Source organism: Rhodococcus sp. IEGM 1241 (genome assembly GCF_033142365.1).
GTDB classification, from domain to species: Bacteria; Actinomycetota; Actinomycetes; order Mycobacteriales; family Mycobacteriaceae; genus Rhodococcus_F; species Rhodococcus_F erythropolis.
This window is the reverse complement of record NZ_JAWLSE010000008.1, coordinates 1-112,691: the sequence shown is the minus strand read 5'-3', so window position 1 is coordinate 112,691 and position 112,691 is coordinate 1. Positions and strand designations below refer to the sequence as shown.

At 62.1% G+C, this 112,691-nt stretch carries 109 protein-coding genes and 4 pseudogenes (1 of these 113 running past the window's edge); 39 read left to right on the top strand and 74 right to left on the bottom strand.

Going from position 1 to position 112,691, the window contains the following annotated elements; all coding sequences use genetic code 11:
* The 3 genes from R4P70_RS28000 to R4P70_RS27990 form a co-directional block, all read right to left on the bottom strand.
* Window positions 1–473: the start of a TauD/TfdA dioxygenase family protein gene (locus R4P70_RS28000; RefSeq protein WP_317832835.1), read on the bottom strand. The gene continues 475 nt to the left of window position 1, outside the view; 473 of the gene's 948 nt are visible here — the first part of the coding sequence; its start codon is at window positions 471–473; its stop codon lies off the left edge, out of view.
* Window positions 470–1,105, bottom strand: coding sequence for a TetR/AcrR family transcriptional regulator (locus tag R4P70_RS27995; RefSeq protein ID WP_317832834.1), 636 nt, complete (start codon window positions 1,103–1,105; stop codon window positions 470–472). The genes R4P70_RS28000 and R4P70_RS27995 overlap by 4 nt, the downstream gene beginning before the upstream one ends.
* Before the next feature lie 84 nt (window positions 1,106–1,189).
* Window positions 1,190–2,566 carry an NAD(P)/FAD-dependent oxidoreductase gene (locus R4P70_RS27990; protein ID WP_317832831.1) on the bottom strand — a complete coding sequence of 459 codons (1,377 nt, stop codon included), beginning with the start codon at window positions 2,564–2,566 and terminating at the stop codon, window positions 1,190–1,192.
* 1 nt (window position 2,567) lies between these two features.
* Here R4P70_RS27990 and R4P70_RS27985 point away from each other — a divergent pair, with 1 nt between their 5' ends.
* Window positions 2,568–2,723 (top strand): hypothetical protein, encoded by a 156-nt coding sequence (locus tag R4P70_RS27985; RefSeq protein ID WP_317832829.1) that lies wholly within the window; start codon window positions 2,568–2,570, stop codon window positions 2,721–2,723.
* 18 nt (window positions 2,724–2,741) lie between these two features.
* Here the strand turns inward: R4P70_RS27985 and R4P70_RS27980 are convergent.
* From R4P70_RS27980 to R4P70_RS27965, 4 genes and pseudogenes are all read right to left on the bottom strand, one after another.
* A pseudogene (locus tag R4P70_RS27980) lies at window positions 2,742–3,278 on the bottom strand (recombinase family protein).
* A gap of 340 nt (window positions 3,279–3,618) precedes the next feature.
* The gene (locus tag R4P70_RS27975) at window positions 3,619–5,169 is read right to left on the bottom strand and encodes an acyl-CoA synthetase (protein ID WP_317832827.1); all 1,551 of its coding nucleotides are present in this window, start codon (window positions 5,167–5,169) and stop codon (window positions 3,619–3,621) included.
* Window positions 5,170–5,360: 191 nt separating this feature from the next.
* Window positions 5,361–6,953, bottom strand: a complete 1,593-nt coding sequence (locus tag R4P70_RS27970; protein ID WP_064113336.1) for an ABC transporter substrate-binding protein — start codon at window positions 6,951–6,953, stop codon at window positions 5,361–5,363.
* A gap of 757 nt (window positions 6,954–7,710) precedes the next feature.
* Window positions 7,711–8,259, bottom strand: a complete 549-nt coding sequence (locus R4P70_RS27965; protein WP_317832824.1) for a recombinase family protein — start codon at window positions 8,257–8,259, stop codon at window positions 7,711–7,713.
* A gap of 376 nt (window positions 8,260–8,635) precedes the next feature.
* On the opposite strand from R4P70_RS27965, the gene R4P70_RS27960 reads away from it, so the two are divergent.
* On the top strand, window positions 8,636–8,932 hold the full coding sequence (locus tag R4P70_RS27960) for a histone-like nucleoid-structuring protein Lsr2 (protein ID WP_269455328.1): 297 nt from the start codon (window positions 8,636–8,638) through the stop codon (window positions 8,930–8,932).
* A gap of 84 nt (window positions 8,933–9,016) precedes the next feature.
* Here the strand turns inward: R4P70_RS27960 and R4P70_RS27955 are convergent, their stop codons facing one another.
* From R4P70_RS27955 to R4P70_RS27945, 3 genes are all read right to left on the bottom strand, one after another.
* On the bottom strand, window positions 9,017–9,265 hold the full coding sequence (locus tag R4P70_RS27955) for a hypothetical protein (protein ID WP_317832821.1): 249 nt from the start codon (window positions 9,263–9,265) through the stop codon (window positions 9,017–9,019).
* A 287-nt stretch (window positions 9,266–9,552) separates the two neighbouring features.
* Window positions 9,553–10,299: a DUF4839 domain-containing protein gene (locus R4P70_RS27950; RefSeq protein WP_317832819.1), complete on the bottom strand. Its 747-nt coding sequence runs from the start codon at window positions 10,297–10,299 to the stop codon at window positions 9,553–9,555.
* Between the two features lie 626 nt (window positions 10,300–10,925).
* The gene (locus tag R4P70_RS27945; RefSeq protein WP_197494252.1) at window positions 10,926–12,362 is read right to left on the bottom strand and encodes a hypothetical protein; all 1,437 of its coding nucleotides are present in this window, start codon (window positions 12,360–12,362) and stop codon (window positions 10,926–10,928) included.
* A gap of 317 nt (window positions 12,363–12,679) precedes the next feature.
* Between R4P70_RS27945 and R4P70_RS27940 the strand changes: the two genes are divergently transcribed.
* Window positions 12,680–13,084: a hypothetical protein gene (locus R4P70_RS27940; protein ID WP_317832817.1), complete on the top strand. Its 405-nt coding sequence runs from the start codon at window positions 12,680–12,682 to the stop codon at window positions 13,082–13,084.
* A 443-nt stretch (window positions 13,085–13,527) separates the two neighbouring features.
* On the opposite strand, the gene R4P70_RS27935 is transcribed toward R4P70_RS27940, so the two are convergent.
* The 6 genes and pseudogenes from R4P70_RS27935 to R4P70_RS27915 form a co-directional block, all read right to left on the bottom strand.
* Window positions 13,528–13,821: a hypothetical protein gene (locus tag R4P70_RS27935; RefSeq protein ID WP_317832815.1), complete on the bottom strand. Its 294-nt coding sequence runs from the start codon at window positions 13,819–13,821 to the stop codon at window positions 13,528–13,530.
* A 430-nt stretch (window positions 13,822–14,251) separates the two neighbouring features.
* On the bottom strand, window positions 14,252–14,890 hold the full coding sequence (locus R4P70_RS27930) for a hypothetical protein (protein ID WP_317832813.1): 639 nt from the start codon (window positions 14,888–14,890) through the stop codon (window positions 14,252–14,254).
* Between the two features lie 575 nt (window positions 14,891–15,465).
* Window positions 15,466–16,098, bottom strand: coding sequence for a hypothetical protein (locus tag R4P70_RS27925; RefSeq protein ID WP_317832811.1), 633 nt, complete (start codon window positions 16,096–16,098; stop codon window positions 15,466–15,468).
* 58 nt (window positions 16,099–16,156) lie between these two features.
* Window positions 16,157–16,405 (bottom strand): hypothetical protein, encoded by a 249-nt coding sequence (locus R4P70_RS32770; protein ID WP_372461259.1) that lies wholly within the window; start codon window positions 16,403–16,405, stop codon window positions 16,157–16,159.
* Window positions 16,406–17,959: 1,554 nt separating this feature from the next.
* Window positions 17,960–18,568 (bottom strand): annotated as a pseudogene (locus tag R4P70_RS27920) (uracil-DNA glycosylase); the annotation flags it as partial.
* Window positions 18,569–18,929: 361 nt separating this feature from the next.
* Window positions 18,930–19,634, bottom strand: a complete 705-nt coding sequence (locus R4P70_RS27915) for a heme peroxidase (protein WP_116058485.1) — start codon at window positions 19,632–19,634, stop codon at window positions 18,930–18,932.
* A gap of 190 nt (window positions 19,635–19,824) precedes the next feature.
* Here R4P70_RS27915 and R4P70_RS27910 point away from each other — a divergent pair, with 190 nt between their 5' ends.
* The gene (locus tag R4P70_RS27910; protein ID WP_221743022.1) at window positions 19,825–20,661 is read left to right on the top strand and encodes a PASTA domain-containing protein; all 837 of its coding nucleotides are present in this window, start codon (window positions 19,825–19,827) and stop codon (window positions 20,659–20,661) included.
* Between the two features lie 137 nt (window positions 20,662–20,798).
* Here the strand turns inward: R4P70_RS27910 and R4P70_RS27905 are convergent, their stop codons facing one another.
* Window positions 20,799–22,124: an ISL3-like element ISPfr2 family transposase gene (locus R4P70_RS27905; protein WP_317832805.1), complete on the bottom strand. Its 1,326-nt coding sequence runs from the start codon at window positions 22,122–22,124 to the stop codon at window positions 20,799–20,801.
* Window positions 22,125–22,300: 176 nt separating this feature from the next.
* On the opposite strand from R4P70_RS27905, the gene R4P70_RS27900 reads away from it, so the two are divergent.
* A complete protein-coding gene (locus R4P70_RS27900; RefSeq protein WP_317832803.1) occupies window positions 22,301–22,465 on the top strand; it encodes a hypothetical protein in 165 nt (54 codons plus the stop codon).
* A 291-nt stretch (window positions 22,466–22,756) separates the two neighbouring features.
* Here the strand turns inward: R4P70_RS27900 and R4P70_RS27895 are convergent, their stop codons facing one another.
* The gene (locus R4P70_RS27895) at window positions 22,757–23,068 is read right to left on the bottom strand and encodes a putative quinol monooxygenase (protein ID WP_003941073.1); all 312 of its coding nucleotides are present in this window, start codon (window positions 23,066–23,068) and stop codon (window positions 22,757–22,759) included.
* 108 nt (window positions 23,069–23,176) lie between these two features.
* On the opposite strand from R4P70_RS27895, the gene R4P70_RS27890 reads away from it, so the two are divergent.
* Window positions 23,177–24,118: a GlxA family transcriptional regulator gene (locus R4P70_RS27890; RefSeq protein ID WP_099699101.1), complete on the top strand. Its 942-nt coding sequence runs from the start codon at window positions 23,177–23,179 to the stop codon at window positions 24,116–24,118.
* A 438-nt stretch (window positions 24,119–24,556) separates the two neighbouring features.
* The gene (locus R4P70_RS27885; protein WP_317832800.1) at window positions 24,557–25,501 is read left to right on the top strand and encodes a recombinase family protein; all 945 of its coding nucleotides are present in this window, start codon (window positions 24,557–24,559) and stop codon (window positions 25,499–25,501) included.
* A gap of 187 nt (window positions 25,502–25,688) precedes the next feature.
* On the opposite strand, the gene R4P70_RS27880 is transcribed toward R4P70_RS27885, so the two are convergent.
* Window positions 25,689–26,267 (bottom strand): helix-turn-helix domain-containing protein, encoded by a 579-nt coding sequence (locus R4P70_RS27880; RefSeq protein ID WP_019749866.1) that lies wholly within the window; start codon window positions 26,265–26,267, stop codon window positions 25,689–25,691.
* Window positions 26,268–26,270: 3 nt separating this feature from the next.
* On the bottom strand, window positions 26,271–28,991 hold the full coding sequence (locus R4P70_RS27875) for a helix-turn-helix transcriptional regulator (protein WP_317832798.1): 2,721 nt from the start codon (window positions 28,989–28,991) through the stop codon (window positions 26,271–26,273).
* A 297-nt stretch (window positions 28,992–29,288) separates the two neighbouring features.
* Between R4P70_RS27875 and R4P70_RS27870 the strand changes: the two genes are divergently transcribed.
* From R4P70_RS27870 to R4P70_RS32765, 4 genes are all read left to right on the top strand, one after another.
* Window positions 29,289–30,203, top strand: coding sequence for a hypothetical protein (locus tag R4P70_RS27870; protein ID WP_256922286.1), 915 nt, complete (start codon window positions 29,289–29,291; stop codon window positions 30,201–30,203).
* 87 nt (window positions 30,204–30,290) lie between these two features.
* A complete protein-coding gene (locus R4P70_RS27865) occupies window positions 30,291–31,499 on the top strand; it encodes a hypothetical protein (RefSeq protein WP_317832795.1) in 1,209 nt (402 codons plus the stop codon).
* A 218-nt stretch (window positions 31,500–31,717) separates the two neighbouring features.
* Window positions 31,718–32,044 (top strand): helix-turn-helix domain-containing protein, encoded by a 327-nt coding sequence (locus R4P70_RS27860; RefSeq protein ID WP_019749870.1) that lies wholly within the window; start codon window positions 31,718–31,720, stop codon window positions 32,042–32,044.
* A gap of 725 nt (window positions 32,045–32,769) precedes the next feature.
* On the top strand, window positions 32,770–33,105 hold the full coding sequence (locus R4P70_RS32765) for a helix-turn-helix domain-containing protein (protein ID WP_370627707.1): 336 nt from the start codon (window positions 32,770–32,772) through the stop codon (window positions 33,103–33,105).
* Window positions 33,106–33,443: 338 nt separating this feature from the next.
* Here R4P70_RS32765 and R4P70_RS27855 read toward each other — a convergent pair.
* From R4P70_RS27855 to R4P70_RS27830, 6 genes and pseudogenes are all read right to left on the bottom strand, one after another.
* Window positions 33,444–34,004 (bottom strand): annotated as a pseudogene (locus R4P70_RS27855) (IS256 family transposase); the annotation flags it as partial.
* A 138-nt stretch (window positions 34,005–34,142) separates the two neighbouring features.
* Window positions 34,143–34,952, bottom strand: coding sequence for a hypothetical protein (locus R4P70_RS27850; RefSeq protein WP_029538828.1), 810 nt, complete (start codon window positions 34,950–34,952; stop codon window positions 34,143–34,145).
* Window positions 34,953–35,050: 98 nt separating this feature from the next.
* On the bottom strand, window positions 35,051–37,378 hold the full coding sequence (locus R4P70_RS27845) for a hydantoinase B/oxoprolinase family protein (RefSeq protein WP_019749873.1): 2,328 nt from the start codon (window positions 37,376–37,378) through the stop codon (window positions 35,051–35,053).
* A gap of 48 nt (window positions 37,379–37,426) precedes the next feature.
* Window positions 37,427–39,553: a hydantoinase/oxoprolinase family protein gene (locus R4P70_RS27840; RefSeq protein WP_019749874.1), complete on the bottom strand. Its 2,127-nt coding sequence runs from the start codon at window positions 39,551–39,553 to the stop codon at window positions 37,427–37,429.
* Between the two features lie 22 nt (window positions 39,554–39,575).
* The gene (locus R4P70_RS27835) at window positions 39,576–40,013 is read right to left on the bottom strand and encodes an acetone carboxylase subunit gamma (RefSeq protein ID WP_037134831.1); all 438 of its coding nucleotides are present in this window, start codon (window positions 40,011–40,013) and stop codon (window positions 39,576–39,578) included.
* A 65-nt stretch (window positions 40,014–40,078) separates the two neighbouring features.
* Entirely contained in the window at window positions 40,079–41,998 is a 1,920-nt protein-coding gene (locus tag R4P70_RS27830; RefSeq protein ID WP_019749876.1) for a hydantoinase/oxoprolinase family protein, read from the bottom strand.
* Between the two features lie 218 nt (window positions 41,999–42,216).
* On the opposite strand from R4P70_RS27830, the gene R4P70_RS27825 reads away from it, so the two are divergent.
* A complete protein-coding gene (locus R4P70_RS27825; protein ID WP_256922288.1) occupies window positions 42,217–44,037 on the top strand; it encodes a sigma-54-dependent Fis family transcriptional regulator in 1,821 nt (606 codons plus the stop codon).
* A gap of 240 nt (window positions 44,038–44,277) precedes the next feature.
* On the opposite strand, the gene R4P70_RS27820 is transcribed toward R4P70_RS27825, so the two are convergent.
* Window positions 44,278–44,439, bottom strand: a complete 162-nt coding sequence (locus tag R4P70_RS27820) for a transposase (protein WP_125461393.1) — start codon at window positions 44,437–44,439, stop codon at window positions 44,278–44,280.
* 200 nt (window positions 44,440–44,639) lie between these two features.
* Complete coding sequence (locus R4P70_RS27815) at window positions 44,640–44,915, bottom strand: hypothetical protein (protein ID WP_051119217.1); 276 nt, start codon at window positions 44,913–44,915, stop codon at window positions 44,640–44,642.
* A gap of 223 nt (window positions 44,916–45,138) precedes the next feature.
* Here R4P70_RS27815 and R4P70_RS32760 point away from each other — a divergent pair, with 223 nt between their 5' ends.
* A complete protein-coding gene (locus tag R4P70_RS32760) occupies window positions 45,139–45,279 on the top strand; it encodes a hypothetical protein (RefSeq protein ID WP_019749878.1) in 141 nt (46 codons plus the stop codon).
* 503 nt (window positions 45,280–45,782) lie between these two features.
* Here R4P70_RS32760 and R4P70_RS27805 read toward each other — a convergent pair.
* The 5 genes from R4P70_RS27805 to acpM all read right to left on the bottom strand — a co-directional run bounded on the left by R4P70_RS27805 (window position 45,783) and on the right by acpM (window position 49,469).
* Entirely contained in the window at window positions 45,783–45,941 is a 159-nt protein-coding gene (locus R4P70_RS27805) for a hypothetical protein (RefSeq protein ID WP_167349918.1), read from the bottom strand.
* Between the two features lie 193 nt (window positions 45,942–46,134).
* Window positions 46,135–47,088: a hypothetical protein gene (locus R4P70_RS27800; protein WP_084326495.1), complete on the bottom strand. Its 954-nt coding sequence runs from the start codon at window positions 47,086–47,088 to the stop codon at window positions 46,135–46,137.
* Window positions 47,085–47,906 carry an alpha/beta fold hydrolase gene (locus R4P70_RS27795; protein ID WP_084326497.1) on the bottom strand — a complete coding sequence of 274 codons (822 nt, stop codon included), beginning with the start codon at window positions 47,904–47,906 and terminating at the stop codon, window positions 47,085–47,087. The genes R4P70_RS27800 and R4P70_RS27795 overlap by 4 nt, the downstream gene beginning before the upstream one ends.
* Window positions 47,907–47,928: 22 nt before the next feature.
* Window positions 47,929–49,185: a KasA/KasB family beta-ketoacyl-ACP synthase gene (locus R4P70_RS27790; protein ID WP_084326499.1), complete on the bottom strand. Its 1,257-nt coding sequence runs from the start codon at window positions 49,183–49,185 to the stop codon at window positions 47,929–47,931.
* The gene (gene acpM, locus R4P70_RS27785; protein WP_084326501.1) at window positions 49,182–49,469 is read right to left on the bottom strand and encodes a meromycolate extension acyl carrier protein AcpM; all 288 of its coding nucleotides are present in this window, start codon (window positions 49,467–49,469) and stop codon (window positions 49,182–49,184) included. Before acpM ends, R4P70_RS27790 begins: the two co-directional genes overlap by 4 nt.
* 223 nt (window positions 49,470–49,692) lie before the next feature.
* On the opposite strand from acpM, the gene R4P70_RS27780 reads away from it, so the two are divergent.
* Window positions 49,693–50,838, top strand: a complete 1,146-nt coding sequence (locus R4P70_RS27780) for a thiolase family protein (RefSeq protein WP_084326508.1) — start codon at window positions 49,693–49,695, stop codon at window positions 50,836–50,838.
* A gap of 94 nt (window positions 50,839–50,932) precedes the next feature.
* On the top strand, window positions 50,933–51,211 hold the full coding sequence (locus tag R4P70_RS27775) for a hypothetical protein (RefSeq protein ID WP_125461394.1): 279 nt from the start codon (window positions 50,933–50,935) through the stop codon (window positions 51,209–51,211).
* 100 nt (window positions 51,212–51,311) lie between these two features.
* On the opposite strand, the gene R4P70_RS27770 is transcribed toward R4P70_RS27775, so the two are convergent.
* The 5 genes from R4P70_RS27770 to R4P70_RS27750 all read right to left on the bottom strand — a co-directional run bounded on the left by R4P70_RS27770 (window position 51,312) and on the right by R4P70_RS27750 (window position 55,593).
* Window positions 51,312–51,509 (bottom strand): hypothetical protein, encoded by a 198-nt coding sequence (locus tag R4P70_RS27770; RefSeq protein ID WP_125461395.1) that lies wholly within the window; start codon window positions 51,507–51,509, stop codon window positions 51,312–51,314.
* 37 nt (window positions 51,510–51,546) lie between these two features.
* Entirely contained in the window at window positions 51,547–51,894 is a 348-nt protein-coding gene (locus R4P70_RS27765) for a zinc ribbon domain-containing protein YjdM (protein ID WP_084326510.1), read from the bottom strand.
* Between the two features lie 161 nt (window positions 51,895–52,055).
* Window positions 52,056–53,252, bottom strand: coding sequence for an acetyl-CoA C-acetyltransferase (locus R4P70_RS27760; protein WP_217019035.1), 1,197 nt, complete (start codon window positions 53,250–53,252; stop codon window positions 52,056–52,058).
* Between the two features lie 217 nt (window positions 53,253–53,469).
* Complete coding sequence (locus tag R4P70_RS27755; RefSeq protein WP_019747229.1) at window positions 53,470–53,856, bottom strand: DUF5313 family protein; 387 nt, start codon at window positions 53,854–53,856, stop codon at window positions 53,470–53,472.
* Window positions 53,857–53,862: 6 nt separating this feature from the next.
* Window positions 53,863–55,593 carry a SulP family inorganic anion transporter gene (locus R4P70_RS27750; RefSeq protein ID WP_317832773.1) on the bottom strand — a complete coding sequence of 577 codons (1,731 nt, stop codon included), beginning with the start codon at window positions 55,591–55,593 and terminating at the stop codon, window positions 53,863–53,865.
* Window positions 55,594–55,679: 86 nt separating this feature from the next.
* Here R4P70_RS27750 and R4P70_RS27745 point away from each other — a divergent pair, with 86 nt between their 5' ends.
* Window positions 55,680–55,853, top strand: a complete 174-nt coding sequence (locus R4P70_RS27745) for a hypothetical protein (RefSeq protein ID WP_170320393.1) — start codon at window positions 55,680–55,682, stop codon at window positions 55,851–55,853.
* 158 nt (window positions 55,854–56,011) lie between these two features.
* Here the strand turns inward: R4P70_RS27745 and R4P70_RS27740 are convergent, their stop codons facing one another.
* The 3 genes from R4P70_RS27740 to R4P70_RS27730 all read right to left on the bottom strand — a co-directional run bounded on the left by R4P70_RS27740 (window position 56,012) and on the right by R4P70_RS27730 (window position 59,324).
* Entirely contained in the window at window positions 56,012–57,910 is a 1,899-nt protein-coding gene (locus R4P70_RS27740; RefSeq protein ID WP_411742487.1) for a phosphoenolpyruvate carboxykinase (GTP), read from the bottom strand.
* 68 nt (window positions 57,911–57,978) lie between these two features.
* The gene (locus R4P70_RS27735; RefSeq protein ID WP_019747232.1) at window positions 57,979–58,836 is read right to left on the bottom strand and encodes a hypothetical protein; all 858 of its coding nucleotides are present in this window, start codon (window positions 58,834–58,836) and stop codon (window positions 57,979–57,981) included.
* Between the two features lie 122 nt (window positions 58,837–58,958).
* Complete coding sequence (locus tag R4P70_RS27730) at window positions 58,959–59,324, bottom strand: ArsR/SmtB family transcription factor (RefSeq protein WP_019747233.1); 366 nt, start codon at window positions 59,322–59,324, stop codon at window positions 58,959–58,961.
* Window positions 59,325–59,629: 305 nt separating this feature from the next.
* Between R4P70_RS27730 and R4P70_RS27725 the strand changes: the two genes are divergently transcribed.
* A complete protein-coding gene (locus R4P70_RS27725; RefSeq protein ID WP_019747234.1) occupies window positions 59,630–60,787 on the top strand; it encodes a steroid 3-ketoacyl-CoA thiolase in 1,158 nt (385 codons plus the stop codon).
* Window positions 60,788–60,869: 82 nt separating this feature from the next.
* On the opposite strand, the gene R4P70_RS27720 is transcribed toward R4P70_RS27725, so the two are convergent.
* Window positions 60,870–62,021, bottom strand: coding sequence for an acetyl-CoA C-acetyltransferase (locus R4P70_RS27720; RefSeq protein ID WP_029537658.1), 1,152 nt, complete (start codon window positions 62,019–62,021; stop codon window positions 60,870–60,872).
* Between the two features lie 376 nt (window positions 62,022–62,397).
* On the opposite strand from R4P70_RS27720, the gene R4P70_RS27715 reads away from it, so the two are divergent.
* A complete protein-coding gene (locus tag R4P70_RS27715; protein ID WP_019747236.1) occupies window positions 62,398–62,970 on the top strand; it encodes a DUF1275 family protein in 573 nt (190 codons plus the stop codon).
* A gap of 620 nt (window positions 62,971–63,590) precedes the next feature.
* Here the strand turns inward: R4P70_RS27715 and R4P70_RS27710 are convergent.
* From R4P70_RS27710 to R4P70_RS27700, 3 genes are all read right to left on the bottom strand, one after another.
* Window positions 63,591–64,571, bottom strand: a complete 981-nt coding sequence (locus R4P70_RS27710; protein WP_232253099.1) for a flavin-containing monooxygenase — start codon at window positions 64,569–64,571, stop codon at window positions 63,591–63,593.
* 163 nt (window positions 64,572–64,734) lie between these two features.
* Window positions 64,735–65,973, bottom strand: a complete 1,239-nt coding sequence (locus R4P70_RS27705; RefSeq protein ID WP_019747237.1) for an MFS transporter — start codon at window positions 65,971–65,973, stop codon at window positions 64,735–64,737.
* 10 nt (window positions 65,974–65,983) lie between these two features.
* Complete coding sequence (locus R4P70_RS27700; protein ID WP_317832765.1) at window positions 65,984–67,336, bottom strand: NAD(P)-binding domain-containing protein; 1,353 nt, start codon at window positions 67,334–67,336, stop codon at window positions 65,984–65,986.
* Window positions 67,337–67,435: 99 nt separating this feature from the next.
* Between R4P70_RS27700 and R4P70_RS27695 the strand changes: the two genes are divergently transcribed.
* Complete coding sequence (locus R4P70_RS27695) at window positions 67,436–68,317, top strand: helix-turn-helix domain-containing GNAT family N-acetyltransferase (RefSeq protein ID WP_037131630.1); 882 nt, start codon at window positions 67,436–67,438, stop codon at window positions 68,315–68,317.
* Between the two features lie 443 nt (window positions 68,318–68,760).
* On the opposite strand, the gene R4P70_RS27690 is transcribed toward R4P70_RS27695, so the two are convergent.
* The 6 genes from R4P70_RS27690 to R4P70_RS27665 all read right to left on the bottom strand — a co-directional run bounded on the left by R4P70_RS27690 (window position 68,761) and on the right by R4P70_RS27665 (window position 73,992).
* Window positions 68,761–69,477 (bottom strand): TIGR02206 family membrane protein, encoded by a 717-nt coding sequence (locus R4P70_RS27690; protein WP_003944610.1) that lies wholly within the window; start codon window positions 69,475–69,477, stop codon window positions 68,761–68,763.
* An 89-nt stretch (window positions 69,478–69,566) separates the two neighbouring features.
* Window positions 69,567–69,986: a ubiquinol-cytochrome c reductase iron-sulfur subunit gene (locus R4P70_RS27685; RefSeq protein WP_011331647.1), complete on the bottom strand. Its 420-nt coding sequence runs from the start codon at window positions 69,984–69,986 to the stop codon at window positions 69,567–69,569.
* Window positions 69,983–71,245: a ZIP family metal transporter gene (locus R4P70_RS27680; RefSeq protein ID WP_011331646.1), complete on the bottom strand. Its 1,263-nt coding sequence runs from the start codon at window positions 71,243–71,245 to the stop codon at window positions 69,983–69,985. Before R4P70_RS27680 ends, R4P70_RS27685 begins: the two co-directional genes overlap by 4 nt.
* Window positions 71,242–72,303, bottom strand: a complete 1,062-nt coding sequence (locus R4P70_RS27675) for a multicopper oxidase domain-containing protein (RefSeq protein WP_011331645.1) — start codon at window positions 72,301–72,303, stop codon at window positions 71,242–71,244. The genes R4P70_RS27680 and R4P70_RS27675 overlap by 4 nt, the downstream gene beginning before the upstream one ends.
* Window positions 72,304–72,547: 244 nt before the next feature.
* Window positions 72,548–73,075, bottom strand: coding sequence for a signal peptidase II (gene lspA, locus R4P70_RS27670; protein WP_011331644.1), 528 nt, complete (start codon window positions 73,073–73,075; stop codon window positions 72,548–72,550).
* On the bottom strand, window positions 73,072–73,992 hold the full coding sequence (locus R4P70_RS27665) for a cation diffusion facilitator family transporter (RefSeq protein ID WP_003944635.1): 921 nt from the start codon (window positions 73,990–73,992) through the stop codon (window positions 73,072–73,074). The genes lspA (R4P70_RS27670) and R4P70_RS27665 overlap by 4 nt, the downstream gene beginning before the upstream one ends.
* A gap of 179 nt (window positions 73,993–74,171) precedes the next feature.
* Here R4P70_RS27665 and R4P70_RS27660 point away from each other — a divergent pair, with 179 nt between their 5' ends.
* From R4P70_RS27660 to R4P70_RS27635, 6 genes are all read left to right on the top strand, one after another.
* The gene (locus R4P70_RS27660) at window positions 74,172–76,100 is read left to right on the top strand and encodes a bifunctional copper resistance protein CopD/cytochrome c oxidase assembly protein (RefSeq protein WP_011331643.1); all 1,929 of its coding nucleotides are present in this window, start codon (window positions 74,172–74,174) and stop codon (window positions 76,098–76,100) included.
* A 243-nt stretch (window positions 76,101–76,343) separates the two neighbouring features.
* The gene (locus R4P70_RS27655) at window positions 76,344–77,141 is read left to right on the top strand and encodes a M23 family metallopeptidase (protein ID WP_011331642.1); all 798 of its coding nucleotides are present in this window, start codon (window positions 76,344–76,346) and stop codon (window positions 77,139–77,141) included.
* 32 nt (window positions 77,142–77,173) lie between these two features.
* On the top strand, window positions 77,174–77,533 hold the full coding sequence (locus R4P70_RS27650; protein ID WP_003944627.1) for a BlaI/MecI/CopY family transcriptional regulator: 360 nt from the start codon (window positions 77,174–77,176) through the stop codon (window positions 77,531–77,533).
* A complete protein-coding gene (locus R4P70_RS27645; RefSeq protein WP_003944663.1) occupies window positions 77,534–78,484 on the top strand; it encodes a M56 family metallopeptidase in 951 nt (316 codons plus the stop codon). It abuts the gene before it with no gap.
* Window positions 78,485–78,601: 117 nt separating this feature from the next.
* Complete coding sequence (gene ctaD / locus R4P70_RS27640; RefSeq protein ID WP_317832758.1) at window positions 78,602–80,353, top strand: cytochrome c oxidase subunit I; 1,752 nt, start codon at window positions 78,602–78,604, stop codon at window positions 80,351–80,353.
* 29 nt (window positions 80,354–80,382) lie between these two features.
* Window positions 80,383–80,922, top strand: a complete 540-nt coding sequence (locus R4P70_RS27635) for a hypothetical protein (RefSeq protein ID WP_229757320.1) — start codon at window positions 80,383–80,385, stop codon at window positions 80,920–80,922.
* A gap of 121 nt (window positions 80,923–81,043) precedes the next feature.
* Here R4P70_RS27635 and R4P70_RS27630 read toward each other — a convergent pair whose 3' ends face one another.
* The 3 genes from R4P70_RS27630 to R4P70_RS27620 all read right to left on the bottom strand — a co-directional run bounded on the left by R4P70_RS27630 (window position 81,044) and on the right by R4P70_RS27620 (window position 82,687).
* Window positions 81,044–81,235 carry an antitoxin gene (locus tag R4P70_RS27630; RefSeq protein ID WP_019747385.1) on the bottom strand — a complete coding sequence of 64 codons (192 nt, stop codon included), beginning with the start codon at window positions 81,233–81,235 and terminating at the stop codon, window positions 81,044–81,046.
* A gap of 142 nt (window positions 81,236–81,377) precedes the next feature.
* The gene (locus tag R4P70_RS27625) at window positions 81,378–82,034 is read right to left on the bottom strand and encodes a vitamin K epoxide reductase family protein (RefSeq protein ID WP_317832755.1); all 657 of its coding nucleotides are present in this window, start codon (window positions 82,032–82,034) and stop codon (window positions 81,378–81,380) included.
* On the bottom strand, window positions 82,031–82,687 hold the full coding sequence (locus R4P70_RS27620; protein WP_003944626.1) for a DsbA family protein: 657 nt from the start codon (window positions 82,685–82,687) through the stop codon (window positions 82,031–82,033). The genes R4P70_RS27625 and R4P70_RS27620 overlap by 4 nt, the downstream gene beginning before the upstream one ends.
* A 183-nt stretch (window positions 82,688–82,870) precedes the next feature.
* Here R4P70_RS27620 and R4P70_RS27615 point away from each other — a divergent pair, with 183 nt between their 5' ends.
* Window positions 82,871–83,413, top strand: coding sequence for a copper resistance protein CopC (locus R4P70_RS27615; protein ID WP_229757319.1), 543 nt, complete (start codon window positions 82,871–82,873; stop codon window positions 83,411–83,413).
* A 44-nt stretch (window positions 83,414–83,457) separates the two neighbouring features.
* On the top strand, window positions 83,458–84,393 hold the full coding sequence (locus R4P70_RS27610) for a cytochrome c oxidase assembly protein (protein WP_037131609.1): 936 nt from the start codon (window positions 83,458–83,460) through the stop codon (window positions 84,391–84,393).
* A 50-nt stretch (window positions 84,394–84,443) separates the two neighbouring features.
* Here the strand turns inward: R4P70_RS27610 and R4P70_RS27605 are convergent, their stop codons facing one another.
* The 7 genes from R4P70_RS27605 to R4P70_RS27575 all read right to left on the bottom strand — a co-directional run bounded on the left by R4P70_RS27605 (window position 84,444) and on the right by R4P70_RS27575 (window position 91,344).
* On the bottom strand, window positions 84,444–85,187 hold the full coding sequence (locus R4P70_RS27605; protein ID WP_003944664.1) for a DUF305 domain-containing protein: 744 nt from the start codon (window positions 85,185–85,187) through the stop codon (window positions 84,444–84,446).
* Window positions 85,180–85,974, bottom strand: coding sequence for a DUF3105 domain-containing protein (locus R4P70_RS27600; protein WP_041814189.1), 795 nt, complete (start codon window positions 85,972–85,974; stop codon window positions 85,180–85,182). Before R4P70_RS27600 ends, R4P70_RS27605 begins: the two co-directional genes overlap by 8 nt.
* Before the next feature lie 61 nt (window positions 85,975–86,035).
* On the bottom strand, window positions 86,036–87,637 hold the full coding sequence (gene lnt, locus R4P70_RS27595; protein WP_003944595.1) for an apolipoprotein N-acyltransferase: 1,602 nt from the start codon (window positions 87,635–87,637) through the stop codon (window positions 86,036–86,038).
* Window positions 87,634–89,160: a cytochrome c biogenesis protein ResB gene (locus tag R4P70_RS27590; RefSeq protein ID WP_229757318.1), complete on the bottom strand. Its 1,527-nt coding sequence runs from the start codon at window positions 89,158–89,160 to the stop codon at window positions 87,634–87,636. The genes lnt and R4P70_RS27590 overlap by 4 nt, the downstream gene beginning before the upstream one ends.
* A gap of 101 nt (window positions 89,161–89,261) precedes the next feature.
* Window positions 89,262–90,068 (bottom strand): cytochrome c biogenesis CcdA family protein, encoded by an 807-nt coding sequence (locus R4P70_RS27585; protein WP_003944619.1) that lies wholly within the window; start codon window positions 90,066–90,068, stop codon window positions 89,262–89,264.
* Complete coding sequence (locus R4P70_RS27580) at window positions 90,065–90,709, bottom strand: TlpA disulfide reductase family protein (RefSeq protein ID WP_003944594.1); 645 nt, start codon at window positions 90,707–90,709, stop codon at window positions 90,065–90,067. Before R4P70_RS27580 ends, R4P70_RS27585 begins: the two co-directional genes overlap by 4 nt.
* Complete coding sequence (locus tag R4P70_RS27575) at window positions 90,706–91,344, bottom strand: TlpA family protein disulfide reductase (RefSeq protein WP_003944602.1); 639 nt, start codon at window positions 91,342–91,344, stop codon at window positions 90,706–90,708. Before R4P70_RS27575 ends, R4P70_RS27580 begins: the two co-directional genes overlap by 4 nt.
* 128 nt (window positions 91,345–91,472) lie before the next feature.
* On the opposite strand from R4P70_RS27575, the gene R4P70_RS27570 reads away from it, so the two are divergent.
* On the top strand, window positions 91,473–91,838 hold the full coding sequence (locus tag R4P70_RS27570) for a DUF4229 domain-containing protein (RefSeq protein WP_019747393.1): 366 nt from the start codon (window positions 91,473–91,475) through the stop codon (window positions 91,836–91,838).
* A 364-nt stretch (window positions 91,839–92,202) separates the two neighbouring features.
* Here the strand turns inward: R4P70_RS27570 and R4P70_RS27565 are convergent, their stop codons facing one another.
* The 3 genes and pseudogenes from R4P70_RS27565 to R4P70_RS27555 form a co-directional block, all read right to left on the bottom strand.
* Window positions 92,203–92,541 carry a hypothetical protein gene (locus tag R4P70_RS27565; protein WP_003944633.1) on the bottom strand — a complete coding sequence of 113 codons (339 nt, stop codon included), beginning with the start codon at window positions 92,539–92,541 and terminating at the stop codon, window positions 92,203–92,205.
* A complete protein-coding gene (locus R4P70_RS27560) occupies window positions 92,528–92,953 on the bottom strand; it encodes a DUF3703 domain-containing protein (RefSeq protein WP_087503898.1) in 426 nt (141 codons plus the stop codon). The genes R4P70_RS27565 and R4P70_RS27560 overlap by 14 nt, the downstream gene beginning before the upstream one ends.
* A gap of 56 nt (window positions 92,954–93,009) precedes the next feature.
* Window positions 93,010–93,396, bottom strand: a pseudogene (locus tag R4P70_RS27555) (HAD-IC family P-type ATPase); the annotation flags it as partial.
* Window positions 93,397–93,940: 544 nt separating this feature from the next.
* On the opposite strand from R4P70_RS27555, the gene R4P70_RS27550 reads away from it, so the two are divergent.
* The 6 genes from R4P70_RS27550 to R4P70_RS27525 all read left to right on the top strand — a co-directional run bounded on the left by R4P70_RS27550 (window position 93,941) and on the right by R4P70_RS27525 (window position 99,378).
* Entirely contained in the window at window positions 93,941–96,097 is a 2,157-nt protein-coding gene (locus R4P70_RS27550) for an MMPL family transporter (RefSeq protein WP_037131615.1), read from the top strand.
* A 26-nt stretch (window positions 96,098–96,123) separates the two neighbouring features.
* Entirely contained in the window at window positions 96,124–96,375 is a 252-nt protein-coding gene (locus R4P70_RS27545) for a YgaP-like transmembrane domain (RefSeq protein WP_003944652.1), read from the top strand.
* A gap of 44 nt (window positions 96,376–96,419) precedes the next feature.
* The gene (locus R4P70_RS27540) at window positions 96,420–96,836 is read left to right on the top strand and encodes a DUF302 domain-containing protein (RefSeq protein ID WP_011133463.1); all 417 of its coding nucleotides are present in this window, start codon (window positions 96,420–96,422) and stop codon (window positions 96,834–96,836) included.
* Window positions 96,836–97,609, top strand: coding sequence for a sulfite exporter TauE/SafE family protein (locus R4P70_RS27535; protein ID WP_003944622.1), 774 nt, complete (start codon window positions 96,836–96,838; stop codon window positions 97,607–97,609). Before R4P70_RS27540 ends, R4P70_RS27535 begins: the two co-directional genes overlap by 1 nt.
* A gap of 78 nt (window positions 97,610–97,687) precedes the next feature.
* Window positions 97,688–97,957 carry a metal-sensitive transcriptional regulator gene (locus R4P70_RS27530; protein WP_003944639.1) on the top strand — a complete coding sequence of 90 codons (270 nt, stop codon included), beginning with the start codon at window positions 97,688–97,690 and terminating at the stop codon, window positions 97,955–97,957.
* A 53-nt stretch (window positions 97,958–98,010) separates the two neighbouring features.
* Entirely contained in the window at window positions 98,011–99,378 is a 1,368-nt protein-coding gene (locus tag R4P70_RS27525) for an MBL fold metallo-hydrolase (RefSeq protein ID WP_003944677.1), read from the top strand.
* A gap of 362 nt (window positions 99,379–99,740) precedes the next feature.
* On the opposite strand, the gene R4P70_RS27520 is transcribed toward R4P70_RS27525, so the two are convergent.
* From R4P70_RS27520 to R4P70_RS27505, 4 genes are read right to left on the bottom strand one after another with little or no spacing between them, the layout of a single operon-like run.
* Window positions 99,741–100,343 (bottom strand): cadmium resistance transporter, encoded by a 603-nt coding sequence (locus R4P70_RS27520; RefSeq protein ID WP_003944587.1) that lies wholly within the window; start codon window positions 100,341–100,343, stop codon window positions 99,741–99,743.
* 49 nt (window positions 100,344–100,392) lie between these two features.
* Entirely contained in the window at window positions 100,393–100,917 is a 525-nt protein-coding gene (lspA, locus tag R4P70_RS27515; protein WP_011133466.1) for a signal peptidase II, read from the bottom strand.
* Entirely contained in the window at window positions 100,914–102,866 is a 1,953-nt protein-coding gene (locus R4P70_RS27510; protein WP_003944623.1) for a heavy metal translocating P-type ATPase, read from the bottom strand. The genes lspA (R4P70_RS27515) and R4P70_RS27510 overlap by 4 nt, the downstream gene beginning before the upstream one ends.
* The gene (locus R4P70_RS27505) at window positions 102,859–103,239 is read right to left on the bottom strand and encodes an ArsR/SmtB family transcription factor (RefSeq protein ID WP_003944657.1); all 381 of its coding nucleotides are present in this window, start codon (window positions 103,237–103,239) and stop codon (window positions 102,859–102,861) included. The genes R4P70_RS27510 and R4P70_RS27505 overlap by 8 nt, the downstream gene beginning before the upstream one ends.
* Before the next feature lie 339 nt (window positions 103,240–103,578).
* On the opposite strand from R4P70_RS27505, the gene R4P70_RS27500 reads away from it, so the two are divergent.
* Window positions 103,579–104,001: a heavy metal-responsive transcriptional regulator gene (locus tag R4P70_RS27500; RefSeq protein ID WP_011331632.1), complete on the top strand. Its 423-nt coding sequence runs from the start codon at window positions 103,579–103,581 to the stop codon at window positions 103,999–104,001.
* 360 nt (window positions 104,002–104,361) lie between these two features.
* Here the strand turns inward: R4P70_RS27500 and R4P70_RS27495 are convergent, their stop codons facing one another.
* From R4P70_RS27495 to pstS, 6 genes are all read right to left on the bottom strand, one after another.
* Window positions 104,362–105,426, bottom strand: a complete 1,065-nt coding sequence (locus tag R4P70_RS27495) for a helicase associated domain-containing protein (RefSeq protein ID WP_011331631.1) — start codon at window positions 105,424–105,426, stop codon at window positions 104,362–104,364.
* A 52-nt stretch (window positions 105,427–105,478) separates the two neighbouring features.
* On the bottom strand, window positions 105,479–106,228 hold the full coding sequence (locus R4P70_RS27490) for a winged-helix domain-containing protein (protein WP_003944618.1): 750 nt from the start codon (window positions 106,226–106,228) through the stop codon (window positions 105,479–105,481).
* Between the two features lie 91 nt (window positions 106,229–106,319).
* On the bottom strand, window positions 106,320–107,096 hold the full coding sequence (gene pstB / locus R4P70_RS27485) for a phosphate ABC transporter ATP-binding protein PstB (protein ID WP_003944636.1): 777 nt from the start codon (window positions 107,094–107,096) through the stop codon (window positions 106,320–106,322).
* Window positions 107,097–107,117: 21 nt separating this feature from the next.
* On the bottom strand, window positions 107,118–108,020 hold the full coding sequence (gene pstA, locus R4P70_RS27480) for a phosphate ABC transporter permease PstA (RefSeq protein WP_003944617.1): 903 nt from the start codon (window positions 108,018–108,020) through the stop codon (window positions 107,118–107,120).
* On the bottom strand, window positions 108,017–108,997 hold the full coding sequence (gene pstC / locus R4P70_RS27475; protein ID WP_003944593.1) for a phosphate ABC transporter permease subunit PstC: 981 nt from the start codon (window positions 108,995–108,997) through the stop codon (window positions 108,017–108,019). Before pstC ends, pstA begins: the two co-directional genes overlap by 4 nt.
* Window positions 108,998–109,095: 98 nt before the next feature.
* Window positions 109,096–110,223, bottom strand: a complete 1,128-nt coding sequence (pstS, locus tag R4P70_RS27470; RefSeq protein WP_003944624.1) for a phosphate ABC transporter substrate-binding protein PstS — start codon at window positions 110,221–110,223, stop codon at window positions 109,096–109,098.
* 231 nt (window positions 110,224–110,454) lie between these two features.
* Between pstS and R4P70_RS27465 the strand changes: the two genes are divergently transcribed.
* The 4 genes from R4P70_RS27465 to R4P70_RS27450 are packed head-to-tail and all read left to right on the top strand — an operon-like array spanning window position 110,455 to window position 112,586.
* Window positions 110,455–111,147 (top strand): helix-turn-helix domain-containing protein, encoded by a 693-nt coding sequence (locus tag R4P70_RS27465; protein ID WP_003944613.1) that lies wholly within the window; start codon window positions 110,455–110,457, stop codon window positions 111,145–111,147.
* Entirely contained in the window at window positions 111,144–111,815 is a 672-nt protein-coding gene (locus tag R4P70_RS27460) for an arsenate reductase ArsC (protein ID WP_011331629.1), read from the top strand. The genes R4P70_RS27465 and R4P70_RS27460 overlap by 4 nt, the downstream gene beginning before the upstream one ends.
* A gap of 36 nt (window positions 111,816–111,851) precedes the next feature.
* On the top strand, window positions 111,852–112,178 hold the full coding sequence (locus R4P70_RS27455; protein WP_003944646.1) for a DUF3349 domain-containing protein: 327 nt from the start codon (window positions 111,852–111,854) through the stop codon (window positions 112,176–112,178).
* Window positions 112,179–112,202: 24 nt separating this feature from the next.
* The gene (locus R4P70_RS27450) at window positions 112,203–112,586 is read left to right on the top strand and encodes an ArsR/SmtB family transcription factor (protein WP_037131620.1); all 384 of its coding nucleotides are present in this window, start codon (window positions 112,203–112,205) and stop codon (window positions 112,584–112,586) included.
* The last annotated feature ends 105 nt before the right edge of the window (window positions 112,587–112,691 follow it).

The window sequence follows — 112,691 nt, the reverse complement described above, 5'->3', positions numbered from 1 at the left end:
GGGATCTCGATGGCACGCAAAACTGCTGCGAACGAGGGGAATTCGTGCCACGTGACGTCGTTGTGCCAGATGTTTTCGGCGCCGACGGCGGCTGCGTCCTTGGCGAGGGTGGCGACGTCGACATCGCTTTGCCCTGGTTGGGTGTAGCGGTAGAACGGGTGCTGTTCGAGGGCGCCCCAGGCTTCGGCAAAGGCACGGTGGTCCGCGCGTTCGATGTTCTGGTCCCGGAAGAAGAGGACCTTCCATTCGATCAGTGCGCGGCGTAGTTCGGCCATTACCTCGTCTGACAGGTCTCCGCCCAATCGTATTCCGGAGATTTCGGCCCCGATGGTCGGCGTCTGTGGTTCCAGCGAGAATAGTTCGTAGGGAAGGACTTCCATGTTCGCTGCGGTCCGTGGGGCGATGATCGGCCCGAAGTAAGCGAGAGGATCGGTCGGAGTGGGTGCGGCAGTCGCCGGAAGTGCATATGTCATGAGGTCGCTCCTAAGGATTCGGTGGTAGTCGTCGAGATCGGTGCCTCGAGCATGGCTACGCAGGTATCGACGAGATCGGAGACGATCGCCGTGCTCTCTGCGGGGGTGCGATCAGCCGCTTCCTGCGCGGCGAGCATCGTCATGTTGTGCATGACGATGCTGTCGGTGCGCCAGATCGCGATCGGGTTTGGGGCAGGACAGAGTTCGATCAGCAGGTCCCGCACGTGGTTGTAGCTTTCCGCTCTCATGTGCTTCCGGATCAGGTCGGCGAGAGCCGGATTGAACAGGGCTTGGACGAGGAAGCGCCCATATCGGCTGCCGGGTCGGCCGAGGGTTTCCGCTGCGAGCGGCCGGACGAGGGCCTCGACGGCTTGTCGGATGGTCGGCGGGGCTCCCAAGCGTGTTATCTCGTTGAGCATTTCCTGTCGGCGGGTGTCGACGGGAGACATGCGGGCTTCGACCAGTGCCTCGATAAGACCGTCGTGAGAGCCGAAGTGGTACTTCGCTGCCGATTTGTTGGATTGGTTCGCCGCGAACTGGACGCCAGTCAGCGTCAGTGCGTGCAATCCCTGTTCGGCGATGATCTGTTCGGCGGCCTCGATCATCGCCTGTCGAGACGTGGTCTGGATCATACCTAGAGATTAAGGGACAACCCTTAATGTGTCAATGTCGCCTGTCGAGAGCGGTTCTCTGTATATGGCGGAGGGGGCGTCAGCTCATGCGAGAGGTTCTTCCCGGAGTGCCGGGGTCGCAGTCGCGACGTGGTCGTCAATGACTTCGGTTGCCGCACGCTCTCCGGACTCGATAGCTCCTTCGAAGAAGCCCTGCCACTGTCGGGCGGTTTCCGTTCCCGCCCAATAGATTCCGTCAGTGTGTTGTGTGTGCGCACTGGCAATCGAGGCGAGAGTTCCAGGCGTAGGGAGCGCGCTGTAGCCGCCGCGTGCCCAGGGGTCCTCGGTCCAGTTCTTCTCCAACCAGGTCCGGGGAGTTCGGGCTTTCTGTCCGAAGAGCCGTTCGAGAGCGTCCAGAACTGTCCTGCGTCGGATGTCGGGGTCCATGGCAGAGAGTCGGTCCGCATCGCGTCCACACGCCAGAATGCAGATATGTCCCGGCCCTCCGGGAGGCGAGACGTCGGCAACCGTCGTTGCCGGTCCGTCGGGAAGCAATGCCATCCCGGATTTTCCGTCCTCCCGCCAGACCGGGCGGTCATAGATCGCGAACATCTTCAGCACTGATCCCATCCAGAGATTGTTCAGCGCCTCGAGTTGGGCTGGAGGTAGTGCCGGCTCGAAATCGATCTCCCTGGTGAGTGGGGGTGGGGTGGCGACGACAATCCGATCGGCCATGTGGTGAACGCCGGTGCTCGTTGTCACGCGATAGGACCCGCCGGATCGAGATACTGCCTGGGCTTGACTGTCGAGTCGCACGTCGAGTTCGGCAGCCATCAGTGTGGGAAGGCGGTCGGCGCCGTCCACGAACAGGTCTTGTTGAGCGCCACCCTCGAATCCCATGGTCGACCGCAGGCCGCCTGCGGAGGCGATCTCGTTCGCGAGTGCCAGCATCGAAATGTTACCGAGATCGGTGGATACGGCTTCTCGAAGTGTTGCGTCGGCCCATCGTCGGGCTCGGCGTGATGTGACGGCGGTTTCGAGCCATTCCTCGACGGTCGTGGTGTCCCAGCGGTCCGCAATCTTCGAGTGCCACGGCTGCGTCGGGTCGGTTTTCTTGACGAGGTGGTGCAGTCGCACAACGGCCGGCAGCAAGGTCATGAGATGGGGAAGCATATTCAGTCGATGGATGATGCCGTTTCCGCCGTGGCTCGTGCTTTCGAGGATTTGTTCCGATCCGGTGGTATGCGACGGGTAAGTGGTGAGACCGTAGTGATCGGCTAGTGCACGAATCCGCAGTTGACCGGGGCCGGTCCATTGCCCCCCTAGATCGATCGGGTGCTCTTCCGTGCGTTCGGTCAGCGCGCGACCCCCGACCCGGTTCTGTGACTCGAGTACGATCACTCGCATTCCGGCGCTGTGCAGGGATCGTGCTGCGGTCAACCCCGCATAGCCCGCACCGATGACGATGACATCGTGCTTCACAGTGTTCCTTTCCTATCTGTCCGGACGGTTGGCTTCGGCATTGGCGCAGTCAGTGACTGCGACGGCGCTGACCGAGAGCATCGCCGGCGCCCGGACCAACTTCTTCAAGTATCTACTGGTGAAGCGACCTCCTCGGTTTGCGCGTGGTGTTGCTTGATAGATTCACTGCCGAGTATCACTTCAGGTGCCCGTAGAGGGCGGTCCGGCCGACGCCGATGATCTCGGCGATGTCGGTCAGATGCATCCCGTTATCCCGCATCCGTTGTGCCTGGGCGAGTTTCGTCGACGTCATCTTCGGTGGCCGGCCCTCGGTGCCCCCCCGGGCCGGGGCCGCGGCGAGACCGACCTGGGTGCGTTCCCGGATCAAATTTCGTTCCTATTCTGCGAGAGCACCGAAGATGGAGACGAGCAATTCGCCACCGGAGGTGGTGGTATCGATGGCTTCGGTCCACGATTTGAATCCGACACCGCGGGCGGCGAGATCTTCCACCGTCTGCAGCAGGTGGGGCAGTGAGCGACCGAGCCGGTCGAGGCGCCAGACAACAAGGGTGTCTCCGTCGCGAAGATGGGAAAGAAGATCGGTCAGTTGCGGCCGGGTGGTCGTTGCACCGGACGCGGTTTCGGTCCAGACTTTGAAAGAGCCGGCAGCGCTGAGAGCGTCGCTCTGTGGATCGGCAGTTTCATCGGTAGTCGAGACCCTCGCGTAGCCCATGTCAGTTTCAGAAGACGACTGCACTCGACGACAAAACCCCAGGAATGTGTGCAGTCGCCTTCTGAAACTGACACAGACTGACGTCTTGGTTAGCCTGGCTCAGATTGGGCTCTTCACTATTGGTCCGCGGGGCAATAGTGAAGAGCCCCTTTCGCTTACAAGGAGCATTCAAGGGGTTTCGGGCGTCTGTGAAAGTGCCGAAAAAGCTTTCACCTGCATAAAGTTGTCCGTGCAAAGTCAGTCACTATCTGGGCCATGCCTTCACGATCACGCAGCATGTCACCAGCAGTGAGACCAAGATCGGATTCCGACTCCCAGATTCTGTATAAGTGGCGCGAGATCAGGTCAGGCTCGATCTCGCACTCAGATAGTCTGCGCGCAGCACATCCTTACGGAGCTTGCCCGACTCCAGCCGTGGCAGCTCGTCGAGGAAGTCCAGGACGCGGGGAACCTTGTAACGCGAGAGCCCGTCGCGGGCGAAATCGATGATCTCCGCAGCAAGCTCCGCGGTGGCCGCGACGCCTGCGGTTGGCTGCACCACAGCATGCACGTACTCGCCCATGTCCGCGTCGGGCAAACCGAATACAGCGACATCGGCCACGGCCGGGTGCATAACCATGCGCCCCTCGATTTCGGCGGGATAGATGTTGACCCCACCGGAGATGATCATGAACGCCTTGCGGTCGGTCAGGAACAGGTAGTTATCCTCATCGACGCGGCCCATGTCCCCGATAGTCGACCAGGTTGGATGGTCCGGGTGCATCGCACCAGCGGTTTTCGCGGCGTCGTTGTGGTAACCGAATACGGTTCCGGCCCGCTCGAAATACACCGTTCCTACCTCGCCGGTGGCCAGTTCTTGGCCGTCGTCATCACAGATGTGGATGATGCCGATCACCGGCCGGCCGACGGATCCGGGGCGCTGCTGCCAGTCCCGGGCCGCGATGAACGTGACGCCGTTGCCTTCCGTGCCGGTGTAATACTCGTCGACGATCGGCCCGAGCCAGTCGAGCATCGCGTGCTTGACGTCGACCGGGCACGGAGCCGCGGAGTGCAGCAGTCCTTTGAGAGAGGACATGTCGTGTCGCGCGCGGACCTCGGGGTCGAGCTTGAGAAGGCGCACCATCATTGTGGGGACTACCTGTGTATGGGTCACTCCCTGGTTCTCGATCAGCGCAAGGAAATGCTCTGGATCCCACTTCGGCATGACCACCACGGTCCCTCCGATCTCTTGGACCGCGAGGGACCAGTTGAACGCAGCGGCATGGTAAAGCGGACCTGGCACGAGATACACCGAGTCCTGATCGATCGAAGTGATCTTGCGGATCAGGTCGGAATTCCGCGGTGCGGCAGGATCGTCCACCCGCAGACCGGTCAGCGCGCGCTTGACGCCCTTGGGTTGGCCGGTGGTGCCGGATGAGTAGAGCATTAACTGGCCGCGGGGCTCCTCTACGAGGGAATCGGCTCGTTGCCGTTCCAACAAATTCTCATAGCATTCGAAACCGTCGATCACGCCATCGAACATCAGGCGATGCACGCCGTCCTTGAGGAGCGGCAGCAGGCCCACTGCGGTCTCGCGCAAACCGTGCGAGCAGATCAGCGCTTTCGAACCTGAGTCCGCCATGATGTACGCGGCCTCATCGGGCGTGCTGTGCCGGTTGATCGCAGTAATGTAGTATCCCGAACGCACTGCAGCCCAGTAGATCTCGAAGTAACGCTCGTGATTTTCAGCTAGGACTGCAACGCCGTCACCGACCTGCAGGCCGCGCCAGCGCAACTCTCGTGCCAGCTTGACCGACCGCTCGTCGAGCTCCTTGTAGGTCACGCCTGGACCGCCGCCGACGCGGACAGCGATGCGCTCGGGGTGTTTGCGTGCGTGTACTGCGGGATACATCGGAATGCCTCCAAAGATAATCGCGGGGTCGTACCGTCTGCTCACGAAAAAAATTGATCTGTGTTTCAGGGAAGAACAAACAAAGGGCAAAGAGAGGTCTCGTGCATAGCTGCGTCCCGAGACCGATGTCGCTGCTGCACGAGCCTCACCCCGGGTGTTTCGGGGCCGGGGTGAGGCTTGTGAGCCGTGGTTTAGTTTGTGGTCCACGCCTTGTCGAACAGCAAAATGCCGTCCGAGCTGAGCTGCACGCCGCGCACATTGTCGGCGAACGGCATGAACAGCCGGTAGGGCGAGGACACCGCCATCGGCGCGGTCTCGTTGACGAGCGTCTGGATATCAGCGAGAACCCGGCGCTTATCATCGTCATCGCGTGCGGTCTGGAGCTGGGCCAGCAACTCATCCATGTCGGGGTTGGCATAGCCGAGCACATTGGAGGCCGACGTGCTGTGGAGGTTGCCGTACATGCGGATGAACGGCGCGTTGTCGAGCACGTTGAAGCCGGCATAGGAAACGTCGTAGTCGTGCTGCGCGTACAGCACCTTGATCAGGTCGTTGATACTGGAGGCGTAGTTGATCTCCACGTCGAAGCCCGCGCCTTCGAGCATTGCTTCGATCGCGAGGGCGCTGCGTTGGGTCTCCGGGTCGTTCGTGCCCACATAGGTGATCTTGCCGTCGTAGCCGTCTGCCTTGGCCTCCTTGAGTAGCCGGATAGCCTCGTCCAGGTCATAGCCGGAGCCCGAGACGTCCCCGTGCCACCGCGATGCTGGCGCGAACATATCGCTGCTCGCCAGTCCGTCGCCGCTCTGGACCCGCGTGTTGAACAGATCGGGGTTGAACGCGGCCACCAACGCTTGGCGTACCCGCTCATCCGCGCCGGGTCTGCCCTCTCGGCTGTTGATCAGCGCCGTGCCGCCCATATTGACCGTGTACACCGCGCCGGGCAGGCTAGCCTCGGCCGCTGCGCGCACATTTTCCGGGTTGCGCAGGTACGCGATCTGCAGGTTGCCGGACTGTACCGATTCCAGTCGCGTGGTCTCGTTGACGATCGCCGGGAAGCGGACGGAGTCCAGATGAGGCTTGCCACCCCAGTAGTCTGCTCGCGCCCGCAGCACCAACTCCTCCTGCGACGTGAACTTCTCCAACACGAACGGCCCGGCGCCGACGGGAGCGAAGTCGCCACCGACCGTCGAGGAGGGGGCAACGATCATCCCGGGCCCACTGGTGAACAGCGCCGGGAACTCCCGCCACGGCTGCTTGAGGGTGAATGTCACCGTCGAGTTGTTTGTGACCGCCATGTCCTCTACCGAGACCAGCCACACCTGGGTGTGTGTGCCCTTCTTTTCCAGATAGCGATTGATGCTCCAGGTGACCGCCGCCGCATCGACCGGCGTGCCGTCGCTGAAGGTGGCGCCTTCGCGGAGCGTGAGTGTCCAGACGATGCCGTCCTCGTTCCCCGTCATGGAATCCGCGAGCTGCGGGACGTACTGGTCGGAGTCCTGGTCGTAGCGCAGTAGTAGGTCGTAGAGTGCGGCCATCTCGGTGCCGCCGGTGGAACCACCGTCCTGGCGGGCTGCGGGATCGAGGCTGCTCACCGCGGTGTAACCGGCGTACGCGATGGTGCCGCCCGATCGCGGCTCCCCCGCGGTCTGCTGTCCGATCAGTCCGTTGTCGATGCCCTCGGCGGCGCTCTCGACTTCGCTGCCCGAGCAGCCGGCAATGAGCAGACCGGCGGCAGTCAGCGCGGTCAGCAGTCGGCCGGTGCGGGCCAGTATCAGTCTTGCCATATCGACTCCTTTTTGAACTTTCGGAACGCTCTTCTAAGATGGGTAGACGCTTGACGAGTTCGCCAACGACTGTGCGGGCGCCTGTCGTAATAGCTCGCGACAGGGTGAGGGGAGGGGTTAAGGCGCACAGCAACGGTGAATTGCCTGACGTTGACCAGGCTCTTCGGATCGAGGACTTCCCTCTGGCTCAGAGCTACGCTCACATGAGTGACTCCCACTGTGCTTGGGCTCAGGGCCGGTGGTTGGCCTGGCTGTGCCAGCGTCGATGCGTTCCGCTGTCGCCGCAGTTGTACGCGACCACTGGAAAAATCGGCCCTGGCTGCTTGAGGGATGAACCAAACGCAACGTCATGAAGATTGAGTTGCCCAGCGGTAGTGTCAAGTTCAGCGGTTTTGGTCGAGAGACCGATATTGTCGAGCATTCCTGTCGGCTAGTGTTGACAGGCGCCATGCGTGCCTAGAAAAGCCAGGCGCAAGAGCCGAATGGTATTTCGATGGTGACGGGTTGGCCCGGTTCGCCGCGAGCTGGACGTCCTTGAGGGTCAGCGCAAACATTCCCCGTCGGACGACAATCCGGTCAGCCGTATCGCCCATAGCCTCACTAGCTGTGGTTTGCATCACAAAATCACATTAAGGATTTAGACTTAAAATGTCAAACTCACTTGGCCATCGTCCAACATCTCACCAACTAAATACCATCGAAAACTACGCCACAATCAGCCGAAAGTCACGGTCAAATCTGTTGCAGTGCAACGATTTTATTTCAGATGTCGGTACAGCGTTGTCCTGCCGACGCCGATGATTTCGGCGATGTCGGTCAGGTGCATCCCGTTCTCCCGCATCCGTTGTGCCTGAGCGAGTTTCGTCGACGTCATCTTCGGTGGCCGGCCACCGGTGCGGCCACGGGCTCGGGCTGCAGCGAGACCGACCTGAGTGCGCTCGCGGATCAGGTTCCGTTCGAATTCAGCGAGAGCACCGAAGATGGAAAAGATCAGTTTGCCGCCGGAAGTGGTGGTGTCGATCGCTTCAGTCAACGATTTGAATCCGACACCGCGGGCGGCGAGATCTTCTACCGTCTGCAGTAAGTGGGGGAGTGAGCGACCCAGCCGGTCGAGGCGCCAGACCACCAATGTGTCCCCCTCGCGAAGATGGGAAAGAAGGTCGCTCAGTTGCGGCCGGGTGGTGGTTGCACCGGAGGCGGTTTCGGTCCAGACCTTGAAACAACCGGCAGCGCTCAGAGCGTCGCCCTGCGGATCATTGGTCTGATCGGTAGTCGAGACCCTCGCGTAGCCCAAAAGTTCACCCATGACGCAGCAGTGTTCCAGAACTCACCGACAAGCCGAATAATGAACCATCAGTTTTGGACATGAGTTTCGGAACATGTCTTCGGCCAGCTCACTGAAAAACGTCCCCGATGTTTCAAATACAACCGTTTATGAAACATCGTTCGGCGGCGCCGAAAATCGGGTCCGATCGACTGCCGAGACCGCTGTGGGCGCGCTCGAGGTCGACGGCGCGTTTGTGGTCGGCGGGTCGCTGGTAGGAGTGTCCTGAATTATCGGATACTGCGGATAACATGAACGCGATATTCATTCAGAATGTAACGAAAAGGATTTCCCTGTGGCCGAAATATTTATTCGCCAACTTATCGACGATCTGGATGGAAAGCCCATCGACGCCTGATTGGGGCACGAAGTCACCTTTTCGTATCAGGGTGCCGATTATCGGATTGATTTGCGACCCGCGAATGCTGACAAGATCGAGGCGGTATTCGCGCCGTATATAAAGGTGGCGGAGAAGGTCTCCTCTGCCGGCAAGTCGCGTGCGAATACTTCGACGGCGATCAAGATGTCGGGGTCTGGACGATCCGCCGAGCAACTGAAAGCGATCCGGGACTGGGCCGCCAAGAACGGCTTCGAGGTCTCCCTTCGTGGACGGATCAAGGCCGACGTCATCGAGGCTTTCGACGCCGCACATTAAGCACTGAACAGCATCTTTTCTCACTGACATCAACGAGTGGCGCACTTATATCCCGTGATTCTTCTCGGTGAGAAAACGAAAGATTCAGGCGAGCTTGAGACCGCCCTCGGCGGCGAAGACCAAACGGCCGTCGTCGAGGGCGATCGCCCACCGCTGCACCGGCGCCCAGTCCCGCCCCAGGTCAGAGGCGTCGATGACGGTATCGGCGTAGTCCTCGACCACGACCCCAACCTGCGGCTCGGTATCGCCGGACCGTGATTCGGAGGACGGGATCACCTTGACCCGAGAACCCACCGCAATGGGGCCACTGCGTTGAGGGCCAGAATCGGACATAGACCTGATTGTGGCAGAGAATCCGCCACACCCACCGGTCATGATCGCGATGGACGTGCAATCGATTCTAATTCGAGACACTCAATCACGTCGCAAATGAGGCATGAAACTACCGGCGTACGTGCAACCGGAAGCGCCGTAATCGTCCTGGAACTGCAGGAATGGACGTTGCTGACGGAATGACGGCGGTGCGGCGGTTACGACAGACACGGCACCAGCGGCAGATTGAAGAACCAGTTGGCCAGGCGGATCAAGATCGGCTCGGAGTGTTAGTGATGGGGCGGTTGCTAGCGGATCTCGGTGGAGACTGGGTCAAGTTGGAGAAGACAGCCCCTCTTTTCCTCGAATTCTTCCACGACCGCAGTGACCCGAAGGGTGTCTTTAACCCCCAAGGTGTCGGGGATGTCGGGACCGATGAGATGTAGATCAGACACGATGTTGACGTCCTGGAACTGGAAATTCGGCCCGCCGCCGTCTCTTTCGTCGAAATCTCTGGCACCGATCAGAATGTCGTAGCGCGTTTTGTACTTGCCGTGGTTGTTCATCGCAGCAATGTGACCGTCGAACTGGATGGTCCGGCCTGCATACTGGGTGGCGAAATCGGCGACTGGTTGGCCGCACTGGTCCGTATCGTGCAGGATCCGGGCGAGATCCTCGTTGTTGTCGATGGTGAGTATCTCAGCGGTTTCGGGGGCCGCAGGTTCCGCTGCCTGTTCGGGAGCAGGAGGTGGGGAGGCTTGCTCGGCGCTCGTGGCTGCCACGGCTTCGGTCGTGGACGCGTCGCTGTCGTCTTCCTGCAGCGCCCCGATGGTGATGATGCCCGCCAGGATGACACCGGCGCCGCCGACTGCGGCCCACAATCGCCAGGGGGTCTTTGGCTTTGGTCGGCGGAAGGTCATGGTGGTTCGCAGGGTGCCCTGCTGTTGGGTGACCAGTTCCCAGCCTTCCTGCTGCTTTTTTGTGATCGTTTTCGCCTCGGTGCCCCGGATCGCCTTGATCTCGGTGACCTCGTACTGTGTTTGCTCGCCGGTCATGTCTTTTCCTGTCCTTCGGTAGGGGTGTTGTGGGTGAACCCGTACCTAATGGCAGGGAAGCCAGGTGCGCGGTGGGTTGGGATGTATTTATCCCACAGTGGTTGACGTTGTCGGAAGATTATCACCGGGGAGGGAAGCTAAAAATATTGGATAACCGGGGTGAAGGAGGCGATGAGTGAGGTAGGTCTGACTGGGTCCCAAGAACGGTGCCTGCGTCTATGAGAGCTGCGGTTGATTCTCGCTTTCCTTCGCAAATAACTCGGCCCACGATCGAGAGTGCGTGAGGTCGATCTGATTGATCGACCGGCTCCGTAAGGTGCCGATACAACGCCGGTGTTCTGAAAACGGTCGATATCTTCAGTCATTCTCCCGGCGTCTGTCATGTAGACGACGAGTCGTTTCAAGGGTGAATGTTCCGTGGTGGACAGGAGGCAGTCGCTGGGATCTACGACGCAGATAGCTGCGGGGCGATGCCACTGCCACTCGCCCGCCTCAGAACTGACATGGCATCGGCAGATGCGGATCTGCCCCTCAGCGAAGCGTTGAAGCCATCGTTCCGTGAACTGTCCCCCAGCTTCCCCGAACAGGGGTGTGAAGGGGACAGCAACTTGCTCGGCGTGAAGCTCCTATATAATGGTTCGACCCCGTGATGTGATCGATCGTTTTCGTGCGGCCTGCATGTTGAACTCTGAAATATGTTGCTGACACAGATGGATCGCGTGAGGCCGCCTTGTGTAGATCCGCTCTATTCGAGAATCCTTGTCCGCATTTTCGCCTGCTCGCCTGCAGCGTACGCAGAAGGGCTGGGACGGTGCGAGATACCACCCGTTCTTCCTCTCCAAAGCGAGAGACGGCTCCGGCAAGATTTGGTACTCATACGGGGCGACGGTGGAGCTTCCGGACTTGAGAAGCTTCATAATCTGCTGAACCTGCATGTAGAACTCGTAGCTTCGAGGCATGCCCTCCGTGATGTGTACGCGGAAAACTGGACCTGAGATAAGATGTGTGGCGTTTATGTCAACATCGGTCATTGATTTTCCCGATTTCGATCGTATTCGCATTATCCGGCCGAACGATTGGCAGATGTGCATATCGTCGGAGGTTTCATAACTCGGCTTGATCGGGTCGAGATTCTGCACTATGAGATGCAACTCTACTGGTTCCTGCTCGCCTGACTCGTCTATTGCCGCAGGATTGATCACAGAGAATTCGAGAATCTGAGTGTGGGCTTCTGTATTCCGTTCCTGGGATGAGGTCCGCTTCTCCGCACTTACGATGCGGTTGGAAGGTGCGGTTCGTGCTGTATGCGTCACCGGACGTGGCGTGGTGTCGGGTAGGCGATAGGTTCCCTGATTGTCAACGAACTCCAAGAAGCCTTCGTCGCGAAGCTTCTGCAAGGTGTTGGAGAGTGATTCGCGGATTGTGCTGTTCTTCGGATACAGGTCGCTCAAAGAATCTTCGAAGAGATGATGAAGAGCGGTGCTCGTGAAGATTTCCCCGGCTTTGAACTGTCTGGAGATCATGCCGCGAACAGCGTCTGCCCAGCTCGGGTTTAGTCGTGAAGTCACAGATACTTCCTGATTGGGCGGAGAAGCTGACGCTTCGTGGCGCGTGTGCACACGCGCACCGGATTTTGTTCTGGCGGAGTTTGTCTCAACAGAGCTTCTGTCCGCTTGGTTCCGCTGCATCATGGACTGAACGCGATTCTTTCGGGCTGAACGAGACTCGTGGATGTTTCGTGTTGCACGATGGCGATAGAGGGTTCCGGCTTCGCCGGTGAAGCGGCATGGTGACCCGTCCGGCAGGGTCCTCGCGCACCAGCCAAGGGTTTCACGAATTCGATCACGCAGCCGCTCTGTGACCTCGGTGTCGGGTGGCTGTACTACCAGCTCTTCTACCAACGGACGGAGCTGGTGAACGCGACCTGTCTCCCCACGGTGATACGCAGCGAGTACCCGGTTCGTCACGCGGATTGCCAGTCGGTCGCGTTCAGTTGGCTTGTAGTTCGACTTCGGAATCGGCTTTTTCTCACCTGCCGATCTCGCTTGTTCTCCGCTCGTCAAGTTCGGCCAGGGGCCAGCAGAGCGTCGAACATTTCTAGGTGCTCGAACCATGGCAGCATCTTTCATTGTCAGCTGAGAACATTCTGTTTCTACCGCAAGTTGTTTCTACCGCAAGGTTGTCAACGGCTCGTGGTCGCATCGCCCCTGGACCGATGAAGAGGCTGCGGGGCGGCGCCCACAGGCAAAGATGCCGGCCGTGGAAAGCGATCACTGGGAAGGGAAAAGGGGATGCGGTCGCCCGGCGCAGCGAGCGGTCCGTGGTTTAGGGCCAGGGGGCGCGTGAGTGATGTAGCCGATCCGGGTCTATCTTTTCGAGCATGGCCGAATTCGCTGCACAGTCCGGGACAAACAAGAAGCTGCTCATTGCAGTAATTGGGCTGTCAGCCGTGCTCATTGTTGTTCTAGGAGTCTTCGGGTTCTCGCAACTCTTCAGTGATTCGAAGGCGGACGCGGTGTTCGCGACATGCTCAGAGTCGAACAGCGGTCTGACAATCGACGGCGACACGCTGAGGAGTGAAAAACCAGGTGGCGAACGTAGCACCGAGTTCACACGGGCTCGTAACTGCCTGTTGAGAGAGACGGAAGTGCCCCCTAGCATCGAGGATCGGATGATGTGGACTAGCGCCGATGTAGGCAAGGGCGATGGGCAATGGGAAGGCTGGAAAGCGTCGTGGACCTACAGCGTCGATGACGGCCTCGTCCTTTCGGTGACCAGCGCCTGATTGCTCGTCGAGAACTGTACAAAACTGGTTTGCGTCGGGTATGTCCGTGACTGTATTCGGGCCGACAAGAGCGTGTGGTTAATCGAATTGTGAAGTCGATCAACATATTCCGGGTTTGCGGGTGCGTCGTTCCGGCTTCGGGCATTAAGGTGCAGCGACTCTCGCCGGATGCCTCGCACGGCTCGCACGGGGTCAGCATCGACCTTTGTGTCCGTGTGAAACGCTGCGTCGGTGACAAGAGAATGCGCGTCTTGTCGAAATTGGATCGGTATTAGACGTTTCTGTGAAGCACGCTTATCCCCAGCTCGTGCACAGGTCGAGATGTCGAGAACTCGTGTCGACAATCTATGTCGAATAAACCGTTGGCTTTGCCTTTTCGACAGGCACGTTTTTCCGCTTGCCCACCTGACGATGACGATGGCGGAGAGGGTGCAGCCCGAGAATCAGGGCAGTTTCGACTGACACGCCGAGTCGTTCGTGCAGACGTAGTCGGTGGGTGCGAGGCGATGCGGGGGGCATGGGGCGGTGGCGGGTTGAATCATGGCTTCGAGCCTGGTGAGCCGTTCTTCGAGGACACCGGTGATAGCGAGCAGTCCGAGCACGGTCGGTTCTGTGATATCGCTGCCCTGTTGCGCGTGTTTGAGCAGCGTCGTGCGCAGGAGCGAACACATGGGGGCGTCGTCGCTGATGGGGAGTTGCTCGAGTTTGGCGGTCAGACGCTCGTCGGGGGAGGCCATGGGTAGCTCCTGCACGTGTGGATCATGCAGGCCGAGTGAAAGGGGCGACTGCCTGCGCGGTGGTATCGGGTGGTGCGTGGTGCGCTGGAACCGAGGCGGAAAGCAGCGCACCAAATGGTGATGTTACTGCGTCATTGCTGACCGGTCGGTACGCGGGAGATAAGTGAAGGCGACTCATGGGTGCGATGAACTAACTCGGTACCGGTTCACCTGCAGGCGGCGAGGTACTCCTCGGTAGTTCAATGCTCAAGTAGCTGTAACTGTGCGAAGACTGGTAACCGGGGTGGGTGACACGTAAATTTTCGGGGGCGGCATCACCCGGTCCCCAACGGGCATGGCGAACGCTCCGCCGGTAGCCACCCCTGGTCTATCGGCGGGCGAGCCGTCCCGCAGGTTTCAGCGCATCGACTATGTTTCGCTGCACCGGCGGTCAGCGCGGGTTGGGAGTGCGCCACAGTCGCGGGGTGTCGCCGTCTTCGGTGTTGGCGAGAGCCCGGATTCCGTCGGCGTCCTGGGCGAGGATGTCCGCGAAGTGCTGTCTGTGGGTGTCGTCGAGGCCGTCGGGCAGGTTCGCACCGTCGGTGACGGATGCCGCCGCGCCGTCGAGATAGCGGGCGATCCGCAAGAGCAGAGGACGCGGGGTCGGGACGAAGAAAGCATTGGCGTCGGCGGTGATCATACCGAGAGTCGAGAGCAAGGACAGGCCGGCGACAGCTTCTTTGTCGTCGAGGTTGATGTGCGCGACTTTCAAGGCTTCGGCCAGCGCCGCGGTGGTCAGACCGACGGCAGCGACGGGCACGGAGATCGTGCGTTCGAATTCGATCAGGTCGGCGCCGGGGGCTTCGTCGGAGAGAGACATAGCGAGGGACTGCGCGAATGCGATCAGACGTTCGTCGGTGAAGTCACGCTGCGCGGTCTGGCGGGTGACCCTCATCAGGGTCGCGTATTCGGTGAGTTTGTCGTCGAGGATTTTCCGGGCTTCGGTGTCGGTGATCGTGAGCCCGAGATCGAGGAGGGCGGCCCGGAATTCGGTGGATCGGGTGTGGAGCCAGGTGGGCCGAGGACTCATCGCTGCTCCCGTGAAGTTGAGGCCGTGGTTGTCGAGTTGAGCTTAGATCCGCCGCACATCACGGGAAGGAAATGACCGCCGAAACACGCTGGGTGGTTACAGGTCAGGGGAATCGTGTGCGCTACATTTCCCTTCCACTCCATCTCCGTTCGAGGCGGCGATGGATGGGGGTTCGCCGAGATGTCACACGACTGCAGGCGAGCCGCCCCCGATCGTGCGCCCGGCCCCCCAGAGTTGGGCACACTCGACCCACCCAGCTGGTACTGACGACCAGCAGGGTGGGTCACCCAAAGGTGTGCGGTGTGTTTTCCTCGTACCGAGTGGCCCAGGTAACAGTGGCCGAGGATGCAGTGAGTATCCGAATTCGGGTCTCCGCAGCGGGTTTCTCTTCGTTCCGTCGAGAACCCGTGTGCAGAACCTACGTCGAATATCGTCTCCATCAGTGTCGGACGGTACTCGAGTGCTGATGCGGAAAAACGTACAGTCAAACCACAGGACCTACTCAGCGAATGAGTGGATCAAAGTCGGGCGAGAGTGTCGAAGACCGCCCCCCGGGAATTGCAGCGCCGACGTGCTCAGGACTGGCCGGACTTTCGCTGGGCGTGAGAATCAGTTGTCGAGTATTTCCCGGCATTGTTCTGGGTGTTGCCTTGCTGCAGGCAATTCGACCACAGGACCTGGGGATGGTTCGGCGGATTCGTTACGGTCGGCGTGCTTGGCGTGGTCCGAGGAGTGCCAGCTGTTGGCGGTGCATCGGACATTCCGGCTTCGGCCCGAGGGTCGGGGAAGGTCATTCCTAGTGAGTTGGTGCACGTGGTTCCGTCGCAGGATCCTCCGTTGGCGGTGATCTCGCTGACCCGGTTGATCGCTGCGGGGCCGGCGCATTCGTCCGTCCAACCGTATGTTCCGTCCGTGAACGCGGTGTTCGGGCCGGGCGAGGTGCAGTAGTCGATGTGCTTGGTCACCACCGGCGTTGGCGTGTCGATGAATGTTGCCTCCGCTGTGGGCGGTTCGACGATGGCTTCCGTCGTGATCTCCACAATCGTGGTACTGGAGACCGGTGTGAGTGTCCCTGAGGAGCTCGGTGTCGTGGCGGTTGCAGTTGCTCCCTCAGACGAGGCAGGTTCGGTGGATGTGCCCTGGCCGCTGCATGCACTGAGCGCGAGAAGCAGGATCGGCGCTGCTAGCCAGGATTTTTTCATTGTCATTTGTGATCGCTTCATTCTGTGGACGGGTCGGCGTGTGGTGGCAGAGCTAGGACGGGTGTCAGCGGCGCATTTCTGCGTACGCTTGTCGCCGCAGCTGTCGAAGTTGCCGCCCATCGGCCAGTTGCCAGTCCCTCCAACCGTGCCGTTGCCGGCCCATGATGTCCGTCAACGGCGCCGAGGGTGGCCCGTAGCGTTTCCCGTCGACGTCGAGGGCCCCGTCCCGCGTGATCGTTGCGATGTAGGTGAGCCCGCGGCCGGTATCGTGATACGTCAGCTGGTCGCCGACCTGTAGATGGCCGAAGAGCATGAGCTGCAAGATGTCGTCGTCGTACGCGATCGGGGCGGAAGACGGCATGATTCGATCGGGTTGGTGTGTGAGCATGGAGGATTCGGATGTCGAATCGTCGCCGTCGCACGAGTTCGGATTCGCCTCGTCAGGTTGTGCGGTTGCGGTGGCTGCACCCGCGAGACGATGTTCCGTTGTAGGTGTCGGTATCTCGACTTTGTCTGCGTGTTGGTTTCCCGAGCCCACGAGGTTTCCGATCCCGCGGCCCACCCACCCGAGCCCGGATCCGACTCCTGAGACACCGGCACCGATCGCTTTGCCGGCCGCGCCGGCGACAGCACTGCCTGCGGACGCTGCCCGACTGCCGACTTCCGCCAGGGCGTCGACGACGCTGGGACTCTCGTGGTCGGTCCATCCCATGACCTGGCTGCCACGTGCTTGCGCGAAGTCGTCGAGGTCGTTCTTGAGTTTGACGATGTCGTGTTTGAGATTGTGGGCGGCGCCCCACCGGAATCCGTCGAGTCGGTGCATTTTTGCAAAGTTCGACAGTTCCGACCGCGCGTGCAGCAACAGTTCGCCGTCGCGTTCGAAATGCTCTGCCAGCACTGTGCGTGCGTCGTCGAGCACCACCTGCAGATGCTGCGGCTCGGTGGCCTGCACGCGCGCGATCCGCAACCGCTGCCACAGATAGAGCGACTGCTCACCGACCACCAATAGGTGCAGGGATTCGCCGAGCCGGTTCTCTTCGATTGCTCGGCGGAGATAGTCGGCGCGATCCTGGACCGGGCGAGTGGCATCGAACCCGGCCAAGGTGCGTTTGACGTGTTCTCGGAGGCGCTCGATGGTCACATTCAGGGTGGGCCGGAGTCCGGCAACAGATTCCCAGTCTGCGGTCGGCAGTGTTCCGTGTTCGTCGAGGGTGGTGACGAGCCGATCCAAGGTTGTGAAATGACCGACCACGTCACCGACTCGGGACGCTTGGGCGAGGGCGAGGAGTTGTTCGACTTTACCGTCGACGCGGGCGATCGATTCGTTCACCGACGCGATGGCCACCGAGAGGGCGACCTGCACCGCGATGAGTTGGTAGGACAGTGCTTGGGTGGGGCCGAGGGATACTTTCTGCCATTGCAGTTGCTGGCGGAACTTCCCTGCTTGGTCGACGACGGTCATTCGGAAGAATCCGTTGTTACCGGGCAGCACCTTGTACGTCTTCAATGCCTGGACGCTGTCCGGTGACAGTCGCACGAACTGACCGGCCTGGGCGGCAATAGATTTCGCTCCGACGGCAGCGGCGGCGACATTGGCCATCGAGGTTGTGCTGACGCCGGAAACATCGAGTGCCTCGCCGGCGAGATCGGTCAGGCGCGCGAGGTATCCGGCTACGACCTCCGGGTCCCCGGCAACGAGAATGCCTTCCGGTTCGACGGAGACAGCGAGTTCGCTGCCAGGGCCGGCGCCCTCGAACAGGTCCATTGCAGCAGTGCCTGGTCGAGTGGGCTCTGATAATGAACTGTTCGACGAGGGTGTCTCGTTCATCGATGTCCGCTTTCTGCTGGTGTGGTGGTTTCCGGTGGAAAGCATCCTGGCGATGTCGGTGATGGCGGCGTCGAATCGTTCCCGTCCGCCGGCCGAGTTCAAGCCACGATCGGAGCAATGAGGAATGTTTCCCGGAACGACATACACGTCGCGTTCGATGCCGGCGCGCTCCCACCCGTCCCGTGCGGCGACACCCAACAACAGCACTATCTCCAAATTCGGGCACAACGCGACGAACTCTCGGGTCCACTGAGCCGCGCGGGCACGTTCGGCCGGGGTCGAACCACCGTTCTTGACCCCGGAGACAGGGAACGGGACGACATTCCAATGCACCACGTCCGACCACGAAATACCGGCGCGGGCATACGCTTCGCGACAGTTGCGTGCAGTGCGGTCGTTGTTGTCGAGACTGAGCAGACCGGACCCGGTACCGGCCTCAGCTTTCGTGGAGGGGTTGTCCAGCAGAACAAGAACTCGCGCATCGATTCCACCGAGATCCGGATCCACGTAGGGCACGTGTCCGTGGGGGAGCCCGACAGAGTCGGCGATATGGTCAGCGAGCGAATTCAACGCCGTCACATGAGTGTCGCGAATACGATTCTTCTTCTCGACAACTACCGTGGGGTCGGCGTTGCGTCCGTTACTCATGATGGTGAGTATTCATGGTCGTCGTACTCCTCGAAACAGGCGCCCAGCAGATAACTCGTCCACCGGCCAGAGTTTATGAACATGCTGTGGCAATCGCTCCGATGACAATCACCAAGAAGACAACGAAACCGATGAATTCCACGACTCCTTCAGCGGGTGAACCCTTTTTCGCAGCACTCATCTGAACCTCACTCCTGTCGTTTTCCCCGCGAAGCTCAGACACGATCAACGCAGATGCGACTCGCAGTCTCATCGCCCTGTTTCACAGCAAGAGTGGCACGGCCCGCCGACATGTTCCGTTGGCGGAGAATCGCTGAACTCAGAAGGTCAGGCGTGTAGTTGGTCGCTCCGCAGCTAGCGCTCAGCTCTGGTGGTTCACAGGTCGGCCGGATTCGAATCGCCAGATCGCATGATCGAGATGGGTGACGTTGTGGCCGCATTTTTCGGCGACCGCTTTCACAAGCATCGCGGCATCGGTTGCGCTCACATTCTCCGCGACCGCTCCGATCGCGTCGGCGACGTAGCGGATGACCATGCGATCAGCTTTCACACCGGGAGTACCAGCGAGCATCAGGAAGTAGTTCCAGGTGATCCCGGAACGCTGGCCAGGTACCCGCGCCCAGGCTTTCTTCGCGCTGTCGAGTTCGTCGGCGTCGGCTGCGCGGAGGTCGTCGGTGCTGTCGATTCCCAGCTCACGCAGCCGCCCGGCAGCCTCATGTATGGCCGCAGCCTTGAGCGGAGCACCTTTGGTCGTCGAGGTCGGTTTGCGGTTGTTCGTCATCTCGGCCCACTCCTTCGGGCCGCCGAGTTCGTCGAAAGTCTCCAACAGGGCGCCGGCATTGTCGGTGTCGGCATCACCGCCCTGCGCCTGCCGGAAGTCGATGTAATGCCTCAGGACGTTTTTGACGGAGTTGTAGTGTGCGCCGGTGGACGCGATCGAGTCGATGATGCACAGAGCAAGGCTGCGCGGGTAGCCATCCGGGCGGAACCACAGATCAGAATCGCCGAGGTCGGCGTTGCAGCGCTTCGCGAGGAGTTCAAGCCGATCATCTGATGGCGTGGGCATGTGTGTCCTCTGATCTGTGCTTCGAATGGGATGACTTCTTAACGCACTATGCCCGAGCACTCCGACATTGCTGAGTGAAATGGAATATCGGGCGATGCAGTGGGCGGGTTTGCCGCATGATGCAATATCCGAGAATAAATCATCGGGGAGACAGTTCCCGAATCTGCCAGCTGCCCAAAGACAGGTAAAAATGCCGACGAAGCGCACCACCACAGCCCTGATAACCGGACTCGCATTTTCTTTCGCGTTGGTGGCCTGTGGGAGTGATCCGGTCGAAGTGCCGAAGGTGGCAGGTATTCGACTCGACGATGCCCACAATGTGCTCAAAGACGCAGGTTTCAAGGAATTCGAGGATATCGACGCGATATCGGACCGTCAGCCCCTGATGGACGCCAACTGGGTGGTGGTCGAACAGGTCCCGCCGGCGGGGGATCGGATGGACCAGAAGGACACCGTCACCTTGAAGATCGCGAAACCGGAAGACGAGAGAATCCGGGAAATCCTTCCGGAGGATTCACCCGTCCTGGCCGAAATACGTGAGCGCGACGCAGACACCGAACGCCGAAATGCCGAATCCGCGCGCAGAGCTGCGGACAAGGAACGCAAAGACGCGGAGCAACGGCTGGCAGACGCCAAAACTTACGTCGGCAAAGTCGATCCCGCGACACGACTGGCGAAAGCTGCCATCGACGAAGCGCTGGTTTTCGGAGAAGATGTCGGTGCAGGCCGCGCATCAGTTCTCGACATCGTCGGCTACAAGCAGGCGTTTGCGAGCACGATGGATTCCTATATCGCGGTTCTCGAAGGCAGGGACCTTCCCGACCATCTCGAGAGCGCTGTGAACGACATCCGCGAATCTGTCGACGGTTTCGGCTACTACCTCGAAACGCTGTACACGGCAGTCGGTCCCACAGCAGAAAGCTCCATTGCCCGCTCCCGGATCGTCTACGCCGATCACAAGTCGTCTTACAACGACGCGGTGGCGAAGATATACGAAGGATCGTCCGTGGCTCCTCCTCTGCTGTGAACCGCCGTTGAAGTTGGTGTATCCCCACATTTCATAGTGGTGAGATACTTCAGAGAGCGATTGTTCCGGTATACCGACGAGTTTCTGATACGCGTTCCCACTCTGATGCTGGTAGATGTTGACGACTCCAAACCGGCTCATCCCAATCGGGGGTGTAGGAGTTGGGGTCTGAAGCCGCCGGTCTCGAGCAGGCTTCGGGCGATGTGGTTGGTCAGGTTGCGGAACCCGAGTGCGGAGCTGCGCAGGTGTTCGAGCCGTCCGTTGAGCGCCTCGGTCGGCCCGTTGCTGGTGCCGGGTCGTTCGAAGTAGGCGAGCACGTCAGCGGCTCGCTTCTTCAGGGTCCGGCCCAGGGTGGTGAGCTCGGTGAGCACCTTGGGGACGCCGGCGCTGAGGTCGGTGATCAGCTTCTCCATGAGCTCGCGGCCACGTTGCCGGTCCTCGTGGCGATAGGCGGCGATCATGCGCTGGTAGACACCCCAGGTCGCCTCGACCTCGACGTGAGCGTCATCAACGAACAGCGCGCGTAGCCTGTCGCTCTGCTTGTCGGTGAGCAGGTCCGCGCCGGTGTGCAGCGTGCGCCGCGACTTGTAGAGCGGGTCGTCCCTGAACCCACGGTGCCCGTGGATCGCGAGTTGGACCCGGCGCCGGCACCTGTCGAGGGCGTCACCGGCCAGGCGCACGACGTGGAAGGGATCCATCACCGTGACCGCGTCCGGGATCTCCTCTGCAGCGGCGGTCTTGAACCCGGTGAAGCCGTCCATCGCGACCACCTCGACCGCGTCACGGAAGGCGTCGTCGCGGTCGGCGAGCCAGGTCTTGAACGCCGCCTTCGACCGGCCCTCGACCATGTCCAGCAGCCTTGCTGGGCCGGCGCCATCGCGGACCGGGGTGAGGTCGATGATCACGGTGACGTACTTGTCGCCACGCCTGGTGTGGCGCCAGACGTGCTCATCGACGCCAATGACCTTCACGCCCTCGAACCGCGTGGGGTCGTTGATCAGCAGCCGCTTGCCTTCAGCCAGGACCGCGTTGTTGGCGGTGTCCCACGCGAGCCCGAGTCCCTCGGCGACACGGGCGACGGTGAGGTGTGCGACCACGATCCCTTCCAGCGCCCACCGCAGCCCGGTGCGCGAGAGCTTCGCGCGTGGCTCCGCCGCGGCGCTGGTGTCTTGGCGCCACACGTGTCCGCAGTCGGCACAGCGGTAGCGGCGCACTACAACTTCCAGCACGGTCGGTCGCCAGCCCAGCGGCTCGTGGGCCAACCGCCGGATCACGGTGTCACGAGCAGCGCCTTCGCTGCCGCACCGTCGGCACCACTGATCTGGTTCCACCACGCGGCACGCGAGGACCGCACGATCCGGTTCAAGTCGTTGTCCGGTCACGCTCAGACCGAGGCCGTCGAGTCGAGCGAAGGCGGTCAGGTCAGGGCGGCCGAAGCCGGCCGGCGGGGTAGCGTCGGACACGTCGAGGTCTTTCGGATGGATGGCGTAGGAACCTCCGTCGTCGGGAGACCTCGACGTCTATCTGCGGACCGACGCGCCCGGCCGACTTACACCGTCATCTGAGAAGACCCCTGAAACGTCTTCGACGACGACGGGACCGGCGAGGAGGAGGGCGCGGTGAGCTAAAGGAATGGAGCTTGCTCGGCTTCGACGCCGCCGCAAGCTCCGGTGAAACGGTCGGTACTGGTCGGTCGACGTCGGTCACCACCGGATGGCGGCGTCCCCCACGCTCGGCGTTTGCGCAGGTCAGCGGCTCGTTCGCCCAGTGGGCGCATCAAGCGATAGACGCAAAGCCGACGTGATTAGGTCGTCGGTTCGATTCCGACAGGCGGCTCCGGCGAACAGCCCCTGACCTGCGGAAACGCAGGGCAGGGGCGGTTCGGTTCTGGTGGTCGCGCGATGCGCTGGCCTCACGGCTCTGCCCGACACCGACGTCGCTCTCCTCTGCGACGGACCCCTCGCCGGCTGAGCGCTCGCGGCCGGCATCCTGTCCGTGTGCCGATAGGCCTCGTACCGCTCGGCAACGCAGCGTGGCGTTGCGTCGCGACCTGGCGACGGCTCGGCGGGGCGCGATCGTCTCGTGCGTTGGCGGACTACGGGAGCTTGGACGCGAGGACGTCGGCCGCCAGGATCTCGGGTGCTGCGCCGAGGAGGTGCTGGTTGGCCATCAGGGCTGCGACGATGGCGCCGTTGGCGTGGGCGTCGCGAGCGGCCTCGTCGGGGAATGCATCGAAGATCCAGAAGGTGTCGGCGTGGGTCCTGACCGCGAACCAGACAATCGTTCCTACTTCTTCGTTGGCGAGCGCGACAGCGCCGGCGAGCAGATCGGCGAGCGCGTCGTGCTGTCCATCGGCCGCGACGATCTTGGCGACGAAGGCATACGGAAGTGATGCGGGTGTGGACATGAGGGGTTCTCCTAGGTGTCGAGGTTTCTTGGTGAAGCGAGTTAAGCGTATGACGAGCAAGGGCATGTGAGAAGTGGCGTATACGGCAGTATTGCTATTGTTCGCGCCATGCGTATCGGACTGATCGCGATCGACGGCTGCTTCGGTTCGGCTGTCGCGTCGGTCATCGACATCGTGCGGGTGGCCGACGGAGCCCGCGGCGATGTCGACCCGCGGATCGACCCGATCGAACTCGCCATCCTCGGACCGAAACGGAGAGTGACCACGACGGCATCGATGACCCTGTCGGTGGACCACCCGCTGTCGGAGTCCGCAGAGTTCGACGTGGTCGTCGTCCCTGCGCTTGGAACCCTCACGGCCGCCGCTACCAACGACGCCCTCCAGAGCCGAGATGCTCGTTCGGTCATCGCCTCGCTCGGGCGCCTCGACGACGCGACCACCCGGATCGCCGCGGCGTGCACCGGCGTGTTCGCTGTCGCCGAGACCGGACGGATGCATCATCGGCGGGCGACGACCAGCTGGTTCCTGGGGCCGGAGTTCCTGAAGCGCTATCCGACCGTCGCCCTCGATCTCGACACCATGGTCGTGGTCGACGGGAACCTCGTCACCGCCGGCGCCGCGTTCGCCCACATCGACCTCGCGCTCTCACTCGTGCGATCGATCAGCCCCGACCTGGCCCAACATGTCGCCAAGCTCCTCATCATCGACGAGCGTCCGTCGCAGGCGGCCTTCGTCGCCTACGAACATCTCCGGCACGAGGACCTGATCGTCGTCGAGTTCGAACGCTTCGTGCGCGCCCGCCTGGACGAACCGTTCAACGTCGCCTTCGTCGCGCAGTCGCTCGGCACCAGCCGGCGCACCCTCGAACGACGAGTCCGTGCGGCGCTCAACCTCACTCCGCTCGGCTTCGTCCAACGGCTTCGCATCGAACGAGCTCGGCACCTCTCAGCAACCACGGACCTCACCTCCGCCGAGATCGCGCTACGGGTCGGCTACGCGAACGCCGAGACTCTGCGCTCCCTCCTGCGCAGGGAGCGACGCCGTTCCTGACCTATCGCCATGCCTGTAGCCGGTGTCCTAGCGCTCGGTTGGAACCACCTCTCAGCACGTCGCGTCGACGCTCCTGTGTCGCCCCTGGACGACCCACTCGACACGCCCGCAGCACAGGCCATGTGACGTGTCCCGGCTTCCCGGACGGTCGGGGTTGGGTGGCTGTGATGTCGCTGCGTTCTCGTCGAGGGGGTCAGCAGACTCGATCAGGGTCGATTGGGATGAGACGCGAAGGCGGTCAGGTCAGGGCGGCCGAAGCCGGCCGGCGGGGTAGCGTCGGTCACGTCGAGGTCTTTCGGATGGATGGCGTAGGAACCTCCATCGTCGGGAGACCTCGACGTCTACCTGCGGACCGACCCGCCCGGCCGACCTACACCCTCATCTGGGAAGAGCCTCCAAACCTGACGAAAACCCCTAAAGAAGGGTAGTTTTCGACAGATGTTGTTCGGTTACGCCAGGGTGTCGAGCGCAGATCAGAACCCCGCCCACCAGGTCGATGCCCTGACGCGGGCGGGGGTCGACGCCGCGAACATTCACACCGACCGCGCGGGTGGTGCGAAAGCGTCACGCCCGCAACTCGATGCGGTGCTGACCAGGTTGCGTAGCGGTGACACGTTGGTGATCACCCGGCTGGATCGGTTGGGGCGTTCGGTGTTGCATCTGATCACCCTCGGCGCCGAGCTGCGGGAGCGGGGGATTGGGTTGAAGGTGCTCGAGCAGGGAATCGACACCGCGACCGCGGAGGGGCGGGCGATGTTCGGGATGCTGTCCGTCCTTGCCGAGCTTCAACGTGAGTTGATCGTGGCGAACACCCGGGACGGGTTGGCCGCTGCGCGGGCGCGCGGGAGAAAGGGCGGCCGTCCGCCGAAGCTCACCGGCGATCAAATCGCACTCGCTCAGCAGCTTTACGACGCGGGGGAGAAGACGGTGGCGCAGATCGCGGCGATGTTGAACGTTCCCCGCACTACTGTCTACGGACACCTGAACAAGCGCGCACCGGCGGCGAGTGCGTCGACTGATCCGGTTAGCGGGGTAGCTGCGGCAACGCGAACGTCGCGGATCTGCCCGTCCTGTGGGTACGAGCCGAGCACCAGAGCGGAAGCGGCCCATCAACGCGGCGACCTGGCCGTGATCTGGCTGCATCCTCCGACCGACAACCCGGCCGATCCTGGTGCGGTGCTCGCCCGATCGCATTGCCGCCACTGCGAGCCGGCGCCGCCGGCGTTCGACGTCGCCTGCACGGTGTGCGGCGACGGTCCGATCCTCGCCGGCGATTTCGCACAGACCGCACGGGGTGGCACCCTGCCGGATCCGGTGCAGCAGTGGCTCACCGCGAGCGGGTGGGCCGTTGTGCCTGAGTTGCGGTGCCCGGACCACCGCTGACATTCGCCGGGGCGTCGAGGTCGAGCTCATCGCTACGCTGAACCGGCCGAGCATGACTTTTCATCGGCGGCATGGCTGTCACGGCGATCGAGAATATTCTTCTTTCGCTACGGTAGGGCATGCGGTGTCTGCGGCATGCATGTGGCAGTGATCGGAGCGGTTCATTCAGGCTTAGCGATGTTGAACGTCAGTGTGCGTTCCGAGTCCCCGCACATCGATCAATATCCGGTCGGTGTTCGGCGACGCGGAGTCGTTGTGCCATGTCGAGCAGAAGTTCAGTCGAGAGGGTCGAGAGTCCGTGGGCTCGGGTGAGCAGGAGGCGGATATCGTCGTCTCGAAGCTGTTCGAGAACACGGGCGTCGTTTGTTTCGATGCCGTCGGCAGAGCCGGTGGGGATGAAAAAGTAGTCTTCAGGAACTTCGAAGATGTCGGCGATCACTCTCACCAGCTGCGGTGATGGGTTCTGCCGCGTTCCGTGGCGCAGTTGTGAGATGTAGGCGCGTGAGAGTCGGTAGCCGCGCGAATTTATCTGTGCGGTCAGTTGTGCTTGTGTGATGCGACGTCCGGAGTCGTGCGTGAATGTTGTGAACAGCAGGTTCAATCGCTGGCTGAAGATCTCTGACTGTGACGGTCGTGGCCGTGAGGTGCGAGTTGCTGTGCATGTCGCGTGGGCTTCGGTGTTCGCGGTGTCCTGTGATCGGCCGGCGGTGTGGTCGTTGCGGTGTGGGTGTGTTGTTGCTTGCTCGTGTTCTGTGGGGGTGAGCATTTTTTAGGTGCGCTGTTCTTTCGGTGGCGCCGAGGCGGCGGGCGGTTCAGGGGCGTGTGGGCGGAGAAGTTTGAGGGCGTGTGCTCGGCTGATGGCGTCCTTGCGGTTGTGGGCGCCGAGTTTTCGGTAGAGGGTGCGGAGTTGTGTTTTGACGGTGTTGACGGACACGAACAGGGTGTCGGCGATCGCTGCTGGAGCCATCCCGTGGGCGAGCAGTGCGAGCACGGTGTGTTCTCGTTCGGTGAGGGTGACGATGTGCACGTTTTTCGGAAACCATTCCGCGAGCGGTGTTGCGCGGAACTGCGAGAGTGCACGTGATGCCGTCTTCGCGGTTTCTTCGAGGGTGTCGATGTCGGTGGTGGAGATCGTAGAGAAGACGCTCAGGAGCCCGGTCTGGTCTGCGATGCTGCAGGCCCTCGACCATGCTTGCGCGGCGAGTTGCGGGTGTCTCAGTGCTATGTGGGCGACGGCTTCGACGAGCTGCACTTCCATCTGTAGCCGTGGATTCGATTCGGCGCTGCAGTCGTATTGATGGCACAGAGCCAACGCGGCTTCGTTGCGGCCGATTCGTTGGTGTAGACGCGCGACTGAGACGAGTGTCCAGGGGGTGGTTGCGGGGTCGATGATATCTGCCGCTGCCGCTGTGGCGGCGTTTGCTTCGCCGAGGGCGAGGAGGAGGTCGATCTCGGTGGCGTGCATCAGTGGTAGGGACATCGAGGTGGCGGTGTTGTGGTGTGTGTGGGTGGACAGCGTTCTGCGCAGCAAGGACAACGCACCGAATACTGCTGTCGTGTCTGCGCGGGTCAGCGCGTAGCGACTGTGCGCGTAGATGACGAACGCCCACAGCTCTTCCGCGTCGGTGTCGGTCAGGTCAGCCGTGTCGGTCAGTGCGGTGTGGGCCTCGGCCTCGGCATCGGTGAGGCTGTCGAGTGCGATCAGTGTTCGCGCGACGAGTCCGGCGGTGCGTAGCAGTGGTTCGTGTCGGCAGTCTCGGTTCGCGTGTTTGCGTTCGAGTTCGGACCAGTGCCGGGCGTGCACTGATTCGCCGACGATCGCCCAATTGAGGGCGATGGTGCCTGCGGCAGTGCGTGCGAGGAATTCGACGTTCTGGGTGAGTGCGCCGTGGTATGCCGCGCGCGCCTCAGCCGTGGATTCGGTGAGGGTGCCGCGGAGTTGATGATTGCGTGCCCAGTGGGCTCGCATGAGGGGCAGCTGGGCGGTGACAGCGTCGGGATCGTGTTCGTGTGCGCTGCGGGCAAGGTGGGACAGGCGCCGGGTCAGGGCCACCGATTTGTCGTACTCGCCGGCGTTCCTGAGCATGATCGATCGGACGCAGCCGATGTCCAGGGCGTCCTTCGCGACGTCGGTAGTGGCCAGGGCCGACAGCTCGCGCGGCGACTGGGGTAAAGGAGGATACATCTCGATGTCGACGGCGGGATTCGTTCCCAGCATTACGCGGCCGGCGAGCACTCCCGGGTACTGCGATGCAGCCTCGTGCGGGATGTTCGCGAGTGCAGTCTGGAGGGTGTGCGCGTCGCCGGCGAGCATCGCGGCCCAATGTCGATCGATGATGCCCGCGGTCAGGGCCCAGTTCTGTGCTTCGACGGCGTAGTCGAGCGCGGCCGCGGCACGGCGGTTCGCGAGTTGGTGGTGTGCCAGAGACGACAGTTGTTGGCGGACATTGCGTCCCGCGCGGGTGTGTAGCCGCAGGATCGAGCGCCGGACCGGCGGCGGCAGTTCCCAGGTTTCCTCGGGTTCGCCTTCGATCCGTGCGAGTATGCCGACGGATTCGAGCACGACCAGCCGCTCGCGGATTCGGGGTGCCGGCTCGATGTCGGAGTTGTACAAGGGTTGGGCGAGGTCTGTGGTGAGAGCGCGAGCGTAGGCAGTGCGCAGGACGAAGTCGCGTTGCCCGAGCGCATCAGCGGTGGGGAGGACATGATCGGCGGCGTACGCGTCGACTGCTCGATCGACGCACTGATCGAGGAGCCTGGCACGATCACCGACGCCGGGGAGGTTTGTGACCGCCGCGACCGCCGCTCGCACCAACGCGGGAATTCCGCCGGTGAGTGCGGTGATGCGTGCGGGGTCGTCGGGCAGCGACAGTGCGCCGGTTAGGGGCAGAAGATGCGCGGTGTCTGCGGCGGTGAACAGCAGCTCGCGCGTCCGGATGACCTCGTGATCGATGTCGAGCAGGTACGGCTCGGGAAACATACTCGTCCCGGACACCGTCACGATGACGTGCAGGGTGTGGCAGTGGGTGAGGAGCTTGACGATGCGGTCGCCGACCCCGGGGTGCGGGATCAGATCCGGACGTATCAGCACGATCAGCACGGGGCGGTGCGAGGCGGTCAGGACTGCGGTGATGGCGGAGAACGGATCGGCCGGAGGGCCGCCGGGATCGGGTAGCGCGATGCTGGCGGCATGGATTCGGGTAAGGACCGTGCGCCAGTACTCGTCGATCGTCGACGAGGCGGTGGGCGCGGGCACCCACACCAGGATTTGTTGCGAGATGAGGTGCGTGCGTAGCCATGAGGCGATCAACGACGATTTCCCGTAGCCGCTCGGGGCGCGGACGATGGTCAACGCGGCACGGCGATCGAGTTTCGCCATCACGACGCGGCGGGGAACCGATTCGGCTGGGGTGCGCCGCGGCGCGATGGCTGCCCAGTTGTCATCGTCGTTGCTGAGCATTCCCTCGTCGATTCCTGTTCCTTGAGTCAAGTCTTTACTTGTGATTTGCATGTTGATAGCGCACTTATTGGTCAAGGCTCTCGCCGACCCGTGCCTGTTCTTTATATGCCGAATCGTAACTGGAGTGAAATTCGGAGTGCCGAGATGTATTCATCTCACCCGCGCCCTCACCCTTATTGTCCTGTTTTCATCCTCGGAATCACCCCTTTTAGGCAGGTTCTCGGCACTTGGTAACCATTTAAATTGAACATGCAAGTAGCTTGCGATTCGCCAGTGCGGCTCGTGTCCGTCGGGGACCCCTGAAGTCAGGCAGTGAGGGAGAATGTCGTGAGAACTGTCGCGTCAATAGCATGGCCGAGGGCGGTCTCGGTCCGGGTGCGCCCGCGCCGGTACGGCAGGTGTAGGCGCGGCATCGGGGCAGGGGTCGCAGCCGTAGCGCTGGTGGTGGGGGCGGCGGCGTTCGGAGCGCCGGCGACGGCATCGGATGTCCGGGCGGCAGCAACATCTGACACCGCTTCGGCGTTCACTGTCGGGTTGACGGTTTTCGACGGTGAGCCACCGTTCGATCTCGACGACGGCCCGGGTATGGATTCGGGTCCGTCCAACGGTGTTGTCCGTGAGGGTGATTCGGTGACGTACGTCATCGATATCGGTGTCGGATACGTACCGCTGTCGGATGTGGTCATCGACCTGCCGGTGCCGCGAGGATTCACGTTGGCTCGTGTTCCGGAGTACTGCGGTGATCGATCGTTCGTCGACGAGATCGGGTTACTGTGCCGGGTAGGAGATGTGGAGCCGGACAGGTATTTCACCCGTGCTGTGACCATGATCGCCGGCCCCGGATCCGAGACAGATCGGCTGCCGGTCGCTGTCGTGGTAAGTGCTGACGGGGGAGCGGTTCGTGTCCGCTCGGGTGAGGTGCTCGTGCGGGTCTCGGCCCCTGCCGGGGTGTGTGATCCACACGGAATTCCCTTCACGGACGGTGCGCCCAGCCCGAGTGGGCCGGTGGTGGCGGACGGGCGAATTACCGGGGTGGTCACTTCCGGTGCGGCGGATTCTGTGCTGATCGAGGGGGCGGACCAGTGTGGTCACGCGATTGTTCGGTCGGTGACACCGGTCGACGGGTATTTCTCCTTCGTCGGACTTCTACCGGGAACGTATCGCCTCACGGTCGACGGACGAGCGCCGGTGGAGATCGCACTGGGGCCCGGGGCGATGGATGTGAACGGGGTGACGTTCTGAGTACCGGCACCCGAATCCGGGAAGAGAGCATCGTCGCTCACCGTCTGATCGTTGCTTGCGCCTTTCGTGAAATCGTAGGAGGTTCCCGTGCGTGAGAGCCTGGGCATCGTGCTCGACAGCACGTCCATTTCGACTGCTCTGGTGGACGCCGACACCCCGTTGCTCGGATCGATCGACGAATTCCGGCACGGGTGGGGTGAGGACGGGGGTGTGCCCACGGCGCAATCGTCGGCGCGCGCGCTCGCCTCGGCGGCCGACGTCGCGATCGAGCGAGCAGCACGTTCTGACCTGCAGCCGACGGTGATCGGGGTGTTGTGCGAGCGTGCGGATGTCCGCGATCTGATTCCGCAGACGTTGCCTGCGCAGGCGTTCGGCGCCGTCGTCGTGGTCAACGGCCTCGACGCGCGCTTGGCGTACCTGAGCGCGGTCGATGCCCTGGCCGGAGTGTCACCGATCCTCGCGTTCTGGCCCGAAGGCACCGAGACCGTGATCGCCGCGATAGATCTTCGCGCCGGCGCGATCGAGTCCGCGCACCGCTACATCAGCGCTGAATTGCTCGCGAGCAGCGCAACCTTCACCGCGACCCTGGACACGATTGTCGTGCAGCAGAATCCGGTTCCGAAGATGCTCGTGGCGATGGGAATACCCGAACAAGACTATGAGCTGTCCGCAACGGCTGCCGAGCGGTCCGGCCTCGGGTTTCTGTTCCTCGGCGAGCGCGCCCAACTCGCAGTAGGTGCAGCCCTGGCTGCCGCCGCACGCCCCACGCCCACAAACCTGCCGCCGCTGGCCCCGACCATCTCCGGCGGGGGCGGTGAAACGGTGACCATCGCTGCAGGACCACGGCGCTGGGCACCGCTGGCGCTGCTCTCGGTGCTGCTCGTGCTCGGGGGGTTGTTGGTCGGCATGCTGAGCGTCCTCGCGCCCGACAACGCGCGCACCGCCACTACCGATCGAACGAACAGCGACACCCCACCTTCGCAACCCGGCGGTGAACACCGGCCCGAGAGGGGAAATCTCGGGAATGGTCATGGTGAACGCGGGTCCGGAAGCGATGCCTCTGCCTCCGAATCGGCCATTCCCGGCCCATCCGGTCAGGGCGGTGGTGGGGTCGGCGAGGGCACCGGCCCATCACCTCAGGTTCCACCGCTTCCGGCCGAGAGCCTTCGGCCCTGCGACCCGGTCGTTCCCGCCGCCCCGGCACGCTTAAGACGATCGGACCCCGATCTCCCGACCACATCCCCCACCCCGACACCCGAGGCCGAGTCCTGCGTACCGATCATCCGCCGCGGATGATTCACACACTCTGTCAGTACAGGACTCTTGATCTCGAACTGCGCGGGACCGGGTGCCGGCAGCTCTGCCGTCCGGTTGTGATCACTACCCGCCAGCCTGCATCATCGCTAGCGGCGTGTGGTTCGGTACCCCGCCCACCGAGCCTGGCGGGCCACGTCACCAGATCCTGGGGCGGGCTCCCGCCGCATCCAGATTCTGAAAGGATTTCGCAGGAAGCCATGCAGTACAACGATTTTGCGGGGTGGGTGCGAGAGAAGCTCGATACGGGCCCGTACAGTGACGATGCCGACGCTGCCCGAAAACTCGGGGTACCGCCCTCGACGGTGGCGCGGTGGCTCGGCGTCCGTCACCCGACCCGGGCAACGATCCGAGACGCCGCGACCCTCTTCGACGTCCCGATCCAGGACGTACTCGTGGCCGGCGGCTACATGAGACCCGACGAAGCCGCCAGCGGCGCAGGTTCCCTCGGCGACATCAGCACCGGGGAACTCCAGGCCGAGCTGACCCGGCGGACACGTCTCGACCATAGATCCGGCCGATCATGACCCGAAACCGAAGGCTCACACACCCGAAGTCACCCGCTCTATCACCCCTCCGTGCCCAGTAAGTGTGATGTGATTATGACGTGAGCGCGGCGGTAATCGTATATAATCGGAATTTTTGAAATTCTATGAAGTATGTGCATTATCTATTAGGAGAATTTTGCAGGACGAGCCGGAAGACAAGATTCACGTTTGGTTTGAAGGGTTACCCACACGTATGCGCGAGAATATGCTCGCGCTTCCGTACACATTGAGAGGTGACTCTGCTCGATTTATTCCTAAAGGAGCGGTTTGGTCAACGGTGTACGGGCGAGATACTCAACCAGGGATCCGAGATTGGATTCGTCGAAATCATTTAGACGAGGTAGCATCTCAATGGTGGTCCGCACTCGACGAAGATGCCCGTCACAATATTCGTCGGAATCCCCGCCAAGCCTTACCGCCATGTTCCTTCGGGTGGTCGGTCCCGCACCCTTTGTTATCGCCGGCGGGTTGTTGGCCAACCGAAGATCTGGAGTTTGACGCCGAGTATCTCGACGACGATATCATCAACTGGTTGGCAAACAGGAATGATTAGTCCCGCTTCCCCGCAGCGTGGCGGTAAATAGTGGAATGAGTTCGGTGCCGTGGTAGAAAATTACGATGACGGAAATCTATTTCGTTTTCGCCTGAACGCACTGTTCGCAGCATCTGGAAGACGGCTGTACAATAAGTCAGTTGTCAAGGATATGCGCAGACATGGCAAACCGATCTCTGTAGCGTACCTTTCGCAACTGCGGACAGGTGCTCGTTCAGCGCCCTCTGGCGAGATTGTTTTCGCTCTGGCATCTTATTTCGGCGTGACACCTGACTATTTCTTCTCATTGCCGTCGGATGATTCCGTCATGAAAGTCATGAAAGTAGTGAGTTCAGATACTGAATTGATAAGTAGAATCGAATATGTAACTTTGCGGTCGTTGTTAGTCGCCGCAAACGGTCTTTCTGAAGAATCGTTGGGGAACCTTGTTGATCTGGCAGTGAGATTAAGAGTTTCAGACGGTTGCTCGAGAACTTTAGCTGATTAGTTTTAATTCCGTTGTATTAGTGCTTTTATTTTTTGTGGTTCACCTGCGAGATTGGTTGAAGCGTGTTTGTTTTTGGAGGTAATTACGGACGAATCGGGGCCACCCTGGAAATCGACGATTGCACTGATGGGTTCTTGAGTAGTTCCGATCGTTGCGATTCCGAATACGGCCCGTCCCCGTCCGATGAGATCGAGGATCTCTTTCGAAGATTCACATTCATACACGTTGATTCCGTCCGACAGCAAGGTTGCATCGGCGGGATCGCTAATATTGCGCGTGCGCATATGTTCAACTGTCCGGCGTAGCACTTGGCTGCCGAGAAGCTCACCGTGTGCCGACAACGCGTCTAGCAGATCACGCTCGGACACCGCGTCGAGCGGCCGGGCAGCCCAGTCCTGCATCTCCTCGAGCACCTTGTCGGTAATCCGAGAAATGGTCTCCTTCGAGACCGAAGCGCCGTAGATTTCAGCGAAATGCGAACTGATCTCACCGGTCGTTAATCCTTTGGCGTACAAAGACAACACGATCTCATCGACCCCGTTGAGTCGCCGTTGGCGTTTCTTGACGATCTGCGGGTCGAACGTCCCTTCCCGATCACGAGGGACTTCGATCGGAACATGACCGGTCGCCTCGGTCAACACCGTTTTCGACCGAGTCCCGTTGCGGATATTCGTTGATTCCCGATCGGGCGGGGCTTGGTTCTTGTCGTGTCCGAGGTGCTCGGTCATCTCCTCGTTCAGTGCGGTTTCCAGGACGGTTTTGGTGAACTGTTTGAGTAGACCGTCCGGACCGGTCAGCGACAGACCCTGCTCCTTCGCCAACCTGACCAGCTCCGCGGCCGCCGCAGCTTCCGCGGAGGGCTCGGCCCTCTTCTTCGTCACATCTTCCAGTGTCGTCATCTCGGCACCTCCTCGCTGAGCGTTCACTCAGCTAGTCGGGCCGAAACACCGATTTAGAGACAGTCCCGCCCGCCGCTTACCGCCGGCATCGCGTAACTAACGTCCGTGCCTCGTACAGTTAGTTCGGATGAGCTTGTGTCACTTTAGCTGGGCTAGTTGGTTGAGTACTACTTCGGGGATTGCGGTGGCGGGGATCTGTGTGATGTGGAAGTCGCCGGGAGGAAGTGTTGTTTGTTCTCCGAGCCAGTAGTTTTCGGGGAGGATACTTCCGCGGGTGGTCTGCTGATGGAGTGCTACACCGTGGGCGTCGCGCATTCCGACGGTAAGTCGGTAGTGCGCGGTGACGTTGACGATCGGGGTGTAGGCGTCGAACCCGACCGGCGTGGCGGGGGCGGAGGGGGTTATTGGTCGGTCGTTGAGGAGTATCGCGGCGAAGGGGAGTGCTGCGAAGCCGCGGAGCCAATCGGCGACGTACATCGACGAGTTTTCCGCGTCGTCGGCATCGAGGCTGTCGATGTCGGAAGAACCCGAATGGTGGTGTGTGGCTCGTAGCCACTGCATGGGGGAGGGGATCTGCAGGACAACTGGTCCTGATGCCATTGCTGTCAGTGTTTGTGCAAGATCGATGGCGCCACTGGTGAGGCCCTTGTCCGCGAGCATGGTTCGCAGGGCGTACCCGGTTCTTTTCTTCTGGGACAGTGTATCTCGCAGGGTGGGGTTCTGTTCGAGGTGATGGGTGTAGAAGTGGTTCAGGTCGAGGATGGACAGGTCGGGTTTGAGTAGGCCTTGTGCTTGGTTGAAGAAGCGGGCGTAGCTGGTGGGGTCGTCCCAGGGGGCCGGGCGGTTGCGCAGAAACACTGATTGGGCGTACTCGTGGTGATCGAGTAGGAGTGCTGTGGCGCGGCCCGAGGGTGGTGTGGCGATCGTGGTGAGAAGGCTGGCGGACATGATGGTCTTCCTCGAGAGATTGGTGCGATACCGCGCGGTGATGCTCACACCGACGTGATGTTGGGTCAGCGGAGCATCACCGCGCGGTATCGGCAGGGTCAGGACTTGTGTTGGACTTCCTCGCCGCACTTGGCCTCGAGTTCGCGGACCCGCTTGCTCAGCTCTTCGATCTTGAGCACGCGGCGGTCCGGAATCATGATGAGGGGTAGATCTTCCAGGCGGGCGGTCACCCTCTCCGGCTCACTCTTGCCCCAGTGCGTGGCAACAAGTTGGTTGTTGTCATCGCCCCAGGAACCGAAGTACAGCAGCTCTTTCGGAGGTTCGGGCTTGACGAATTCGGCTACGAATTCCTTGTACGGCTTGCCGCGCTTCAAGCGGTCCTGACGCATCTGTGCGCGTAGCGCCGTGGTGTCCTCCTCGCGGACGACGAAGGTGTCGGGTTCGTAGACGACGCCATACAGTTCGCCGGCCACCTTGTCCGAGATCCGCGCGAGTTGCAAATCCGCCATGACAAGCTCGGGATCTCGTTCGAGGATGTCGCCGTAGCCGCCGCCGGAGCCCTGGCTGATCATGTAGAGCTCGCCTTCCTTGGCGACGTCGAACTGCAGTCCCATGTGGCCGGTCAGGTATTTGCCACCCTCGTAGGGTTGTTCGTTCATCACGCGTTCGATGGACAGGTCGAACTGTGACGGATCTTTGCGGATGATGTCGTAGATATTGATGTTCTTGACCATCGACAACGGATAGGTGGGGCATCCGTAGCCGCCGAACATTCCGCTGACCGACGAGAACTTCGAGCCGGAGGTGACTGTCATGAATCCCCAACTGGGGGTGCCGCGAGAGGCGACGATCATTTCGTAGCCCATGCCGCCTCGGTATTTGCCGAAGCCTTGGTTGTCTGTGACCAGTCGCTTGCTGACCAGCTGCAGGAACGGGACCTCTTCTTCCATGACCTCTTGCTCGGCGATGTCGGCCATCGCGCAGAACAGGGGTGCGACGCCGTCTTCGCCGTCTCGGAATGCCTTGGCGCCGCCGCCCATTCCGTTCAGATCGGCACAGAGGTTGCCGACCTGCTCACTGTGCTGGGTGGTTCCGCCCCACAGAAAGTCGTTGATCTGGTTGAACCAGGGGGCGATCACGTTCGAGTACTTGGTGGGCGAGGAGAACTGCAGCTTCGCGTATGCGGTCTGCAGGGCAGAGAATCCGCGGAACGAAGCTTGGAGTGACTGTCCGACGGGTGCGTCGTATCCGGCGTCTGCCCAGGTGTGTTCCTCGGAAATGACCTCGATGGGGGAGAGGGCACCGGTGCTGCGCGGTAGGTCCGGCCACCAGTACGACAGAATCGCCTGCGTCATGAACGATTTGGTCGAGCCGAGGGGGGAGTTGATGGCCCTGTTGAGGATCTCCGGCCCTGTGCCCGTCAGGTCGACGGTCATGGTGTCGCCTTTGATGGTGATCTTGCAGGCGAACTTGATCAAGATGTTTTCTTTGAGGGTCGAGTCGACGAACTGGTTGAAGGTGACGGTTCCGTCCGGTAGATCCGAAATACGGCGCCGCACCTCGGCTTCGACGTTTTCGACGGTGGTGCGAAGGGTGGAGACGAATGCTTCTTCGCCGACTTCGTCGATGAGGCGGTCGACGGTGTCCATCACTCTGCTGACGGCGCCCATCTTTACCTTGATGTCGGCGAGCATCAGTTTGGGGTCACGTGTCGAATGCTGGAGGAACGTCAACAGATCTCGGCGCAGTCGCCCGCCTTCGACGATCTTGATCGGTGAGGCGCGCAGCCCGTCGTCGAAGGGGGTTTCGGAGCCTGACGGCATTCCGCCGGGCTCGCAGGCACCGTTTTCGCCTTCGTGGATGGTGGCCCCTACCCAGGCGATGATCCGGTCGTCGCGCATGACGGGTACCAGCATCGATTGGTCGGTGTTGTGCACCATTCCGAACCGGGAATCGTTGTGGAAGAAGCCGTCCCCGGGCCGGATTCCGACTGTCGGTTCGTCTTTCCAGTTCTTCATGATGTAGCGGATCGGGTGGTGCAACACAGCGGAGAAGGCGATGACGCCGCGGTTGGAGAGGTAGCTGACGTCGCCTTCGGCTGTGTAGACGGCGACGGAGAGATCCGCCCATTTCGCGCCGGGGGCCGCGCCCATGCTTTCGCACATCTCGAAGGCCTCGTCGAGTGCGCCGGCGAGACGTTTGCGGATGCGGTCAGCTTCGATCGGATCGGTATCCGATGTCATGCAGTAGCTTTCGTGCGCTGTGCGCGGCGCGATCTGGTGGTGCCGCATGATGTCGGGGTCGGGTCCGAGGAAGAGGGTGGTCTCGTCCATGAACTTGTCGACCCACTGCTGTTCTTGTTCGCTGAGTTGCTGGGTTCCGTCGCGGTCGGCGGATGGCCCGGTGCCGTTGTCCAGAATTGTCATGATGCTTTCAGGCTCCTTAGAAAGAACTGTGGTTGATTCGACTGCTCGTCAGTCTTTGAGGAGCCAGACGGCGCCTTGCACGGTCGGCTCGAGTCGCCAGCCCGGTTCGACGAGGTAGGTGGTGCTTTCTGTCGTCACAATGGCAGGGCCGGCGATCACGTATGCGTGGTCGAGGGCGTTCTCGTCGTAGACCGGGGTTTGAACAGGCTCGCTGATGTCGGTGAAGTGGACTTTCCTTGTCGCTACCGGTGTCGGGATTGCGCGGTCACCGCCGGCGTCGATGGAATCGAACTTGACCACGTCGCCGTCGATGTAGGAGGCGACGCGCAAGGTCTGCACGCGCACGCCCGCTTCGGGCGCCTGGGTGCCCTCGCCGTACCGCTGGCCGAAGATTTCGGCGAACGTTTTGATCAGGTACAGCACATCGGCGACACCGTCGACTCGGTTGATGTCGAAAGAAACCGCAGTGGTGACCAACTGGTTGCCGTAACGCATGTCCATCTCGAGTCGGTACTTGACGTCGCTGCGGTTATAGCCCTGACGGACCAGGTCCTCGGCGCCTTTGGCTTCGAGCTCGCCGATGTAGGTGTTGAGCTGTTCGTACTGGTCGTAGATGGTTCGCTCACGCGGTTCGTAGAGCACGATGTACGCGCTCCGCTCGTGGATGTGCAGGGGCTTCATGTTGCCCGCGCCGAGAGCGGAGAACACTGATGCGAACGGGGGGAAGAGAATCTTGCTGATTCCGGCCTTGGCCGCGATCCCGCAGGCGTGCAGCGGGCCGTTGCCGCCGTAGGCGAGCATGGTGTAGTCCTCGACGAGACCGCCACGTGAGCGCAGTTCCTTCTCGATGCCGATGGCCATCTGCTCGTCGACGGTGCGCTTGATGACCTTCGCGACATCGACAGCGTCCATGTCGAGTTCGTCGGAGAGATTTTCGTCGATCGCATAGGTGGAGCGCTTCTTGTTGAGCGCGATGTAGCCGTTAGCGTAGTTCTCGGGGTCTAGGTATCCGAGCACCAAATCGGCGTCGGTGACCGTCACCTGCAAACCGCCGCGGTCGTAGCAGGCGGGGCCGGGGTCCGAACCTGCCGATTCGGGGCCGATCTTCACCGAATTGTGGATCCGGTCGAAAGAAGCGATGGATCCGCCGCCCGCGCCGAGGGTGTTGAGATGGATCATCGGGACCGACACCAGCCAGCGGCCGATGGTCGGCTGGAAATCGTAGTGCCGAACCCCGCCCTCGGGAACCAGGCCGATGTCGAACGATGTTCCTCCCATGTCCATCGATACGACGTCACCGATTCCGGTGGTTTCCGCCAAGTGTTGTGCCCCACCGACTCCGGCGATCGGGCCCGAGTGGATGGTCTGGAGCGCATCGGTCGAGTTCGGCTGGGCCATGCCGCCGGAATTGTGAATGACCAGCATCGGCTTCTCGTATCCGGAGTCACGCAGATTGCTCGACAGCTGATTGAGCGCGTGGAACATCGTCTCGTGGAGGAAGGCGTCGACGATTGTCGATGTCGCCCGGACGTATTCGCCTTTTCGGCCCGACACCTGACTGCTGAGCAGAACGGGGATCGCGCCGAGCTGGTGCGTGGGGTATTCATCAAGGATGATTTCGAGGATCTGCTGCTCGTGGGCGGAGTTCTCGGTGGCGTTGGTCAGCGCCACGACGATGGCTTCGGCGCCGTTGTCCACCAACTCACGAACTTGTTGACGCACGTCGTCGACCATCAGTGGAACCAGGATCTCGCCGACGGCGTCGACTCGTTCCTTCACGGATCGAACCAGGTGACGCGGCACCAGAGGATCCGGTCGCTGGGCGTCCGCCATGTCACCTTGCTTGATGCCGTCGAGGCCCTCACCGTAGCCGCGGCCACGGGAGAGGTGGATTGTGTCTTCGAATCCGTGCGTCACCAGGGCTGCAACCTTGGGGCCCTTGCCCTCGATGAGTGCATTGGTGCCCAGTGTGGTGGCGTAGCGGACCGAATCGACTTCGCGTAGAGCGTCGCTGCGGCTGACACCGGCGCGTGAGCATGCCAAGTCGAGTGCTTCGTTGAAGCCGAGGGCCAGGTTGTGGTGGGTGGTCAACGCCTTCGCTTCGACGTAGATATCGTCCCAGACAAAGAAGCAGTCGCTGAATGTTCCACCGATGTCAACGGAAATGCGTTTCATGAAAGTCTCCTTCGATCCGGGGTCAGCGCTGAGCGTGTGAATGGGAGTGCGAATGCGAAGTGCGGGGTTCGGAGATGGCGTTCTCGCCGGGCCCGTAGTTGATCAGTGTTTCCGGATCGCCGTCGCGGTCGGCCCACTGCTTCTTGAGCGCGTCGATGTCCCAGATCATGTCGACGGTCGGGGGGTGTCCGGGTGGGGTGTATTCGGTTTCGATCTGCGTGCCGCAGCCCGGGCAATAGAATTCGAGGATGCGGCAGAACAACGGATCCGGGGCGAAGGTGTACTCGTATTTCTCCGGATCGAGAATCGAGGGGTGAATCTCGCGGGGGTCTCGGTCGTAGACCAGAGTGCCTTCTTTGTAGTTTCCCCGAGCATTGCCCAGGTCGTGCTGGCAGACCCGGCAGAGCCACCGCTCGGAGTCGAGATCGATTGCGAGATATTCGGTCATGGGGATACGCATGATGTTCTCTACTTTCGTGTCGAGAAATGTCGATGTCACGGTTCGGGCGGTACCGTCGGGCCCGATTACACGGTGTCGGTCAGGATCAGGTCGCCGGAGTTGGAGATCTCCAAGTCCCAGCCGGCCGGAACCTGAGCGGTGAAGAACTGCCCTTCCACGATGGCCGGGCCGGATGCCATCGCACCGGCAACCTGCTGGTCGAGCTGGTAGACCGGAAGATCCTCGACGGAAGTCGCGGAAGTGCGGACCGATCGCGTCATGGTGGACACTGCCGCCGACTTCATCTCCGGAGATCCGCCCTTGACTACCGAATGCGGAAGCTCCCGGATCGCCTTCAACGCCAGGAGGGTCTTGTTCCCGGCAGCCGAGCTGACGTCGAGTCCGCTGTCGAACTCCGTCCGGGTCACCGCGCCGTCGGCATCCTCGACCAGCGATGCCCACTCCAACGAGCAATCAGCGATGTCATATCCCTCTTGGAACATGTCGCGTGTTGCACGCGCACGTAATTCATCCACTGCCGCAGCGATTTCCGCAGAGGTGCAGTCGGTGATGTTAGTTTCGTAGGACTGGGCGATGTCGGAGAAGCTGATACCGAACGCGGAGAACACGGCGGCAAGTTTCGGGACGAGAACGCGCCGCACTCCGGCAAGTCGCGCGGCATCACACGCACTCATCGGGCCACCGCCACCGAATGCGGCGACCGTCGTGGTCTCTGCGCTCTCGACGGCTGCGGCAAATGACTCCGCCACCTTCGCGGCGTAGGCGGCAGCCATCTCGATCAGCGCTTCTTCAACGCTGATCCCCAACGGTTCGGCGACACTCTCGCTGATGACCGCGCGGGACCGTTCTGCGTCGAGGAACATTTCGCCGTCGAGATATGTATCGGGGTCGAGAACGCCGAGAAGCAGATTGACGTCGGTGATGGTGGCCTTCTTGCCACCGAAGCCGAAGCACGCGGGGCCGGGGGCCGCGCCGACGCTTTCCGGGCCGACTACGATCCGGCCGTTCTCGACCGCGATGATGGAACTGCCGCCCACACCGGCGGACTTGACGTCACTGAGCTCGTAGGAGACGGGAATACCGGCGATCCGGCCGCGGCGTTCGGTGGCGATGGCATAGTTCTTCACCGTCCCCACGTCGGTGGTGGTTCCGCCTACGTCGATCATCAGCACATGGGGAAGTTCGTACGCTTGGGCCAATGCGCGTGTGCCTTCGAGTCCTCCGCGAGGTCCGGAAGAATAGGTCTTGAGTGCCACGGACTTCGCGACCCGCGAGGACGCCCCGTCATTACGGTAGATGAGCAGCGGGTTCTTGATCTTGTAGGTGCGTAGGCGTCGTTCAGCGCTGTAGAGGAAGCGTTCCACGGTGGGGTGCAGGAACGAGTTGATGATGCCGGACCAGATTCGGCGTGATCGAAGTTCGTCGGAGGCGAATTCCCAGCTGAAGAGAACGGGGACGGACCCGAGAAGATGCCTCGGGAAACTTTCGAGAATGATCCGCTTGAACAGTGCCTCACGGTCTTTGGTCTTCGCCGCGAGGATCAGCCGTTCCGCACCCGCTGTCGTCAACCTGTTGATCTCCGCGACCAATGTCGTGGTCAAGGCGTCGGCGTCGAGATTGTCGGATACCACCGAGGTGCGGGGGCCGACAAGGTCGTCGAAGAGTGATGCAGACTCTGCGTCGGTGCGCAGCTCGTTCACAATGGCGGCATCATCGGTGATCAAGCCGAGACGAGGACCCTTCCTCTCGACGAGAGCGTTGGTGCCTTGGGTGGAGGAATACCTGATGTGTTGAGTCGAATGCAGCAGACCCGAAAGGTTCTGTTCGCCGTAGATGACCGAGGACACTTTGGTCATGCCGTCGAACAGGCACTGGGACAGATCGACCGGAGTCGTGAGTGTCTTCGTGAATGCGAACTCGGATCCACTGCCGACGCAGATGTCGGTCAAAGTTCCGCCGTTGTCGATGTTGATCAAACGCTCCATCGAGGCTCCTAGCGTTGTCGAGAAGAAATGAAACTAAAGTGATGGGCATCACTTCGAGTGCGAACACGGGAAAGCATCACACCGGGAGCAAGGGTGTGGAGTGTCCGACCTTGGGACACTCCACACCACTGCCTCCGGGTGTTTCCTGAATGCACGGATCACCCCGGCCGCGCGAAGCACCGGTGGCGATTGAGCAGGTCGGCAGGATGGAGGACACAATGATGGGGATCGTCGACGACACTGACAGTGGCGACCGAAAGCGCGCGCGCCTCGGCAACCGGGATGTCCGGTTGGGGGGAACAGACGAGTTCGTCGCTGCTTCCTGGCTCCGATCACAAGCCGCCGGAGTTTCCCCCGAAGGCGGCGATATCCGGTACATCGGTGATGTCGATATCGCATCACGCCTGGTCCATTACGCCCAGCCGGTACTCGAAAAGCTCATCGAATACACCGAGGACGTGCCGCTCAGCGTCGCGGTCTCCGACAACAAGGGGAGAGTGCTCTCCAGGCTGGACACCAACTCTGCGATCGGCGCACTCGTCGATACGATCTCGCTGGCCCCAGGTTTCAGCTATGCCGAGAGTGAGGTCGGGACCAACGGAGTAGGTACGGTCCTCGAATCAGGTCGTTCGGTCCATATCGTCGGGGCCGCGCACTTTCACGAGCGATTCCAGAGGTACTCGTGTTCCGGCGCCCCGATCCGAGACCCCCTCTCCGGCCACATCGAGGGTGTACTCGATCTGACCTGCCTGGTCGAGCATTCGACCCCACTGCTGCACAGTTTCGTTCGGTCCGCCGCATCGACGATCGAAACCGCATTGCTCAACGATCGAGAACTGAACCAACGCATCCTCTTCAATGCATTCTCGAAAATGGAAGCAAAAACTCGTTCACCACTCCTGGTGGCAGGAAAGAACGTTCTGATCTCTACCAGCAAAGCGCAGAAACTCTTCGACGCCGACGAGCAGAGAATAATCGTCCAACACGCACTGTATCTCGCGGAGCGAGCGACAAAAGCCACTGAAGAGATCGAACTTTCTCCACAGCGAATAGTCAAAATACGAACTACGAGAATATCGTCAGGAAAATCTGTTATCGGTGTTGGAGTGTCGATAGTAGATTTAACCACACTTGGTATGGCTATTCACGAAAAGGCTGCTGCAAGGGCTTCTCACTTCAATGTGGCCGATGGGCGATTCTTGGGTACTGGCGCCAATTCTGGTTCCGAATCGTTCAACGAATTTTCTTCAGTGTGGAAGAGTGTCACATCTTCAGTGAGAGGGATGGTCGAACGAAAAGAGCACATTGTTCTCATTGGAGAACGGGGAGTCGGAAAGGAAAAACTGGTCAGGGGTATTGTTTGTGACGTGCATCCAGGCGTCACTGTTATCGACGTCGAACCAGGACTTATTGCAGACGACGTAAAAGCGGACCTCTGTTCCAATGGAAAAGGAACGAGTTATCTCATTCTTCGCCATCTGGAACGGTGGACAACAGACGAGATGATTTCTGCCCATAAGGTGATTTCCGACATAAGTTCACGTGGAAACCCGGTTGGAGTAGCGGCCATAGTGACGGAGGCGGAAAGCTCTGAGTCGGAAGAGGATACTTTTCATCGATCATTTCATGGTCTCTTCGGTCGATCGATACAGGTTCCACCACTCCGGCACCGCATGAATGACCTTCCTCGCCTTGTATATCAAATGTTGAGTGAAATATCCGGTACCGGCGTTTCGGAAGTAAGCAACGAAACACTTGAGAAGCTCTCCGCGTATTTCTGGCCGGGTAATTTAACTGAACTGCGCCATGTGCTCTCCGAATGCTTGTCGAAAAAACCTTCTGGGATGATAGAGGTGGAAGATCTTCCCGCTTCCATCCGTTTGTCATCGATTCATGCTTCTGGAATTCTCGAACATCTAGAGCGGGAGGCTATAGTAAAAAGCCTGGAAGAGAATGATGGAAACAGAATGCGTACAGCAAAGAGCCTCGGAATTGCTCGATCATCGCTGTATCGAAAAATGAAAATCTATAAGATATGAAACGAAACACCTGTGGCATTAAGCCTGAATGCACCGATGTGCTGATTCAGTCGGTGCGACTTCTGTTGCGGGGTATAGTGCGGTTGTGGGCATAGATGATCACCCGATCGCATGTGTCGGAATGTGCGTTCGGTGACCGCGACATCGATGTGTTCCTCGTCGGTGAACACTGCCTCGCGTCGCGCTTTCTGCTTGACGTCGCGCGGGTCAGCAGCGCCCTTTTGATGCCGTACAACCGGGTTACCGGACCGGCCACGATGCCCGAGTGTGACCTGCTGGATCCGCTGCCGGCACACGGTGTGTCTCGGCGGCGAGGTGCACGACATGGAACGGGCCCATCACCCTCTTGACCTGCGGTAATACGTCCTTCGCGGCGGAGTGGTAGCCTGTGAACTCGTCCATCGAGACGACCTTCACCCGGTCCCGAAACGCCTGATCACGATCACGATCACGGTCACGAAGCTCGGATTACCCTGCCCGCGAACGTGTTTCCGCTTGTGCTCGTCCGCACCCAAAGGCTCGCACCCTGTCGAGGTGACCGGACTGGTCGTAGACCACATGCCGGACCGTGGACAGAGCCGGGGAGTTTACCACGTCCCAACTCAACCCCAACGCTGCAGCCACCGCCGAAACGGATGTCTTGTCGCAGGCGAGTCGTTCGAGGATTTAGCCGGTGGTGCGGCGACCACGGTGAGAGTGCGGGTGACGTGGTCGCGGAGCCGACCGGGCTGGCCGCACGTTGGGCAGGTCGGGTCGTGTTCGACGGGCCGGCAGTCGATGTGGGTGAGGTGTTCTGCGACGGCGGCGCCGGTGATAGTGACGCCGAGTTCGACGGTTCTGCAGATGGTGTCGGCGACAAGGTTAGTAGTCTGGTCCATGGGTCCTGTGATGTGTTCGGATTCGGGCTCGGAACCTTCCTCCTCGTATCCCAGGGCCCTCTACATCTTTTGCCTCACTTGATCACCGGTGGATCGACTCATGCACTCCAGATCCGGAACAGCCAGATTCTCTCGTGTGGTCACGGTGCATGGAGGACCTCTGTGTCAGGTATCGCCCCAGTGACAAAGGAAAGTCGGGCGGGGTGAGAATGGTAGTAAGGCAATGAGCGCTAAAGAGAGCGGCGCGGCGACTCGAACGCGAAACAAGAACTACAACCTGATCCGCTTCGTCGAAGCGTCGTTGAGCAAAACATTGTGTATGCAGACCTCCATCGAGGATACCGAGCGTGACGGGTACCCTTAAGTGGCAGGTCTGTTCCGCAAAGCTCAAAGCGAGGCCGCCCCGAGTAGAAGTTGCTTCTCGACAGGCTCGCTCTGTCGGTCACGTGAGGTTCGTTCATTATCGGTTCGTCTGGGTCGAAGGGCGTCGTGGGAAGATCTCCTTGATGGGCGCGCGCGGCCTCGTCGCCGGTATCGATATCGTTCGTCCCAGCGACACTTACCCAAAAGAATTTCAGAATGAGGAAGACCACGCCGAGTAGTTGCGGTGATACCTCACCGATAGCTCCCTGCCACGGACCCGGTACGCGAGCACCAGTTGGTCCATCTACCTCAGAGCGAGAGAAGGCGCTTCATAGCGCATTCGATCGGTGCGGGTGAGCCTGGCTGTACTTCAGGGGATCTTTCGATCTCCTGAACCTGCCACCGTGGCCGGGCCTAAACGCGGCGCAAATCTGTACGGGTTGCTCTTGTTTAACCCTCTGGGGCGGCCATGATCGTGGGTTTGTCAGGCGCGGGCACGGGTGCCTACTGTTCTTGTCCGTCCAGTTCCGGGTTCGCTTCGAGTGGTTCGAAGTATCGGGGGTTGGGGTTGGTGAGGGCTCTGACGATGTCGCCGTATCCGAGAACGCGGGCAGGCGGTCCTTGGTAGATCATTTCCTCTGTTCCGATGTAGCGAAAGCGCATGACGGGCTCCTGCAGGTGAGGTGTTCGGGATGATCTGGCGGGGTGACTGCGATACGGTCCGGAGTCTGTCGAGTTGTGCGGTGTCGGAACGAACTTCGGTGTAATACCCTGCGCAGGGTCACGGCTTTTCGTGCGGCCACTACTGCGGGTCGAGGTGGTGCTGTTCCGTGGCGGTGCACCGGTGGTCGGGTTCTCATCGCTGGAGCCTGGTGTGAAGCGCGGAGACCGTGATAGCTGCTCCGACGTGCTCGGAGACCGTTCGCACGAGGGTGCGATCGGTGATGTCCGGTAGGAAGCGGTGCGCGGCGGTGCGCGAGTGCAGAGCGCGTGCCGATGCGGCGATCAGATCCGGGGTCATCATGGTGATGCGGTGACCGCAGCCTGCACTGAGCAGGCCCGCGAGCGGCAACGACGAGTATTCGAAGGGATCTGCTGGCGGGCGAATGCACCGAAGAGGTGAGATCGATTTCTCGGTGGTGGACAAGTCGATCAACACATCGCACTGTTCGATGATCCGGCGGGTGTCCTCGCGTGTTGAGTTGGTGGTATCGATGTCGGTGACGGTGCCGATGCCGCACTGGGTCAGCACATCTTCGAGTAGTGGCGCGTGCCGGGACTGCGAAATGTAGACAGTCGCCATCCACGGCCATACGCCTTGCCTGTCGAGGGCGGTCAGCGTCAGGGCCGCGAGTGACGCGGTCATGGTTTCGTTGTCGGCGATGACAAGGGGGCCGTGGAGGGCGGCTACTTCGTGTTGGACGATCGCGGTGCCGTAGGGCGGTAAACCGATCAGGAAGACCGTTTCGACGTGATCGGGGAGCGCGAGGATGGTTTCGACCAACCGGGGAACGTCGTTGAACGAGAGTGCGGTGTGCTCGGCGCGGAGTGCGGTGCGGTAGCGGATGAGTGCGGCGTATCCCTCGCCCCAGGTTCTGCGGTTGCGGTGCAACCGGCGCAGGGGAGACCACATCGGATCGGCCGTGATCACGGCAACTTTCCCGCCGGCGGGCAGCGTCGGATTCGTGGCGTGTTGTCGGGTGGGTACGTCGAGGTCGGGGTGATCAGCGGTCATGTGGTCCTGAGGTGGTGTGTTCTCCCCGCGTGCGGACAGTCGCTCGCGGCGGCAGGGAAGGTGGCGGCCGGTCATGGCTGCTGCGGCAAGGGCCGGCCGTGGAGGAACGCGATCAGCAGAGCGTTGACCTCCTCGGGTCGCTCGAGGTAGCCGAAGTGACCGCACTGGGCGATTTGTTCGTATCGGGCGCCGGGGATGGCTGCGGCGACTTCGATGCCCTGCGCGGGCGGGGTCAAGCGGTCGTCCCCGAATCCGATGACGAGGGTCGGTGCTTGGATCGCGGCGAGATCGGTCAGTCGATTGCGGGATCGATCCATCGCTGTCTGGGCGCGGACACCGGCAGAGGTGGTGGTGGGTGCGGAGTACTCGAAGATGTCGAGCCATTCCTGGGCCTTCAGCGGATCGGCGAGGGTGTGCGGGGAGAGGTTCAGCACCGCACTGATAGCCGCGGTGTAGGAAGGCGGCAAGTCGATCCCTGCCTGGTGGAGGGCTCGTTGTCCGCGGTTGAGGGCGGCTTCGACGGGGTGCGGTCGACCGGTGGCGGCGAGCATGATCGCCTTGGCGATCAGTTCGGGGCGGGTGATCGCCAGCTCTTGTACCACTCGTGAGCCCAGCGATGTACCGATCACGTGGGCGGGTCCGCCGAGATGTTCGATCAGGGCCGCAGCGTCGGCGGCGAGGTCGGCGATGCTCATCCCCTCGATCCCGGCCGTGCTCGTGATTCCGCGGTTGTCCATCGTGACGACTTCGAAGCCGGCCTTCACCAGCGCCGGAACCTGGTACGTGTTCCACACTCGGCCGGGGCTGCCGGCGCCCATGATCAGCAGTACACGCGGGCCGGAGCCGGTGACGACGTAGTTGACGGGGACGTGGTTGAGGGTGAGGGTCGGCATGGGTCCTGTTTCGTGAGGTGGGTCAAGGGCGAGCGAAGACGAGTGCGGTGTTGTGTCCTCCGAAGCCGAAGGAATTGTTGACGGCGTAGTCGACGGGTCCGATGCGCGGCGACGTCGTTACCACGTCGAGGTCGATCCTCGGGTCGAGTGTGTCGAGGTTGAGTGTGGGGGGGATGACGCCGTCGCGGACGGCGAGGACGGTGAGAACCGCTTCGAGTGCCCCGACGGCTCCGACGGAGTGCCCGAGGGCAGATTTCGGGGCGTAGATCGCTGCGTGTGTGCCGACCGCAGTGGTGATGGCCTGTGCTTCGGCGATGTCGCCGGCCGGGGTGGCGGTGGCGTGGGCGTTGATGTGGGTGATGTCGGCGGGTGTCAGCCCGGCTCGCTGAATGGCGTGGGTCATCGCGCGAGCGGCTCCGCGGCCGGTGGGGTCGGGAGCGACGAGATGGTAGCCGTCGGAGGTGGTACCGCAGCCGAGCAGACGTGCATGGATCGTCGCACCGCGTGCGAGGGCGTGCTTCTCGGTTTCGAGGACCATCAGCGCTCCGGCTTCGCCGAAGACGAAACCGTCCCGGTCCTTGTCGAACGGACGCGACGCACCGGCAGGGTCGGCATTGTTCGAGCTCAGCGCGCGCATCGTGGCGAAGCTGGCGATGGAAAACGAATCGATGCGGCCTTCGACTCCGCCGGCGACGACCATGTCGGCATCGCCCATTGCAATCATCCGGTAGGCCTGCGCGATGGCTTCCGCTCCTGACGAGCATGCCGACACCGGGGTCATCACCCCGCCGCGGGCGCCGAGTTCGAGGCCCACGGTCGCGGAGGGGCCGTTGGGCATGACCATCTGCACTGCGAAGGGGGACACTTTGCGGTAGCCGCCGGTTCTGAGCCGGTCGACCGCATCGATCAGGGCGTCGCCGCCTCCGAGTCCGGTGCCGATGACCACAGCCAGACGATCCTTGTCGACGTCGGGTGAGCCTGCGTCTGTCCATGCCGTGCGCGCGAGTGTCAATGCGACCCGTGCCGGCCAACTCATCCGCCGGATCTCCACCCGGGTGAGGGCATCGTCCGGAGAGACCTTCAAGTGAGCGCCGATACGGACCGGCAGGTCGAATTCCTCGACGAACGAATCGTCGAGAAGACCGATTCCGCTCTCCCCCGCGAGGAGCGCCTTCCATGTGCCGGCGACATCACCGGCGACCGATGTGGTCGCTGCGAGGCTGGTGACGACGACGTTGGGGGCGCGGCCGAGCCAGGACCGTGCCTCGGTGGTGCTCACCGGTCGCTGCTCGGCGCGGCGAGTTCGAGCGCTGCCGCGGCTTCGAGGGTGTGGATGTAGTCCACGACGTCGCCGACGGTGCGCAGACCCATCAGATCCTCGTCGGGAATTTTCACGTTGTACTTGTCTTCGGTCTGTACCGCGATTTCCACCATGGACAGTGAGTCGATACCGAGATCGTCGACGAAGGACGTGCCGATGCCGATTTCGGACGGCTCGATTCCGGTGACCTCTTCGATGATCTGTGCGAGCTCGGTGACGATGGTTTCCTGCGTGCTGGCCATCAATGACGTCCCTTCGAATGAACGGTGGTGTTCGGCTTCTGGTGCTCTCGGACAGGTAGGGCTAAGCTCACGCCATCTTGCCATAATATCTAGTTAAGAATATTAGCAAGTAGCTGTTGTCAGGGATGCTTGCGACTCCCCACGGCCAACTCGGTCGCGTGGGCTTGCGTGAGCTCCGCGGGAAGCCGGGCACCTCGCCGGCTGATGGATGAAGGAACACACAATGCGCGATGCAGTGATCGTCGAAGCCGTACGAACCCCTTTGGGCCGGCGCAACGGAGTGCTCTCGACCATTCACCCGGCCGATTTGTCGGCCCAGATTCTGGTGGGGCTGGCAGATCGCACCGGCCTCGATCCCGCAGTCGTCGACGATGTCATCTGGGGTTGCGTCAGTCAGGCCGGCGAGCAGACCGGTGATATCGGGCGGACCGCCGTATTGGCGGCCGGGTGGCCGCACACCGTCACCGGGGTGACCATCGACCGGCAGTGCGGATCATCGCAGCAGGCGGTGCATTTCGCTGCCGCAGGGTTGATCGCCGGACAGTACGACGTGGTGGTTGCCGGTGGCGTCGAATCCATGAGCAGAGTTCCGATGGGATCCTCGTCCGGCGGGATGAATCCCCTGGGAGATTGGTTCTTGGCGCGCTATCACGGCGTCGCTCCCTCGCAAGGGGTCGGTGCGGAAATGATCGCCGAGCAGTGGGGTCTGTCGCGCCGTCAATGTGACGACTTCGCGCTCGCCTCGCATGCGAAAGCTGCGCACGCGCAAGACGACGGATACTTCGACGACCAGATCCTGCCGATCGTGCTCGCCAACGGCACCAAGATCGCCCGCGACGAGGGGATCCGCCGCGGCGGAACGCCGGAAACCCTGGCCGGGATCAAGACCGCGTTCTCCGACACCGGGGTGGTGACGGCGGGGAACAGTTCCCAGATTTCCGACGGTTCGGCTGCACTGTTGATGATGACCAGCGAGAAGGCGGCGCAGTTGGGGCTGACACCGATCGTTCGAGTCCATTCTGCCGTCCTGGCGGGCGCCGATCCGGTGATCATGCTGACCGCACCGATTCCGGCCACGGAGAAAGCCTTGTGGCGCAGCGGTTTGGCGTTGTCCGATATCGGAGTTTTCGAGGTCAACGAAGCCTTCGCCACGGTGCCCCTTGCCTGGCTGGCCGAAACAGGGGCAGACCCGAAGCGGCTCAATCCGCACGGCGGCGCCATCGCACTCGGACATCCCCTCGGTGGTAGTGGCGCACGCCTGATGACCACGATGATCCACCACATGCGAAACACGCGAACGCGTTACGGACTGCAGACCATGTGTGAGGGCGGTGGACAAGCGAACGCCACCATCCTCGAACTTCTCTGATCCACCCGTATCCACGGCGGTGATCCTCGCCGAGCCCTCGCGCGAGGATCGCCCGAGCCGCCTCGACGTTCAGCGGGGGACGGATGTGTGAGCGGTGAAAAAGTATAGAGGAGAAGGGAATACGAACATCAGACACGTCATCCGTCGTACGGTATTCGTCACGGTATCGACCGCGGCGTTGGCGGCGTCGGCGGTGAAATTTCCTACTCTGGTCCTGGTCTACGTCATCATCGGTTCGCTACTGTTCTTCTCTCGATACCTCGACGACGATACCGACGCGCGCTCACACGACAAGCGTGATTCCGGAACGGGAAAAGACCGTACCGACCGGACAACCACGTTCGTCGCCGAGCGCGAAAATCGTCGAAGATAGTTGCGCGCCCCTTCGTCGGTGAATATCTGTGGCCGTCGAATTTTCCAGGCCGCACTCGTATCGACACGACCGGATGTGTCAACGCAAGGGATGCGGCGGGCTAGATACCGGTGACGGCAATGCCGATCGCCGCGACAGTGATCATCACAAACCCGAAACACGCGAGCACCCACCACCGTTCACCGCCGACAGCATCGGTACGGCGATGCCGTGCAAGCCAGAGAGCGTAGGGCGCAGCAACTGCGAGACCCAGGACCGCGAGAACGGCGAAGACCACATGTACCCGGATCATGGACACGAGAATTCCTCACCGCCCCGTGACATCGACGGGGTTGTCATGCTTTCTTGACGAACTCGGATTTCAGTTGCATCGACCCGATTCCGGCGATTTTGCATTCGATATTGTGGTTGTCGGCACCGTCGACCAGGCGTATGTTGCGCACCTTGGTTCCAGCTTTGATTCCTGTCGGACTGCCTTTGACCTTCAAGTTCTTCACCACGGTGACCGCGTCCCCGTCGGAAAGCTCATTTCCGACGGAGTCGACAACGATGGACCGGTCGACCATCTGCGATCCCTGGTGAGATGTCCATTCGTGAGCGCATTCGGGGCACACCAAGAGCGCCCCCATCTCGTAGCTGTATTCGCTGGAGCACCGTGGGCACGGCGGCAGTGCATTGTTCACGGGGCCATCCTCTTCCTTGTTCGGCATACTGATTCTTCGATTCGTGACACGTCTCGTCGGTTCGCGGCGCTGAGGCAGAGTCGACGTGCCCGCCCCGGACGCGATATACCGACGGAGCCGGCCGGGTTCTGGTGACTTGTCTGCCGTGCACATGTGGATGCTTACGCCTTGGGGACGCGGATGATGAGTGCGTCGCCTTGTCCGCCGCCGCCGCAGAGTGCGGCTGCGCCGATGCCGCCGCCGCGGCGTTGCAGTTCGAGGGCGAGGTGCAGGGCGATGCGGGCGCCGGACATGCCGAGGGGGTGTCCGACGGCGATGGCGCCGCCGTTGACGTTGACCTTGGCGGGGTCGAGGCCGAGTTCGCGGGTGGAGGCGATCCCGACGGCGGCGAACGCTTCGTTGATTTCGACGAGGTCGAGGTCGGTGGGGTCGATGCCTTCCTTGGCGCAGGCCTTGGCGATGGCGCGGGCGGGTTGGGACTGGAGGGTGGAGTCGGGTCCGGCGACGACGCCGTGGGCGCCGATTTCCGCGATCCAGGTCAGGCCGAGTTCTTCGGCTTTGGTTTTGCTCATCACGATCACGGCGGCGGCGCCGTCGGAGATCGGGGAGGCGGAGCCGGCGGTGATGGTGCCGTCCTTGCTGAACGCGGGACGCAGTTTGCCGAGGGATTCGGTGGTGGTGTCGGCGCGGATGCCTTCGTCCTGCGCGAAGACGATCGGCTCGCCCTTGCGTTGGGGGATGGAGACGGGGACTACTTCGTTGTCGAACAGGCCGTCTTTCCAGGCGCGGGCCGCGTTCTGGTGTGAGGCGGCGGCGAAGGCGTCCTGCTCGGCGCGGGTGATGTGGGCGGTTTCTTGTTGGTTGACCTGTTCGGTGAGCAGGCCCATGGCCTGGTCGGTGAAGATGTCGTGGAGGCCGTCGTAGGCCATGTGGTCGCGGAGGGTGACGTCGCCGTATTTGAAGCCTTCGCGGCTTTTTTCGAGCATGTGGGGTGCGCGGGACATCGATTCCTGCCCGCCGGCGACGACGATGTCGAATTCTCCGGCGCGGATGAGTTGGTCGGCGAGGGCGATGGCGTCGATGCCGGAGAGGCACACTTTGTTGATGCTCAGGGCGGGGACGTTCATGGGGATGCCGGCGGCGACGGCGGCTTGGCGGGCGGGCATCTGGCCGGCGCCGGCGGTGAGGACCTGTCCCATGATGACGTAGTCGACTTGTTCGGGGGCGACTCCGGACTTGTCGAGGGCGCCTTTGATGGCGATGCCGCCGAGGTCGGACCCGGAGAGGTCTTTCAACGATCCGAGGAGTCGACCCAAGGGCGTTCGAGCTCCCGCAACAATCACGGTGGATGTGTTCAACGCGTACTCCAGTCTTTTACGACGGTCTCGGGGTTCGATTGCCGAGACCGCGCCGGTGAAATGGCCTGTAACGGATGGCGCCGTGCGCCTGATCAGGCAGTGAGGATGTAGAACACCGCGGCCATCGCCAACACCACAGCGGCGGCGGATGCCATCGACGCCGTCAGGGAGGTCGGGGGCGGATTCATCGGATCTGTTCCTGACGTCGACCGCGCCGTCATGGACGGTAGCGGGATTCGTAGGCCTGCTTTTCCTCGTCCATTTTCTTTTTCTCGTGCACGTCCAGGAGCGCCGGGCTCAATCCGTGGCTGACCAGGCGGTGCCGCAGGTAGATCTTTTTCAAGGCGAGAAGGAAATAGACGAAGGGCAGGAAGAGCAGGAGCACCATGCTGATCCGGATGATCCAGGGGCCGGGGATCAGCAACAGTCCCACCAGGATCGGCAGCAAGGGGACGATGCACCGTGTCGCGTAGCGGCGGGCGGCGCCGGGGCCGGTGATGTCCTCGATCACCCACGGAATGAACTCGTCCGGCAGGGTGCGTCCGGCGAGGTACTTGAGGTGCTGGGCGAAGGTGGGATGTGCGATGGTTCCGTTCTGGGACATGGTGTTTCATTCCTCGATGTTCATCGATAGGTACTGGTTCCTCGGAAGCACCAGCATGCGGGCGTATTCGATGGCGCGTGGTGTGTCGGAGAAGATGTGTCGGCGTTCGCTGTCGGAGGTGGTGAAGACACCGAGGGCTTTCAGTGGCCGGAGGTGGTCCGGTTTCATACCGGAGATCAAGACGGTGATGTGGCGGTGTTCGAGTTTGTCGATGGCGTCCTTGAGGACGATGGCGCCGGTGGCATCGATCGCGGTCACCCGTGACATGCGCAAGATGACGACCTTGACGTCGGAGACGTCCGCCAATTCGAGCAGGAAGCGGTGGGCGGCGGCGAAGAACAAGGCGCCGTCGATGCGGTAGGCGACGATGTGTTCACGGAGCAGTTCGTGTTCTTCGCTCTGGTGCCCGTCGTCGTCGAGGGGGACTTGTTCGATCTTGGCCGATTTCGCCACTGCGCGCAGTGCCAGGATCGCGGCGAATGCGACACCGACCGCGACCGCGGTGACGAGGTCGAGTGCGACGGTGACCAGAAATGTTGCGCCCATGACCGCGGTGTCGGCGCGGGTGGCGCGCGCGATGGCGATGATCGAGGCTGTTTCGACCATGCGCACGGTGGTGGCCAGCAGTACCCCGGCGAGAGCGGCCAAAGGTATCTCGGCGACCAGGGTCGATGCCAGGTAGACGATCGCGGCCAAGATGACGGCATGGGTGAGTGCGGCGAGGCGACTGCGTGCGCCGGATCGAACGTTGACGGCCGTGCGGGCGATGGCACCGGTGGCCGGGACGCCGCCGAACAGGGGTGCGGCGATGTTCGCCAACCCCTGTCCAAACAATTCCCGGTCGGGATTGTGGCGGGTCCCGACTCCCATCGAATCCGCCGCGGTCGCCGACAGAAGTGATTCGAGGGCGGCCAGCGCGGCCACTGCCAGGGCCGGGGCCACCAGCGAGGTCAGATCTCCCAGATGCAGAAAGTTCAGTGTGGGTGCGGCGATGCCGGAGGGGATTTCACCGATGCAGGCGATGTCGAGGTGCAGCAGTTGCGCGGCCAACGTCGCGGCAGCCACGGCGACGAGCGAGAACGGAACCTTGGGGAAGTAGCGTCCGCCGACGAGGATGGCGACGGCCACCGCGAGCGCTGTTGCCGGCGTGAGAATCGAGGGGTGCGCGACGAATTTGGCGACCGCATCCGCTGCGCTGCGCCACACTTTGTCCCCTTCGGCGTCGGTGATACCCAGAGCAGCCGGGATCTGTTGGAGGGCGATGACCACGGCGATACCAGCGGTGAATCCTTCGATGACCGGTGCCGGCATGAAACGCACTGCCCGCCCGACTCCGGCGAACGCCAACACCACCAGCACGATGCCGGCGATCAGTCCGACCGCCAGGACACCGGATCCGCCGTATTCGTGAACGATGGGAACCAGGACCACGGTCATGGCCCCGGTCGGCCCGGACACCTGGAACCGGGAGCCGCCGAAGACAGCGGCGACGGCGCCGGCGACGACAGCTGTGGTCAGCCCGGCCGCCGCCCCGAGTCCGGTGGAGATGCCGAATCCCAAGGCCAGCGGAAGGGCGACCAGTGCCACGATCAGGCCGGCCAGCAGATCCGCGCCGGGTGCGCGCAGCGACGAACTCCATTCGCTCCATCGCGGCAACAGGTCCCGTACGGCCTGGGCAGCGCGGCCGAGCGAGTTCTGCGGGGACGGAGTGGAATTCGGTGCGGGCGTAGCGGTCATAAGGTTCCTCGGTACTGCGAGAAGAAAGTGGAAGCCTGTCTGGTTACTTGCTAATATTAGCAAGTAACCAGATGAAGGGAGCGGTGATGCGTGTAACACCACTGCGCGGACTGCTGAGCGCGCCGCTGCTGCAGTGCCGCGAATGTGCCAGGTTGTGCCGTCGGTCCGCGGTGACGCCGGGCGGAAACGTGTGCCCATGGTGTGGGGAGCAGGCGTTGTCGACGGCTGTCCTGGGCTCCCCGCTGCGCTCGTCGAGTTGACGGCGCTTTCTCGGCGTGGGATCACCACGTTCGGTCTCACGTCAAGAAGATCCCGATCCGGGAGGTTGAGGGGCAACTTGACCGGATCGGGATCTTCGATGAGGGCCTCCAGCGCGAGAGACTCGACGTGAGATGCGCTGGCAGCCCTGCTCGGGGGGTCAGCAGTCGTCGGCGCGGGTGCGCACACGCCGGAAATGCGTGTCGCGGGACGGGGCCTCGTCGGTGAGTTCGTAATCGAACGTCGACAGTCGTTGACGCAAGGCACGCAACTCTTCACGCAGCGCGTCGGGGAGTCTGTTGCCGCCGATCGTGGCGTACCACTGATCGATGAGGGGAAGTTCGGCCGCCCACTCCGCCGGGTCGACCTTCAAGGCAGCGGCAATGGTGGGACGATGTATGCCGAGTCCGGTCAGATCCAGGGCATCGAGGGTCGGAACGTGACCGATCGGGGTCGCCTCGGACTCGCCGGTTCCCTCGACGCGTTCGAGTGCCCACTTGAGGATCCGTGAGTTTTCTCCGAAGCCGGGCCACAGGAACTCGTCGTGGTCGCCGCGGCGAAACCAGTTCACGTAGAAGATCTTCGGCAGCTTCGAGGACTCGGTGCGCGCGCCGATATCGAGCCAGTGCTGGAAATAGTCCCCGACGTGGTAGCCCAGGAACGGCAACATCGCCATCGGGTCGCGGCGCACCACCCCGACGGCTCCGGCTGCGGCGGCCGTGGTCTCCGAGGAGAGTGTCGAGCCGAGGAAGACGCCGTGCTGCCAGTCGAAGGATTCGGTGATCAACGGCATGGTGGTGGCGCGTCGGCCTCCGAAGAAGATCGCCGAGATCGGAACCCCTGCCGGGTCGTTCCATTCCGGCGCCACTGTCGGGCACTGTGCGATCGGGGTGCAATAACGTGAATTCGGGTGTGCTGCCGGTGTTCCCGACGTCGGAGTCCACTCGCGCTGTTGCCAATCGAGGAGATGCGCCGGGGGCTCTTTGGTCATCCCCTCCCACCACACGTCACCATCGTCGGTCAGGGCGACGTTGGTGAAGATGGAGTTCCCTTTCTCGATCGTCGCCATGGCATGCGGGTTCGTCGCGGTGCTGGTACCCGGGGCGACACCGAAGAAACCGGCTTCGGGGTTGACGGCGTAGAGCCGGCCGTCGTCACCGAAACGCATCCAGGCGATGTCGTCACCGATCGTTTCCGCGGTCCACCCGTCGAGTGTGGGATCGAGCATCGCCATGTTCGTCTTGCCGCACGAGGACGGGAACGCCGCCGCGATGTAGTGCACGACCTCGTCCGGGGAGGTGAGCTTGAGGATGAGCATGTGCTCTGCCAGCCAACCCTCGTCCTTGGCCATCTTCGACGCGATACGCAAGGAGTAGCATTTTTTCCCCAGCAGCGCGTTCCCGCCGTAGCCCGAGCCGTAACTCCAGATGGTGCGTTCTTCGGGGAAATGGGAAATGTACTTGGTGTGATCGCACGGCCACGGGACGTCGACCTGCCCGTCGTAGAGGGGTGCGCCGACCGAGTGCAGACATTTGACGTACTCGACATCCCCACCGAGTGCCTCCCAGACCGGTGTCCCGGACCGGGTCATGACCTGCATCGACACGGCGACGTATTCCGAGTCCGTGATCTGGACACCGAATTTCGGTTCCGGGGCATCGAGGGGCCCCATGCAGAAGGCGATGACATACATCGTGCGCCCCGACATCGCGCCGCGGTACTGCTCGGTCATGACCGTCTTCATATCGAGGGGGTCCATCCAATTGTTCGTCGGACCGGCATCTTCGCGCGACTGGGAACAGATGAACGTCCTGTCCTCGACCCGGGCGACGTCCTCGGGATCGGAGACACACCGGAACGAGTTCGGCTTGCGGTCCAGGCGCACGAACGTGCCTTTGTCGACGAGCAGATCGGTCAGGCGATCCCATTCGGCGCCGGACCCGTCGCACCAGATCACCTCACGCGGTGAGGTCAGGTCCTCGACCTCGGCCACCCAGGCCGCGATGTCGGCACGAAGCGCGCCGAGACGAATCGGGTCGGAGTCGATATGGGTTGTCACTGTGTTCTCCTGACATGTGTTCGGTGCGCGGTACGCATCTGTCCGAGCGGGATAGGCGAGAAATTCGATCAGTGCAGGTGGGTGCTGTACGGAGGGGCGTGGCCGAGGGATTTGGTGACCTGTCGGGCGATCGAGGAGAGCAACATCCGCTCGTCCGCGGACGGGAGAGTGCACCCCGGCGGGGTGATCAACGCCAGTGAGCGCGCGCAGGCGGCGATCATCTCGGCGGTCAGGACGGTGACGTCATGGCCGCAGAGGACACCGAGCAGTCCGGGAAGAACGACCGCGCCGTGATCGAAAGTTTCACCAGGCAAGCTCACCACTTGCCGTGTGGGTACCGAATCGCCCACGCAGCCATCGAGATCGACGAGAACATCGTTGTGTTCCATCAGTCGGCGCAGCGGAAACTGGTGCGCATCACTGGTGCGCCAGCTGCTGATACCGGCGACACCGGACATCAACAACGTCGGCCCGAGCATCGGAGCTCGATGGGCCCCGGTGATCACCACTTGCCCAACCCGCGGCCCCACGACGAGGTTGCGCAGCGCCGAAATCGTCATTGCGGTCAATGTTGCTGTCACGACGTCGATCTCGGTGACGACCAGCGGGCCGCCCCGCTCGGCGACCCCGTGCTGCACGGCGGTGGCGGCAGGGGCGTCCAGTCCGACGACGAAGGCAGCGGAGATGCGCGGTTGCAGGCTCAGTACACGGGCGATCACGGTGTTGACGTCCGCCGTCGCCAAGGGCAACCGAACCGCGTGCAGTGCCGTCCGGTCGCAGATCATGGCGGCGTAGTCCTCCATCGCCTCCCACGGTGACCGCGTCCTGACCTCGGCGCGATGTGATCTGGCCGCGGCAACTCCCACCACCGCGACATCGACGCGGCTCAAGACTGCACTGCCTGGATGGACGTCGTTGGTCGTCACCGCCCGCCACCTCTTTCGAATCGATCAGCCGGTTGTCCGGTTACTAGTTCTACAATGTACGTACTTTAGCAATTTCGCAACTAGTGGATACGGGCAGGAGCCCGTCCTGCAGGATGTGCGCTCTACCGTGCTTTACCGGCCAGAGCGGGTGGCTCCGGAATCTCCTCGACCAACATTTCGGCCTGGCCGGCGACCATTCCGGTCAAGATGGCCCGCGCCGTGGTCAACAAATCGGCGACACGCGGCGACGTCAGAGCGTACGAGACGGACAACCCTTCCCGCCGTGCGGTCACCAGACCTGCTCGGCGCAGGATGGACAGTTGCTGCGACAGATTTGCCGGCTCGATCCCGACCTCGGGAAGCATCTCCGAGACGGCATGCTCACGCTCACTCAAGAGCTCGAGGACGCGAATACGTGCGGGGTGTCCCAGCGTCTTGAAGAAGTCGGCCTTCATCTGATAAAGCGGCTGCCGCGAGTTCACAACCACGACGCCTCCTGTCACTCGAATCGGATCGTCGGCATGCGCATAGGTGTGGCGCGCCGCTGTCCTGCCTCTGCGAAACGTGCGCAGAAGCTCCCACCGGTTGTGGTACTTGCGAATCTTAGCAATTTGCGTGGGTATCCGTCGGCGCAGAGCGGGAAGTGGCGGCCGTGGCGAAGCTTCAAATCGCAACATGTTTCAGAATCAGGCGTCACTGAGTTGAAATATGTTGTGGTATAGCTTTATTCGTCGCCCTGAAAATGACACACACGTTCTAATAATTTTTGCTACTCGAGGAGGTACGACAACACATGGGAAATCCTGTGATCGTGGAAGCGGTACGCACTCCCATCGGAAAGCGCGGAGGATGGCTCTCGGGTCTGCACGCCGCCGAATTGCTGGGAGCTGCTCAACGAGGGCTACTCGATCGTGCGGGACTCGATCCGATGCTCGTCGAACAAGTCATCGGGGGGTGCGTCACTCAAGCCGGCGAACAGTCCAACAACGTGACGCGGACTGCATGGCTGCATGCCGGTCTTCCCTGGCAGACCGGATGTACCACCATCGACTGCCAATGCGGCTCGGCCCAACAGTCGACCCATCTGATCGCCGGTCTGATTGCCACCGATGCGCTCGACGTCGGAATCGGCTGTGGCGTCGAAGCGATGAGCCGAGTTCCCCTCGGTGCCAATGTCGGTGTGCACGCCGGACCTCGTCGACCTGCCTCCTGGAACATCGACATGCCCGATCAATTCGAGGCCGCCGAACGCATCGCCCGCCGCCGCAACCTGACGCGGACCGACATCGAAGCCTTCGGCGTGCACTCGCAGGTGAAAGCGCACCGCGCGTGGGCGGAGCACCGTTTCGACACCGAAGTGCTGCCCGTCACAGCGCCGGTGCCCTCATCGGGCTCGGAACCTACCTACACGCTGGTCGAGAAAGATCAGGGTCTGCGAGAGACCACTGCGGAGGCACTTGCTGCGCTCACCCCGATCATTGCCGGCGGAATACACACCGCCGGAACCTCGTCGCAGATTTCCGACGGCGCAGCTGCGGTCCTGCTGATGGACCACACCCGCGCCGAGCAACTGGGCCTGACGCCGCGTGCCCGGATCGTCGCGCAATGCCTCGTCGGCGCCGAACCCGAATTCCACCTCGACGGACCGGTACAGGCAACCAGTCGGGTGCTCGACAAGGCCGGAATGAAGATCGGCGATCTGGACCTGTTCGAGATCAACGAGGCATTCGCCTCCGTCGTCCTGTCCTGGGCCAGCGTGCACGACCCCGACATGAACACGGTCAACGTCAACGGCGGCGCCATCGCCCTCGGACATCCCGTGGGAAGTTCCGGAGCCCGACTGATGGCCACCGCACTGCACGAACTCGAACGACGCGACGCCTCAACAGCATTGATCACCATGTGCAACGGAGGAGCCCTCGCCACCGCCACGATCATCGAACGCATCTGAGAGCGGGGTCGGTCGAGTCGACGCCTCGGTGAGCCGACCGACCCCCACCGACAGTGAAGAAACGAACATCCGAGAACGGGCGTCATCCCAAGCGTTCGATGATCGTCACGTTCGCCGTGCCGCCACCTTCGCAGATCGTTTGCAAGCCGAAGCGCCCGCCTGTGCGTTCGAGTTCGTTGAGCATCGAGGCGAACAGTTTCGTTCCGGTAGCGCCGAGCGGGTGCCCGAGGGCAATCGCACCGCCGTTGACATTCACCCGGGCGGGATCGGCGCCGGTTTCCTTGATCCACGCCAAGACCACCGGCGCGAAAGCCTCGTTGATCTCCACCACGTCGATGTCGTCGATACTCAAACCGCACTTGCCCAGCGCGTACTTCGTGGCCGGTATCGGCGCGCTGAGCATGAAGATGGGATCCGCGCCCCGCGCGCTCAGATGATGAATGCGTGCTCGCGGAGTCAAGGAATGACGGGCCACCGCAGCCGCCGACGCCACGAGGACCGCGCTCGCTCCGTCGCAGATCTGGCTCGCCGAGGCCGCGGTGACAACGCCGTCGGGCAACAACGTCGGTAGAGCTGCCATCTTCTCGAGACTGGTCTCTCGTGGGCATTCGTCGACCCGAAAATCGCCCACCGGCACGATTTCGTTCTCGAACCGCCCGTTCTCGATCGCCGATCGAGCCCGGGCGTGGCTCTGCAACGCCCACTGTTCCATCTCGATCCGACTGATCTGCCAGTTCCGAGCAATCAACTCCGCGCCGCGGAACTGGGAAACCTCCTGATCGCCGTACATCCGGCGCCACCCGATCGACCCGTGAAACGGTGTCTCGAAGCCGAACTGTTGCCCCACCGTCATCGCCGAGGCGATCGGTATCGCGCTCATGTTCTGCACTCCACCTGCAACAACGAGATCCGCCGTACCGCTCATCACTGCCTGAGCGGCGAAGTGCACCGCTTGCTGACTCGAACCACATTGGCGATCGACAGTCACCCCCGGCACCTCCACCGGAAGCCCCGCCGCCAACCAGGACGTGCGTGCGATATTGCCCGCCTGCGGCCCGATGGCATCGACACACCCGAAAATGACGTCGTCGACACCGTGCGGGTCGATTTCGGTGCGTTCGAGCAGATGAGTGAGAACGCCCGCCCCCAGATCTGCCGGATGGGTGGCAGAGAGCGCGCCCCCCTTTTTTCCGATTGCAGTGCGCACCGCATCGATGATGTATGCCTCGGACATCGAGAACTCCTCCATCCTGGCCCGCGCGGCTACGACTTCGAGCACTGACGCGAGACGTCGTCGCACAGCGACGAAACCCTTCATGTACCAAGCAGTTGCTTGGTACATGAAGGGTAGTACCGCACCCATTCGGCGGGAACGGGCACCCACAAAACCGCTCATCCCAGCAGGTTTCAGCTCTCCCGCAAGGCGGTGGGCGTATTCTCCCAACCATCGACTGCGTTGCCCGCAATGCGGTCGAACATGTTCACGATCCGCTATCGACCCCGGCCCGTATCCCGAGGGCGACATCAGAAAGAGCCCAGCAGTGACGCACGAGCCCTCCGCCGATCCCGCGAGTGGGAGTCCCTTTCCGCATTCTCCGGCGGACACTGTAATGAACCTCTACGTCGGCTTCCTCGACTCCTTCGCCATCTTCCTCATCGGCGGGATCTTCATCTCGTCGGGCAACGCCGCGATCACCCCCATCGACACATGGTCGATCAACCTCCCCGTCCTGGTAGGTACCATCGCCAGTGCCCTGATCGGATTCGTTCTCGGCGTCGTGATCGCGACACTCCTCGCATCCCATCGCGGGCGAGTTCTTCTGACAGCGACTCTTCTCCTGACCGTTGCTGGATTGACGATGCTGTTCATGCCCGGACCGGTCGTCGTGGCGTTCCCCGTCGCGCTCGCCGTGGGCGCCGTCAACGTACTTCTCGGCACGCGCGGCCAACTCGCGGACGCCACCCGCGAAGTGACCAAGAAATGGTTGTCGCACAATACAATCCAACCCATCAGGCGAAGGGTCCACAGCTCGGCCGGATTCATCGGCGGGGTGGCAGTGGGAGCGCTCAGCTATCGACTCCTTGCCGAGGCAAGTCTGTGGCTGGCGCTGGCCGGTTCGATAGCCATGATGGCACTGACCCGCCGGAGGCCAACAGAAAACACGGCGACCACCAACCGGTGACCACTCGCCGCGAGCGACCCTGCAGGCGAAAATCCGCAAGCCGCAGAATCTCGCCAACAGGGTCTACACGTCCCCGTCACAGTCCAGGAAACGAGAACGTGACTCGGCCGACCCTACGCCTGACCGGAACCAGACACGTTCACCGGCAGGCTATCTACCCTCGCGATGCAGCTGGACCGCGAAGCGGAGAGCAAAAGCCGGAGAGCAAAAGCCGGGGAGGGCCACCGGGGCCGGTGTCAGCGCCATCTCGATAGACGGCATCCACCATGCTCTCCCATCGAAACGACACGGTCAGGCCCGCAATCTTCGCCATCGTTCAGGACGTCGAATACGGGACGTCGAATACGCTGTCCCCAATGTGATTTGAGCGAACTGGCCACGCGTCTCACCGCTGCCTGTGCCCGATAGGATTTGCTTTGGTCAACACCAGTATTCATTCCTGGAAATAGTGCAGAAAGCGAATACCTGCCGTGCACCGGTTTGCACCGGTGGAGGCTTCAGACACCCCGCATTCAAAGGGGTGCGCATAGACGGGACCGCCGCCGACGTCGACCTCCCCGGACGACACTGACCACCCCTGACATGACGAAGCCGCCGGCACCGGATGGTGTCCAGCGGCTTCACAGGGGCGGTGCCCGTCTTGCGCCTCTCGGCAAGTGGCCGCTCAAAGCGGCATTTCTTTCGGTGGTACCCGGGCAAAGAGCAACGCCAGCAGGAGTGAGTCGTCGGACGACGTAGTGCGCGTCGCGGCCCACCCCGCGTAGGGATGCGGACGAGAGGCTTCGTTGCCATTCCAGTCCCACGTATCCGAGTCCGGGGTGGGTGGTGGACAGGCCTTTCTTGTGGCGGGGATGGCCGGTGTCGGTGAGTGCCTCGAGTTCTGTGAGGTAGTTCAGGTTGGGGGTGTATCCGGTGGCGAGGATGACTGCGTCGTCGGTTGTTGTGGTGTCGTCGGGCCAGAAGGCTTGGTTTCCTTCGAGTTTGGTGAACATGGCGCGGCGTTTCGGCCTGCCGGCGAACAGGGCTGCGTGGTAGCGGCCGGTGTCGAACACCGGCGACGTCGGTGGCCGCGAGAGAAGATGCCCGATCGGGAGGGTGTCGATTCCGGTGTACTTGAACCAGAAGTGCATGTCTCGGCGTAGGGGTCGTTGCGGGGCGAAGGTCACGGGGTTTCGGCTGGCCAGGATCACATCGGCTGTTTCGGCGACCTCGGCAGCGATCTGTACTGCGGAGTTCCCGGCGCCGACGACGATGACGTTCTGCCCCGTGTAGGTGGTGGGTTCGCGGTAGTCGGCGGCGTGCACAACAGTCCCGGTGAAGGCATCGAGTCCCTTCAGCGCGGGAATGTGTGGAATGCCGAATCCTCCTGTGGCGGCAATGATTCGAGGTGCGGTGAAGACGAATCCGCTGTCGGTCCGGACGGTGAACTGGCCGCCGCTGGTGGTGACGGTGCCGGCTCGTTCGTTGACGTGGATGTCCACATCGAGAGTCTTCGCGTAACGCCGGAGATAGTCGACGACTTCGTCGCGGCCGGGATAGCGGTCACCGTCGCCGCCGAACGGTAGACCGGGGAGGGAGCTGTACTTTGCTGGTGAGAACAAAGTGAGGCTGTCGTAGTACTGCGGCCAGGAGCCGACGGGTTCGCTTCCAGCTTCGACGACTTCGTCGCGGCCGGGATAGCGAGATGATTGGCCGCGGTCAGGCCGGACTGACCGCCCCCGACGACGATCGCGTCGTAGTGCGTCATGAGAGTTTCTCTTTCGGTCAGGAAGTGATCGGAATCGTTGTGGTGGTGCGGAGGGCGGGGATGGTTGCTGCGCTGATCACGGCGCCGACGAGGGCGATCGCTCCGAGGACGAGGTAGGCGTGGGCGTAGCTCCCGGTCCAGGTGGAAAGCACGGTACCGGCCCACGGCGCCAGGGCCATGACGATGACGATCGGTGCGGACATCAGCCCGTTGAGTCGCCCGTAGTGTTCGCCGCCCCAGCGGTCGGTGATGGCGGTGGCCTGGATCAGGGTGAAGATGCCGCGGACCAGTCCGGCGCCGACGGCGATGCCGATCAACGCCGCCGCCGAGCTCGCCAGACCTAACCACGCGGTGCTCAGACCGGCAACGACGATGACCGATACCGTGCGCACTCGGACACTGGTCTTCGCTGCGAGTGGTAGGTAGAAGATGCGGCCGATGACCTGACCGGCGCCGCCCAGCCCGAGGGTGAGTGCGGCGAGGCTGGGACTGAAACCGCGTTCGATCAGCAGCGGTACGAGGTTGAAGACGCCGGCGGATGCGGCGAAGGCGGCTGCAGCGAGGGCGACGATCAGAGCAAGGAATGGGATGCTGCGTGAGGTGCGGTGATAGTCGCCGGGCTGCGCGTGGGGCAGCCGGATGGGGTCGGGCCATCCGCCCCGCAACCCCCAGATATGTCCGGGGATGGTGATCACGGCCAGTATGGCGGCGAGCACCAGGTAGGTTGTGCGCCAATCGAAACGATCGGCCAGAGCGACAGACAGTGGCGCGAACACCGTGCTGGCCAGACCCGCAGCGAGGGTGAGAATCATCAGTGCTTTGACGTAGTTGTCGCCGTACCAGCGGGTCAGGGCGGCGAAGGCCGGTGGATACAGCACCGCGCCCATCGCGATTCCGGCGAACACCCACCCTGCGAAAAACAGAGGGAGGGTGTGAGCGGTCGCGATGACCACCAGTGCGGGTACAGCGAGTACAGATCCTGTGGTCATGACCCAGCGGGGCCCGTGGCGATCGAGGATCCGTCCCACCGGTATGCCGACGGCGGCGGCGACGAGTTGGCTGACCGAGAACGCCGCCACGATCACCGAGGTCGACCATCCGGTATCGCGGGAAATGGCTACCGACAGAACAGGAAACGCGTAGTACAGGATTCCCCAGCTGGTGATTTCGGTCAGACACAGCGCCACCAGGACCCGCCGCAGCCCCGACGGGTCGAGGCTGACGGGGCGCTGCGGCGGATCCTCGATGGTCGTCATCGGCTGCGTCTTATCCGCAGGAGTTGGAACTGCCGGAAGGGCTGGACAGCGAGATCAGCTCCGGAGCAGGTGCGGCGCAGCAGCCGCCCTCGGATTCCGCGGTGTCGGGTTCGTCGAAAACACCTGCGCCGCCGCAGACTCCGGTTTCAGGGAGGATCAACTCCACCCGAGCAGCGGCCTCGTGGTCACCGGCGAGTTCTGCGGCGATGCTGCGAACCTGCTCGTACCCGGTCATCGCCAGGAACGTCGGCGCACGGCCGTAGCTCTTCATCCCCGCCAGGTACACGCCGGGTTCGGGATGGCGAAGTTCTTTCGCGCCGTGCGGATAGACCGTGCCGCAGGAGTGGACGTTCGGGTCGATCAGAGGCGCCAACTGTGTCGGGGCCTGCAGCACGGGGTCGAGGCCCAGTCGGATTTCCGACAGCCACGACAAGTCGGGGCGGAATCCGGTCAAGGTGACGACGTTGTCGACGTTCTCGATCCGGGTGCCGGCATCGGACACCAGTGCGAGCTGACCATTGTCGGCGGATTCGACGGCGGCGGTGCGGAAACCGGTGACCACGGTGAGAAGTCCGTCGTCGACAGCCTTCTTCGCGCGGAGTCCGAGTGCGCCGCGAGCGGGCAGCTCGTCCGACTCACCGCCGCCGAACGCGGAACCGATAGCCCCGCGGCGAACAGCCCACGTGATGCGCGTACCGGGGGCTTGCTTTTCGAGTCCGGCTAGCGCGACGATGGCAGTCAGTGCGGAATGGCCGCTGCCTGCGATGACGGTGTGTTTCCCGGCGAACTGGGCACGGATCGCCTCGTCGTCGAGGTCGGGCACACGGTAGGTGATCGCGGCAGCGGCAGCCCTCTCGCCGAGGGCGGGCAGTCCTTCCCCGCCGAGCGGGTTCGGGGTGCCCCAGGTGCCGGACGCATCGACGACGGCCTGGGCGAAGACGCGGTCCTCGCTGCCGTCGGCGCGGCGCAGGTGGATGGAGAGAGGTTCGGTATCGCGGCCGGCGTCGACGACCAGGTCGCGGCCACGTCGGGCGACGCCGATCACCTCGGTGTCGAACTGCACCGCATCACCGAGGGCGGCGGCGAGGGGTTCGAGGTAGAGCTGACGCCACTGCTGTCCGGTCGGGTACGCATCTACGTCGGGAGCGCTCCACCCGTTCTGCTCGAGCAGACACTGCGCGGCGGGATCGACGAGTTCGGACCAGCGGGAGAAGAGCCGGACGTGATTCCATTCGGCGATCGCCGTACCGGCGACGGCGCCTCGCTCAAGCACCAGCGGCGTGAGTCCTCGTTCGCGCAGTTGCGCGGCGGCGGCGAGGCCGATCGGTCCAGCTCCGATCACGACAACGGGTAGTTCGGTCATCACAAATTCCTTTCATCGACAATGATCGATCTTTAATTCGAACTGTATCGATATCAGTCGATGAATGCAACCATCGACGAAGGTCGATATAGTGTGTGCATGACATCGCTGCAGACCCCGACGGTGCGCGTCGGCGATTCGGACCCAGGTGCGGTCGACTCGAATGTGCTCGAGCAAGCTGACGCCGACACCTACGCGCAGTGGTTCGCGTGCCTGGCCGAACCGATGCGGGTGCGGCTGCTGCACCGCGTCGCGAGCGCTGCTGGCGGCATCACGATCGGGGCTCTCGCCGAGGCGTTGGGGATCGGGCAGCCCACGGTCTCCCACCATGTACGTAAGCTCGCCGATGTGGGATTCGTCAGCCTGCGCAAAGAGGGGACCAGCACCGTTGTCGCGATGAATCCGACGTGCTGCGTCGCGTTGCCGCAGGCCGCCGACATCGTGATGGGAGTTCTCGCGCCGCGGCCGTGCTGCCCGAGCGATCTTCCTGACGATGTCGCCGTCCGGGTCATGTCCGATGACGACTGGGACGCCGTTCTGCGGATCTACGGCGAAGGGATCGCCACGCGCAACGCCACTTTCACCACCGAAGTCCCCAGCCGGGAGTATCTCGATGCGCAGTGGCTGCCGAATCATCGCTGGGTCGCCACCATCGACGATGTCGTCGTCGGCTGGGCTGCCCTGAGTTCGACCTCCGGGCGGGACTGCTACCGCGGAGTCGCCGAAAATTCCGTCTATGTCGCCGACGGGATGCGCGGGCGAGGTGTCGGAAAAGCGTTGCTACGCAAGCAAGTCATGGCAGCGGACGCGGATGGGCTCTGGACCCTGCAGACGTCGATCTTCCCTGAAAATCGCGCCTCCGTCTCCCTGCATCACTCGGCAGGGTTCCGCACCATCGGGATCCGCGAGAAGATCGCCCAACTCGACGGGATCTGGCGCGACACAGTCCTGCTCGAACGCCGAACGGCAGCGGATTCCTGATTTTCTGAACCGCCAATCGAAGCATTTTTCGGCAATCGATCCGCCATATGTGATCAGCAACTCGAAGCAACCCCTTAGCTCGAGTGCAGAGTGAATCTGCTGAGACGTGATTCCCGCTGTAACTGGCAAATTATTCGTGGGCTGGTGTCACGTCCTCCTGCAGTGAGTTCTTGAGGGCTCGGGATCAGCGGCTTCACAGCAGAGCGGTCACCGTCGGGGATGTACGTGCAGACGAACTGGAGCGGGTGAAACTGAAAGTCTTCGCGAGTCGCCGATCGGAGTGTGCAACGCCGCCTGCATCTACATGCCGGTTGAGTATCACATCTGCTGCTCTCGCTTGCCTGTCACTCGGCTGCCCGGTAGCTCGATTGGGCAGGACTGTGCAGATTGTTGCTGAAAAGCGGTCGGTCCATGCCAGGGGTGCGGAGGTCGAGCGAGGACGGCTAGACCACGGGTTGCGCGGCGTCCTTGTCGAGAATTCCGTCTCTCTCCCACGGCCACGTCATCAGAGCCCAGATGATGAATACGATTGTCATCCCAGAAAACAGATACACCGGCCACGGACCCATCAGGTCCAGCAGCGATGCGGTGGAAGGTTTGGCGTTGAGAAAGCCGTAATTGGTATCGGCGATGCGATTGAAGATGAAAGTGACTATCGCCCATGTCAGCGTGACCAGTACCGCGAAGCGGTAGCTGCGCCATGTAGGTCGCATTCTCCGGCCCCACGTGAGATAGATCGCGGCCCAGACGACAAACAGGTGAATCGCCCAGAAGGCAAGAAACTCGTAACCGGGGAAGTCGGGCCCGGCCAGAGCCGGTGAAATCAACGCCTGCGTACTCAATACAAGCCCCCAGTAGTAGGTGAGGGCGAACGGCCAATGTCGGTGCGACCACAATGCGTAGATCGCGGACACTGTCGCGAGATCGGTGAGTTGTAAGGGTACGGATCCTCCTAGCGTGGGTGAGGACAGCGAGTAGAGCACCGCCGAGCCGTATATCACCGCCAGTATTCCGCCGAGGGCGCGGCTGAGGTGGCGAGCTTGCGCTTCGGTCTGTCTACGTCCCGCCCAGATCAGAAACACCGAACCCGCGACAAACAGAGCGATGGCTGCCCAATGCGATGGGCCGTACGCCGAGAACTCGGGTTGTGCAGAATACACATCTCTCACTTCCTCAGCGCCGCCGAACGCACTGTTCCATAACAACCTTCGCAGATAGCTGTCCCAGTTCGGAAGTGCCGTTCTCCGGCTTAGTTGACGATGATCGTGTCCGCGGTGCGAGAAAGGGCGTAGCTGTGCAGTGGCTTCTGAGCAGGTCGTTGCACGACCGAGCCATCGACGATGGAGTATCGGCTGCCATGACATGGGCAGTTGATCGTTCCATCGCTGACCTCGGAGACTACGCATCCCTGGTGGGTACATACCGCAGAGAAGGCTTGGAACACGCCTTCCTGCGGCTGGGTGATCACGACTTGCTCGTCCGCCAGAATGACTCCGCCGCCGACAGGAACCGCTGATATCGGAACCTCGGCACTGCCCAGGGTTACGCCGGGTGCATTGCTGTTGTTCTGGGTGCTACATCCGGCAACGGCGAGACAAGTTGTCGCGCAGGCTGTGAGGAGGACCGTTCTGCGCCCGACCTTGATGTCGGATGGATCGATCGTGCTCATGCGGGGACCACCAAACCAGTGAGAAACATCAGGAGTATTCCGACACCGACGCCGACGAGAACCATCGGATCCAGATCCGAGCGGCCTTGTGTGCGCAAGGACGGTGCAATTTGGATGACGACCTGGATGATTGCGCCGACCCCGACTCCGAGCAGCAACGCAGATACTTCACGGTTGTCGACGCCCGCCCCGATAACAGCACCGAGAATTGCCGGCGCACCCGCGATCAATCCCAACCCCAACAAGGTCAACAGGGGGGTACGTCGCCGAGCCAACGGTGCGATGATCGCGAGTCCCTCTGTTGTGTTGTGCAGGGTGAATCCGATAACGAGGAACGCGCCGAGCGCAAGCTCACCTACCGCATACGCGGATCCGATCGCGAGGCCTTCTCCGAGATTGTGCAATCCGATGCCGATGGAAATCATCAGTGCCAGTCTGAGTTCGGATGCACCTGTCGTACCGGCTGGGCGTCTTCCGCGTAGGTAGCGGTCGATGCACGTGAGCGTCAGGAAGGCGATCGCCGCGCCGAGAACGACGAGAGTGCCGCCGCCGAAGGCTCCGCTCGAGGCTGCTGCCAGCTTGAACCCCTCGCTCGTGCCGTCGAAGATCAAAAAGGCGAGCAGACCGACCGTGACGGCCAGCACGAATCTGACTGCCCTGACGCCGGCGCCCCGCATCACAGGTAGCAAGAGCATCCCGAGCAGGACCGGGATGACTCCGACGTATGTGCCCAATAGAGCCATCAAGCCGAAGAACGCCACTCCCGGGACGGGAGTTGCTACGGCAGCGGGAATTTCGTGTTCGATGACCAACCCTGTGGAGGTGAGCATCGAGACGAGGTACGGCTGTCCGGTGATCCACGGGTAGTCGAGGGTGATCGTCTGGGACTCGAGTCTGCCGATGGGATCTGCAGCGCCTACCAAATCGACGAATGTGTCGTTCACGGCAACTTGCGCGACGGTCACCGCGTCGGGGCCGGTGTTGCGTAGCGTCAACGTGATTCGGCCTGGTTCGAGGGCCGTTCGTTCGACGGAGATGTTCTCGATCGGTGGGCCGGTGCGTTCGGGGAGGCTTTGTCCGGCGAGCATTGCCAGCGCAGTCAGGGCGATGACGATGATCGCGAGTACTGCGGCGCCTCGGAGCCAAAGGCCGGTGCGAGATGCGCCTGTTTGATCGGACTCTGTATGCGCGGAACCCGCAGTGTCAAAGGAATTCTCATGAGTGCTCGTAGGAGAGGGAGGATCTGGGGTGCCGGTCATTCGGTCACCTCGAAGAATCCCATCCAGCCCAGATCGGCGAATTCGGTCTTGTGGGCGTGGAACATGTACTTGCCCAGGTAGGGAAAGCGCAGTTCGCATATTCCGCGCTGACCTTGGGCCTGGATGATCGTGTCCGTGAATTCGCTGGACTCGAGCCGAGTCCCGGTCGGGTAGTAGTCGAAGAAGTTCCCGTGCACGTGGAAGCTGTTGATCGGATCGTATTCGAGGACGTTGACCAGGTAGATGCGAACCAGCTCGCCTCGTTTCACCTGTACCGGTTCGTGCATGTGATGGAACGGGATGCCGTTGACCGCGTAGAGCTGGTTTCCTTGCCCGTCGAATGTGGTGTTGTAGCCGTGCATCACCATCACCATTTCGTCAGCCGCCGGGCGCCCCTGAGCTGGATCGACGATGAATGTGCCGTACATGCCGCGGGCAATGTGCTCTGCAAGTGGATTGACGTGGCAGTGATAGAGATGCAATCCGAAAGGGGTTGCATCGAATTCGTAAGTGAATGATTCGCCCGGCTCGATGATGCCCCGACCTACCCCGGGAATTCCGTCCATGTCAGCGGGATGGATTCCGTGAAAGTGCATCGTGTGAGGGTGCGCGGAACCGTTGACGAACCGCACCCGGAGCCGGTCTCCCTCACTGCATCTCAAGGCGGGACCTGGAATGCGGGAGTTGAAGGTCCACGCGGGAAAATAGACTCCGGGTGCTACCTCGATCTCCTCGTCGGCTGCGAAGATCTCCCACTCGCGTAGCGTTCGACCGTCAGGCAATTCGGAAGTCGTCCCGTAGTCGAAGTCACGCAGCATTGCCGTGGGATGAAACCCGTTGGCAGTGTGGTTCACCTGCTGACCGGCCCGAAAGGTCGCACCGCTCGTGCCGCCGTGACGGACTCCGCCGTCTCCGTCAGGTGCGGCGGTACCCGGGTTGGTGTTTCCGGGATGCTCGGTAGGCGATGCGCCCGCAACTCTTCCTGCGTTCATCATGAGTCCGGCTGATCCGGCGAGCGCCCCACCGATCAACAATTGTCGCCGCGACGGTGCGCTCATGGCCACCCGACCGAAGCATCGACATTCCTGGCAGTCAAAAGAGTCACACCTCAAAGTTTGTCATGCCGAACTTTATTTTCATAGCCCCCAAACTATCCGAACGCATTCGACCGAAAACAGGCGGACCGCGGAAATTTTCGACGAGTGGGGCGTCGTGGTTTCGCCACCTCGAACCGCAGAAGTTCGCAGAGATGGACTGCTTCCCTGTCGACAGCGCTCCGGCTCCCTCCTCGCTCGAATCAGGTCACACGGATTGCGGACGCTGAATCTCACGTTCGGACCCGCGCGCGGATTCGAACAGCAGCGACACGGCGACCAGGATGAATCCACAGGTGAGGTAGGTATCGGCAAGATTGAAGGTGGGCCACCAGCCGGTGTGGAAGTAGTCGGTGACCTTCCCGTCGAGGGCTCGGTCGACCACGTTGGAGGCAGCTCCGGCGACAATCAGAGCGAAACCGATCACGGCCACCCCGCGACTTTGCGGGACACTCCGCCAGGCGTATACGGCGATTCCCATGGTGGCGAGGCCGGTAAAGGCGATGATGACGGCACTCGGCAGCTGATTGCCCAGGCTGAAGGCGACACCACTGTTGTAAGCCAGCCTCAAACTGACGACGCCCAGATCCATCTCGTTGGCCCCGGACAGGTGCTTCCGCGCAACGGGCTCAATCGTCAGGGCGACGACGACCGAAACGAGCACCGTCGTAGCGAAGAGAATTCGTTTCTTGCGATGGGGGGATTTGTCGTTCGTGGTCACCTCGTTGGTACTCACCACGGAAGCTCCTGGCAACGCCCGTCACCCGCGGCGGGTTCTACCTGCAGGGTCGCGTGTACGAGATTGAACTGGGTGGCCAATAGATCCTGGGCAGCAGCGAGAACCTTGGTCGGATCGGACTCCTCGTCGATCGTCAAATGCGCCGACGCAACTTCCATGCCCGATGTGAGCGTCCAGATGTGAAGGTCGTGAGCGTCCTTGACTCCGGGGATCCCCTGCAAGGCTTGCGTCACCTCGGTGATGCTCACGCCGGCGGGGGCGTGCTGGAGCAGGATCCGCAGGGCATGGCGGCCGAGATTGTATGCACGCGGTAGGACGAACAAGCCGATCGCAACACCGATCACCGGATCCGCATACCGCCATCCGAAGATCAGTGTGACCAATCCGCTGATCAGGACTCCAACGGACCCGAGCATGTCAGCCATGACCTCGAGATAGGCGCCCCGGACGTTGATGCTTTCCTTCGCCCCGCTGCGAAGCAGCAAGAATGCCGCGATGTTCATCACGAGGCCGACGACAGCGACGATGCTCACCGGGAGTCCAGGGACCTCAGGCGGATCGGAAAGTCGACCGAGAGCTTCGTAGAGAACCCATCCGGCGACACCGAACAGGAGTAGAGCATTGAACAAGGCAGCGAACACCTCCGCCCGGTACATACCGAACGTGCGATCCGGGCGCGATCGCGCTCTTTGCGCAAGCAAGATAGCGGTCAATGCCATGAGGATGCCGAACACATCGGTGAAGACGTGTGCGGAGTCGGAGAGCAGGGCGAGTGATGACGTGGACAACCCCACGATGACTTGCGTGACGAACGTGACCAGACCGAGCCCGACGGCTATCCATAATTTGCGGACATGTTTACCCGATGCACTCGCAGCTTGTTCCGCAACGCCGTGCCCATGGCCGTGACCCATCTCGATATGCCCTTCTCGCCGATGACTGGAGCGTCGTATTCTCATATGCGCATATTTGCCAACGAGAGAGTTTCAGTAAACCCTGGCTGAAGCACCCATGCAACTATCCGTCATAGTATTTTGGTCCGGAGCACCGATCGCGCGGGCGAGATCCACAATGCTGAGAGGTCCACCCGCAAATGATCGAAACCGAACCGTCCGGCGCCGATACCCTCGTCGTCGGACGACCCATACGGAAAGTATTGGGATGGGGTGTCATAGCTGCAATCACTGCGGCGGCATTGGCGCGCGCATCAACTTCCGAGGCGCTGCGATTGCTCGGACTTCCAGATCCGGGGCCCTTGACGATTTACGGACTCCCGGCGGTGATGGCGTTCGGCGAGGTTGCCGCCGTGATGACCGTAGGCAGTCTACTTTTGGCTGCCGTTCTCGTTCCGCCTCAAGCCTCAGGTGTACTCGATGTCGACGGATATCTGGCGCTACGAACCGCAAGCGTCGCCGCCGCTATCTGGGCGGTATGCGCGGCGCTGCTCGTTCCACTCACCCTCTCGGACAGTTCAGGCCAACCTCTCTCCGTCGTGTTCGCCGATCCAGGGCTGTTCGCTCGCGCGATCTCGGACATCGATGTCACAACTGCATGGGCATGGACCGCAGGACTCACACTCGTACTCGCGATTGCGTGTCGTCTGACCCTGCGATATTCGTGGACACCGTTACTTCTCGCATTCGCTTTGTTCAGCCTGCTCCCCAGGGCATTGTCGGGTCACTCCTCCTCGGGCGGATCCCACGACATCGCCACGAACAGTTTGGTTCTGCATATCCTTGCGGCGTCGATCTGGATGGGAGGAATAGCGGCTCTCGTGCTGCATGCCCGCAGAAAGGGGAGCTATCTCGACTTCGCCGCGCGCCGCTTCTCGGCCGTGGCACTCATGGCGTTCGTCGTCATAGCGATCAGCGGTGTGGTCAACGCTGCCGTGCGGGTGCCGCTCACCGCGGTGTGGAGTAGCACCTACGGTGTCTTGATTCTTGCCAAAGTCGCCGCCTTGGTCCTCACCGGACTGGCAGGTTGGCGCCAACGGACAATCGCGATCGCCGAACTGACGAAGGACCCTAGCGACGGTCGCACCTTCATTCGTCTGGCAGGGGTGGAGTCGGTGGTTCTCGCAGTAACCGTCGGTATCGCCGTCGCCCTGGGCCGCACGCCGCCCCCGGCGCCCACGGAACGACAGGATCCGAGCAGAGTCGAGGAGGTACTCGGGTATGCGCTCGATGGCGTACCGACTGCGGGCCGCTTGCTCGTCGACTGGCGATTCGATCTCATTTTCGGAACTCTCGCCGTGGTGTTGGCTGCGTGCTACGTCGTCGGCGTTTTTCGCCTCCGACAGCAGGGCGTGCAGTGGTCGACGTTCCGATCGGTCAGCTGGGCTCTGGGGTGCCTGGTGTTGCTTGTCGCAACATCGTCGGGAGTGGGTAGATATGCACCCGCAGTGATGAGTATGCATATGGCCGCAACGTCCGCCGTGGCGGTCCTTGCTCCACTCTGTCTGGTCCTGGGCGCCCCGTTCACGCTGTTTAGGCTCTCCGTTCGACGATCGTCCGGAGATGCGCCCGGCCTCAGGGAATGGGCGCAGAGCGTGTACAGAGGCTCCTGGTTCCGATTCATGTCCCAGCCCTATGTGATTGCTGTGATTTTCGCCGGAGCCCTGCCTCTCCTTTACCTGGGGGGGATGTACAGCTCTGTCGCCGGCTCGCACGTCCCCCATCTGGTGATCAACGGAACCCTGCTGATCTGCGGTTTCATGTTCTTCTGGGTCATGGTCGGCGTCGATCCCTTGCCGAGGCGGGCGAGCCTCGCGGTCAGGATGGCCCTGCTCCTGGTGGCGTTCTTGGCCTACGGGGGCCTCGCAGCAGCACTGATCACCACTGACACGGTGATTGCTGATCAGTACTTCGCGTCGTTGCAGCGCGGCTGGCTCGACGACCTCTCGCGAGATCAACGGTTCGGTGCCGGACTGATAATCGCGATCGGAGCAATGCCCCTGGCAATCGCGACAGGGTTCCTCACCGCGTGCTGCTCGCCGAGATGCCACCGCGCGGCACATGAGTAGGAGAAGGTGCATTCGCAGGGGACGTTTCGTCGAGATTCTGAACTTTGTCAACGCTCGCCCAAAAACTATGCGAAATAGTAGTACGCTGTCTGGGACCGTCACCATTCTGTGACCTTCCGCGACGCAAGGAATGCGATCTTGGCCCGACACCGCAAGCCCGACACCGACGATCTCGACTGCCCACTTCGGGAAAGTTATCTTTTCGGCACGCCACACAGCGATCGAGACCTGCCAGTCGACACGATGTATATCTCCACCGCATCTGCAGTCGACCGTGAATCCGTCGCTGGAAGCGTTCAGGCGCGACGCGGCGGTGCTCATCGCCGACAGTCCCGCAGTCGTCCTGGTGGACGGGCTTTGGTTCTCTCTGTCGCCACCGGCGCTTTGCTTGCCGCCGGCACATCCGCCTCACATGCATCGGCAGGGAGCGTCAGTGCTCCCGTCGAGCTCGACCAACAACCGCTGGCACCTCTCGACCAGGCACTGGCATCGGCTCCGGAAATTCTCCAGGTTCCCAAACTGGCCGACCTGGGGAGGCTGGCCGAACAGTTGGCTCGAGGCACCGAACGCGACACCGATCGCGCGTCGAGAGAGGCAACCGATCGCGCGTCGAGAGAGGCAGCTGCACGCCAACCGCTGACGATGGCTCCTGTCAGCGGAACATTGACGTCGAACTACGGGCCGCGTTGGGGGTCGACTCATTACGGGTTGGACATTGCCAATGAGATTGGTACACCTATCGTGTCCGTGACCGACGGTACGGTACTCGAGTCCGGACCTGCGTCGGGTTTCGGACTGTGGGTCCGTATCCTGCAGGATGACGGGACAATCGGGGTCTTCGGACACATCAACGAGACTCTGGTAACCGCGGGTCAAAAGGTGCGTGCCGGAGAATTGATTGCGACGGTAGGAAACAGAGGACAATCAACAGGGCCACATCTGCATTACGAGGTGTGGCAGGCAGACGGCCAGAAGGTCGATCCCATGGCATGGTTGGACGCGCGCGGGGTACAGATTCAGCCTCCGGCCATCAGTGACTGACGCAATCGACGATTTTCGAAGGGGGAAGGAAGATGAAGAGGCTCGGCGGGCTCGAATCCGAAGTGATGGATCTCCTGTGGGATGCAGAAGAGCCGCAGTCTGTGCGGGATCTGGTCGACCGCTTCGAGGGCGGCGCCCCGAAGGCATACACCACGATCTTGACCGTCGTGACGCACCTTCACGAAAAAGGTTGGGTGCAGAGGGAAAAACGAAGCCGCGCGTACATCTATTCGCCATCGCGTAGCCGCGATGAAGCGACCTCACTGGCCATGCGCGAATTACTCGACAACAGCAACGACTCTGTTTCAGCGCTTCTGCACTTCGCGCAAAACGTCTCGGATGACGAATACGAGGCACTGCGGCGAGCGCTGGATCACGGCAAGGTTCGGTAGATGACTCTCGCCGCAGTCCTCTTTCTCGGGGCCGTGCTCATCGGAGCGTTCATGCCCAAGGTGTTGCGGCGTTTCGAATCGACCACTCTGGCTCCTGCAGCGATTCTCGCGGCATGGATCGGCAGTATCGTGGGTCTGGGATTCCTTGCCGTATCGGCAGTAGTGATCCTTCTGTGGCCGAGCCATGCACCAGCGGAAGGGCTCTCCGAGGCCCTCGTGCGATGCTTCACTGCCTTCCAGCACGCGATGGCTCCCTGGATCGGGGAAGCGCTCGCTGTCGGCGGAGTTGCGGTTACCGCGCTCATCGCCGCTCGGAGCTTGTTCTTGGCTCATCGACAACATAAGGGCCGAGCGAAGGTCCGCGACTACCACCGTGATGTCGTATCGATCATCGCCCGCGCAGATCCGGCATCGGATGACGTTCTCTGGCTTGATCATCCGATGCCGATGGCCTACAGCGTCGCTGGACGGCCGGGATTCGTCGTAGCGACCAAAGGTCTCTCCGATTGCTTGACTGCATCCGAGCGTGAAGCGGTGATCGCGCACGAGCGGGCACACTTGCGAGGGCAGCATCACCGGATCATCAATGTGTGCGAAGTCTTCGCGAAGGCGCTGCCGGTGATCCCGCTGTTCAAAGCGGCTCCCGCTGCGGTGCGGCGGCTGGTCGAGCTCGCTGCCGACGATCGAGCTGCACAAGCCACCAGCCCCGATGCCGTCCGGTCGGCATTGCGCGTGGTGGCGACGTCGCCGCTACCTCAGCCGGTGTGGACTCTCGGGCTCGGTGACGACGAGATCGCGGTGCGTTTGGTCAGGCTGCAGGCCGATTCCCGGATTCGCGCCACCAAACTGGTCTGTATCTCTGCTGCGATGCTCCCGATGATCGTTCCCGTCATCGCCGCGTTGACCACCATGGTCGTCTTCTCCGCGTCCGCTCATGCCCTCGTGACCTAAGGCGGCACCGGAGGAACACTCGATCGGTACCTCGAACCCAAAAACTATGCAACGTAGTATTTGGGTTATGCTTCTGTCGCACACTCTATTTGCGTCTCGACAGGAAGCGGGCTGACCATGACCGCAATTGCATCACCCCCCATCGCCGCCCGGCCGTACCCCGCGCGACGGGCGCCGAAGGGATCGGTGCTGCGGAACCTTGTGACGACGACCGATCACAAGACGCTCGGCTTGATGTATTTGGTGACTTCGTTCGCGTTCTTCCTCATCGGCGGGCTCATGGCGCTGATCATGCGCAGCGAACTGGCGATTCCGGGCATGCAATTCCTGTCGAACGAGCAGTACAACCAGTTGTTCACCATGCACGGCACGATCATGCTGCTGCTGTACGCGACGCCGGTGGTGTTCGGATTCGCCAATTTCGTTCTCCCCCTGCAGATCGGTGCGCCGGATGTCGCCTTCCCGCGACTGAACGCGTTCAGCTACTGGCTCTACCTTTTCGGTGCGCTCATCGCTACGGGCGGCTTCGTCACTCCCGGCGGTGCCGCAGATTTCGGCTGGACGGCCTACACACCTCTGAGTTCGGCAGTCAGCTCACCTGGGGTCGGTGCGGATCTGTGGATTGTGGGGCTTCTCGTCTCCGGTCTCGGCACCATTCTCGGCGCGGTCAACATGATCACCACCATTGTCTGCTTACGCGCTCCGGGGATGACGATGTTCCGCATGCCGATCTTCACGTGGAACATCTTCATCACCTCGGTCTTGATTCTGTTGGCCTTCCCGCTGTTGACCGCGGCACTCTTCGCACTGCTTTACGACCGCAGACTCGGGGGCAACATCTTCGACCCCGCGAACGGCGGAGTCCTGCTGTGGCAACATCTGTTCTGGTTCTTCGGTCATCCCGAGGTCTACATCATCGCGCTGCCGTTCTTCGGTATCGTCTCCGAGATTTTTCCGGTCTTCAGCCGCAAACCGATTTTCGGCTACAGCGGACTGGTATACGCGACATTGGGCATTGCAGCCCTCTCGATCGCGGTATGGGCGCATCACATGTACGCCACGGGCGCGGTTCTCCTGCCGTACTTCTCGTTCATGACGTTCCTGATCGCCGTGCCGACGGGTGTGAAGATCTTCAACTGGATCGGAACGATGTGGAAGGGGCACTTGACGTTCGAATCGCCGATGCTGTTCTCTCTCGGATTCTTGATCACCTTCCTCTTCGGTGGCCTGTCCGGTGTGCTGCTGGCGAGCCCTCCGCTGGATTTTCAGGTGACAGATACTTACTTCGTTGTCGCCCATTTCCACTATGTGGTTTTCGGTACGGTCGTGTTCGCGACGTACGCCGGTATCTATTTCTGGTTCCCGAAGATGACGGGCCGCATGATGGACGAGCGCCTGGGCAAGTGGCACTTCTGGACCACGTTCGTCGGCTTTCACATGACGTTCCTCGTCCAGCACTGGCTCGGTGCCGAAGGTATGCCCCGTCGTTACGCCGACTACCTACCCGCGGATGGATTCACCGCCCTCAATACAGTCTCGACCATCGGATCCTTCATTCTCGGAGCCTCCACTCTCCCGTTCATCTGGAACGTCTTCAAGAGCTACAGATTCGGCGAAGTGGTCACCGTCGACGATCCGTGGGGCTACGGAAACTCGCTGGAGTGGGCGACCACTTGCCCGCCGCCGCGGCACAACTTCACGGAGTTGCCGCGCATTCGTAGCGAGCGTCCGGCCTTCGAGTTGCACTACCCGCACATGGTGGCTCGGATGCGGGCAGAAGCACACGTCGGGGTCGGTCATCGGCCGGAGACGACCTCAGAATCGGAGAAGGTACTTACCGGCATGCCCGACGATGACGAGAAGAAGTAGTTCGGCGACGAAGTCCGATGGGAAAGCCAATGTCAACACGAACAATGCCAGTGGTCATCGTCCCGGCAACAGATGCCGCTGCCGCCCTACTGACGGACTGGTTGATCCGAGACGTACTGCCCACCGCTCTCGACGGCGGAGTGGCGAACCATGCCGCTGACCACTTGCGGACCTTGCCGCCGATATCTCGTCGCCACGTCCGACACCCCCGCAAACTTCGGGTCCACACCCGCCGGGTCGGCGAAGCAATCGCGACAATCGAGAACCATCTCCACACCGTCGCGGTTTCCGTCGACGCAGAACGGACCTTCACGCCTTCGATCACGGTCCTTCCCGACCCCGTGCTGAACGCCGCAGCCAGTATCAGTGGTGCCGTGATGGATATCGGGAGTTCCGCGGCGGCATTGGCCAATCGTGCACTCCTTCTGGCTCCGACGACAATCGAGTCGCCGGAAGCGGCGCTCACGACCCAATCGAGGGTAACCGAATCCTATTACGCACTCCTTGCGCGGCTGTGGCACAGCGATTTTCACGCGAGCATCGTCATCCCTCCACCGACCGAACCCTGAGCGCTCCTCGCTTCGGTGTGCTGTTACGAGGGGGGCACACCGAAGCGAGATTATTCGACACTCATCCTCAGTCGTACGCCTTGGATTCGGCGACAATCAGGCGGCACGACAAAGGGGGTGACTACTTCTTCGGAGGGATCGCTCTCTTCGCGGCAAAGGAGGCCCTCTGAATCTGGCTGGTCAGTTTTCCACCGGTTTTGGTTTCGGCAGCAGCGGCGGTTTTGTCGATTGCATTTTCGATCTTGTCCGCGTTCTTCGAGGCGGCCTCCATGCCTTTGTCGACCAGCGCTTTCGCTGCACCCGTGAGTTTCATGTTCGTCTCCTTCTCCTGGCCTCAATTGCCGATGTGCCCGTGGATTGCCGAGATAAAAACTAAGATCCATAGTAGTTGCGTTGAGCGTGGCTGATCGTGCACCTGCCGAGTTCGGCGGCGTTGGCCCTTTTGCGTCAGACCCTCAGATCAACGTCGACCAATAGGTCCAGAATGCGCTGAGAATCATGCTCGCGACGGACAAGATCCAGATGGTAGGCACGAGAGTGTGATTCTGGGCGCCGACCGTCACGATTCTCGTCACGGTTCGAGAGGAGGCTGAGGCGCTGCGGGTGCAAAGGTGCAAAGAGGCATACCAGAGTGCTGTGATCGTCACCACCCACACGACCATGCAGTACGGGCACAGTGCTTGGATTCTGTACAAGCTTTGGAATATCAGCCAGTGGACCAGTACCGCGCCGGCGAACAATCCGATGACGAGAGACCGCCAATACCATTGAGGAAGTCCGCTTTTCGCGGAAAGCGTTACGATTCCCGTGGTCAGCAAGACGGTGAATGCCACCACGCCGAGGATCGAGTTCGGAAAACCGAAGACCGACGCCTGGGGAGAACTCATCACCGATCCGCAGCTGAGGACGGGGTTGATGCTGCAGGACGGACGATACGAGGGATCGGAGAGAAGTCGAAACTTCTCGATCGTCAGTATCAGAGACGCGATCAATCCGAGCACGCCAGCACCTGAGAGGATCCAACCGATCGCGTAGGAAGAACACGCTGCAGGGAAGGAACCAGCAGTGCGAGCCCCCCTGGTATCGGTCCGGGTGCCACCCGTTGACGTCATCGGGCCAGCGCTGCGTCGATGCGCCCGGTGAGCTCCTCGTATGTGGGCATGGCTGGCAACTGGACGCCGTCGAGGAAAAGTGTCGGCGTGCCCTGCACCCCCAAGTCGATCCCTTCGTTGAAGTCTCGTTCAACCCGCTCGGCAACAGTGGGATCCTTCAGATCCGCTTCGAAGGTAGCCATGTCGAGCCCCAGATCCTGTGCGAACGTACGAAAGAGGGGTTCTTGAGATTCGGACGATTCACCCCACTCGGTCTGTGTGTCGTACATGCGCTGATACATCTCGACGAACTTCCCTTGCCGAGAAGCTGCCTCGACCACTCGCGCTGCGAGTCCGCTGTTCGTGTGGCTGGGGATAGGGAAGTACCGCACGCCAAAGGTAATGCGGTCCGCGTACTCGGTACGTATCCGTTCCATCGTGGGATACATAGCCAGGCATGCCTCGCACTCGAAGTCGAGGAATTCGACCAGAACGACATCGTTGTCGGGGGCAGTGGAAAGCAGATGGGTGTCGGCTCGGAGCACCGTCGCGTCCGAAGCGCCGGCGCTGGTGGTCCCTGTCCCGCTGCGGTTACCGAGCAACAGTGCACCGAGGACGACAGCGAAGACAGCTACCAGGGCTATCGAAAATTTCGCGTTGGTGGTCAACTTCATGGATCCGCCTACCGGGTCGATGTTCGTTCGTGCGCGCAGCCTTCCGGCGACCACACACCCTGACTACTATGCAACATAGTAGTCGGAGGTAGTCTCTCAGCGAGATGCCGGTGTGCATCGATCGCCGGACTCCGCACCGTGATGGTGTGAGCCGAGTAGGAGGAACAGATTTTGAGGCGTGCAATGGTTGTGCTGCTGGTGGCTGCAGGGTGTGCGCTCATCGGCGCAGGCACCGCGCAAGCCCACAGTGCGCTGGTCGGATCGACTCCATCCGCGGATGCAGCTCTCGATGCTGCACCTGTTTCCGTGGAATTGGTGTTCAACCAAGAGATTCAGACGAGTTTTGCGAACGTGACCGTCAGTACGGCCGACGGAACGCAGGTCGGGGCCGGGGATCCGTCAGTGCAGGGAGAGCGCGTCTCTCTCTCCACGACCCCGCAGATGCCTTCGGGCACCTACACCGTGGGGTATCGCGTGATTTCCGAGGACGGCCATCCGATCACAGGGTCCTATACCTTCACGTTGAACGTGGCACCGAACGCGGCGGCACCGTCTCCTGCAGGTGCTCTTCCCTCTGTCACAGTCGCCCCGTCGGCAGCCACCGGTGAAACCGGCGCCGCCGACGGATCCCCACTGCTGCTGCCGATTCTCGGTGGCGCCGTGGCGTTGCTGTTCGTGGTCGGAATGGTGATCGTCCTGCGCGGAGAGAAGCGCTCGAAGCGCTGAACCTGCAGCACAGTCGAGCGAGGACGGAAAGGCCAGGTCAGGTGATGGACTGGATACGACTTCCCGAGGCCGCACCCTCGTTCGGTGAGATGGTCGGCTGGGCTCCGCAGCCATTGCCGATGCTGCCGGTCATCGGAATCTTGATGGCGGCGTGGTACTGCTGGGGCGTCCATCGGGTGAAAGCGTCCGGAAGAGCATGGCCGTGGACGAGGACGGCCAGTTTCGTCTTCGGCTGCGTGCTACTGATTCTCGTCACGGGCCTGGCGGTCGAGGGGTACGGATACGAACTTTTCAGTATCTGGATGTTCCAGCATCTGACCCTCTCCATGGCCATTCCGCCACTTCTGGTTCTGGGCAGTCCTGGACTTCTTTTGCTGCGCTCCACGCCTCATTCAGGTTGGGGAATTCCGATTCTCACAGTTTCCCTGACGGCGCTTCGAAGCCGGACCGCGAAGATCCTGCTGCACCCCGGCGTCACAATTCCACTGTTCCTGTTCAGCTACTACGGCATTTACCTCTCGCCGGTCTTCGACCTGGTAGCGCGGTCCTGGATCGGTCACACAGGTCTCGAGCTCTTCTTCCTGGCCACCGGAGTACTGTTCATCGTCCCGGTGCTCTCCTCGGGGCCGTTGCCCGTCAAACAAAGCAACCTGGGTCGATGTTTCGACCTGTTCGTCGAAATGCCTCTCCACGTTTTCATCGGCGTGATCCTGATGATGGCAACTTCGCCACTCCTGAGTACCTTCACCAATCCGCCAGCCTCCTGGAATGTGGACCTGATGGCGGATCAACAAATGGCCGGCGCACTGGCTTGGTCCTACGGAGAACCGATCGCCTTGATCATCATGGTGGTTTTCGCGATGCGGTGGAAACGCGACGAATCCTTCACCAACGCCGCAGTCGACAAGAAGGTCGCACGCGAAGGCGATGTCGACCTCGATGCCTACAACGAGTTCCTGAGAACTCTTCCGCGCCGGTAAAGGTTTTCGACACGCCACGGTTCCGAGTGGTCCGCGGACGCCTATGGGGTTCAGTTCATCGGGATTGGTTGAGCATCCCTGTCCGCGAGGAGATTTTGCAGAGCTGTCGATTCCGCCTGCTGCGTGACAGCGATTTGTCGCGCGAGATTCGTCACGGCCGGGAGAGCGGCATTGTCGGCGGCGTACTGGGCCATGGGGATACCGCCCTGATGGTGGCGCAACAACAACTGTAGGTAGCGAATCTCGAAGGCAGGGCCGGTTAACGCACGTAGTTCGGCGAGCTCGGCAGAAGTTGCCATACCTGGCATCGATACAGCAGTCGCTTCGGCATCACTTTGCGCGGTGCTCATCCCTGGCATCGAATGATCCATCGATACCGAAGGCATCGGCATCCACTCCATGTACCCACCTGAACTACGGGCGGGGCGGTCCCACAGCGTCAGCCACCCCTGCATCATTCCTATCTGGCTTTGCTGAGTGGTGACGACGTCGAAGGCGAGAGTTCGAATGGCCGGGTCGGTGGCGTTGACCAGGGCAAGAGAGGACATCTCGACTGCTTGCCCGTGATGAACGGACATGTCCTGCGCGAAGCCGATATCCACGGACTCGGCGGATGACGTCCCGGATGAGGTGTCGGCGATCTTCCCTTGTACCCACAGTCCAATGACGATGCCGAGCAGCAAGGCGATGACGATACCGACGACCAACACCGCAGGCGGCGTGTGTCGGCGATCTGCGGGAGAGGCAGCCACTGGCTGGCGTTCGATCTGGTCCGTATCGCGTTGTTCAGCCATTGCCGCGATCTCCGGCTGTGGGCATCGGGGCGGGCGAAGCGGGGGCGACGCCGGCGGCTGGCGGATCCGCCGCGGGGATGGCGTCGGGACCCGGAGGGGATGGATCGAACGGGAAGGGTTCCTTCGGGTCGAATCCGCCCGGAACCGTCGCACAACTGGCACCGGGTTCCGGATGGGTGTTCGGATTCTGTCGGAGTGCGGTGATGAATTGCGCGATACGGGGGTCGTCGGCGCTCTCGACCTTGAGTTGGTGCCCCCATGACTGAAGAGAGATGGGTGCGCCGATGCCGGGGAAGGGGGACATCAGCGAATACGGTTCCCCGTCGACCCGGGAGGCGAGAGTGTCGATGTCGGACGAGTTCAACGCTTCGGGGTCGTACGACACCCAGATCGCGCCGTGTTCGAGGGAGTGCACCACGTTCTCGGTGCGTATCGGCTCCGGATAGACGACTCCGGTACACGTTGCCCAGTACTGATCGTGAGCACCTCCCGATGGCGGATTTTGATCGTATGCAACGCGCTGCGGCGCTTGAATATGACTGCCGGCTGCGTATTCGATCTCGCTCACGCCGTCGATCGACGTCGACGGGTCGGGATTGTCGGCACTCGGAGCGTACTTTTGGGCCTCGTTCTTATCGATTGCGCGAGGCACCACGTTGTACGCGATGACCGAGACCAAACCGACGATGACCAGGACTGCCAGCGATATCGCCCACGGAAATCCTCGGCCACCAGGCACCACGCCGCCTCGCGGCCGTGTGGGGGACTTTTTGCGGCTCTGGGTCATTGGTGAACTCGTTTCGCTTGTGCACTGGCACCGACACTGAATTACTATCATGCATAGTAATTCATGTTCTCGTTCTTTCACCCCGCCGAACCCGGTACATGCCTCTGAAGAGTGCCGAAGTGGCGAGAGAAAGCACGATCGCAGACAACGCGAGTTCCGGAATCGAACCCACACGTGTTGCCAACGTGAGATCGGAGCGAACGGCGATCTCGTCGGTCAATGCTTGTGCTGTGAAGATCTCGCTCTGTTGACGCACCACACCCGTTGGCGTGATGATTGCGCTGACACCGCTGGTTGCTGCGATCAGCACACTGCGGCCGTGTTCGACCGCCCGCACCCGCGACATGGCCAGCTGCTGAAAGGTCATCTCGGTCCGGCCGAAGGTCGCGTTGTTGGTGGGAACCGCGATGACGGTGGCTCCTGCCTTGACGGACTCGGTCACCAGATCGTCGAAGGCCACCTCGTAGCAGGTGGCAACAGCTATGTGGACGCCGTTGAGGTCGACGACGCCGTTCCCGTTCCCGGCAATGAAATTGCCTGCTGCATCGGCATACGACGACACTGCACGAACGATCGATCGGAGCGGCAGGTACTCCCCGAAGGGCACAAGCTGCCGTTTGATGTGTTGCTGCCCAGGGCCGTCCGTCGGATCCCAGACCATGGCACTGTTGATCGATGTTCCTGGCTCGCCCTGCAGGACCGTACCGACCAGGATCGGGGCGCCGATAGAACGGGCTGCTCGGTCCAGTCGATCCGCCGCATCCCGATTCGTCAAAGGATCTATATCCGAAGCGTTTTCGGGCCAGATGACAAGTCGTGGCCGGGCTGCTCGGCCCGCTGTGACCTCAGCTGCGAGTTGTTCGGTGCGGGCAACATGATTGTCGAGCACCGCTCGGCGTTGGGCGTTGAAATCCAGGCCCAGGCGCGGCACATTACCTTGAACGACGGTCGCCGTGACGACTTCGTCCGGGGTTACTTCAGGAGAACTCACCACGAAGGCACTCACGAACACGAGGACGATGGCCGTTCCACCCTTCATCAATGCCTGCCATCGAACACGGGAGGTTCCGGCCAGGGACCAGGCAAGGAGAGTTCCGGTCAGCGCGGTCACAAAGGACAACCCTGGTGCCCCGGCTATCGCCGTCAACGGTAGCAACGGACTGTCTGCTTGCCCGAAAGCTAAACGCCCCCAAGGGAAACCGCCGAACGGAACTCGACTACGAAGCGCTTCTGTGGTTACCCATGCGCCCGCAATCCACACCGGGTAGAGCGGAGCGCGACCGACCGCCACTGCCAGGACGCCGAACACTCCGAATGCGACCGCTTCTATCGACGCCAACGCCAACCACGGGATCGGACCCACGTACGCCCCGACCCACGGAAGCAAGGGCATGAAGAAGCCCAGCCCCGCCGCATAGCCGAATCCGAAACCTGCCCGGAGACTTCGCCCCCGGAGAACAACCGTCAGCAGGGCGATGGCGACAGGTGCGAGAAACCACAGCGTGCGCGGCGGGAAGCTGAGAAACAGCAGCCATCCAGCGCCCACCGAAAACGCGAAACGCAGAGCAATTCCGCCGCTGCGCCGCGCGGGCCGGACATCTTTGGGGCCTGAATCAGTGTGACCGTCGCTGACAAGTGCACATTCGAGGGAAGGGACCTTCACATGCTCACTCTCATCGGCGGAGAACTTCGCTGATCTGCCACCAACTTCTCGCGAAGGTCGTCGAATTCGCCGCCCCACCCGGCATGATCGGTCCTCGCCAATCCGCCGAGTTCGAGATCAACCTGCTCTGGTCCCGCCCCCGGGCGTAGACGGACCCACATCCGTCGCCTCCTGATCACGAGCGAGATCAGAAGTCCGAGCATCATCGTGACCGCAAAAACGAGAACCCACTGTTGCACAGGGTCGTACGACACCTGCAAATTGGCGAATTCCTTTGCGCCGTCGAACCGAACCTGTGTTCCATCGGTGAGAGTCCGCGTCTCTCCAGGGCGGAGGTTCACACGATCTTGTTTGACCAGCCTTCCTTGGTTGATCATTTCCTTGTTCAACGAGAAGATCGATTGCGGGATGCCGGTGTCCAGACCCGTATCGCCCTTGTAGATGTCGATCGCGACCGCAGGGTCACGCGCATCGGGAAACGACGAAGTCAGAAGCGTCCCGCTGAAGGAAGCGGTCGGCGCGAAGAGTCCCTCGATGGCGATCTGATTCTTCCGGCGCTCGTCCGGATTCGGAAACGATCCACCTGGCGGATCGAACCGCAACGCCCCACTGCTCAGGAACGTGACCGCATCGTCCGGTTGAAACTGCATCGTCTCGGTACGGGACTGTCCGTCGGGAAAAGTGACGGTGAACTGCGGCGCGTACCCATGGCCGGTCAGATAAACACGGGCACCGTCGGTACGCAGCGGTTCGTTGACCCGAAGACGATAGTCTTTCCAGGTATTGGTCGCGATATCCTGCCCGCTCTGATACGAAATGTTGGAGGTGAACATTTCGGCCTGACCAGTATCGAGATAATCTGCGGAAAAGTCGTTGACCTTGATGCAAAAGGGCGCGAGACCCGTGCCGTCAGTAGCACTTCCCGCGCGGAACGAGTCGTACACGGCAGGTGACGTATTACAGAAACCGGGGCCGCCGTCGGCAATGACGATCACCGAACCCTCGTACCCCACCAACTTGCCGATCGCGACGGTGACGAGCAACCCGATCAGCGAGAAGTGGAACACCAGATTCCCGGCCTCACGCAGATACCCCTTTTCCGCGGAAACCGATACCTCGGAATCCTTTTCGGACCTGACGGCTACCCGCCAGCCCTTGAGCGACTGCCGCACTCTGGTGAGGGCCTCGTCATGCGAGATGTCAACTACGCCGTGGAAATGGTGCGGCAACCTGGACAGATTCCGAGGTGCTCGTACAGGTTGGCTCCGAAGCGCGCCGAGATGCGCCTGCAGGCGTGGAACAAGACAGCCGATGAGAGAGAGAAACAGCAGGACGTAGATCGCAGTGAACCAGAAGCTGGAAAAGACGTCGAACAACTCCAGCTTGTCGAATAGCGGGCCGAGGGTTGGCTGCGCCGCGATGTACTGGGAAACTTTCTGTACGTTGAGATTTCGCTGAGGCAACATAGCACCGGGAAGTGCTGCGAGTGCCAAGAGGAACAGGAGCACGAGCGCGGTGCTCATCGACGTCAACCGGCGCCAATTGTGGCGCAGTAGTCGAACGCTTTCTCGGATAATCAGTCTCGGTAGGCGGCGGATGCGACCTCCCGCGGTGGCGTTATCTGTCATATCGGCAGCACGACCGAACTGACGAATTCGTTGCGTAACCAGCCGACGAACATGCCCCACACGCCGGTGACCAGTGCGAGCCCGACAGCGACGAGCATTATTCCGCCGACGATCTGAATCGTCCGTGAATGGCGTTTGAGCCACCCGACGCCGCGGAGAGCTTTCGCCGACCCGAACGCAAGCACGATGAACGGCAGTCCCAATCCCAGACAGTAGGCGACAATCAGTATCACGCCCCGCGCTGCTGTCGTGCCTTCAGTTCCGGCCGCCACCGAAATAACTCCGGCGAGGGTGGGGCCGAGACATGGTGTCCAACCCAACGCGAACACGCCCCCCAACAAGGGCGCGCCGGCAAGGGAGGAGATACGCCGCGGGGCGAACCGTGTGTCTTTCTGCAAGGCAGGAATCAAGCCGATGAAGGTCAACCCCATCACGATGGTGATCACACCACCCACCCGTTGGAGCAGGTCTTCGTTGATGCGCAGGGTTCCGATCACCCCGAACACCGACGCGGTGGCGAGAACGAACACCACGGTGAATCCGGCAACGAACATCGTTGCCGCGCCGGTAACCCGCCATCTGCCTGCAGGTTCCGAGGTCTCGTCGCCACGGGTCACCGCTGGAGAATCAGCTCCGGAAATGCCGGCCAGATACGACAGATATCCGGGAACGAGCGGCACCACACACGGCGATGCGAACGACACCAGACCGGCCAGAATGCACGCTGCTACGGCGAGCAGTAACGGGCCGCTCGCGGCGGCGGTCTGGAAGCTGGAGCCGACACCTTGGGCGAGTTCGTTCACCGCTCGGCCGCCACGCGCTCGATGACCGGTTGCAGATCCTCGGTGAGAAGTGCGCGAAGAAACACAGCGGCGACGCGCTGTCTGCGATCCAACACCAAGGTGGAGGGAATCACGCTTGTCGGATAGTTTCCGCCGAGCGCTGTCAAAGTTCTCATCGACGGGTCGTAGATCGAGGGGTAGCTGACGTTGTTGTCGACGACGAAGTCCTGGGCCTTGTCTCGTTGAGGATCTCGAACGTTGATCCCGAGAAACTGAACACCGAGACTTTCGGTTGCTTCGTACGCGCGCTCGAGATCGTCGGCCTCGGACCGGCACGGGGCGCACCATTGCCCCCACAGATTGATCACGACGACCTGACCGGCGTAATCAGTGAGTGAAATATCGCTACCGTCGGCCATGAGGTCAGGTCCGGCCAATACACCGATCATGTTTCGCGATTCGGGCGGGTCGTACAAAATATCGGTTTGTCCTCCCGGTGACACGAAATCGAAATTCGCACCCGAAGCGACTGCATCGGTGCCGGTTGCACATCCACTCGCGGCGACGACGATCGCAGTGAGAATAGCGACCAGTGGGAGGATGCGGGTCGGTTTTCCGAGTACGCGTTGTCTCGATTTGCGAGGGAGTGCGGGGGCATTCATTTCATCAACTCACTTACAGCGGAGCGTATTTGGTCAGTGTTTTCGAAAACCATGGGGGTTGTAATCTGTTCGACGGACCCGTCTTGTTGGACGAGAAAGCTCAGCGGCAGAACTGGCGGCGCCGATAGCGCAATTCCGATGTCGTCGACCGCAGCGAACGAGGGATAGTGCACGCCTGCAGCGGTGAGAAGCGCTAGTGCTGTGGACATGTCGTCCTGGACGTTGATCCCGACTACTCGGATGGAGCCCGGAGTACCTGCATAGTCATTCAGGACCGGGATTTCCGATCGGCACGGCCCGCACCACGAGGCCCAGAGGTTGATCAGGGTCGGCTCCCCGGACAGCGCTGCACCGAGGTCGACCACAGTATTCTCGCCAAGACACGTCGCTTTGATTCCCAGGAGTTCTCCTCCAGCGGGCGGTACTGCCGGGGCCACAGGACAGGGAACCGCTGCTGCCGCGGACTTCGAGGAAAACCCCGAGTCGACGCGATCTTCATCTGCCTGGGCGGCCGGAGGCACTTGAGGCCGGGTCGAGGAATGGGTCTCGGTTGACGTTGATCGAGGCCAGATCGCCACGACGAGAAGACCGATCACAACCAGGAAGAGCAGGAACCACCGAGACTGTGCCTGCATGCACTTCCTCCAAGCGTGGTGCGGTGAACCGGGACAACACTGAACTACTATTGTGCATAGTAGACATATGGTTCGTTCTGTCGCCCCCGCCAACCAGAGGCGGGATCCGAACCCGAGAATCGAGCATCGTGAAACGCCAGTCCGCTCCGAAGGGCCGTATCAATCCACCAGTCAGCCCAGAAATTGCGGCACTGGGTGCCCATCAAGCACCGCAGACGCGCGTGGCGCGGATCAACCGTGTAGCACGGTCAAAGCTCGTGCGTCTGGTGATGTACTACACCGCGGTTCGACTCGCCCTGATCGCCGGCCTCGCAGTGATCATCATGGGAATCAACGCCATACTCGAACTCGAAATCCCCGGTGTGTTAGCACTGTTCGGGGCGGTGCTGCTCGGATTCGCCATCTCTGCGATCGCGTTCCGGTCATTGCGCCGCCGGATCAATGAAGAAGTGATGGTCGTAGATGAAAAACGGCGTGCAATGCGCACCCGGTGAAGGGTTCCCTCCGGTTAGGTGCGCGTGAAAGCTCCAGTAACGAAAATGCCCAGCATCGGTGCCACAACCTGTCTTTTTTGGACGTATGACCGCTCAAAGCTGCCTTCCTGGGTGATGCCGAGGGCGCGCGATCATGCATTGATTGGCATTGGGATGAAGATGTCAGGTGACGGGATCAGGTGCGGAGTCGGCGGTATCCGTGGTGGTCTCGAGTTTCGGAATCGGTACAAGCTGCGGGATCAGGCGGACGAGACTCGAGCAGGCGCAGTACGGAGGACCGTTGAGTCAGCTCGCCCTTGTGAGGAACCCCGGGGCTGCTGCTGGAGACGACCCTGTTGGGACCACCGGTGGGTGGCCGATACTTTCACTCATCGCCCTCTACATCAGCTGTGGGCGCAGCCATACCGAACGCACCCCTCAGTGCAGCAACGGTAGGAGCGCCACCGACCTCGCCCGTGGAATCTCGATAGAGCCTGCATGACACGTTGGGGACCTGGTCCGGTTCGGCAAACGGATCGCGGCCGTCGACGAGCAACGTCGGCGATCCGGTCATGCCCGCAAGCCTTGCGGATCGAGGATCGTCGACGATTACGTGGCGCAGTTCCCAATCGATGGACTCCTCCGCGAGAACGTGCTCGATCCGTTGTTCGAGGAGCTGCACGTTCGGGCAGTCCGGGACTTGCAAAATTTCAAGGTGCATCATGGTGTTCCTCCGTCGGCGTGTGGTTTCGAGTATGCGGCAGTGCAGGACAGCTCGCGGTAAACGAAACCCAGGACTGGTAGGTCTGCATTTTCTCGGCAAGATCGTCAGGTATCGGCATCGGTGTCATAAGACCGGCACGAGTTCGTTCGGTGTTGCCCTCCGGATAGCGGCCCAGTGCGGATCCCGGGGCGGCGACGACGATGATGCGAAGAACCTGCCCGACGGCTTCGCGGCAGTCACGCTGATGTAAGGCCAGGGGAGCATGGCGAGGTGGTTTGTGTGGCCATGGACAGGGCTGGGAGAGGACATGTGTGCGTTCGAGGTGATGCCAACGCTGGGTGTCATCGCTGGTGCGGCCGGCTGCGGTCCTCTTTGCGGGCCGAAACGCGACGGCGCTGTGTCGGTCGTGCAAGCGATGCGCTTCGTGTAGACACTGCGCAATTGTGCGAGCATTCGGTTCATCGGATGCAGAGCCGGCGGCAGGTGCTGCAGGTCTTCGCCCATCAGAGCAACATCGGCGGTCTCGATGGCCACGTCGGAACCCATCGCGCCCATGGCAATGCCCAAGTCGGCGGTGGCCAGGGCGGGGGCGTCGTTGACACCGTCCCCGACCATTGCCGTCGGGCGGTTCGCACGCAAGGTTTCCACGATCCGTGCCTTGTCCTCCGGGCGCAGGTCGGCGTGCACGTCGTCGATCCCGACGTCGGCGGCCAGCGCCTGGGCGGTGCGTTCGTTGTCGCCGGTGAGCATCGCGACGGTGTACCCGCCGCGTCGTAGCCCGGCGATCACCTCATGTGCTTCCGGTCGGAGCTCGTCTCGTACGGCGACTGCCCCGATGACGGTTCCGGCGCGCTCGATCCACGCCACGAGTTCCCGAGACCTCTCACCGATGGCGTGGCCGCCGCACCCGGACTGAGTCGTCTCGACGGATGCGCCGACGTGTGCGTCGGCTACCCAGAAAGCGGTACCTCGCCTGGGCACTCGACGACCCGGACGGCCCACCCCCTCGGGTGGGCGCCCGAGAGGAGCGAACGGCCTACCCGAGCGTATACCCCCAGGGGTACTTGCATACCCCCCTGGGTATATGCAACAGTGGGTAGACGCTCGTCAGAAAGGACTGTCTATGTGTTACCCCGTCCCGTGCCCGATATGCGACAAGATCGCGTGGGCAGGTTGCGATCGACATGTCGACGACGTCACGAAGGATGTTTCACGGCCTCGGCAGTGCACCTGCTCTGCTGAGACCGTTGGTCCTATCGATCGGCGCCAGCGCCTCGCGATCGCTGTTTCGCCGCCAATCCCGGTCGCGAGTGCAAGGGCCTAACCTTCCAATTGGGTCAGGTTTACCGAGGTCTAGCTCGCTCATTTGAATACCCCAGCCCGTATTTTAGGAGAAGTTATGTCTGTGCCCGACACCGTGACGGCCACCGGTCGTGACGATCGTGATCGCGTATCTACACCCGGCATACTCGGACGCCTGGGAAGCGCGATGGTCGCACGCCGCCGATGGGTGTTCGGTGTCTGGCTGATCGCGCTTGTCGCGCTCGGATCTGCAGCGCCGTCGGTTTTTTCGTCACTGGCGGGTGCTGGGTGGCAAGCCAACGGATCCGAATCGGTCCAGGTCCGTGAACTCGCGCAACAGCATTTCGGCGGGAACTCCTCGGCCGCGGTTCAGGTGGTGGTCCATTCGGACACCGCGTCGATCGACGATCCCACCGTGCAGCAGAGACTCATCGACGTCACAGCTGTGTTCGACGGTGACACCCGGTTCGGTGCCGTCATCGCCCCACAGCCTGGTATGACCATCAGCCCCGACGGCCACACCGGCATCCTCATCGCCGGCGCCAACGCAAACGCGGACGACATGGTCAAAGCCGTCGACGATGTCAAAGACGAGCTGACCGCACTCTCCGGCGACGGTATCGAGGTCTATCCCACCGGATCCTCCGCGTTGTGGTCCGACTTCAACAAAGCCAACCACGATGCGATGATTCAGGCTGAACTATTCTCTTGGCCAGTCACTTTGGCGATCATGGTGCTCGCATTCGGCTCCCTCGTCGCTGCCGGGCTGCCGCTGTTGCTCACAGTGGCCGGACTCGTCGCCTCCGCCGGCGGTTTGGTGCTGCTCAACGAGGTCACACCGATCTCGGTATGGGCGATGAATTTCGCGATGATGTTCGCCCTCGCTCTCGGCATCGACTACGCCTTGTTCATCGTCGCCCGCTTCCGCGACGCCCTCCGTACGGCCGATCCACGAGCAGCCGTTGCCGAAACCATGGACACCGCAGGCAAAGCGGTGCTCCTGTCCGGACTTACCGTCCTGGTCAGCCTCTCGGCAGTGCTGCTCGTTCCCGCACCGGCCGTGCGCACCATGGCCGTAGGCATCATGCTGGCCGTCACGTTCGTTCTGATCGCCACCATGACACTTCTTCCGGCCACGCTGGGCGCACTCGGCCCCAAGGTCAACGCAGCATCCCTGCCTTACGCGAAACGCCAACAGCACCGATCCCCGAAGTTCGCTGCGTGGGGCGAATTGCTTCACAAGTACCCATGGCCGTTCGCGCTGGTCTCCGTCGGCATCCTCGTCGCCCTGGCCTTACCTGTCCTGGGACTGAAGGTGGCAATGCCGTCCATCGCTGTCGTTCCCGACGATGCGCCCGTTCGGCAAGGTTACGAGTTGGTTCAGGCCCAGTTCGGTGACGGGGCACCCGGCGCGCTGCAGATAGTTGTCCCGTCTTCCGATGCGGCTGCTACCGCCGCGGCAGCGAGCAGCGTCGACGGGATCTCGATGGTCACCCCGCCCACACCATCAACAGACGATTCGAACTACACACTGCTGCAAGCGTTTCCTGCCGTGGACCCTTCCGCAGAGGCCATGGGCACGATCCTCGGTGACCTACGCGCACAACTACCGGAGTCCGCGCTCGTCGGCGGCGCGCCAGCGGAGAACCTCGACCTGCAGCAAGCCCTGAACGACTACCTACCGTTGGTTATCGGGATCATCCTCGCCCTCGGCTTCATCCTGCTGCTCGTCGCTCTGCAGGTACCACTGATCGCGATCCTCGGCACCGCCGTCAGTTTGCTGTCGACCGCCGCAGCGTTCGGGGTTGCGAAGCTGATCTTCCAAGACGGACACGGATCGTCGCTGCTCGGCTTCACCCCTCAAGGTTTCCTCGACGGCTGGGGGCCGGTGTTCTTCTTCGCGATGATCTTTGCCATCGCCATGGACTACACCGTGTTCCTGCTCGCCACCGCGAAAGAACACTACGAGAAGACCGGGGACCCGAAGGCTGCTCAGGTCGACGGCCTCGCGCACTCCGGACGCGTCATCTTCGCCGCTGCGGCGGTCATGGTCGCCGTGTTCTTCACCTTCGCGCTCTCCGATCCGCTCCCACCCAAGGAAATGGGCATCATCCTCGGCGTCGCGGTGTTGCTCGACGCCTTCCTGATCAGGCTGATCCTGCTCCCGGTCCTGCTCCGGCTGAGCGGTCACGCTGCATGGTGGGCACCGGGCTGGCTGCGCAGAATGTTGCCGTCGATCCGCTTCTCGCACTGACCATTACAACACCTCACGGAGGAATCATGACCGATCCGAACATCACGCATTCGAGCACGTCTGCCGGGTGGCCGATCGAACGTATCGTCCCCGCACTGGCCGCCGGCGTCACCGCGACGGGCCTGACCCTCGGCGAACTCCACGCACCACGGTGGAGGCTGCTCAGCGCCTTCGCCGCCGCGAACCTCGCCCTCTACGCCGCGGTCGGCTGGTGCCCGGCAAGTGCGCTTCTCACCAGAGCGGGCGTACCAAGTCTTCGCCACCCCCGAAGCGGATAGGCACACAATTGCCGCAGTTCGACGAACGGAAGGAATTCTCCACCATGACCATCGCACTCTCGACCACCTTGACCGACACCGACTTCGAGACGGCGGTCACCGCCACCAAAGCAGCACTGTCCGAGCAAGGCTTCGGTGTGCTGACCGAAATTGACATGCAGGCCACCCTGAAAGCCAAACTTGGCACAGACATGGAGAAGTATCTGATCCTAGGCGCGTGCAATCCCACGCTTGCACACCGCGCCGTAGGAATCGTGCGTGAGATCGGCCTGCTACTGCCCTGCAACGTCGTCGTCCGTGCCGACACCACCGCCGGATCGGTCATCGTCGAGGCGATGAACCCGGACCTCATGGTCCAAGTGACGGGCGAACCAGCACTGTCAGATGTCGCGGCCGAGGCCACCACCAAACTCCAAGCCGCCCTGGACACGCTCGGCAGTCGGGATGCAGTGCGCAGTTGATGACGTTGACCCTGGCGCTGGCGCTCGGCCTCACCGTCGGAATCCTGCTCGGTCTCCTCGGAGGCGGTGGATCGATCCTCGCTGTCCCGATCCTCGTGTACGCTCTCGGGTTCCCCCTGCCGGAGGCGATACCGACTTCGCTGTTGGTGATCGGTGTCGCCTCCGCGGTCGGGGTCATCTCCAAGGTGCGGGCGCGGCTCATCGAATGGCGACTCGCGGCAATCTTCGCCGCCACCGGAGTCCTCGGCACCCTGGCCGGCACTGCCCTTGGCAAGCATCTACCTGAAACTGCCGTGATGATCGGCTTTGCGATCGTCATGATCCTCGCGGGGGCACGCATGCTGCGCAGCCCCGACAATCCCGGAACCGCCTGCAGGACGAGCAATTCCGGGATCAACTGGCGCCGATGCGCACCTCGGTCCATACCGACCGGATTCGGCGTCGGTGTCCTTACCGGACTGTTCGGCGTCGGCGGGGGCTTCTTGATCATCCCCGCATTGGTTCTGCTGCTGGGAATCGAGATGAGTGTCGCCGTCGGAACCTCTTTGGTGGTCATCGTCGCCAACTCCGCCGCCGGACTCATCGCTCAGGCCGACGGCCTAGGTGGAAACTGGCCCTTGACGGCAGCGTTCGCAGGTTCAGCCATTGCGGGTTCGTTGGTGGCCGGACGATTCGGTACACGCATCGCCACGGACTCACTTCGGCAGTGGTTCGCCTACCTGGTGTTTGTCGTGGCAGGTTACGTCCTCATCGACACTCTCGTTCTCGGATGATCTACCGTGCACCCCGTTGGATGCCCCCGGGGGTAATCTGGCAATTTCTGGCATCATCATGCATCTGAAGGAGACCCCATGATCGGCGACGAAGACAGCATCGCATTGGTCCTCAACCGCCTCCGCCGCGCACACGGCCAACTCTCGGGAGTGATCGGCATGATCGAGAACGGACGCGATTGCAAAGACGTTGTCACCCAGCTCGCCGCTGTTTCCAGGGCCCTCGACAAAGCTGGCTTCAAGATCGTCGCTACCGGTCTCCGAGAGTGCATGACAGGCGAAGCGGCAGACAACAAAGAACCCATGACCGAAGCAGAACTGGAAAAGCTCTTCCTGGCGCTGGCCTGAACGCCCGCTTCACATCAGGAACGAGGCCGACCGACAACATGTAGGAGCTCCCCATGAGCACGACCGACCCGGACATCGCCATCATTGAAACTTCCAGCCTCGGCGACCGCAGCTATCTGATCAGCCACGACGGTATCGCCGTGGTGATCGATCCACAACGCGACATCGACCGCGTCCGGGCGCTGGCAGCAGAAAAGAACGCTGTCATCACCCACGTGCTGGAAACTCACATCCACAACGACTACGTCACTGGCGGCCTGGAACTTGCGCGCGCCACGGGTGCCGAATACGTCGTCCCGGACGGCGATCCGGTCGAATACGAGCGCCGAGCAGTCGTCGACGGCGATGTCGTCGACGCGGGATCGACGACGTTCGAGGTCATGCACACCCCAGGGCATACTCATCACCACGTCAGTTACGTTCTGCACCGGCGCGGCGAGCCGATCGCAATCTTCACCGGCGGCTCCATGCTCTACGGGTCCACCGGGCGCACTGACCTGCTCGGCTCCGAGCACACTGATGAACTGACCCACGCGCAGTACCATTCGGTCCGCCGTATCGCGGCCGAACTGGCCGCTGAGGTGGAGGTCTACCCCACACATGGGTTCGGTAGCTTCTGTGCCGCAACTCCGACCAGCGGGGACTCATCCACCATCGGTGAACAGCAGCAGTCCAACCCCGCACTGACTCAGGACGAACACACCTATGTCGACGAGCTGATCGCGGGCCTGTCTGCATATCCCGCGTACTACGCCCATATGGGCGTCATCAACACCAAAGGGCCGGCCCCGATCGACCTGTCCATGCCCGAGCCCGTCGATCCAGACGAACTACGTCGCCGCATCGACGCCGGGCAATGGGTCGTTGACCTACGAGCACGCACCGCTTTCGCCGCCGGCCACGTCGATGGCTCTCTCGGGTTCGAACTGTCGACCAGCTTCGTCACCTATCTCGGATGGCTTTATCAGTGGGGCGTGCCGTTGACGCTGATCGGTGAAACAACCGACCAGATCGCCGAGGCGACCCGCGAGCTGGCTCGGATCGGCATCGACAGTCCCTCCGGATCCGCCGTCGGTGAGATTCACTCGCTCGTCGGCGACGGAAAGGTCCGCTCCTACGATGTATCCGACTTCGCCGGACTCGCGGCGGCCACCGGCGAACGTGAGATAAGCGTCCTCGATGCGCGTCAACAGTCCGAGTACGCGGACAGCCACCTTCCTGGTGCCGTGAACATCCCCCTCCACGAGCTACCACACCGACTCGAGGAAGTTTCCGCGGCCGAAGTGTGGGTGCACTGCGCATCCGGTTACCGCGCATCGATCGCCGCTTCACTTCTCGACCGCGAACACCGCACAGTGGTCCTCATCGACGATGACTACGAGCATGCCGTGCAGCTCGGCCTCCACACATCGCCCGCCTGACGAATGCGCCGCCGCTGCGCAAGCCGCACGATGCGAGTGGTTCACGGGTCTGATCTCCCCGATTTCAGCAAACGGCCATCGGATAATTCCGACAGAGGGCAGGAAGCCCAACCCCTGCCCGTGCCGACGTCCGAGAAGGCGGCCACCGCTGGTCCAACGATCATTCGGGCGCCGTCCGAGTTTGTCGTTCTGCCAATTCGCACTGGATCTTCCGCTCGCCTTTGCTTCGGTGGCCGGACCGTTGTGACGCGCCATGCACGGTTCCGGCCGGGATGCGGTGCGCGGAGTCGCAGACATCCGCGTGCCCCGGCGACCGCGAGGAGCCGGGACGGATCAAGGTGCCACCGTGCCAGCAGTGTCGGTCATGCCGCGGCGGCGATCAGGCGGCCGATCACACCGGATTCGAGCAGGATGATGACGCCCAGCCCGATGAAGACTGTGGGCACGAGCCAGTGCTCGACGCGCTCGAGGGTGTCGATGACCTTCTTGTGGGTGCCGAGCATTCTGCCGGCGGCGCACCAGAGTCCGACACAGATCAGGAACACGGCGATGGTAACGATGGTCTGGGGCGCACCGAGAGTGCGGAAGACCGGGGTGTAGACGGCGATGTTGTCGGCGCCGTTGGCGATGGTGATGGCGGCGACGCTGATCGTCCCGGCCGCGACCACTACGGGTTCACCGTCTCCGTCGCTGCGTAAGCCCTGGATCAGTCCCCAGATTCCTAGCGACAGGGGAAGTAATCCGAGTAGTCCAACCCAGTCCTCGGGCACGATCACCAACCCGAGGGCGGCGACCACACTGATCGCGACGAGGGTGATCAGGCCGAGGTACTGGCCGGCAACGATCTGCCATGCCCGCGGCCGTCCTTGACTGGCGGAGGCGACGAACAGGACGGTCAGTACGACGATGTCGTCGATGTTGGTGCCGGCGAACATCGCTACCGCCGCGGCGATGGTGCCGATCATCCTCGCATCCGGCGGCTGCCGCGGCGCGGCCTGATCTCGGGTATTGCTGTCATTTCGAACTCTCCTGTGCGGGCGGGGGATCGGCCGGGTCGTGGGTGGACTCAAAGATCAGTGATGCGACGAGCAGCACGACGCCGCAGGTGATGTAGGTGTCGGCGAGGTTGAAGGTGGGCCACCAGCCGGTGTGGAAATAGTCGGTGACCTTTCCGTCGACGGCACGATCGATCACGTTGGCGGCAGCTCCGGCGAGGATCGCCGACCAACCCACCGTCCCCACCAGTGAAGCGGTGGGGACGGTGCGCCAGGCGTAAATTCCGACGCCGAGAGTGATGGCGGCGGTGACCGCGAGGATGATCCAGGCCGGAAGCTGTTGGCCGATGCTGAACGCGACACCGCTGTTGTACGCCAACTTCAGTTGCAGCAATCCCATATCGACGGTGCGTGCACCGGAAAGGGTACGGCGCGCAACGGGTTCGGCCGACAGTGCGATCGCGATGAGAGCGAGACCGACGACCACGAGAATCACCCGCCGCGTGCTACCTGTGCGGATTGATCGAGCCGCTAATTCGCTCACGTGCGGGCCTCGACCTTCCCCGCCGGTGCGGGTACCGATCCGGTGGGGAAGGCTTGCGCGCGGCCGGCCCGGACACCGTTGGCGATGACCACGATCTCAGCGACCTCGTGCACCAGGACCACGGCGGCCAGGCCGAGGACCCCGAACAAGGCCAACGGCATCAGGACGGTGATGATCGCCAGCGACAGTCCGACGTTCTGCAGCATGATGGTCCGGGAGCGGCGCGCGTGCGCCAACGCCTGCGGCAGGTGCCGCAGGTCTTCGCCCATCAGAGCAACATCGGCGGTCTCGATGGCCACGTCGGATCCCATCGCGCCCATGGCAATGCCCAAGTCGGCGGTGGCCAGGGCGGGGGCGTCGTTGACACCGTCCCCGACCATTGCCGTCGGGCGGCGCGCACGCAAGGTTTCCACGATCCGTGCCTTGTCCTCCGGGCGCAGGTCGGCGTGCACGTCGTCGATGCCGACGTCGGCGGCCAGCGCTTGGGCGGTGCGTTCGTTGTCGCCGGTGAGCATCGCGACGGTGTACCCGCCGCGTCGTAGCCCGGCAACCACCTCACGTGCTTCCGGTCGGAGCTCGTCACGGACGGCGACCGCCCCGATGACCGTTCCGGCGCGCTCGATCAGCACCGCAGTGGCGCCGGCATGCTGCATCCGCTCGATATCCCCTGCCAGCGGACCCGGGTCGATCCAGCCCGGTCGACCGAGGCGCACAGGTATGCCGTCGATGTAGCCGGTCAAGCCCGCCCCTGTGACCGCGTCCACGTCGTCGGCAGGCACATAGTCCTCGACGGCGGCGAGAATCGCGCGAGCGAGAGGGTGCTCGCTACGCGCTTCCAACGCTGCGGCCACCGCGAGAACGTCCCCGCGGTCGGCGCCGTTCGCGGTCGCGACGTCGATCACGGCGGGTTGGTTGCGGGTAAGGGTGCCGGTCTTGTCCAACGCGACGGTGCGGATCCGGCCGAGCGCTTCGAGGGCAGCGCCGCCCTTGACCAGGACGCCGAGCTTGGATGCTGCGCCGATTGCGGCGACAACGGTGACGGGGATCGCGATGGCCAGCGCGCACGGCGACGCGGCGACCAGTACCACCAGGGCTCGTTCGATCCACACCAGCGGATCACCGAGCATGCTACCGACCGCGGCGATAGCCGCGGCGACGATCATCACGCCCGGAACCAGCGGCTTGGCGATCTTGTCGGCGAGGCGTTGCGCCTCGCCCTTGCGGGACTGCTCGGCCTCGACGATCCGCACGATCTTGGCCAGCGAATTGTCCTGCGCATCTGCGGTGACCTCGACTTCGAGGACGCCGGTGCCGTTGATCGACCCGGCGAACACCTCGTCGCCGGGACCGGCTTCGACGGGCATCGACTCTCCGGTGATCGCGGAGGTATCCAGGGCGGTGCGCCCGCTGCGAATGATGCCGTCGGTGGCGATCCGTTCCCCGGGCTTGACGATCATGACCTCACCGAGCTCGAGCTCCGAGGGCGGGACGGTTTCCTCCCGGCCGCCGCGGAGCACTGTCGCGGTGTCCGGGACCAGGGACAGCAGGGCGCGCAGGCCACGGCGAGTGCGGGTGACGGCATACTCTTCGAGTCCCTCGCTGATCGCGAACAAGAATGCGAGCATGGCTGCTTCGCCGACCTCGCCGAGCAGTACCGCGCCGACGGCCGCGATCGTCATCAGGGTGCCGACGCCGATCTTGCCCTTGGCCAGGCGTGTGAGAGTGGACGGGACGAAGGTGTAGCCGGCAATGATCAGCGCGCCCGCTTCGAAGCCGATCCCGAGAGCATCAGGCCCGCCGGCCAGCCGGACTGTCAGGGCCGCGATCAGCAGCACGCCCGCTGCTGCGGCCGCCCGGATCTCGGTAACCTGCCACCACTTTTCGATCTCGTGTTCTTCCTCGCCCTCGGCGCGGGGTTCGTCGTGGCCGCAGCCGCACGCGTCACTCACGGCTATCTCCGGTGTCGGTGCCGTAATTCGGGCACAGGGCAACCGCGTTCCCTGTCGCGGCAAGCAGCGTCTCCGCCGAGGCGAGTAGGTCCATCAACTCCGGTCGGGCCAGCGAGTAGAACACCTGCCGACCTTCTGGTCTGCCGTCGACCAGACCGCAATCACGTAGGCATGCGACATGTGCGGACACCGTCGACTGGGCGAGGCCGAGTTCACCGATCAAATCCGCAACCCGCGCTTCTCCTTCGGCGAGACGGCGCACGATCGACAACCGGGTGCCATCCGAGAGACTGTGGAACAGTGCCACTGCCGCATCCAGACTGGACCCGCTGCCGGTTGCAGCGAGGCATCCCGACTCGTTATTCATCGTCATAAAACGATGATAGCAATGTAGGGCGATTCGAGGAAGGGTGATGCACCGGACTTGGAAGTGAATGCGGTACGCCAGCCGAACGGTGGCCGGCCGACGTACCTCACCAGGAACGGCGAAGTGACATCGGTAGATTCCGAGTTGCTCGCCACGGCATCACATGGGGGGACAGCAAGGACCCATCGCTCGACACAGCCAGTCGCACAACATCTCCAGTGGGTTCATTTCACACCTCCTTCTGAGCGTTCGCCGTCAGCGCGACGACGAGCGGTCCGAGTCACCTGCGGTTCCCGAACGTCATCCATAATGGACATTCCAGTGCGATGGAAGGTCAAGGATCTCGTGAAAATTGGTGAACTGGCCGCTCGGAGTGGCGTTGCCCCGAAGACGCTGCGTTTCTACGAGGACAGTGGGGTGATTCCCGTCCCGGTCCGAAAGTCCAACGGCTACCGGGATTTCGGTCCGGAATCTCTTTCGCGTTTGCGGTTCGTCCGCAGCGCCCAGTCTGCAGGTCTCACCTTGCGAGAGATCCGCCAGATCCTCACCACCCATGACCGCGGGGCGGCTCCTTGTGAGCAGGTCGTGGAGATGCTCTCGGAGCATCTCTCCCAGGTTCGTGGCAAGATCCGCGAACTTGCCACCCTCGAAACAAACCTTGTTGCGCTGCTGGGTCGAGCGGAAAGTGGGATTCCGCCGGAAACCGACGATGTCGGTGTGTGCTGGATCCTGGAATCTGAGCCTCAGGACGGTGTTGCTGAATCGTGAAATCGATTGCGGGTGCACCCCCCTGTTTCAGCAGGTTCGGCGCTCAGCAATGTGATGAGGTGAGCGAAGCGGTTGTAGCGGTGTTGCCGGTGTGTTGATCAGTCCGGTGCAGAAGTAGTGGTGTCGGGATCTGTCGGGAACATCGATTCGGCGGATTCTCCGGGTGCGGGAATTGACAGGCGCCGCCACTCGGGGGCCGAGGTCACCATTGAGCGTTTCCGGAACTTTCGTTCCCAGGGAGCCATGTGCACTTCGCCTTGCCTTGGAAAGCAGGAATCCTCTGCGAAACCTGCATCGCTGTGATCCAAGGTTGCTGGCGAGCATGAGTGGGGTTGTCTTGCGACGGTTCACTTGCCGGGTTTACTCGTGCTGTTTGTCGTCGATCCAGCGCCAACCTGGAAGTTGTTCGAGTCGTGCGGAGCGGGCGTCGGACAGAATTCCTCGGTGGTGGTGTTTTCGTTGGGTGCTGACCCATTCGCCGAGGGGATAAGTTCCGGTGACCGCGCTCTTGGATGGTCGAGCATGACCGGAGTTCGCGACGAACTGAGTCAATACGGAAAACCCTCTCTCCCATTGTGTTTGGAAAGGATCCCAGTCCCAGCCGGGCAGCGCTTCGAGGGCGGCGATTTTCTCGATCGCCAGGGTGCCGGTTTTGTAGTCGCGGCGCCGGTGGTGGACCCACTGTCCGAGGGAGAACCCGTCGAGGATCTCTGATTGTCGGGGGGAGGCTGTTCCGTGGATGGCGGTGTAGGCCTTAAGGGCCGAGATCCCCTGTATCCACGCGTCGCTCTCGCGGCCCCATCGCCACCCTGGGAGCTTGTTCAGTTCGGCGATACGATCCGGGGGCAGGGTGCCGGCGCGATGCTCTTCTCGGCAGCGGAACACCCATTTGCCCACGTCGAAGCTGTTGGCGCGCGCTGAGCGAGGGACATCGGCACCATCGTGCTCTCGGAGGTACATCTCGAGTGCAGAGCGCCCGGTTTCCCAACGAACGGTGTCGTTGTCCCACATCCAGGCGGGTAGGGCTTCGAGCATGAGAATCTGGGTGTCGGTGAGCTCGCCATTCTGGTGGGCTGTGCGCTGGGCGTTCGCCCATGCGACCAGATCGATACCATCGATCACGAGAGTCGACGACAGGTCCGTGTCGGGGCGCGCGGCGAGCTCGTCCGATAATGCGGACAGTGCTGCTCGCCAACTTTTGCGTCGCGGTTTCCCCCAGGTCCAGCCGGGTAGGTTTTCGAGGAGGTCGGCTTCACCGGCGGAGAGTGTGCCGTCCCAGTATGCGATCCGTCGACGTGCCACCCAGCCGCCGAGATCGATTCCGAACGCATGGACTCGACCTGCCGGGCCGGCATGACCTTTGAGTTCGACGAACTTCGTCAGTGCTCGGAATCCTGATTCCCAGTCGTCGGTGGGTGCGCCCATCACACGACCTGGGAGTTCTTCCGGGTTCTGCTACCGCAGGGAGCTGATGGGTTCATGCACACAAGGAAGGAGCGAGGCGGTAGCCGGCGCCGCGGATGGTGCGAATGAACTGTCCGTGCTGGGTGTCCGAGCCGAGTTTTTCACGTAGCCGCTTCACGTGCACCGCGACGGTGTTCGTTTCGGCGCTGTGACCCCAGACTGCGAGGCTGATCTCGCTTTGGCTGGCGACGTGGCCGCGGCGTTTGATCAAGTAGACGAGCAGTTCGAACTCCCGCTGCGTCAACTGCACTTCGCGGTTTCCGACGCGGGTCTCGTAGCCACTGGGGTTGACCCGGATCGGTCCGGCGGTGACGACACTGTCTTCGGCGAGGGAGAGCGCGGTGATGCCGGCGAACGGAGCAATGGTGGTGATGTCGTACGGGCGGGCAACGACCGCCGACGCGCCCGCGGCGAGGACTTCGCGCACGATGCGCTCGTCGCCCGACTTGGCTGCACCGACCAGGATCGGAACATCGGACCGGCTTCGAATCGTGGCCACCACTCGGGCGGCGTCGACGTTGTCGGTGTGAGCAGCCAAGATCAGGACGGTCGGCACCTCTGCACCCACCGCCAGTAGAGTCTCGGCACCGTCACGGCACCAGTCGGTGCGAATCCCCATGTGGTCGGCGGCCGCCATGAACTGCGCAGCGGTGGCTGGGTCCGGCTCCGCCAGAAGCAGACGCGTATGCGAATCGGCCAAGGAGTAGCCGTAATGCGCTCCCGCAGCGACCTCCCGGTCCGGCTGACGCAATTCGATAGTCAACTGTCGACCCCCTATTTCAGAACGTACCCATTGTCTCACCTGAAGTAGCCGGTGAGGAGGAGGTCGACTGCCCGCACAGCCACAGTGTCGCTCAGCCGAAGCGACCGGAGATGTAGTCCTCGGTGGCTTTTTGTGTCGGGTTCGAGAAGATCTTCTCGGTGTCGTCGATCTCGACGAGTCGACCGGGCTTGCCGGTTGCCTCGAGGTTGAAGAAAGCCGTCTGGTCACTCACACGCGCAGCCTGCTGCATGTTGTGCGTGACGATGACGATGGTGAAGTCCTTCTTCAGCTCGGTCATCAGGTCCTCGATCGCGAGAGTCGAGATCGGGTCGAGCGCGGAGCACGGCTCGTCCATGAGCAGGACGTCGGGCGAGACGGCGATGGCACGCGCGATGCACAGACGCTGCTGCTGACCGCCTGAGAGGCCACCACCGGGCTTGTCGAGGCGATCCTTGACCTCGTTCCACAGGTTGGCGCCGCGCAGCGAACGCTCGGCCACCTCGTCGAGCTTTTTCCTGTTGCGTTCACCGCTCAGTTTCAGGCCGGCGACGACGTTGTCCTTGATGGACATGGTCGGGAAGGGGTTGGGTCGCTGGAAGACCATGCCGATGGTCTTGCGAACGCCTACCGAATCGACGCTGGAATCGTAGATGTCCTCGCCGTCGAGCAGGACCGAACCCTCGACGCGCGCACCGGGAATTACTTCGTGCATGCGGTTGAGAGTGCGCAGGACCGTCGACTTTCCGCAGCCGGACGGACCGATGAACGCGGTCACGCTCCGGGGCGGGACGGACAGGCCCACATCGGCGACAGCGTGAAACTTGCCGTAGTAGATGTTGAGATCTTTGATGTCGAGGCGCTTGGCCATGTCTGGTGTTCCTGTCCGTTTCTAGCGCTTGTTGGTGAGGAAGCGGGTCGCGAGCGCCGCAAGAAGGTTGAGGAGTGCCATGACGATGATCAGCGTCAGGGCTGCGCCCCACACTCGGAGCTGGCCTGCAGGCTGCGGGTTGATCAGCTCGGTGTAGATCAGCAGCGGGAGCGAGGCCATGTTGCCTTCGAAGACGTCGAAATTGATCGAGCGGGAGTAGCCGACGAGCACGAGGACCGGAGCTGTTTCACCCATGACTCGGGCGATGGAGAGCAAGACTCCGCTGATGATGCCCGGCATCGCGGTCGGGATGACGATGCGCATGATCGTCTTCCACTTCGGGACGCCCAGTGCGTAGGAGGCTTCCCGAAGCTCGTCCGGGACGAGCTTGAGCATTTCCTCGGTGTTGCGTACGACGACCGGCAGCATCAGCAGCACCAGCGCCAGCGAGACGGCAAAAGCGCTCTGTTCGAATCCGAGGGTGGCGATCCACAGGCTGAAAACGAACAACGCCGCAACGATCGAGGGCACACCTGCGAGAACGTCGACCATGAAGGTCACTGTGCGAGCGAAGGCTCCGCGCCCGTATTCGACCAGGTAGATCGCGGCCATGATGCCGAGCGGGACGGAGATGAGCGCTGCGATCGCTGCTTGGATCAAGGTGCCGTACAGCGCGTGGTAGATGCCGCCGGCGAACTGTTCCGGAAGCACACCCTGCAGAGAATTCGTCCACCAACCGGAGGAGGTGATGGCGCGCCATCCCTTTTCGATGACGGTGAACAGCACCCACACCAGAGGAATCAGCGCGATACCGAAGGCAGCGTAGAACAGTACGGTGGCGATACCGTTCTTGGCTTTGCGGCTGGTGCTGATGCTTTGGAACGTCGGCGCCTTGGCCGGCGCATCGAGGAGATCGGCGCTCATCCGTTGACCTTGCCTTTCGCGACCATGCGAGCGAGTGCGTTGACGACGAAGGTCAATGCGAAGAGGACGAAACCAGCGGCGATGTACGCGCCGGTCGGAAGGGGAGCACTGAACTCTGCCGCTGCAGAGGCGATCTTCGAGGCGAAGGTGTAACCGCCGTCGAAGAGCGACCAGGTCGAGGCATTGGCAGCCGAACGCAAGATGATCAGCACGGCCACGGTTTCACCGAGAGCGCGACCCAGACCGAGCATCGACGCGGCGATGATGCCGCTGCGCCCGAAAGGCAGCACGGTCATACGCACGACTTCCCATTTGGTGGCGCCGAGGGCCTGTGCCGCTTCGATCTGCGAGCGCGGTGTCTGGCGGAAGACCTCACGGGTGACGGAGGTGATGATCGGCAAGATCATCACCGCGAGAACAATTCCTGCGGTGAAGATGGTTCCGCCGCCGGTCAAGGAGACGTTGCCTTCGCTGAAGAGGAAGAACCAGCCGAGGTTGTCGTTGAGGAACTCCGCGACCGGGCTGAGCTTGGGGGCGAGGATGAAAATTCCCCAGAGACCGAACACGATCGAGGGCACTGCGGCGAGGAGATCGACGATCGAGCCGAAAGCGTGGGAGAGACGCGCTGGCGCGTACTGCGTCAAGAACACAGCGATACCCAGTGCGATCGGCACCGCAATCGCCAGAGCGAACACCGAACTGAGCACGGTGACCGTCAGTAGGTCACGGATACCGAAACGCAGATTCGATGCATCGCTGGTGACGAATTCGGTGCTGGTGAAGAAGTTCGCGTTGTTCGCCTGCAGCGACGGGATGGCGCGAATGAGCAGGAAGATGGCGATCAGGCCGATGGAGACGACGATCGTGGCACCGGCACCGGTGGCCAGCCACCGGAAGAACTTGTCACCGAACTGGTGTTTTCCGGTCGAAAGAGACGAGGGAATGGTCGGGGAAGTCTTGCCGCTGTGATCAGGCATGCCGGGTATCTTTCCGCCCGCCCCCGGAGCCGCCGCAGTGGGCGTCTCCGGGGAGCGGGTTACGTCGTCGGGGTGCAGAGCCATCGCTGATCAGGCAATCAGGAGATCGCGTTGACTGCGGTGGTCAGCTTCTGCTGGAACGCGCTCGGGAGCGGGATGTACCCGTTTTCCTCGAGACCGTTCTGGCCGGCGCCGATCGTGGACTGCAGGAACGCGCGGACAGCGGTGCCGACCTCGGCGTCGGGGTACTTCGAGCACACGATCTCGTAGGTAGCCAGCACGATCGGGTACGCGCCGGTCTCGGCGGGCTTGTAGAAGGTGGACGTGTCGAGCACGAGGTCGTTGCCCTCACCCTTGATGGTGGCGCCGGCGATGGTCTTGCCGACGGTCTCGGTGGTGATCTCGACCGGTTCGGGACCGGCGGAGGTCACGATCTTGGCGGTCTGCAGGTCCTGAGCCTTGGCGAAGGACCACTCGTTGTAGGTGATCGCGCCTTCGGTGCTCTTGATGGCGGCGGAGGTGCCCTCGTTGCCCTTGGCGCCCTCACCGACGCCACCGACGAACGACTTACCCGCGCCCTTGCCCCAGGCGCCGTCCGAGGCTGCGTCGAGGTACTTCTGGAAGTTGTCGGTGGTGCCCGACTCGTCGTTGCGGTAGATCACGTTGATCTTCTCCGACGGCAGCGAAGCGCCCTCGTTGAGAGCCTTGATCGCCGGATCGTCCCAGGTGGTGATCGCACCGTTGAAGATCTTGGCAGCGGTGGGGCCGTCGAGGACGAGATCGTCGACACCCTTGACGTTGTAGGTCACCGCGAGCGGACCGAACACGACGGGAAGGTTCCAGGCGTCGCTGGCGCAGCGTTCCTTCGCACGGTCGTACTCGCCCTTGTCCTTGCTGAGCGGCGAATCGGAACCACCGATGTCGGTCTGGTTTCCGATGAACTCACTCACACCGGCGCCGGAGCCGTTGGACGTGTAGTTGAGAGTCTGCCCGCTGCACGCCTGCTCGAACGCATTCACGAAACGCGTCATGGCGTTGGCCTGGGCGGTAGAACCACTGCCCTTGAGTGCCGACTTGCCGCCGCACTCGACATTCGAGGTCGAGCCCGCGCCCGTAGATCCGGTCGAACCCGTCGCGCCGGTGTTGTTGTCGCTGCCGCACGCTGAAAGCAGGAGGGTGCTGGCCGCCAGCACACTGAGGGCGGCGCCAGATCGCTTGAGCTTCACGTAGTTCCTTCGAAGTATCGGGGTTGCTCGCGCGGCGCGCGGCCACCGAGATCGAGTGACACTGAGCAGCGCTGATTGCCGCTCGGGTGATGAACCTAGAGGCCGGGGATGAACGGATATCGCTGCGAAAATGAACGGAACATGAATCCATGGGCGAAAGTTGAATGAACAGCCCGGCTACCGGCAGGTATTGCTTGACAATCCCAAATTAACTCAGTGAGTATTGACTCAATGACTATTGAGCAAAAGTTCTCGCTCGAACAACGCGCCGCTCTCTATGGCGCCCTGGCCGATCCGGCACGGTTGTCGATCGTCGACATGCTCGTCCTCGGCGACGCATCGCCCTCGGAACTGCAACGCCGACTCTCCATCTCCTCGAACCTGCTCGCCCACCACCTCGGGGTCCTCGAACGCGCTGGTCTCGTGCACCGATCGAGATCCGAAGGTGACAAGCGCCGTACCTACCTACGACTCCAGCCCACCGCGCTGGAGGTGCTCGTTCCTACCTCGTCGCCCTTGACCGCGACGCGGATCGTGTTCGTGTGCACCCACAATTCCGCGCGCTCGCAACTGGCCGCGGCGTTGTGGAACAAGCAATCCCACATCCCGGCAGCATCGGCCGGCACCCACCCCGCTCCCCGAATTCACAGCGGCGCCCTCGCCGCCGCCCGCCGCCACGACCTACCTCTCGACGCCACGCGCCCGGCCGATGTCGCCGATGTCCTCGCACCCGGGGACATGGTCATCGCCGTGTGCGACAACGCCCACGAAGAAATGCGCGAAAACCCGAACTCTCTTCACTGGTCGATTCCGGACCCTGCCCGCACCGGCAGTGCCGCAGCGTTCGACCGAGCCTTCGACGACATCGACCACCGAGTCGCTCGACTCGCCCCCCATTGCCTCCCGAACGGAGAACTCTCATGACCGACAACCTCAGCACCACAACACATCACCGCGACGACCTGACCATCGATCAACGGTTAGCCCTCAAAAGCGCCGCCGCACACCTGGCCACGGAATTCACCGACGTCTTCAACACCGAAACCATCGAGCGGTTCCTGCATTCGTCCTACGACCAGTTCGCCGGCCGCGCCTCCGTCGTCAACTACCTCCCTCTCCTGGCCGAACGCTTCGCCCGGCAGCGACTACGCGCCCTGGCCAAGGTCGAAGGACTCTCCAACGACGGCAAACCCACCGTGTTGTTCTTGTGCACGCACAACGCCGGACGCTCCCAGATGGCCATGGGATTCTTCGAAAAACTCGCCGGGGAACGTGCCGTCGCATGGTCCGGCGGATCCGAACCCGGCACCAGCGTCAACGAAGCAGCCATCGAAGCAATGGCCGAACGTGGCATCGACATCAGCGGTGAATACCCCAAGCCATGGACTGACGAAGTGGTCCGCGCAGCCGACGTCGTCATCACGATGGGCTGCGGAGATGCATGCCCGATCTTCCCCGGACGCCGCTACGAAGAATGGGTCCTTCCCGACCCCGCAGGTCTCGGAGTCGACGCGATCCGCCCGATCCGTGACGAGATCGAACGGCGAGTACTCACATTGCTCGACGAGATCGACATCGCCGCCCAGCACTGATGCTCGTCGATGAATTCCTTGCGAAGAAGGTCTCTCATGTTCATTCCGGCAGTGGTCACCGCTTTTGTGCACTGGCTTCGCAGCGGCTACCCGCAGGACGCACCGAGATACGGTCACAGCCCGCTACTGGCTCTGATGGATCAACGGCTCTCACCTGCGCAGATCAGTGAGATCGTGATCGCGCTCGACGGGGAGCCGGCCACCGAGGCCATCGACATCCAAGTGGCCATCACGGCTGTCGCACGGCGGATGCCCTCACCCGCCGATCTGAGTGCCGTATGCGCGGCCATCGAGAAATCCGCGTCCAGGGAAGGGGCCTTCCCGTGCTGCAGAACCAGAGGCGTGCCCCATGTTGCGAACTGATTTGATCGATGTCAATATTGATGTATGTCGAATCAAGATGTGGCGGAGACCGGCGCCTGTTGTTCGCCACTCAACCGTGAACCGTTGACCGAAGACTGGGCTGGTGATCTGGCCCGGATGTTCAAAGCGCTCGGCGATCCCGTCCGGCTGCGACTGCTGAGCCTGGTGGCCAGCCACGAGGGCGGTGAAGCCTGCGTCTGCGACATCTCCGACACCTTCGACTTGTCCCAGCCGACGATTTCGCATCACCTCAAGGTGTTGCGCCAGGCCGGACTCCTCGACTGCGAACGTCGCGGGACCTGGGTGTACTACTGGGTGATACCCGCAGCCCTGCAACAACTTTCCGCCGTTCTGCTCGTGGAAGCATCATCCACTGCCGCCGACGTCCCACAGGAGACCGCCGTATGAGCGCCCCGTCCAGTACCGAACACCCCGAAGTCGTCGGAAAACTCTCCACCCTCGACCGCTATCTGGCGGTCTGGATCGGCGTGGCCATGGTCGTCGGCCTGCTGG

Excerpts from the sequence above, each read along its gene's own strand:
- R4P70_RS27995 (WP_317832834.1), bottom strand. The coding sequence starts at position 1,105 with ATGATCCAGACCACGTCTCGACAGGCGATGATCGAGGCCGCCGAACAG.
- R4P70_RS27975 (WP_317832827.1), bottom strand. The coding sequence starts at position 5,169 with ATGTATCCCGCAGTACACGCACGCAAACACCCCGAGCGCATCGCTGTC.
- R4P70_RS27970 (WP_064113336.1), bottom strand. The coding sequence starts at position 6,953 with ATGGCAAGACTGATACTGGCCCGCACCGGCCGACTGCTGACCGCGCTG.
- R4P70_RS27965 (WP_317832824.1), bottom strand. The coding sequence starts at position 8,259 with ATGGGTGAACTTTTGGGCTACGCGAGGGTCTCGACTACCGATCAGACC.
- R4P70_RS27955 (WP_317832821.1), bottom strand. The coding sequence starts at position 9,265 with ATGTCCGATTCTGGCCCTCAACGCAGTGGCCCCATTGCGGTGGGTTCT.
- R4P70_RS27950 (WP_317832819.1), bottom strand. The coding sequence starts at position 10,299 with ATGACCGGCGAGCAAACACAGTACGAGGTCACCGAGATCAAGGCGATC.
- R4P70_RS27940 (WP_317832817.1), top strand. The coding sequence starts at position 12,680 with ATGGCCGAATTCGCTGCACAGTCCGGGACAAACAAGAAGCTGCTCATT.
- R4P70_RS27935 (WP_317832815.1), bottom strand. The coding sequence starts at position 13,821 with ATGGCCTCCCCCGACGAGCGTCTGACCGCCAAACTCGAGCAACTCCCC.
- R4P70_RS27930 (WP_317832813.1), bottom strand. The coding sequence starts at position 14,890 with ATGAGTCCTCGGCCCACCTGGCTCCACACCCGATCCACCGAATTCCGG.
- R4P70_RS27925 (WP_317832811.1), bottom strand. The coding sequence starts at position 16,098 with ATGACAATGAAAAAATCCTGGCTAGCAGCGCCGATCCTGCTTCTCGCG.
- R4P70_RS32770 (WP_372461259.1), bottom strand. The coding sequence starts at position 16,405 with ATGCTCTTCGGCCATCTACAGGTCGGCGACCAGCTGACGTATCACGAT.
- R4P70_RS27915 (WP_116058485.1), bottom strand. The coding sequence starts at position 19,634 with ATGCCCACGCCATCAGATGATCGGCTTGAACTCCTCGCGAAGCGCTGC.
- R4P70_RS27910 (WP_221743022.1), top strand. The coding sequence starts at position 19,825 with ATGCCGACGAAGCGCACCACCACAGCCCTGATAACCGGACTCGCATTT.
- R4P70_RS27895 (WP_003941073.1), bottom strand. The coding sequence starts at position 23,068 with ATGTCCACACCCGCATCACTTCCGTATGCCTTCGTCGCCAAGATCGTC.
- R4P70_RS27890 (WP_099699101.1), top strand. The coding sequence starts at position 23,177 with ATGCGTATCGGACTGATCGCGATCGACGGCTGCTTCGGTTCGGCTGTC.
- R4P70_RS27885 (WP_317832800.1), top strand. The coding sequence starts at position 24,557 with ATGTTGTTCGGTTACGCCAGGGTGTCGAGCGCAGATCAGAACCCCGCC.
- R4P70_RS27880 (WP_019749866.1), bottom strand. The coding sequence starts at position 26,267 with ATGCTCACCCCCACAGAACACGAGCAAGCAACAACACACCCACACCGC.
- R4P70_RS27860 (WP_019749870.1), top strand. The coding sequence starts at position 31,718 with ATGCAGTACAACGATTTTGCGGGGTGGGTGCGAGAGAAGCTCGATACG.
- R4P70_RS32765 (WP_370627707.1), top strand. The coding sequence starts at position 32,770 with ATGCGCAGACATGGCAAACCGATCTCTGTAGCGTACCTTTCGCAACTG.
- R4P70_RS27850 (WP_029538828.1), bottom strand. The coding sequence starts at position 34,952 with ATGTCCGCCAGCCTTCTCACCACGATCGCCACACCACCCTCGGGCCGC.
- R4P70_RS27845 (WP_019749873.1), bottom strand. The coding sequence starts at position 37,378 with ATGACAATTCTGGACAACGGCACCGGGCCATCCGCCGACCGCGACGGA.
- R4P70_RS27840 (WP_019749874.1), bottom strand. The coding sequence starts at position 39,553 with ATGAAACGCATTTCCGTTGACATCGGTGGAACATTCAGCGACTGCTTC.
- R4P70_RS27835 (WP_037134831.1), bottom strand. The coding sequence starts at position 40,013 with ATGCGTATCCCCATGACCGAATATCTCGCAATCGATCTCGACTCCGAG.
- R4P70_RS27830 (WP_019749876.1), bottom strand. The coding sequence starts at position 41,998 with ATGGAGCGTTTGATCAACATCGACAACGGCGGAACTTTGACCGACATC.
- R4P70_RS27825 (WP_256922288.1), top strand. The coding sequence starts at position 42,217 with ATGATGGGGATCGTCGACGACACTGACAGTGGCGACCGAAAGCGCGCG.
- R4P70_RS27820 (WP_125461393.1), bottom strand. The coding sequence starts at position 44,439 with ATGGACGAGTTCACAGGCTACCACTCCGCCGCGAAGGACGTATTACCG.
- R4P70_RS27815 (WP_051119217.1), bottom strand. The coding sequence starts at position 44,915 with ATGGACCAGACTACTAACCTTGTCGCCGACACCATCTGCAGAACCGTC.
- R4P70_RS32760 (WP_019749878.1), top strand. The coding sequence starts at position 45,139 with ATGAGCGCTAAAGAGAGCGGCGCGGCGACTCGAACGCGAAACAAGAAC.
- R4P70_RS27805 (WP_167349918.1), bottom strand. The coding sequence starts at position 45,941 with ATGCGCTTTCGCTACATCGGAACAGAGGAAATGATCTACCAAGGACCG.
- R4P70_RS27800 (WP_084326495.1), bottom strand. The coding sequence starts at position 47,088 with ATGACCGGCCGCCACCTTCCCTGCCGCCGCGAGCGACTGTCCGCACGC.
- R4P70_RS27795 (WP_084326497.1), bottom strand. The coding sequence starts at position 47,906 with ATGCCGACCCTCACCCTCAACCACGTCCCCGTCAACTACGTCGTCACC.
- acpM (WP_084326501.1), bottom strand. The coding sequence starts at position 49,469 with ATGGCCAGCACGCAGGAAACCATCGTCACCGAGCTCGCACAGATCATC.
- R4P70_RS27780 (WP_084326508.1), top strand. The coding sequence starts at position 49,693 with ATGCGCGATGCAGTGATCGTCGAAGCCGTACGAACCCCTTTGGGCCGG.
- R4P70_RS27755 (WP_019747229.1), bottom strand. The coding sequence starts at position 53,856 with ATGTCCCAGAACGGAACCATCGCACATCCCACCTTCGCCCAGCACCTC.
- R4P70_RS27750 (WP_317832773.1), bottom strand. The coding sequence starts at position 55,593 with ATGACCGCTACGCCCGCACCGAATTCCACTCCGTCCCCGCAGAACTCG.
- R4P70_RS27745 (WP_170320393.1), top strand. The coding sequence starts at position 55,680 with ATGCGTGTAACACCACTGCGCGGACTGCTGAGCGCGCCGCTGCTGCAG.
- R4P70_RS27725 (WP_019747234.1), top strand. The coding sequence starts at position 59,630 with ATGGGAAATCCTGTGATCGTGGAAGCGGTACGCACTCCCATCGGAAAG.
- R4P70_RS27720 (WP_029537658.1), bottom strand. The coding sequence starts at position 62,021 with ATGTCCGAGGCATACATCATCGATGCGGTGCGCACTGCAATCGGAAAA.
- R4P70_RS27715 (WP_019747236.1), top strand. The coding sequence starts at position 62,398 with ATGAACCTCTACGTCGGCTTCCTCGACTCCTTCGCCATCTTCCTCATC.
- R4P70_RS27705 (WP_019747237.1), bottom strand. The coding sequence starts at position 65,973 with ATGACGACCATCGAGGATCCGCCGCAGCGCCCCGTCAGCCTCGACCCG.
- R4P70_RS27700 (WP_317832765.1), bottom strand. The coding sequence starts at position 67,336 with ATGACCGAACTACCCGTTGTCGTGATCGGAGCTGGACCGATCGGCCTC.
- R4P70_RS27695 (WP_037131630.1), top strand. The coding sequence starts at position 67,436 with ATGACATCGCTGCAGACCCCGACGGTGCGCGTCGGCGATTCGGACCCA.
- R4P70_RS27685 (WP_011331647.1), bottom strand. The coding sequence starts at position 69,986 with ATGAGCACGATCGATCCATCCGACATCAAGGTCGGGCGCAGAACGGTC.
- R4P70_RS27680 (WP_011331646.1), bottom strand. The coding sequence starts at position 71,245 with ATGACCGGCACCCCAGATCCTCCCTCTCCTACGAGCACTCATGAGAAT.
- R4P70_RS27675 (WP_011331645.1), bottom strand. The coding sequence starts at position 72,303 with ATGAGCGCACCGTCGCGGCGACAATTGTTGATCGGTGGGGCGCTCGCC.
- R4P70_RS27665 (WP_003944635.1), bottom strand. The coding sequence starts at position 73,992 with ATGGGTCACGGCCATGGGCACGGCGTTGCGGAACAAGCTGCGAGTGCA.
- R4P70_RS27660 (WP_011331643.1), top strand. The coding sequence starts at position 74,172 with ATGATCGAAACCGAACCGTCCGGCGCCGATACCCTCGTCGTCGGACGA.
- R4P70_RS27655 (WP_011331642.1), top strand. The coding sequence starts at position 76,344 with ATGTATATCTCCACCGCATCTGCAGTCGACCGTGAATCCGTCGCTGGA.
- R4P70_RS27650 (WP_003944627.1), top strand. The coding sequence starts at position 77,174 with ATGAAGAGGCTCGGCGGGCTCGAATCCGAAGTGATGGATCTCCTGTGG.
- R4P70_RS27645 (WP_003944663.1), top strand. The coding sequence starts at position 77,534 with ATGACTCTCGCCGCAGTCCTCTTTCTCGGGGCCGTGCTCATCGGAGCG.
- ctaD (WP_317832758.1), top strand. The coding sequence starts at position 78,602 with ATGACCGCAATTGCATCACCCCCCATCGCCGCCCGGCCGTACCCCGCG.
- R4P70_RS27635 (WP_229757320.1), top strand. The coding sequence starts at position 80,383 with ATGTCAACACGAACAATGCCAGTGGTCATCGTCCCGGCAACAGATGCC.
- R4P70_RS27630 (WP_019747385.1), bottom strand. The coding sequence starts at position 81,235 with ATGAAACTCACGGGTGCAGCGAAAGCGCTGGTCGACAAAGGCATGGAG.
- R4P70_RS27625 (WP_317832755.1), bottom strand. The coding sequence starts at position 82,034 with ATGACGTCAACGGGTGGCACCCGGACCGATACCAGGGGGGCTCGCACT.
- R4P70_RS27620 (WP_003944626.1), bottom strand. The coding sequence starts at position 82,687 with ATGAAGTTGACCACCAACGCGAAATTTTCGATAGCCCTGGTAGCTGTC.
- R4P70_RS27615 (WP_229757319.1), top strand. The coding sequence starts at position 82,871 with ATGGTTGTGCTGCTGGTGGCTGCAGGGTGTGCGCTCATCGGCGCAGGC.
- R4P70_RS27610 (WP_037131609.1), top strand. The coding sequence starts at position 83,458 with ATGGACTGGATACGACTTCCCGAGGCCGCACCCTCGTTCGGTGAGATG.
- R4P70_RS27605 (WP_003944664.1), bottom strand. The coding sequence starts at position 85,187 with ATGGCTGAACAACGCGATACGGACCAGATCGAACGCCAGCCAGTGGCT.
- R4P70_RS27600 (WP_041814189.1), bottom strand. The coding sequence starts at position 85,974 with ATGACCCAGAGCCGCAAAAAGTCCCCCACACGGCCGCGAGGCGGCGTG.
- R4P70_RS27590 (WP_229757318.1), bottom strand. The coding sequence starts at position 89,160 with ATGAGCACCGCGCTCGTGCTCCTGTTCCTCTTGGCACTCGCAGCACTT.
- R4P70_RS27580 (WP_003944594.1), bottom strand. The coding sequence starts at position 90,709 with ATGAATGCCCCCGCACTCCCTCGCAAATCGAGACAACGCGTACTCGGA.
- R4P70_RS27575 (WP_003944602.1), bottom strand. The coding sequence starts at position 91,344 with ATGCAGGCACAGTCTCGGTGGTTCCTGCTCTTCCTGGTTGTGATCGGT.
- R4P70_RS27565 (WP_003944633.1), bottom strand. The coding sequence starts at position 92,541 with ATGATGCACCTTGAAATTTTGCAAGTCCCGGACTGCCCGAACGTGCAG.
- R4P70_RS27550 (WP_037131615.1), top strand. The coding sequence starts at position 93,941 with ATGTCTGTGCCCGACACCGTGACGGCCACCGGTCGTGACGATCGTGAT.
- R4P70_RS27545 (WP_003944652.1), top strand. The coding sequence starts at position 96,124 with ATGACCGATCCGAACATCACGCATTCGAGCACGTCTGCCGGGTGGCCG.
- R4P70_RS27540 (WP_011133463.1), top strand. The coding sequence starts at position 96,420 with ATGACCATCGCACTCTCGACCACCTTGACCGACACCGACTTCGAGACG.
- R4P70_RS27535 (WP_003944622.1), top strand. The coding sequence starts at position 96,836 with ATGACGTTGACCCTGGCGCTGGCGCTCGGCCTCACCGTCGGAATCCTG.
- R4P70_RS27530 (WP_003944639.1), top strand. The coding sequence starts at position 97,688 with ATGATCGGCGACGAAGACAGCATCGCATTGGTCCTCAACCGCCTCCGC.
- R4P70_RS27525 (WP_003944677.1), top strand. The coding sequence starts at position 98,011 with ATGAGCACGACCGACCCGGACATCGCCATCATTGAAACTTCCAGCCTC.
- R4P70_RS27520 (WP_003944587.1), bottom strand. The coding sequence starts at position 100,343 with ATGATCGGCACCATCGCCGCGGCGGTAGCGATGTTCGCCGGCACCAAC.
- R4P70_RS27505 (WP_003944657.1), bottom strand. The coding sequence starts at position 103,239 with ATGACGATGAATAACGAGTCGGGATGCCTCGCTGCAACCGGCAGCGGG.
- R4P70_RS27495 (WP_011331631.1), bottom strand. The coding sequence starts at position 105,426 with ATGGGCGCACCCACCGACGACTGGGAATCAGGATTCCGAGCACTGACG.
- pstB (WP_003944636.1), bottom strand. The coding sequence starts at position 107,096 with ATGGCCAAGCGCCTCGACATCAAAGATCTCAACATCTACTACGGCAAG.
- pstA (WP_003944617.1), bottom strand. The coding sequence starts at position 108,020 with ATGAGCGCCGATCTCCTCGATGCGCCGGCCAAGGCGCCGACGTTCCAA.
- pstC (WP_003944593.1), bottom strand. The coding sequence starts at position 108,997 with ATGCCTGATCACAGCGGCAAGACTTCCCCGACCATTCCCTCGTCTCTT.
- R4P70_RS27465 (WP_003944613.1), top strand. The coding sequence starts at position 110,455 with ATGACTATTGAGCAAAAGTTCTCGCTCGAACAACGCGCCGCTCTCTAT.
- R4P70_RS27460 (WP_011331629.1), top strand. The coding sequence starts at position 111,144 with ATGACCGACAACCTCAGCACCACAACACATCACCGCGACGACCTGACC.
- R4P70_RS27455 (WP_003944646.1), top strand. The coding sequence starts at position 111,852 with ATGTTCATTCCGGCAGTGGTCACCGCTTTTGTGCACTGGCTTCGCAGC.
- R4P70_RS27450 (WP_037131620.1), top strand. The coding sequence starts at position 112,203 with ATGTCGAATCAAGATGTGGCGGAGACCGGCGCCTGTTGTTCGCCACTC.